The organism is Haloarchaeobius caseinilyticus (assembly GCF_051207395.1).
In the GTDB taxonomy this organism is placed as follows: domain Archaea; phylum Halobacteriota; class Halobacteria; order Halobacteriales; family Natrialbaceae; genus Haloarchaeobius.
Genome location: NZ_JBPJZC010000003.1, coordinates 54,435 through 163,117, shown reverse-complemented (window position 1 = coordinate 163,117; position 108,683 = coordinate 54,435). Strand labels below are relative to the sequence as shown.

The 108,683-nt window shown below is 63.9% G+C and carries 120 protein-coding genes (2 of these 120 cut by a window edge); 68 read left to right on the top strand and 52 right to left on the bottom strand.

Annotation, left to right across the window (positions count from 1 at the left end; genetic code table 11):
• Positions 1-458: the final stretch of a DUF7997 domain-containing protein gene (locus tag ACSC1P_RS13490; protein WP_435360709.1), read on the top strand. Its footprint begins 1,600 nt before the window's first position; 458 of the gene's 2,058 nt are visible here — the last part of the coding sequence; the start codon falls outside the window, past its left edge; it ends in the stop codon at positions 456-458.
• Positions 459-537: 79 nt separating this feature from the next.
• Here ACSC1P_RS13490 and ACSC1P_RS13485 read toward each other — a convergent pair whose 3' ends face one another.
• On the bottom strand, positions 538-1,668 hold the full coding sequence (locus ACSC1P_RS13485) for an ABC transporter ATP-binding protein (RefSeq protein ID WP_435360708.1): 1,131 nt from the start codon (positions 1,666-1,668) through the stop codon (positions 538-540).
• A 173-nt stretch (positions 1,669-1,841) separates the two neighbouring features.
• Here ACSC1P_RS13485 and ACSC1P_RS13480 point away from each other — a divergent pair, with 173 nt between their 5' ends.
• From ACSC1P_RS13480 to ACSC1P_RS13465, 4 genes are all read left to right on the top strand, one after another.
• On the top strand, positions 1,842-4,385 hold the full coding sequence (locus tag ACSC1P_RS13480) for a glycoside hydrolase family 15 protein (RefSeq protein WP_435360707.1): 2,544 nt from the start codon (positions 1,842-1,844) through the stop codon (positions 4,383-4,385).
• A 134-nt stretch (positions 4,386-4,519) separates the two neighbouring features.
• Entirely contained in the window at positions 4,520-5,848 is a 1,329-nt protein-coding gene (locus ACSC1P_RS13475; protein ID WP_435360706.1) for an extracellular solute-binding protein, read from the top strand.
• A gap of 3 nt (positions 5,849-5,851) precedes the next feature.
• Entirely contained in the window at positions 5,852-6,805 is a 954-nt protein-coding gene (locus tag ACSC1P_RS13470; RefSeq protein ID WP_435360705.1) for a carbohydrate ABC transporter permease, read from the top strand.
• Positions 6,802-7,884, top strand: a complete 1,083-nt coding sequence (locus ACSC1P_RS13465) for a sugar ABC transporter permease (protein ID WP_435360704.1) — start codon at positions 6,802-6,804, stop codon at positions 7,882-7,884. Before ACSC1P_RS13470 ends, ACSC1P_RS13465 begins: the two co-directional genes overlap by 4 nt.
• 30 nt (positions 7,885-7,914) lie before the next feature.
• Here ACSC1P_RS13465 and ACSC1P_RS13460 read toward each other — a convergent pair whose 3' ends face one another.
• The 3 genes from ACSC1P_RS13460 to ACSC1P_RS13450 form a co-directional block, all read right to left on the bottom strand.
• Positions 7,915-8,847: an ABC transporter ATP-binding protein gene (locus ACSC1P_RS13460; protein ID WP_435360703.1), complete on the bottom strand. Its 933-nt coding sequence runs from the start codon at positions 8,845-8,847 to the stop codon at positions 7,915-7,917.
• 306 nt (positions 8,848-9,153) lie between these two features.
• Positions 9,154-9,639, bottom strand: a complete 486-nt coding sequence (locus tag ACSC1P_RS13455; RefSeq protein ID WP_435360702.1) for a hypothetical protein — start codon at positions 9,637-9,639, stop codon at positions 9,154-9,156.
• A gap of 106 nt (positions 9,640-9,745) precedes the next feature.
• A complete protein-coding gene (locus tag ACSC1P_RS13450) occupies positions 9,746-9,943 on the bottom strand; it encodes a DUF7550 family protein (protein ID WP_435360701.1) in 198 nt (65 codons plus the stop codon).
• A 92-nt stretch (positions 9,944-10,035) separates the two neighbouring features.
• Between ACSC1P_RS13450 and hisF the strand changes: the two genes are divergently transcribed.
• The 3 genes from hisF to ACSC1P_RS13435 all read left to right on the top strand — a co-directional run bounded on the left by hisF (position 10,036) and on the right by ACSC1P_RS13435 (position 12,640).
• Positions 10,036-10,851 carry an imidazole glycerol phosphate synthase subunit HisF gene (gene hisF / locus ACSC1P_RS13445; protein WP_435360700.1) on the top strand — a complete coding sequence of 272 codons (816 nt, stop codon included), beginning with the start codon at positions 10,036-10,038 and terminating at the stop codon, positions 10,849-10,851.
• Positions 10,852-11,153: 302 nt separating this feature from the next.
• Positions 11,154-11,792 (top strand): spore germination YkwD domain-containing protein, encoded by a 639-nt coding sequence (locus ACSC1P_RS13440; protein WP_435360699.1) that lies wholly within the window; start codon positions 11,154-11,156, stop codon positions 11,790-11,792.
• A 65-nt stretch (positions 11,793-11,857) separates the two neighbouring features.
• Positions 11,858-12,640: a hypothetical protein gene (locus ACSC1P_RS13435; RefSeq protein WP_435360698.1), complete on the top strand. Its 783-nt coding sequence runs from the start codon at positions 11,858-11,860 to the stop codon at positions 12,638-12,640.
• Positions 12,641-12,666: 26 nt separating this feature from the next.
• Here ACSC1P_RS13435 and ACSC1P_RS13430 read toward each other — a convergent pair whose 3' ends face one another.
• Entirely contained in the window at positions 12,667-12,951 is a 285-nt protein-coding gene (locus ACSC1P_RS13430) for a DNA-directed RNA polymerase subunit L (RefSeq protein WP_435360697.1), read from the bottom strand.
• A 101-nt stretch (positions 12,952-13,052) separates the two neighbouring features.
• Between ACSC1P_RS13430 and ACSC1P_RS13425 the strand changes: the two genes are divergently transcribed.
• Entirely contained in the window at positions 13,053-14,072 is a 1,020-nt protein-coding gene (locus ACSC1P_RS13425; protein WP_435360696.1) for a hypothetical protein, read from the top strand.
• Between the two features lie 46 nt (positions 14,073-14,118).
• Here the strand turns inward: ACSC1P_RS13425 and dph2 are convergent, their stop codons facing one another.
• From dph2 to ACSC1P_RS13410, 3 genes are all read right to left on the bottom strand, one after another.
• Positions 14,119-15,156, bottom strand: coding sequence for a diphthamide biosynthesis enzyme Dph2 (gene dph2, locus ACSC1P_RS13420; RefSeq protein ID WP_435360695.1), 1,038 nt, complete (start codon positions 15,154-15,156; stop codon positions 14,119-14,121).
• Positions 15,157-15,228: 72 nt separating this feature from the next.
• The gene (locus tag ACSC1P_RS13415) at positions 15,229-15,735 is read right to left on the bottom strand and encodes a hypothetical protein (RefSeq protein ID WP_435360694.1); all 507 of its coding nucleotides are present in this window, start codon (positions 15,733-15,735) and stop codon (positions 15,229-15,231) included.
• 183 nt (positions 15,736-15,918) lie between these two features.
• Positions 15,919-17,490: a Na+/H+ antiporter NhaC family protein gene (locus tag ACSC1P_RS13410; protein WP_435360693.1), complete on the bottom strand. Its 1,572-nt coding sequence runs from the start codon at positions 17,488-17,490 to the stop codon at positions 15,919-15,921.
• A gap of 218 nt (positions 17,491-17,708) precedes the next feature.
• On the opposite strand from ACSC1P_RS13410, the gene ACSC1P_RS13405 reads away from it, so the two are divergent.
• The 5 genes from ACSC1P_RS13405 (at position 17,709) to ACSC1P_RS13385 (ending at position 20,871) form a co-directional block, all read left to right on the top strand.
• Positions 17,709-18,425, top strand: a complete 717-nt coding sequence (locus ACSC1P_RS13405) for a helix-turn-helix domain-containing protein (RefSeq protein ID WP_435360692.1) — start codon at positions 17,709-17,711, stop codon at positions 18,423-18,425.
• 108 nt (positions 18,426-18,533) lie between these two features.
• Positions 18,534-18,932: a YlbF/YmcA family competence regulator gene (locus tag ACSC1P_RS13400; RefSeq protein WP_435360691.1), complete on the top strand. Its 399-nt coding sequence runs from the start codon at positions 18,534-18,536 to the stop codon at positions 18,930-18,932.
• A gap of 70 nt (positions 18,933-19,002) precedes the next feature.
• A complete protein-coding gene (gene tpiA, locus ACSC1P_RS13395) occupies positions 19,003-19,650 on the top strand; it encodes a triose-phosphate isomerase (protein WP_435360690.1) in 648 nt (215 codons plus the stop codon).
• 88 nt (positions 19,651-19,738) lie between these two features.
• The gene (locus tag ACSC1P_RS13390) at positions 19,739-20,227 is read left to right on the top strand and encodes an HNH endonuclease (RefSeq protein WP_435360689.1); all 489 of its coding nucleotides are present in this window, start codon (positions 19,739-19,741) and stop codon (positions 20,225-20,227) included.
• Positions 20,228-20,259: 32 nt separating this feature from the next.
• A complete protein-coding gene (locus ACSC1P_RS13385) occupies positions 20,260-20,871 on the top strand; it encodes a toll/interleukin-1 receptor domain-containing protein (protein WP_435360688.1) in 612 nt (203 codons plus the stop codon).
• A gap of 44 nt (positions 20,872-20,915) precedes the next feature.
• Here the strand turns inward: ACSC1P_RS13385 and ACSC1P_RS13380 are convergent, their stop codons facing one another.
• Positions 20,916-21,626, bottom strand: coding sequence for a J domain-containing protein (locus ACSC1P_RS13380; protein ID WP_435360687.1), 711 nt, complete (start codon positions 21,624-21,626; stop codon positions 20,916-20,918).
• Between the two features lie 223 nt (positions 21,627-21,849).
• Between ACSC1P_RS13380 and ACSC1P_RS13375 the strand changes: the two genes are divergently transcribed.
• The 3 genes from ACSC1P_RS13375 (at position 21,850) to ACSC1P_RS13365 (ending at position 25,895) form a co-directional block, all read left to right on the top strand.
• The gene (locus tag ACSC1P_RS13375) at positions 21,850-24,321 is read left to right on the top strand and encodes a heavy metal translocating P-type ATPase (protein WP_435360686.1); all 2,472 of its coding nucleotides are present in this window, start codon (positions 21,850-21,852) and stop codon (positions 24,319-24,321) included.
• Between the two features lie 348 nt (positions 24,322-24,669).
• Positions 24,670-25,299, top strand: a complete 630-nt coding sequence (locus ACSC1P_RS13370; protein ID WP_435360685.1) for a PH domain-containing protein — start codon at positions 24,670-24,672, stop codon at positions 25,297-25,299.
• Positions 25,296-25,895: a PH domain-containing protein gene (locus ACSC1P_RS13365; protein WP_435360684.1), complete on the top strand. Its 600-nt coding sequence runs from the start codon at positions 25,296-25,298 to the stop codon at positions 25,893-25,895. Before ACSC1P_RS13370 ends, ACSC1P_RS13365 begins: the two co-directional genes overlap by 4 nt.
• 610 nt (positions 25,896-26,505) lie before the next feature.
• Here ACSC1P_RS13365 and ACSC1P_RS13360 read toward each other — a convergent pair.
• On the bottom strand, positions 26,506-28,236 hold the full coding sequence (locus ACSC1P_RS13360) for an acyl-CoA carboxylase subunit beta (protein WP_435360683.1): 1,731 nt from the start codon (positions 28,234-28,236) through the stop codon (positions 26,506-26,508).
• Between the two features lie 195 nt (positions 28,237-28,431).
• The gene (locus ACSC1P_RS13355) at positions 28,432-28,743 is read right to left on the bottom strand and encodes a hypothetical protein (protein WP_435360682.1); all 312 of its coding nucleotides are present in this window, start codon (positions 28,741-28,743) and stop codon (positions 28,432-28,434) included.
• Between the two features lie 269 nt (positions 28,744-29,012).
• On the opposite strand from ACSC1P_RS13355, the gene ACSC1P_RS13350 reads away from it, so the two are divergent.
• Both ACSC1P_RS13350 and ACSC1P_RS13345 read left to right on the top strand, forming a co-directional pair.
• Complete coding sequence (locus ACSC1P_RS13350; protein WP_435360681.1) at positions 29,013-29,342, top strand: ArsR/SmtB family transcription factor; 330 nt, start codon at positions 29,013-29,015, stop codon at positions 29,340-29,342.
• A gap of 137 nt (positions 29,343-29,479) precedes the next feature.
• Positions 29,480-29,869 (top strand): hypothetical protein, encoded by a 390-nt coding sequence (locus tag ACSC1P_RS13345; RefSeq protein ID WP_435360680.1) that lies wholly within the window; start codon positions 29,480-29,482, stop codon positions 29,867-29,869.
• A gap of 28 nt (positions 29,870-29,897) precedes the next feature.
• Here the strand turns inward: ACSC1P_RS13345 and ACSC1P_RS13340 are convergent, their stop codons facing one another.
• The 3 genes from ACSC1P_RS13340 to ACSC1P_RS13330 all read right to left on the bottom strand — a co-directional run bounded on the left by ACSC1P_RS13340 (position 29,898) and on the right by ACSC1P_RS13330 (position 32,552).
• Positions 29,898-30,758, bottom strand: coding sequence for a class 1 fructose-bisphosphatase (locus tag ACSC1P_RS13340; RefSeq protein WP_435360679.1), 861 nt, complete (start codon positions 30,756-30,758; stop codon positions 29,898-29,900).
• A complete protein-coding gene (locus ACSC1P_RS13335; RefSeq protein ID WP_435360678.1) occupies positions 30,755-31,549 on the bottom strand; it encodes a class I fructose-bisphosphate aldolase in 795 nt (264 codons plus the stop codon). The genes ACSC1P_RS13340 and ACSC1P_RS13335 overlap by 4 nt, the downstream gene beginning before the upstream one ends.
• Before the next feature lie 445 nt (positions 31,550-31,994).
• A complete protein-coding gene (locus ACSC1P_RS13330) occupies positions 31,995-32,552 on the bottom strand; it encodes a DUF7409 domain-containing protein (protein ID WP_435360677.1) in 558 nt (185 codons plus the stop codon).
• Positions 32,553-32,695: 143 nt separating this feature from the next.
• Here ACSC1P_RS13330 and ACSC1P_RS13325 point away from each other — a divergent pair, with 143 nt between their 5' ends.
• Together ACSC1P_RS13325 and ACSC1P_RS13320 are read left to right on the top strand one after the other, a co-directional pair.
• Positions 32,696-33,559 carry a 3-hydroxyacyl-CoA dehydrogenase family protein gene (locus ACSC1P_RS13325; RefSeq protein WP_435360676.1) on the top strand — a complete coding sequence of 288 codons (864 nt, stop codon included), beginning with the start codon at positions 32,696-32,698 and terminating at the stop codon, positions 33,557-33,559.
• Between the two features lie 63 nt (positions 33,560-33,622).
• The gene (locus ACSC1P_RS13320) at positions 33,623-34,975 is read left to right on the top strand and encodes a hypothetical protein (RefSeq protein WP_435360675.1); all 1,353 of its coding nucleotides are present in this window, start codon (positions 33,623-33,625) and stop codon (positions 34,973-34,975) included.
• A gap of 18 nt (positions 34,976-34,993) precedes the next feature.
• Here ACSC1P_RS13320 and ACSC1P_RS13315 read toward each other — a convergent pair whose 3' ends face one another.
• Together ACSC1P_RS13315 and ACSC1P_RS13310 are read right to left on the bottom strand one after the other, a co-directional pair.
• Positions 34,994-35,587: an NUDIX domain-containing protein gene (locus tag ACSC1P_RS13315; RefSeq protein WP_435360674.1), complete on the bottom strand. Its 594-nt coding sequence runs from the start codon at positions 35,585-35,587 to the stop codon at positions 34,994-34,996.
• A gap of 72 nt (positions 35,588-35,659) precedes the next feature.
• Positions 35,660-36,733 carry a phytoene/squalene synthase family protein gene (locus tag ACSC1P_RS13310; RefSeq protein ID WP_435360673.1) on the bottom strand — a complete coding sequence of 358 codons (1,074 nt, stop codon included), beginning with the start codon at positions 36,731-36,733 and terminating at the stop codon, positions 35,660-35,662.
• A 224-nt stretch (positions 36,734-36,957) separates the two neighbouring features.
• Here ACSC1P_RS13310 and ACSC1P_RS13305 point away from each other — a divergent pair, with 224 nt between their 5' ends.
• The 3 genes from ACSC1P_RS13305 to ACSC1P_RS13295 all read left to right on the top strand — a co-directional run bounded on the left by ACSC1P_RS13305 (position 36,958) and on the right by ACSC1P_RS13295 (position 38,808).
• Positions 36,958-38,100, top strand: a complete 1,143-nt coding sequence (locus ACSC1P_RS13305; RefSeq protein WP_435360672.1) for an acyl-CoA dehydrogenase — start codon at positions 36,958-36,960, stop codon at positions 38,098-38,100.
• Positions 38,101-38,103: 3 nt separating this feature from the next.
• Positions 38,104-38,280: a hypothetical protein gene (locus tag ACSC1P_RS13300; RefSeq protein WP_435360671.1), complete on the top strand. Its 177-nt coding sequence runs from the start codon at positions 38,104-38,106 to the stop codon at positions 38,278-38,280.
• 114 nt (positions 38,281-38,394) lie between these two features.
• Positions 38,395-38,808: a VOC family protein gene (locus ACSC1P_RS13295; RefSeq protein ID WP_435360670.1), complete on the top strand. Its 414-nt coding sequence runs from the start codon at positions 38,395-38,397 to the stop codon at positions 38,806-38,808.
• 22 nt (positions 38,809-38,830) lie between these two features.
• Here the strand turns inward: ACSC1P_RS13295 and ACSC1P_RS13290 are convergent, their stop codons facing one another.
• Complete coding sequence (locus ACSC1P_RS13290) at positions 38,831-39,106, bottom strand: PadR family transcriptional regulator (RefSeq protein ID WP_435360669.1); 276 nt, start codon at positions 39,104-39,106, stop codon at positions 38,831-38,833.
• 99 nt (positions 39,107-39,205) lie between these two features.
• On the opposite strand from ACSC1P_RS13290, the gene ACSC1P_RS13285 reads away from it, so the two are divergent.
• Positions 39,206-39,481 carry a DUF7111 family protein gene (locus ACSC1P_RS13285; RefSeq protein WP_435360668.1) on the top strand — a complete coding sequence of 92 codons (276 nt, stop codon included), beginning with the start codon at positions 39,206-39,208 and terminating at the stop codon, positions 39,479-39,481.
• Between the two features lie 168 nt (positions 39,482-39,649).
• Here ACSC1P_RS13285 and ACSC1P_RS13280 read toward each other — a convergent pair whose 3' ends face one another.
• The 4 genes from ACSC1P_RS13280 to coxB all read right to left on the bottom strand — a co-directional run bounded on the left by ACSC1P_RS13280 (position 39,650) and on the right by coxB (position 43,206).
• Positions 39,650-39,931, bottom strand: coding sequence for a DUF7410 domain-containing protein (locus tag ACSC1P_RS13280; RefSeq protein WP_435360667.1), 282 nt, complete (start codon positions 39,929-39,931; stop codon positions 39,650-39,652).
• A 2-nt stretch (positions 39,932-39,933) separates the two neighbouring features.
• Positions 39,934-41,334, bottom strand: coding sequence for a hypothetical protein (locus ACSC1P_RS13275; RefSeq protein WP_435360666.1), 1,401 nt, complete (start codon positions 41,332-41,334; stop codon positions 39,934-39,936).
• An 18-nt stretch (positions 41,335-41,352) separates the two neighbouring features.
• On the bottom strand, positions 41,353-42,207 hold the full coding sequence (locus ACSC1P_RS13270) for a cytochrome c oxidase subunit 3 (protein WP_435360665.1): 855 nt from the start codon (positions 42,205-42,207) through the stop codon (positions 41,353-41,355).
• 123 nt (positions 42,208-42,330) lie between these two features.
• Positions 42,331-43,206 (bottom strand): cytochrome c oxidase subunit II, encoded by an 876-nt coding sequence (gene coxB / locus ACSC1P_RS13265; protein ID WP_435360664.1) that lies wholly within the window; start codon positions 43,204-43,206, stop codon positions 42,331-42,333.
• A 189-nt stretch (positions 43,207-43,395) separates the two neighbouring features.
• On the opposite strand from coxB, the gene cyoE reads away from it, so the two are divergent.
• The gene (gene cyoE, locus ACSC1P_RS13260) at positions 43,396-44,757 is read left to right on the top strand and encodes a heme o synthase (RefSeq protein ID WP_435361508.1); all 1,362 of its coding nucleotides are present in this window, start codon (positions 43,396-43,398) and stop codon (positions 44,755-44,757) included.
• A gap of 1 nt (position 44,758) precedes the next feature.
• Positions 44,759-45,436, top strand: a complete 678-nt coding sequence (locus tag ACSC1P_RS13255; RefSeq protein ID WP_435360663.1) for a DUF7546 family protein — start codon at positions 44,759-44,761, stop codon at positions 45,434-45,436.
• A gap of 31 nt (positions 45,437-45,467) precedes the next feature.
• Here the strand turns inward: ACSC1P_RS13255 and ACSC1P_RS13250 are convergent, their stop codons facing one another.
• Entirely contained in the window at positions 45,468-45,839 is a 372-nt protein-coding gene (locus ACSC1P_RS13250; RefSeq protein ID WP_435360662.1) for a transcriptional regulator, read from the bottom strand.
• A 108-nt stretch (positions 45,840-45,947) separates the two neighbouring features.
• On the opposite strand from ACSC1P_RS13250, the gene ACSC1P_RS13245 reads away from it, so the two are divergent.
• Positions 45,948-47,261 (top strand): MFS transporter, encoded by a 1,314-nt coding sequence (locus ACSC1P_RS13245; RefSeq protein ID WP_435360661.1) that lies wholly within the window; start codon positions 45,948-45,950, stop codon positions 47,259-47,261.
• A 59-nt stretch (positions 47,262-47,320) separates the two neighbouring features.
• Here the strand turns inward: ACSC1P_RS13245 and mvaD are convergent, their stop codons facing one another.
• On the bottom strand, positions 47,321-48,328 hold the full coding sequence (mvaD, locus tag ACSC1P_RS13240; protein WP_435360660.1) for a phosphomevalonate decarboxylase MvaD: 1,008 nt from the start codon (positions 48,326-48,328) through the stop codon (positions 47,321-47,323).
• A gap of 309 nt (positions 48,329-48,637) precedes the next feature.
• On the opposite strand from mvaD, the gene nth reads away from it, so the two are divergent.
• Positions 48,638-49,324, top strand: a complete 687-nt coding sequence (gene nth, locus ACSC1P_RS13235) for an endonuclease III (protein WP_435360659.1) — start codon at positions 48,638-48,640, stop codon at positions 49,322-49,324.
• A 64-nt stretch (positions 49,325-49,388) separates the two neighbouring features.
• Positions 49,389-49,679 carry a hypothetical protein gene (locus ACSC1P_RS13230; protein ID WP_435360658.1) on the top strand — a complete coding sequence of 97 codons (291 nt, stop codon included), beginning with the start codon at positions 49,389-49,391 and terminating at the stop codon, positions 49,677-49,679.
• Position 49,680: 1 nt separating this feature from the next.
• Here the strand turns inward: ACSC1P_RS13230 and ACSC1P_RS13225 are convergent, their stop codons facing one another.
• Positions 49,681-50,175, bottom strand: coding sequence for a DUF7321 family protein (locus ACSC1P_RS13225; RefSeq protein ID WP_435360657.1), 495 nt, complete (start codon positions 50,173-50,175; stop codon positions 49,681-49,683).
• A gap of 130 nt (positions 50,176-50,305) precedes the next feature.
• Between ACSC1P_RS13225 and ACSC1P_RS13220 the strand changes: the two genes are divergently transcribed.
• From ACSC1P_RS13220 to ACSC1P_RS13185, 8 genes are read left to right on the top strand one after another with little or no spacing between them, the layout of a single operon-like run.
• Positions 50,306-51,154, top strand: coding sequence for a DUF7319 domain-containing protein (locus tag ACSC1P_RS13220; RefSeq protein ID WP_435360656.1), 849 nt, complete (start codon positions 50,306-50,308; stop codon positions 51,152-51,154).
• Positions 51,155-51,214: 60 nt separating this feature from the next.
• Positions 51,215-51,907, top strand: coding sequence for a plastocyanin/azurin family copper-binding protein (locus tag ACSC1P_RS13215; protein ID WP_435360655.1), 693 nt, complete (start codon positions 51,215-51,217; stop codon positions 51,905-51,907).
• 1 nt (position 51,908) lies between these two features.
• The gene (locus ACSC1P_RS13210) at positions 51,909-52,298 is read left to right on the top strand and encodes a DUF7318 family protein (protein ID WP_435360654.1); all 390 of its coding nucleotides are present in this window, start codon (positions 51,909-51,911) and stop codon (positions 52,296-52,298) included.
• 2 nt (positions 52,299-52,300) lie between these two features.
• Entirely contained in the window at positions 52,301-53,179 is an 879-nt protein-coding gene (locus ACSC1P_RS13205) for a ubiquinol-cytochrome c reductase iron-sulfur subunit (protein ID WP_435360653.1), read from the top strand.
• A 4-nt stretch (positions 53,180-53,183) separates the two neighbouring features.
• Positions 53,184-53,978, top strand: coding sequence for a cytochrome b (locus ACSC1P_RS13200; RefSeq protein ID WP_435360652.1), 795 nt, complete (start codon positions 53,184-53,186; stop codon positions 53,976-53,978).
• 6 nt (positions 53,979-53,984) lie between these two features.
• Entirely contained in the window at positions 53,985-54,746 is a 762-nt protein-coding gene (locus ACSC1P_RS13195; protein ID WP_435360651.1) for a cytochrome b family protein, read from the top strand.
• Between the two features lie 20 nt (positions 54,747-54,766).
• Positions 54,767-55,090: a DUF7315 family membrane protein gene (locus ACSC1P_RS13190; protein ID WP_435360650.1), complete on the top strand. Its 324-nt coding sequence runs from the start codon at positions 54,767-54,769 to the stop codon at positions 55,088-55,090.
• Positions 55,083-55,340: a DUF7314 family protein gene (locus ACSC1P_RS13185; protein WP_435360649.1), complete on the top strand. Its 258-nt coding sequence runs from the start codon at positions 55,083-55,085 to the stop codon at positions 55,338-55,340. Before ACSC1P_RS13190 ends, ACSC1P_RS13185 begins: the two co-directional genes overlap by 8 nt.
• Before the next feature lie 91 nt (positions 55,341-55,431).
• On the opposite strand, the gene ACSC1P_RS13180 is transcribed toward ACSC1P_RS13185, so the two are convergent.
• The 5 genes from ACSC1P_RS13180 to ACSC1P_RS13160 form a co-directional block, all read right to left on the bottom strand.
• Positions 55,432-55,737, bottom strand: coding sequence for a DUF8036 family membrane protein (locus ACSC1P_RS13180; RefSeq protein ID WP_435360648.1), 306 nt, complete (start codon positions 55,735-55,737; stop codon positions 55,432-55,434).
• A 164-nt stretch (positions 55,738-55,901) separates the two neighbouring features.
• Positions 55,902-57,242 carry a ferritin-like domain-containing protein gene (locus tag ACSC1P_RS13175; RefSeq protein WP_435360647.1) on the bottom strand — a complete coding sequence of 447 codons (1,341 nt, stop codon included), beginning with the start codon at positions 57,240-57,242 and terminating at the stop codon, positions 55,902-55,904.
• A gap of 165 nt (positions 57,243-57,407) precedes the next feature.
• On the bottom strand, positions 57,408-57,881 hold the full coding sequence (locus ACSC1P_RS13170; RefSeq protein ID WP_435360646.1) for a DUF7313 family protein: 474 nt from the start codon (positions 57,879-57,881) through the stop codon (positions 57,408-57,410).
• Positions 57,882-57,949: 68 nt separating this feature from the next.
• Complete coding sequence (locus ACSC1P_RS13165; protein WP_435360645.1) at positions 57,950-58,714, bottom strand: NAD(+)/NADH kinase; 765 nt, start codon at positions 58,712-58,714, stop codon at positions 57,950-57,952.
• Between the two features lie 71 nt (positions 58,715-58,785).
• A complete protein-coding gene (locus ACSC1P_RS13160; protein ID WP_435360644.1) occupies positions 58,786-60,111 on the bottom strand; it encodes a M28 family peptidase in 1,326 nt (441 codons plus the stop codon).
• 210 nt (positions 60,112-60,321) lie between these two features.
• Here ACSC1P_RS13160 and pdhA point away from each other — a divergent pair, with 210 nt between their 5' ends.
• Positions 60,322-61,386: a pyruvate dehydrogenase (acetyl-transferring) E1 component subunit alpha gene (gene pdhA, locus ACSC1P_RS13155; RefSeq protein WP_435360643.1), complete on the top strand. Its 1,065-nt coding sequence runs from the start codon at positions 60,322-60,324 to the stop codon at positions 61,384-61,386.
• Between the two features lie 21 nt (positions 61,387-61,407).
• Here pdhA and ACSC1P_RS13150 read toward each other — a convergent pair whose 3' ends face one another.
• Together ACSC1P_RS13150 and ACSC1P_RS13145 are read right to left on the bottom strand one after the other, a co-directional pair.
• Positions 61,408-61,671: an MTH865 family protein gene (locus ACSC1P_RS13150; RefSeq protein WP_435360642.1), complete on the bottom strand. Its 264-nt coding sequence runs from the start codon at positions 61,669-61,671 to the stop codon at positions 61,408-61,410.
• Between the two features lie 59 nt (positions 61,672-61,730).
• Positions 61,731-62,216: an Lrp/AsnC family transcriptional regulator gene (locus ACSC1P_RS13145; protein WP_435360641.1), complete on the bottom strand. Its 486-nt coding sequence runs from the start codon at positions 62,214-62,216 to the stop codon at positions 61,731-61,733.
• Positions 62,217-62,405: 189 nt separating this feature from the next.
• On the opposite strand from ACSC1P_RS13145, the gene ACSC1P_RS13140 reads away from it, so the two are divergent.
• The 5 genes from ACSC1P_RS13140 (at position 62,406) to ACSC1P_RS13120 (ending at position 67,500) form a co-directional block, all read left to right on the top strand.
• Positions 62,406-63,350: a DMT family transporter gene (locus ACSC1P_RS13140; protein WP_435360640.1), complete on the top strand. Its 945-nt coding sequence runs from the start codon at positions 62,406-62,408 to the stop codon at positions 63,348-63,350.
• A gap of 65 nt (positions 63,351-63,415) precedes the next feature.
• Positions 63,416-64,474 carry a M42 family metallopeptidase gene (locus tag ACSC1P_RS13135; RefSeq protein WP_435360639.1) on the top strand — a complete coding sequence of 353 codons (1,059 nt, stop codon included), beginning with the start codon at positions 63,416-63,418 and terminating at the stop codon, positions 64,472-64,474.
• A gap of 69 nt (positions 64,475-64,543) precedes the next feature.
• Positions 64,544-65,089, top strand: a complete 546-nt coding sequence (locus ACSC1P_RS13130) for a plastocyanin/azurin family copper-binding protein (RefSeq protein ID WP_435360638.1) — start codon at positions 64,544-64,546, stop codon at positions 65,087-65,089.
• A 44-nt stretch (positions 65,090-65,133) separates the two neighbouring features.
• Positions 65,134-65,823, top strand: coding sequence for a potassium channel family protein (locus ACSC1P_RS13125; RefSeq protein ID WP_435360637.1), 690 nt, complete (start codon positions 65,134-65,136; stop codon positions 65,821-65,823).
• A gap of 3 nt (positions 65,824-65,826) precedes the next feature.
• Complete coding sequence (locus tag ACSC1P_RS13120) at positions 65,827-67,500, top strand: TrkH family potassium uptake protein (protein WP_435360636.1); 1,674 nt, start codon at positions 65,827-65,829, stop codon at positions 67,498-67,500.
• A 259-nt stretch (positions 67,501-67,759) separates the two neighbouring features.
• On the opposite strand, the gene pan1 is transcribed toward ACSC1P_RS13120, so the two are convergent.
• Positions 67,760-68,977 (bottom strand): proteasome-activating nucleotidase Pan1, encoded by a 1,218-nt coding sequence (gene pan1 / locus ACSC1P_RS13115; protein ID WP_435360635.1) that lies wholly within the window; start codon positions 68,975-68,977, stop codon positions 67,760-67,762.
• Between the two features lie 191 nt (positions 68,978-69,168).
• Here pan1 and ACSC1P_RS13110 point away from each other — a divergent pair, with 191 nt between their 5' ends.
• The 3 genes from ACSC1P_RS13110 (at position 69,169) to rad50 (ending at position 73,599) form a co-directional block, all read left to right on the top strand.
• On the top strand, positions 69,169-69,432 hold the full coding sequence (locus ACSC1P_RS13110) for a MarR family transcriptional regulator (RefSeq protein WP_435360634.1): 264 nt from the start codon (positions 69,169-69,171) through the stop codon (positions 69,430-69,432).
• A gap of 172 nt (positions 69,433-69,604) precedes the next feature.
• Complete coding sequence (gene mre11 / locus ACSC1P_RS13105) at positions 69,605-70,930, top strand: DNA double-strand break repair protein Mre11 (RefSeq protein WP_435360633.1); 1,326 nt, start codon at positions 69,605-69,607, stop codon at positions 70,928-70,930.
• A complete protein-coding gene (gene rad50 / locus ACSC1P_RS13100) occupies positions 70,927-73,599 on the top strand; it encodes a DNA double-strand break repair ATPase Rad50 (protein WP_435360632.1) in 2,673 nt (890 codons plus the stop codon). The genes mre11 and rad50 overlap by 4 nt, the downstream gene beginning before the upstream one ends.
• A 54-nt stretch (positions 73,600-73,653) precedes the next feature.
• Here rad50 and ACSC1P_RS13095 read toward each other — a convergent pair whose 3' ends face one another.
• The 3 genes from ACSC1P_RS13095 to ACSC1P_RS13085 all read right to left on the bottom strand — a co-directional run bounded on the left by ACSC1P_RS13095 (position 73,654) and on the right by ACSC1P_RS13085 (position 74,884).
• Complete coding sequence (locus tag ACSC1P_RS13095; protein ID WP_435360631.1) at positions 73,654-74,103, bottom strand: DUF7346 family protein; 450 nt, start codon at positions 74,101-74,103, stop codon at positions 73,654-73,656.
• A 104-nt stretch (positions 74,104-74,207) separates the two neighbouring features.
• Positions 74,208-74,645 carry a DUF7322 domain-containing protein gene (locus tag ACSC1P_RS13090; RefSeq protein WP_435360630.1) on the bottom strand — a complete coding sequence of 146 codons (438 nt, stop codon included), beginning with the start codon at positions 74,643-74,645 and terminating at the stop codon, positions 74,208-74,210.
• Between the two features lie 65 nt (positions 74,646-74,710).
• Complete coding sequence (locus ACSC1P_RS13085; RefSeq protein WP_435361507.1) at positions 74,711-74,884, bottom strand: DUF7331 family protein; 174 nt, start codon at positions 74,882-74,884, stop codon at positions 74,711-74,713.
• A gap of 154 nt (positions 74,885-75,038) precedes the next feature.
• Between ACSC1P_RS13085 and ACSC1P_RS13080 the strand changes: the two genes are divergently transcribed.
• The 4 genes from ACSC1P_RS13080 to sufD all read left to right on the top strand — a co-directional run bounded on the left by ACSC1P_RS13080 (position 75,039) and on the right by sufD (position 81,633).
• Positions 75,039-77,843, top strand: a complete 2,805-nt coding sequence (locus ACSC1P_RS13080; RefSeq protein ID WP_435360629.1) for a DNA-directed DNA polymerase — start codon at positions 75,039-75,041, stop codon at positions 77,841-77,843.
• Positions 77,844-78,001: 158 nt separating this feature from the next.
• Complete coding sequence (locus ACSC1P_RS13075; protein ID WP_435360628.1) at positions 78,002-78,913, top strand: ABC transporter ATP-binding protein; 912 nt, start codon at positions 78,002-78,004, stop codon at positions 78,911-78,913.
• Positions 78,914-78,973: 60 nt separating this feature from the next.
• Positions 78,974-80,404 carry a Fe-S cluster assembly protein SufB gene (gene sufB, locus ACSC1P_RS13070; RefSeq protein WP_435360627.1) on the top strand — a complete coding sequence of 477 codons (1,431 nt, stop codon included), beginning with the start codon at positions 78,974-78,976 and terminating at the stop codon, positions 80,402-80,404.
• 14 nt (positions 80,405-80,418) lie between these two features.
• On the top strand, positions 80,419-81,633 hold the full coding sequence (sufD, locus tag ACSC1P_RS13065; protein WP_435360626.1) for a Fe-S cluster assembly protein SufD: 1,215 nt from the start codon (positions 80,419-80,421) through the stop codon (positions 81,631-81,633).
• Between the two features lie 93 nt (positions 81,634-81,726).
• Here the strand turns inward: sufD and ACSC1P_RS13060 are convergent, their stop codons facing one another.
• Genes ACSC1P_RS13060 through dcd form a run of 3 tightly spaced genes read right to left on the bottom strand, consistent with a single transcriptional unit; the run spans position 81,727 to position 83,890 of the window.
• Positions 81,727-82,407, bottom strand: coding sequence for a class I SAM-dependent methyltransferase (locus ACSC1P_RS13060; protein ID WP_435360625.1), 681 nt, complete (start codon positions 82,405-82,407; stop codon positions 81,727-81,729).
• A complete protein-coding gene (locus ACSC1P_RS13055; RefSeq protein WP_435360624.1) occupies positions 82,404-83,300 on the bottom strand; it encodes a thiamine-phosphate synthase family protein in 897 nt (298 codons plus the stop codon). Before ACSC1P_RS13055 ends, ACSC1P_RS13060 begins: the two co-directional genes overlap by 4 nt.
• A complete protein-coding gene (dcd, locus tag ACSC1P_RS13050; RefSeq protein WP_435360623.1) occupies positions 83,297-83,890 on the bottom strand; it encodes a dCTP deaminase in 594 nt (197 codons plus the stop codon). Before dcd ends, ACSC1P_RS13055 begins: the two co-directional genes overlap by 4 nt.
• A gap of 159 nt (positions 83,891-84,049) precedes the next feature.
• Between dcd and ACSC1P_RS13045 the strand changes: the two genes are divergently transcribed.
• The 9 genes from ACSC1P_RS13045 (at position 84,050) to ACSC1P_RS13005 (ending at position 88,560) form a co-directional block, all read left to right on the top strand.
• On the top strand, positions 84,050-84,550 hold the full coding sequence (locus ACSC1P_RS13045) for a hypothetical protein (protein WP_435360622.1): 501 nt from the start codon (positions 84,050-84,052) through the stop codon (positions 84,548-84,550).
• A 35-nt stretch (positions 84,551-84,585) separates the two neighbouring features.
• Complete coding sequence (gene pth2 / locus ACSC1P_RS13040) at positions 84,586-84,924, top strand: peptidyl-tRNA hydrolase Pth2 (protein ID WP_435360621.1); 339 nt, start codon at positions 84,586-84,588, stop codon at positions 84,922-84,924.
• Between the two features lie 102 nt (positions 84,925-85,026).
• A complete protein-coding gene (gene truD, locus ACSC1P_RS13035) occupies positions 85,027-86,349 on the top strand; it encodes a tRNA pseudouridine(13) synthase TruD (protein WP_435360620.1) in 1,323 nt (440 codons plus the stop codon).
• 163 nt (positions 86,350-86,512) lie between these two features.
• Positions 86,513-87,232, top strand: a complete 720-nt coding sequence (locus ACSC1P_RS13030; RefSeq protein ID WP_435360619.1) for a DUF2103 domain-containing protein — start codon at positions 86,513-86,515, stop codon at positions 87,230-87,232.
• Positions 87,233-87,325: 93 nt separating this feature from the next.
• A complete protein-coding gene (locus tag ACSC1P_RS13025; RefSeq protein WP_435360618.1) occupies positions 87,326-87,520 on the top strand; it encodes a hypothetical protein in 195 nt (64 codons plus the stop codon).
• Between the two features lie 54 nt (positions 87,521-87,574).
• Entirely contained in the window at positions 87,575-87,841 is a 267-nt protein-coding gene (locus ACSC1P_RS13020; protein WP_435360617.1) for an eL43 family ribosomal protein, read from the top strand.
• Positions 87,841-87,975 carry a DNA-directed RNA polymerase subunit P gene (locus ACSC1P_RS13015; RefSeq protein WP_435360616.1) on the top strand — a complete coding sequence of 45 codons (135 nt, stop codon included), beginning with the start codon at positions 87,841-87,843 and terminating at the stop codon, positions 87,973-87,975. Before ACSC1P_RS13020 ends, ACSC1P_RS13015 begins: the two co-directional genes overlap by 1 nt.
• A 4-nt stretch (positions 87,976-87,979) precedes the next feature.
• Complete coding sequence (locus ACSC1P_RS13010; RefSeq protein WP_435360615.1) at positions 87,980-88,252, top strand: KEOPS complex subunit Pcc1; 273 nt, start codon at positions 87,980-87,982, stop codon at positions 88,250-88,252.
• A gap of 119 nt (positions 88,253-88,371) precedes the next feature.
• On the top strand, positions 88,372-88,560 hold the full coding sequence (locus tag ACSC1P_RS13005; RefSeq protein ID WP_435360614.1) for a hypothetical protein: 189 nt from the start codon (positions 88,372-88,374) through the stop codon (positions 88,558-88,560).
• A 21-nt stretch (positions 88,561-88,581) separates the two neighbouring features.
• Here ACSC1P_RS13005 and ACSC1P_RS13000 read toward each other — a convergent pair whose 3' ends face one another.
• Complete coding sequence (locus ACSC1P_RS13000) at positions 88,582-88,725, bottom strand: hypothetical protein (RefSeq protein WP_435360613.1); 144 nt, start codon at positions 88,723-88,725, stop codon at positions 88,582-88,584.
• 366 nt (positions 88,726-89,091) lie between these two features.
• Between ACSC1P_RS13000 and ACSC1P_RS12995 the strand changes: the two genes are divergently transcribed.
• Together ACSC1P_RS12995 and ACSC1P_RS12990 are read left to right on the top strand one after the other, a co-directional pair.
• The gene (locus tag ACSC1P_RS12995; RefSeq protein WP_435360612.1) at positions 89,092-89,469 is read left to right on the top strand and encodes a prefoldin subunit beta; all 378 of its coding nucleotides are present in this window, start codon (positions 89,092-89,094) and stop codon (positions 89,467-89,469) included.
• Positions 89,470-89,472: 3 nt separating this feature from the next.
• The gene (locus tag ACSC1P_RS12990) at positions 89,473-89,715 is read left to right on the top strand and encodes a DUF3194 domain-containing protein (protein ID WP_435360611.1); all 243 of its coding nucleotides are present in this window, start codon (positions 89,473-89,475) and stop codon (positions 89,713-89,715) included.
• 15 nt (positions 89,716-89,730) lie between these two features.
• On the opposite strand, the gene ACSC1P_RS12985 is transcribed toward ACSC1P_RS12990, so the two are convergent.
• Positions 89,731-91,590 carry a DUF2070 family protein gene (locus ACSC1P_RS12985; protein WP_435360610.1) on the bottom strand — a complete coding sequence of 620 codons (1,860 nt, stop codon included), beginning with the start codon at positions 91,588-91,590 and terminating at the stop codon, positions 89,731-89,733.
• 40 nt (positions 91,591-91,630) lie between these two features.
• Complete coding sequence (locus ACSC1P_RS12980) at positions 91,631-92,182, bottom strand: GMP synthase subunit A (protein WP_435360609.1); 552 nt, start codon at positions 92,180-92,182, stop codon at positions 91,631-91,633.
• A gap of 434 nt (positions 92,183-92,616) precedes the next feature.
• Between ACSC1P_RS12980 and ACSC1P_RS12975 the strand changes: the two genes are divergently transcribed.
• Both ACSC1P_RS12975 and ACSC1P_RS12970 read left to right on the top strand, forming a co-directional pair.
• Entirely contained in the window at positions 92,617-94,419 is a 1,803-nt protein-coding gene (locus tag ACSC1P_RS12975; protein ID WP_435360608.1) for an alkaline phosphatase D family protein, read from the top strand.
• 365 nt (positions 94,420-94,784) lie between these two features.
• Positions 94,785-94,922, top strand: coding sequence for a hypothetical protein (locus tag ACSC1P_RS12970; protein ID WP_435360607.1), 138 nt, complete (start codon positions 94,785-94,787; stop codon positions 94,920-94,922).
• 21 nt (positions 94,923-94,943) lie between these two features.
• Here ACSC1P_RS12970 and ACSC1P_RS12965 read toward each other — a convergent pair whose 3' ends face one another.
• From ACSC1P_RS12965 to ACSC1P_RS12950, 4 genes are all read right to left on the bottom strand, one after another.
• Positions 94,944-95,834: an alpha/beta fold hydrolase gene (locus tag ACSC1P_RS12965; RefSeq protein WP_435360606.1), complete on the bottom strand. Its 891-nt coding sequence runs from the start codon at positions 95,832-95,834 to the stop codon at positions 94,944-94,946.
• 81 nt (positions 95,835-95,915) lie between these two features.
• A complete protein-coding gene (locus ACSC1P_RS12960; protein WP_435360605.1) occupies positions 95,916-97,538 on the bottom strand; it encodes a TrkH family potassium uptake protein in 1,623 nt (540 codons plus the stop codon).
• Complete coding sequence (trkA, locus tag ACSC1P_RS12955; protein ID WP_435360604.1) at positions 97,535-98,872, bottom strand: Trk system potassium transporter TrkA; 1,338 nt, start codon at positions 98,870-98,872, stop codon at positions 97,535-97,537. Before trkA ends, ACSC1P_RS12960 begins: the two co-directional genes overlap by 4 nt.
• A 94-nt stretch (positions 98,873-98,966) precedes the next feature.
• Positions 98,967-99,491 (bottom strand): SRPBCC family protein, encoded by a 525-nt coding sequence (locus ACSC1P_RS12950; RefSeq protein ID WP_435360603.1) that lies wholly within the window; start codon positions 99,489-99,491, stop codon positions 98,967-98,969.
• Positions 99,492-99,641: 150 nt separating this feature from the next.
• On the opposite strand from ACSC1P_RS12950, the gene ACSC1P_RS12945 reads away from it, so the two are divergent.
• From ACSC1P_RS12945 to ACSC1P_RS12930, 4 genes are all read left to right on the top strand, one after another.
• Entirely contained in the window at positions 99,642-100,784 is a 1,143-nt protein-coding gene (locus ACSC1P_RS12945) for a COG1361 family protein (RefSeq protein WP_435360602.1), read from the top strand.
• Positions 100,785-100,831: 47 nt separating this feature from the next.
• A complete protein-coding gene (locus ACSC1P_RS12940) occupies positions 100,832-101,572 on the top strand; it encodes an NAD(P)/FAD-dependent oxidoreductase (protein WP_435360601.1) in 741 nt (246 codons plus the stop codon).
• A gap of 453 nt (positions 101,573-102,025) precedes the next feature.
• Entirely contained in the window at positions 102,026-103,219 is a 1,194-nt protein-coding gene (coaBC, locus tag ACSC1P_RS12935) for a bifunctional phosphopantothenoylcysteine decarboxylase/phosphopantothenate--cysteine ligase CoaBC (RefSeq protein WP_435361506.1), read from the top strand.
• Positions 103,220-103,416: 197 nt separating this feature from the next.
• The gene (locus ACSC1P_RS12930; RefSeq protein ID WP_435360600.1) at positions 103,417-104,478 is read left to right on the top strand and encodes a zinc-dependent alcohol dehydrogenase family protein; all 1,062 of its coding nucleotides are present in this window, start codon (positions 103,417-103,419) and stop codon (positions 104,476-104,478) included.
• A gap of 38 nt (positions 104,479-104,516) precedes the next feature.
• Here ACSC1P_RS12930 and ACSC1P_RS12925 read toward each other — a convergent pair whose 3' ends face one another.
• From ACSC1P_RS12925 to ACSC1P_RS12895, 7 genes are all read right to left on the bottom strand, one after another.
• Positions 104,517-105,044: a hypothetical protein gene (locus ACSC1P_RS12925; protein ID WP_435360599.1), complete on the bottom strand. Its 528-nt coding sequence runs from the start codon at positions 105,042-105,044 to the stop codon at positions 104,517-104,519.
• 18 nt (positions 105,045-105,062) lie between these two features.
• Complete coding sequence (locus ACSC1P_RS12920; RefSeq protein ID WP_435360598.1) at positions 105,063-105,875, bottom strand: hypothetical protein; 813 nt, start codon at positions 105,873-105,875, stop codon at positions 105,063-105,065.
• 69 nt (positions 105,876-105,944) lie between these two features.
• The gene (locus ACSC1P_RS12915; RefSeq protein ID WP_435360597.1) at positions 105,945-106,451 is read right to left on the bottom strand and encodes a cupin domain-containing protein; all 507 of its coding nucleotides are present in this window, start codon (positions 106,449-106,451) and stop codon (positions 105,945-105,947) included.
• Between the two features lie 71 nt (positions 106,452-106,522).
• A complete protein-coding gene (gene mnhG / locus ACSC1P_RS12910; RefSeq protein WP_435360596.1) occupies positions 106,523-106,912 on the bottom strand; it encodes a monovalent cation/H(+) antiporter subunit G in 390 nt (129 codons plus the stop codon).
• Positions 106,912-107,208 (bottom strand): MrpF/PhaF family protein, encoded by a 297-nt coding sequence (locus ACSC1P_RS12905; protein ID WP_435360595.1) that lies wholly within the window; start codon positions 107,206-107,208, stop codon positions 106,912-106,914. Before ACSC1P_RS12905 ends, mnhG begins: the two co-directional genes overlap by 1 nt.
• Positions 107,201-107,803, bottom strand: a complete 603-nt coding sequence (locus ACSC1P_RS12900) for a Na+/H+ antiporter subunit E (RefSeq protein ID WP_435361505.1) — start codon at positions 107,801-107,803, stop codon at positions 107,201-107,203. The genes ACSC1P_RS12905 and ACSC1P_RS12900 overlap by 8 nt, the downstream gene beginning before the upstream one ends.
• Positions 107,804-107,910: 107 nt before the next feature.
• A protein-coding gene (locus tag ACSC1P_RS12895) for a complex I subunit 5 family protein (protein ID WP_435360594.1) crosses the window boundary here: on the bottom strand, positions 107,911-108,683 show its 3' end. 871 nt of this gene lie beyond the right edge of the window; 773 of the gene's 1,644 nt are visible here — the last part of the coding sequence; the start codon falls outside the window, past its right edge — the gene reads right to left on this strand; its stop codon occupies positions 107,911-107,913.

Here is a 108,683-nt window from a genome sequence, read left to right as displayed (position 1 = left end):
GCGTCGTCGACGAGGAGCGACTGGACCGACTCACGAGCCACATGGAGACGACACTCGACGGACTCTATCGCGAGACTGATTCGGTCGCTGGGTTAGTTCGCTACGAGGGCGACGACTGGCGACAGCGAGAGCAAGCAGCCCCGAAAATCTGGACCGTATCGACCGCGTGGGGCGCACATGCCGCGAGCGCGTTCGCCGACTTACTGGTCGAACAGGGCCGAGACGGGAGCGAGTTCGTAGACTGGGCCGACGACCTGCTCGCAGAACTCCTTCCCGGTGGCAGCCTCTGTTACCCGGGCGACTTCCTGCCCGAGCAAGTGTTCGACGACGGCACGCCCGACAGCGCGACGCCGCTCGGCTGGCCGCACGCGATTCGGCTGGCGATGGTTGCCGAGAAAACGGCGGATCAGCAGACGGCTGCCACTCGGTCGGTGTCGGTCGCGAACGAAGACGACTGAGGCAGAAAAATCGCGGTTCCGGTCTCTGTTCTTGTCTCTGTTTTCGACGTGCTGTCGACTGTATTCGCGACAATTGCGCTTACGCGACCTGCTCGACCGGCCGCCCATCACGGTCGTCGGCGAGTGCTTCGCCGGTCTCCGCGTCGAACAGGTGCACGTTCGATGCCTCGAACTGGACCGTCACCTGCTCGCCCGGTTCCGGTTCGAAGTCGCTGGCGACGCGGGCGATGAACGACTCGGCCACGTCGAGGTAGAGGTAGTTGTCGCTGCCGACCGGTTCGAGGACTTCGACCGTCGCCGTGACGGCGTTGTCCGTGCCTTCCGGTGCGGGTTGCACGTCCTCCGGGCGGACGCCGAGGACGAGGTCTTCGCCGCCGAGTCCGTCGAATCGGGCCGCCGCGTCGCCCGAGAGGCGGTAGTCGAAGCCGTCGCCGTAGAGGGCGAGCCCGTTCCCCGTCGACTCGGCGCGCACGTCGACGAAGTTCATACTCGGCGAGCCGATGAAACCGCCGACGAAGTCGTTGGTCGGGTTCTCGTAGACCTCTTTGGGCGCGCCGACCTGCTGGAGGTGGCCATCGTTCAGGATGACGAGGCGGTCGCCCATCGTCATCGCCTCCTCCTGGTCGTGCGTGACGTAGACGGCCGTGATGTCGAGTTCGTTCTGGAGGCGCTGAATCTCGGTGCGCATCGTCGTTCTGAGCTTCGCGTCGAGGTTCGACAGTGGCTCGTCGAACAGGAAGACGGCCGGTTCGCGGACGATGGCACGGCCGAGCGCGACGCGCTGTTTCTGTCCGCCGGAGAGTTCGCCGGGTTTCTTCTCCAGTAGCTCTTCGATGTCCATCATCTCGGCTGCCCACTCGACCTTCTCTTGGCGTTCCTCCTTCGAGAGGTCGGTGCTCATGCGCAGCCCGAACGCCATGTTCTGGGCGACGGTCTTGTGCGGGTAGAGCGCGTAGTTCTGGAACACCATCGCCACGTCGCGCCCGCGGGCGCTCTGGTCGGTCACGTCCTCGTCGCCGATGTAGATGTGTCCCGAGGTCGCGGTCTCCAGTCCCGCGATCATTCGCAGTGTGGTCGTCTTGCCACAACCCGACGGGCCGACGACGGTGACGAACTCACCGTCGTCGATGTCGAGCGACACGTCGTCGACGGCGACGATGGACCCGGCGTCGAACTCCTTCCGTAACTTCTCGATTCGCAGGCCAGTCATTGTACTGTGTGAGTGTGTACCACCACATAGTTCTTACGCAAAATTGTGAATCTGTTACGCAATAATTCGTAGTCTTTTTAGAGCCCCCGGTTCTGTCTGTGTCTTGTACGGTTCGATGACACACCTGCGACGTGACGACGGTCGCCCCAGAGTCCGCACCCCCGAGTTCGACTATGACCGAGACGAAACCTAACGACGGCGAGGACGAGGAACAGACCGTGACATCCCCAGTAGCGACGACGTGGACCACCGGCGAGAAGTACGCCGTCGGCACCGCGGCGGACCACGCATCCGACGACCCGTCGAAGACGTGGTTCACGCTCACCGAGGGCGCGCTGACCGAACCGCGCTTCCCACGAATCGACCTGCTCAACGCGAGCGCGCTCTGGTTCGTGGTGACCGACCGCGACGGCTACGTCGCGCACACGCACATCGAACAGGGAACTGAGGACACGCTGGAGCGGACGGCCGAACCGACCGAGAGCGACGCCCTGTCGTTCCGACAGGCCATCAGCGAGACGGACCAGAGCGTGCCGTCGTGGACACTCGAACTGGAATACGTCACTGACACCGAACGCGACGCCATCGTCTGTGACTTCAGCTTCGACGCCGAGGAAATCTACGACGTCTGGCTGGTCTGCGACCCGACGCCCTCGGGTCGGGCCGAGCACACGCTCGCCGAGGTCCACTCGCTGGACGGCGGACACGTGCTGAGCGCGACCGACACCGGGGAAGACGGCATCCTGATGACCGACGAGGACGGCGACCCGCACGTCGTCTCGCTCGCCATCGCGAACAGTGCCGGCGGTGAGGTCGGGTTCACCGACGCGGCCGTTTTCGAGCGCAGCGACGCTGCCGTCGAACAGTTCGGCAGCGAGCACGAGGGTGGCAGCGACAGCGAGACCGGTGTCGTCACGCTCGTCAGTTCCGTCGCACTCGATGTCACCTGTGCCGAGGAGACCATCGCGCTCGGGTTCGCTACCGGTGGCGACACCGACGCTGCAATCGAGGCGGCCACCGCGGCCGCAACCGACGAATTCGAGCAGACTCGCCACGACTACGTCTCGTCGTGGCGCGACTACCTCGACGGCCTCGACGTGCCCGACTCGGTCGCAGGCGACGACGCGCTCGCGGACCAGTACCGCTCGGCTGCGATGGTCCTCAAGGCCGTCGAGGACAAGACCTACTCCGGAGCGGGCATCGCCAGCCCATCTGTCCCGTGGGGCGAAGGCGTCGAGAACCAGGACGCAGGAGACTACGGCTACAACTTCGTCTGGGCGCGCGACCTGTATCAGGTGTTCACCGCCTTCGACGCGATGGGCGACCGCGAGAGCGCCATCGACGCGCTGGAGTACGTCTTCGCGTACCAGCACGACGGCGACGGCTTCCTCCCACAGAACACGTTCGTCGACGGTCGGACTCGCTGGAGCGGCGAGCAACTCGACGAAATCGCGTTCCCGCTCGTGATGGCGTATCAACTCCGGGCGCGACACGACTACGGCTTCGACGACGCCGACTACGACTACCGCGACGTGCGCGAACTCGCCGAGTACGTGGTCCACTCCGGACCGGCGACCGAGCAAGAACGCTGGGAGGAAGAAGACGGCTTCTCGCCGAGCACCATCGCCGCAGAAATCGCGGGACTGATCTGTGCCGCGGAACTGGCCGAGGAAGCAGGTGACGAGACGGATGCACTGGTCTACCGCGCCGTCGCCGACCACTGGCGGCGGTCGGTCGGCTCGTGGTGTGCAACGACGACCGGGGCAGACGGCCACGAGCAGGTGCCCTACTACGTCCGCGTCAACGACGACACCGACCCGGACGACGGCGCACCGCGCTCGCTGGCCAACGGCGGCCCAACGCTGGACGAACGCGCGGTCGTCGACGCGGGCTTCCTCGAACTCGTCCGCCTCGGCGTGCTCCCGTGGGACGACCCGACGGTTCGCAATTCACTCGCAGTCGTCGACGACACGATTCGGGTGGACACCCCGAACGGCCCGGCGTGGTACCGGTACAACGGCGACGGCTACGGCGAACAGGGCCCAGACGGGAGCGTCGGTGCGGGTGCACCGTGGTCGATTTCGGAGGCGGGCAAGGGCCGCCTCTGGCCCATCTTCACGGGCGAGCGTGGCGAGTACGAACTGCTCGCCGGGACCGAGTCGGGTGATTTCGCGCCAGCGAACCTCCTCCGAACGATGCGACGCTTCGCCAACACGGGCCGGATGATTCCCGAGCAGGTGTGGGACCGCGAAGAGCCGAGCGAGTTCGGCTGGGAGTTCGGCGAGGGCATCGGCAGTGCGACCCCGCTCGCGTGGAGCATGGCGCAGTACGTCCGACTGTCACAATCGCTCGACGTGGGCGAACCGGTCGAGACGCCGCGGCCAGTGGCTGAACGGTACGTCGGGAGCGACCTGCCTGCTGCGCCAGCAATCGACGTCTCGTGGCCGGAGTCGGTCGTCGACGAGAGCGAGGTGACGATTCGAGGAGCCACGAGTGTGAATCGGGTCCTCGTCCGGTCACGCGGACGGACCGTCGAGGCTGCCATCGACGACGATGAGTTCTCGGCGACCTTGGAACTGGAACCGGGGCGGAACTCGGTGACCGTCGTGGCTGTCGGTGAAGACGATGTTGATGCTGCTGCTGTCGATGTGGGCGACGAGGCAGGTTCGACCCGGTCGCTGGCCGTGCGACAGGGGACCGTCTCGGTCGTCGAGTAGGCCCATCCCCGGCGGCGAATAACTGCGGTTTTCGGGGGTCTCTCACCGTGAGTCGACACTATACGCCTCTATTGCGAGACGTTAACACCCAAAGAACTAAATGTATGAACACATAGTTCATCATAGATTCAGCCATGAGCACGAACCGGAGAGAGATGCTGAAGAAGGTGGCAGCGATGGGCGTCCTCGGAGGCGCAGCCGGCTGTCTGGGCGTTTCGGAGACAGACGATTCGACGAGCGCGGCCGACGACAGCGACGGTTCCGACGGGAACGGTGGCGGCGACGGCACGGGTACCACGTCCGACGGCGAGGAGGGACTGCAAGTCATCGAACCCGAGAACTCGGGCGGGACGGCGTCGATGTGGCACGCACGCAAGCAGGCCGAAAAGCGCATCTTCCAGGACCAGGTGAAGCAGTTCAACAGCGACTACGACCAGCAAGTCAACCTGTCCGAAGTCGCCGAACTCAGCACCAAGACCGAGACGGCCATCCCCGCAGGGAAGGGCCCGCACTCGTTCGACCACGCCCACGACTGGGCTGGCAAGTACTACAGCAACGGCTGGCTCGTCGACCAGAGCGACTCGCTGCGCCTCGACCTCTCTGAGTACTTCACCGAGGTCGCCGCGAAGGCCTCGCAGTTCGACGGTGCGACCGTCGGCCTCCCGTACGCGGCGGAGACCGTCGGCCTCGTCTACAACAAGGAACTGGTCGACTCGCCGCCGGAGACGGTGAGCGAGATGCAGTCCATCATGGACGAACACCACGCCCCGAAAGACGGAATGTACGGGCTCAGCTACCCCGTGAACTCCTACTTCATGAGTGGGTTCGTCCACGCCTTCGGCGGCTACTACTACGACGCAGAGAATGACGAGGTCGGGCTGGAGAAACAGGAGACCATCGAGGGCCTGAAATTCGTGAAGGAACAGCTCGCACCCTACATGCCCGACTCGCCGAAGTACGGCGCACAGGCCGAGCCGTTCAAGCAGGGTCGAGCGCCGTTCGCCATCAACGGCCCGTGGTTCCTCGGTGGGGCGAAAGAAGCCGGCGTCGACGTCGGCGTCGCGCCGCTCCCCACGCCGGATGGCGGTGAACCGTCGCCGTACACCGGTGTCAAACTCCTGTTCTTCTCGAAGAAGATGGGCAAGGGCAAGGAGGCGAACGCGACCGCGTCCCGCGAGTTCGCCGAGTGGTACGCGACGGACAAAGACGTCCTCAACACGCTCGTCGAGGAGCACTCCTACATCCCGGTCCACAAGGAACTCGCGTCGAGCGACGACTTGCCCGCGAACGTGCAGGGCTACACCGAAGCGGTCGACCAGGGTATCCCGATGCCGACCCACCCGAACATGCAGGACGTGTGGGGCCCGACCGACGATGCCATCCTGAAGGTGTACAACGGCCAGGCCTCACCGGAGAAGGCACTCAAGGAAGCCGCCGCGAAGGTGCGCGAGAACTGGGGATAGGCGATGTCCACGAGAAATCGAATCGCCCAGCGAGCACGCGAGTACGAGTGGCACCCGTGGGTCCGTGAGAACGGCGGGCTGTTCCTCGTCCTGCCGGGACTGTTCCTGTTCTCGGCGTTCATGTTCTACCCGGTCATCTACCTCGTGTACCTCTCGTTCATGCGGGCGACCAACGCCCCAGCGACGAGTATTCACACGGGGAGTGAGCAGTTCATCGGACTGGAGAACTACATCACGATACTGTCGGACCCGAGCTTTTGGAACTCGCTGGGAATCACGTGGCTGTTCGTCGCGACGAGCGTCGTGCTGAAGCTTCTGTTCGGCATCGCCGTCGCGATGATTCTGACCGGCGAACGCGTCCGCGGCCAGCGGTTCATGCGCGCGCTCGTCATCCTCCCGATGGGGCTGCCGGCGGTGTTCTCAATCACCGTCTGGTCGAAGATATTCAACAACGCTCGGTACAGTCTGGCGAACAAGGTCCTCATCCAGTTTGGCCTGGACAAGGCGAACTGGATGACCGAGCGCTGGCTGGCCTTCCTCACCTACAACGTGACCGAAGTCTGGCTGGCGTACCCCTTCATCGTCATCATCACCGTGAGCGCACTCCAGGACGTGCCCGACGCGCTGCACGACGCCGCGAAGGTCGACGGCGCAGGCTACTTCCACCGGTTCTGGCACGTCACGTTGCCGGCCATCAAACGCCCGGTGATGTTCGGCGGGATTCTGACGGCGGCGGCGTCGTTCCAGCAGTTCCTCATTCCGTTCATCTTCAACGACGGCGGGCCGAGTGGGACGAACTCGCTGCTCATCCACTACGGCTACACCGAGGCGTTCAACTCGACGCCACGCTACGGCCGCGCCGCGTCCATCATGGTGCTGACGCTGCTGTTCATCGGCGCGTTCATGTGGCTCAACGTGAAGAAGGGCAAACTCGCCGACGGGGTGGGTGACGCATGAGCCTCGTTGGCACCATCGCGCGGAGCCTCGGCAACGACGTGAAACTGGTCGCGACTTCGCCGCTGCGCGCGTACGAAGAGGTTCGCTACACGATTGCGGGCATCCGCTCCGGCGACGTGAACCCGGCGCTCGTCGCGCGCACGCTTGTCTCGACGCTGGCCGCGCTCGTCACGGTCTCGCTCCTCTTGTTCCCCATCTACTGGGTGTTCAAGCTCGCGATTTCGGGCGGGACCGGGTCGTTCTTCGCGACGACCGGCATCAAACTCCTGCCGGAGGCCCCGACGCTCCAGACGTTCGTCTGGGTGCTGGGTGACCTCATTCTCCCAGGCTACCGGGTGTCGCTCACGATTCCCGGTATCGGCTACGATGTGTTCCTCAAGACGCCGAAGCTCGTCCTGCTCGACGCCAGCGCACACGGCGTCGAGTACCCGAGTCAGTTCCAGAAGTATTTCTGGAACAGCGTCGTCGTCGCCGTGCCGACGGTCATCCTCTCGATGTGTATGATCGTCCCCGGGGCGTACGCGCTCTCGCGTCGGCAGTTCATCGGCCGCTCGAAACTGCTGTACGGCTACGTGCTGTTCACGCAGGTCGGCGGCGGCATCGGCATCGCGAGCCTCATCGCCCTGTACGCGTTGTTCGTCAAAGTCGGTCTCGACGCGAACACGTTCGCGCTGTCGTGCTACTACGCGGCGACCGCGGTTCCGTTCAACACGTGGCTGTTGAAGACGTACATGGACGGAATTCCGGCCTCCTACGAGGAGGCGGCCTACGTCGACGGCGCGTCCGCGCTCAGAGTCGTCTGGGAGGTCGTCCTCCCGCTGTCGAAGGCCGGGCTCGCCACGGTGTTCATCTTCACCTTCCTCGCCGGATGGACGGAGTTCGTCGTGGCACAGACCATCCTCGCGACCGACCAGTACACGCTCCCCGTGGGCCTGTACCTGCTCGTGAGCGAGTACTCGACGCCGTGGCCGAAGTTCTCGGCGTTCGCACTCACCTTCGCGCTGCCCATCATGCTCATCTACCTCGTGTCGCAGCGGTACATCGAGGACGGGCTGTCGTTCGGCGGCGTCGAAGGCTGAGCCAGAAACAGATTCTCTCTTTTCGTGGGGTTACTCCTGCTGTGCGACCGGCGCGGCCCGCGCCTGCTCCTGCGCGAACGACTCCCCCGTCAACTCCAGATACACGTCTTCGAGCGACGGCTCGGCCCACGCGACCGACGTGTACTCGACGCCCGCGCTGTCGAGGTCGTCGACGACCGTGCCGATGTCCTGCGGTGAGACGCCCGTGAACACCACGTCGTTGCCGGACACTGACGCCGGGAACTCGACGGCGTTCATCGCCCGCTCGGTGTCACCAGTGACGGCCACAGTCAGCCGGTCCTCGGCGACGTACTCCTCCACGAGTTCGCGCGGCGTCCCGACCGCGACCAGTTCGCCGTCGGCGAGCAGGCCGACTCTGTCCGCGAGTCGCTCCGCCTCGGCCATGTCGTGTGTCGTGAGAAACACGGTCGTCCCGCCCGCCGCCAGCGTCTCGATTCGCTCCCAGAGCGTGCGCCGCCCGGCCGGGTCGATACCCGTCGTCGGTTCGTCGAGGAAGAGTACGTCCGGGTCGTTGACCAGCGTCGCCCCGAGACAGATACGGCGTTGCTGGCCGCCCGAGCAGTTCTCGTACCACGTGTCTGACTTCTCAGCGACGCCGACTTCTTGGAGAATTTCGTCCACGTCGCGCGCTTCGTCGTACAGGCCCGCGTAGTAGCCGACGACCTCGTGTGCGGTCAGTCGCTCCGGCGGCGAGAACGATTGCGGGAGGACGCCGATGCGGTCCTTCTCGGTCTTCGATGGGGGCACACCGAGGAGAGTCGCGCTTCCGCTGGACGGTTCGACGGTTCCGGTCAGCGAGCGCACGAGCGTCGTCTTCCCCGCGCCGTTCGGGCCGATGAGCGCGAACACCTCGCCTTCAGGGATGGTGAGCGAGACGCCCGAGAGCGCGACCGTGTCGCCGTACGACTTTTCGAGGTCGTCGGCGACTATCGCGTCAGTCATTGTTGCTGGAAATTGGGTGTGCGGGCAGGAAGTAGGTTCGTTTTCTGTTTGTGTTTTCGGTGGACGGAGTTTGTTCGAATGCGGGTCGTTGCTGCGTCGTGGCTGTCAGTGCTGGCGAGTAGGTCACGAATGCTGGTGTACGTGACCGCAGTCACTACCACCCCAACCGATTGCGGTCCTCGGCCTTCGGCCTGCGGTCCTCATCCCTCGCGCGGCTACAGTTCGCTGGCTTCACTTCGTTCAGCCACGCTCACCAGCACGCGCCAGAGTGATTGACCGGTAGTCGACGAAACACTGAGTCCCCGGCTACGTCGACGAGTTCGGTGGCGAGTCCAGTTCGTCGCGTTGGTCGTACGGGTAGCCGTCGATGGCGACCTGTTCGGTCGAGTTATTCGTCACCCGGTAGGTCACCGTGTACTCGAAGCCTTTGGACTGGAAGACGCGATGCACGTCTTCGATGTCGCCTCGACAGCCGATTTCGACGCGGAAGGCGTCATCGTTGGTCTCTTCGACCGACGTGTAGACACAGGTTGCTTCGACGTCGTCGTGCTGGTCGAGTTGCTGGTCACGTGCAGCGAGCAGGTCGTTGTGCAGGCGCTGTGCCTCGTACCGAACGACGTACGAGCCAGCGGTCGACTCGTTCAGCGTGTCGGGTCGGTCAGGGGCAAACGGGTTGCGCTCGGAGACGACGTTCCGGTCGAAGGGTGAATCGGGGCCAGTGAGGGTGACTACGCCGCCGACGAGGGCGACGAGGAGCACGACCGCAGCGATGGCGGCGACGGTGGTACGCATAGGGGACAGGCCAGACTCACTCGAGTGACCGAGAAAAGTGATTGCGTGAGTGAAAAACCGATTGTCGTGTTCGCCGCCGTCGAAATTCGGGCGTCGGCAGGCAGAATTAGACCAGCAGCAGCGGGACGACGAAGGTCAGGGTGATGCCGACGAGGGCCACGACGAAGCCAGTCCCGACCTGTCCCATCGTGAACTCCTGCATCGGCGAGGTGACGCGACCTTCTGTCTCTCCCTCGTGGTGTTCGTGGTGGTCGTCATGGTCGGAAGCGTGCTCGTCTACCGCGTGGTCGGTGTCGTCGCTCATGCTAGCCACTTCCGACAGCGCACACCTGAAAGTATCGAATCTGGCCCCCGTCGAAACCGTGAAACCAGCCACGTGCGAAGAGTGGGTATCGAATGCCGCTCACGAAGCGAATCATCCCCTGCATCGACGTAGACCTGGACGAGGACGGCAACGCGGCGGTGTACACGGGGGTCAACTTCGAGGACCTCGCGTACACGGGCGACCCGGTCGAGATGGCCCGACGCTACAACGAGTCGGGCGCGGACGAGTTCGTCTTCCTCGACATCACGGCGTCGTCGGACGGCAGAGAGACGATGCTCGACACGGTGCGCGCCGTGGCCGACGAGGTGTTCATCCCGCTGACCGTCGGCGGGGGCATCCGCACCAAGGAAGACATCAAAGAGACGCTCCGGGCGGGCGCGGACAAAGTCTCCATCAACTCCGGCGCGCTGGCGAACCCGGACCTCGTGAACGAGGGCGCGCGCGCTTTCGGCAGCCAGTGCATCGTCATCTCGGTCGACGCCCGCCGCCGGTACGACGACGAAGGGGAACACTACGTCACGGTCGACGACGAGTCGTGCTGGTTCGAGTGTACGGTCAAAGGCGGCTCCGAAGGTACCGGTCGCGACGTCATCGACTGGGCCGAAGAGGCGGCCGAGCGCGGCGCTGGCGAACTGTTCGTCAACTCCATCGACGCCGACGGGACCAAGGACGGCTACGACATTCCGCTGACGAAGGCCGTCTGTGACGCCGTCGACACGCCAGTCATCGCCTCGTCGGGCTGTGGTGGTCCGGAAGACATGCACGAGGTGTTCACCGAGGCCGGTGCAGACGCGGGACTCGCGGCCTCTATCTTCCACTTCGACGAGTACTCCATCGAGGACGTGAAGACGTACCTCGACGAGCGAGACGTGCCGGTTCGGCGCTAGAACTCACCGCACTCGGGAGCAGTCGAGCGGGCACCGAGACTTGCGACTCCCCGAACCGCCAGTCTCGGTTCATCGAGCACAACGAATTGTACCGGTGGCCGACCAGTAGGTTTTTCAACAGGTGGTGGGAGATATGGTCGAAAATGACGTGGGAGTGTACCGACTGCGGAACGACGAGCCGGGCACCACCGTGTGACGGGTGTGGGTCCGACTCGGGCGAATACGAGCGGTTCGTGTGGGTGTGCGGCGGCTGTGAGACACAGCAACCGCGGCACAATCCCCCGTGTTCACGCTGTGGTAGCATGGGATTCGAGAAGCGACCCGTCGACTATCAGGACTTCGAGTCGGAGCTCTCGGGACCGGGTCTCGGTGAGTTGAAACTGCCAGCAGTGATGGGCGTAGCTGTCGTCGCCGTCCTCGGTGTCCTCCTCTTCGGCGGTGTCTCGATGCCGACGCCGCTGATGGATATGATGCAGGGACCATACGTCGCAGACGCACCGGGGCACGCCGACGAGGCGAACGGCCTCGACCTCGCAGCGGTGGAATCACAGGTGCTCGACGAGGTCAACCGTCAGCGGTCCACAGACGGCCTGTCTGCGCTCTCGATGGGGTCGACGCTCGACGACCTCGCGACGTTCGAGAACCAACGCCGCGTGACCACGGCGTACGATGGTGGGACGGTCCACGGGTCGAGAGACGAGTTTTCGCCGGGCTGTGGCGGCCCGGTCCGATTGTTGGTGTCCGATGACCCAGCCGAAGCGAGCCTCGCACCGAACGTCGACGACTTCGAATCGGAGGACGACCTCGCGACCTACATCGCCCGGATGGTCGTCGACGAACCGACGATGCGAGACGCCCTCGACCGAAGTCAATCGGGCTACGGCGTCGACGTCCACGTCGCCCCGGACGGCAGCATCTGGGTCGTGCACACGGTCTGCTGAACAACGGGCATCCACCCTCCTCAGCGCGACAACTACTTTCGTCCACAGCCGAAGGAGTACACGAAATGGCGTGGGAGTGCGATAATTGCGGCACGCGGTCGACCTCGCCCCCGTGCGACGAGTGCGGCCACGAGCACGGCGAGTACACCGGCTTCGTCTGGGTCTGCACCGAGTGCGGCAAGCAGGCAGCCCGGAACAACCCGCCCTGTGTCCGCTGTGGCAACATGGACTTGGCCAAGCGGAAACCGGACTACGCCGAGATGGACGCGGAACTGGCCGGGACGAGCTGGCTCGAAGTGGCGAAACCGTTCGCGCCGGTCATCGTGGTCATGCTCCTCGTCGCGGCCCTGTTCGTGACTGGCGTCATCCCGCTGCCGTGGAACGACGGCCCGGCGGTGACCGGCGCGCCCGGCAACGGGACGACGGCGAACGGCATCGACCTCGCCGCGGTCGAAGACGACGTCCGAGCGCAGGTGAACACGTTCCGGCAAGCGCAAGGTAACTCGACGCTCGGGACCGACGAGACGATACAGGCGATGGCCTCGTTCGACACGCGCCGTCGCGTGGTCGCCGACACTGGACAGGGCTCCGTCGATGGACAGTTGCGGGACTTCGAGTACGACTGTTCCCGAGGAACACGTGTGGCCCGGTTCGGGAGCATCGACGGGAATCCCGGCGCTCGAATCGACGACTACGAGAACGCCACTGTGCTGGCCGACGCAATCGCGACGACGTTGCTCGAAACTCCGAACGCGCGAGCCGAAGTACTGAGCGCCGAGTCGTCGTACGCGGTCGACGTGTACGTCGGGCCGGACGGACGGCTCTACGTCTCACACGTACTCTGCTGACGCGAAAACGTCGAGAAAAGCCGACTTTACGCTGCGTTCTGGAACGCGTCGTTGAACGCGCTCGTCTTCTCCATGACGCGGTCTGCGCCCTTCTCCAGTGCGTCGATGGGGTCGACGCCGTCTTCGGTCTTGACGGTGAGAATCGGCTCTGTCTGCCCACCGGACTGCTCCGGGTTCATGTCGTACGTCGCGGCGGCGACGCCGTCCGTCTCAAGCAGCGCGCCCTTGAGGACGTTCATGAACGTGTGGTCCTCGCCAGCGATCTCGACGTGGAGTTCCTGTTCGAGGTTCTCCGTGACGGTGAGTTCCATGTCCATGCGTGGTCGGTGACGGCGTTTACAGGTTTCGGAACTCGGGCGCGGCTGGTCGAACTGACAGAAGACTTTTACCGAATTCAGGACAGGTGGGGCGTATGAAACGCCGTGCCCTCCTCTCTACGGTCGCCCTCGGTCTCGGTGGCTGTCTCGCCAGCGACGACCCCGGTTCGAGTAGTTCTACGAGTTCGACGACGCATTCACAAACGACCTCGGATGGGACCACCCCCGCCCAGTCGACGACGACTGGCACCGGTACCGCTGACCCACCAGAGGTCGGCGTCCCGGTCGACCAGACCGATTGTCCGGCCGCCGCTGGCGACGACGCCCGGGTCGTTTGCTGGCCCGTGATGGCCGACGAACCGCTCGTTCTGTCGGCGTCGAAAGAGACCGTCTCGCACCCGACAGACGAGGTCGAGTTCACGCTCCACAACGAGACGGACGCGTCGTTCGCAACCAACTTCTACGGCTGGGGGTTGGAGAAACGGGTCGACGAGCGGTGGTACCACGTTACCCCGTGGACTGTCCCAGAACCACTAATGTACGTTCCCTCGGGCGAGTCACACACGTGGACGGTCTCACTCGGGGACGGCGACGTGACCACGCGGCGAACGCAAAAGGGACAGGAGTCCGTCTCACTCGCCGGTCTCGGCGGCGGTGAGTACGCCTTCACTAACTCGGGGTGGTTCGAGGGGACCGATTACGAGGAGACCAGCGTCGGTCTCGCCGCCCAGTTCACCATCGACGGGCCAGCAATCGAACTTCGTCCGTCCAGTCGAGTCACTGGCTCGACCCGTGATGGCAGCGTCGTGACCGTCGAACGGTCGCACCCAGACAACTATCAGGGCCGATTGGCCGAGTATCGTGTTCGTCGCGTCGACAGCGCGCCGGACCCGCGACAGTTCATCACGGAACAGGTACTCCGATTCGAGTATCTGCGAGATACGCTGTCCGCGTTCGAGTCTGGCGTCGACACCGTCCGACTGGTGGAGCAGAACGGGACGCATCCAGCGTTCGGCGTCCACGACGCCGAGTACGTCCGATACGAGGGTCAGACCTACGAAATCACGGCGAACGAACTGGAGAGCGAGACGGAGACAGCAACTGAAGACGCGTAGAAGCGGCGTAGAAACGGAGACTGCAGAACCGTTGGCTACCGCCCGTTCACCACGTCCCGTGGAACGTGTCGAACGCGAGGTCTTCGAGCGGTTCCTCGCCGATGGCGATTTTGTACTCCTGCGGGGTGAGCATCGGCTTGTGGAACTGCGGGCCGTCGTCGGTCGTGATGCGCGGACAGCCGGTGTTGACGAAGGCGTCCATGTTGAAGTTGCGCAGGCGGTCCGGCGTGACCTCGTCCATCGTGATGAGGTAGGCGTTGTCGTTGTTGTCGACGATTTCCTCGGCGATTTCCCAGCGCCCCTGTCCGATTTTCGTACAGAAGATGACGCCGAACTTCTCGGCGTCCATCGCGCGGTGGACCGCGCCGTAGCGCTGCTTCATGAACTTCTCCGTGTCGGCCACGGTGACGACGTTGTTCACGGGGTCGGCGATGACGACTTTCTTGTCGGGGTGTTCCATCGCGAGGCCGAGCGGGTGGAACTTGCCACCGCCGACGTAGAGAATCTGGTCGGCGTCGATGTCCGCCGAGGCGTAGTTGCAGCCGAGGACCTGCCCTTCGTGCGTGAGGCGGTCGTCGCCTTTGCGGGTGTGGACGTCGAAGTCGCGGTCTTCGAGCCACTCGCGCATCTCCTCGAAGCGGTTCATGTGTTGGGCGGTCGTGACGAGGCCCACGTCGCCGGTCTCCAGTTCTTCCTCGACGGCCTGCACCATGATGGGCTCGACCTCGACGTTGGAGAACAGCGGCACGTAGATGATCTTGTCCGACTCCTTCATCGGTGAGTGGCCGAAGTGGACGAACACGTCGGTTCGGCGCATCAGGAAGGTGTCGAGGTCGCAGGCACCGTAACACGGCTGACCGGAGATGAGGACGGTCACCTCGTCAGGCAGGAGTTCACGGAGGTCGTCGGCGACTCGCGGGCCGCGGCGTTTCAGTCCCTCGGGGAACTGGAGACCGACCTTGGTCGCGTCGCGCTCGTCGACGGCCTCGACGATTCGGTCCATCTCGTAGTCCCACTCGCGGTCGTGCTTGAGGGACATCCCAGTGTTTCGGAGGTCACCCTCGGAGTACGACTCGTTACTCATTGCACCGAGTTATCCGGAGGAGACGGTTAACTTCGACGGTTCGCGGACGAGCGTGCGAAGCAGAAACAGGCGTTACGACGGGTCGATAGCGCGGAAGACGGCCTCGAAGTCGTCGGTGTCGAAGTCGCGCTGCATGTCGCGCGTCTCGGAGTGCAGGCGCTCGGCACGCTCCGGGTCGACCACGGCGGCACGCCGGGCGGTCGCCAGCAGCGCGTCGAGTCGGTCGACGTAGGTCGCCCGCGAGACGAGTCGGTCGACCGTGTCGACGAGGTCTCCACGGCGGACCGGCGAATCGAGTTCGGCGTCGCACGCGAGGCCGGGGCCGCCGCCCGAGCCGATAGAGACGACGGCGCAATCGCCACCGTGTCGTCGGAGCGTCTCGACGAGTCCCTCGTGAGTCGTGCCGGGAACGTTCCCAGCGACGAGCGCGACGGCGGCGTGCTTGGCTGTGGCGAGTGCCTCGTCGAAGACGCCCGTCTCGACGACGGAGTAGTCACCGTCAACCAACCAGTCACCACAGCGTCGCCGCGTCAACTCGTCGGCAGCCACGACGAGGACGGTCGAATCACGCGCTAACATCGTATATTCAACCACAGCCGACACCTATATCAAAGGGAATCTCTGTTCAAACGCCGTTCACCGACCGTTTAGAACGTTCAAGCGGCCATTGAATCGGCCGAAAGTGCTGATATACCGAGTCTCCGGAGCGCTACGTCAATTACCCAACCTGTTCGGGTATCGAAAACAAGTCGGGAGAAGCAGTTAGTCGCCCATCATTTCGCTCACGTCGACGCCGACCTCACGCTCGACGTGTTCGGCCAGCGTGTAGACGATGCCGACCGCGACGAGGATGCCGACGACGAGCGTGGCGATGGCCCCGAATCCGGTCATCCCGGCGACGAGGAACGCGGCCGTCGCGACCCCGGCCGCGACGAGGGCGTAGGGAACCTGCGTGTTCACGTGGTCGACGTGGTCACTCGCAGCGAACATGCTGGAGAGTACCGTCGTGTCACTGATGGGCGAACAGTGGTCACCGAACAGCGACCCGGTGAGGATGGCCCCGATTGCCGCCGCCAGTGGCGAACCGAGTTCGAACGCCAGCGGGACCGCGACGGGGAACAGGATGGACATCGTCCCCCACGAGGTCCCGATGGAGAAGCTGATGAGCGCAGCGCTGAAGAACACCACCGCGGGCAGGATGCCCGGCGTGATGACGCCTTCGGCGACGCTCACGACGTACGGGCCGACGCCGAGTGCGGAACTGACCGCGCCCATCGACCACGCGAGCGAGAGGATGGCGACGGGGAACATCACCATCTTGAACCCCTCGAAGATGGAGTCACTCACGTCGCTGAGGTCGATGCGAGCGTGGACGACGAGGATGTACAGGATGGTGCCACAGCCGGCCATCGACGCCCAGAGCAGCGACTTCCCGGTGGCTGCGTTCGACAGGGCCTCGGTCGGGGCAGTTCCGTCCATGATGCCGCCCGTGTAGAACAGGCTGAACACGGTTGTGGCGACGACGGCGAGGATGGGTGCGACGAAGAACCACCACTCGGCGTCGACGTGGTCCGGCGTCTCCACGTCGCTCGCCTGCGTCTCCATCATCGGGTTGGCGTCGTCACGAACGAGTTTGCCTTCGTTCCTCGCGCGCTCCTCTGCCTTCTTCATCGGGCCGATGTTCCAGTCGCCGAGGACGACGGCGAACACGAGGACGAGCGCGATGATACTGTAGAAGCGGTACGGGATGGACTGGAGGAACACGACGAACGGTTCCTGTTGGACGCCGAGTTCGCTGAACTGCTGTTCGATGAGTCCGAGTTCGAACCCGAGCCACGTCGAGATGACGGCGATACTCGCCATCGGTGCGGTCGTCGAGTCGAGGATGTACGCCAGTTTCTCACGGCTGATGTCGAAGCGGTCGGTGACCGGTCGCATGACCGACCCCGTAATCATCGTGCTGGCGTAGGAGTCGAAGAAGATGAGCATGCCCAGACCGGCGGTCCCGGCTTGGGCCTGCCGCCGGTTGTCGACCATCGAGACGATGCGGTCGGCGAGCGCGTTCATGCCACCCGAGAGGAAGATCATCCCGAGCATCGCGCCGATGAGGAACGTAAAGAGCAACATCGTCGCGTTGAACGGTTCGGTGACGTTCGTGATGACGAACTCGAGTGCCCGGGCCGCTCCCGCGATGGGGTTCCAGCCGACGAGGATGGTCGCGCCCATCCAGACGCCAGCGAACAGCGACAAGAGGGCTTGGCGCGTCACGAGCGTCAGCAAGATGGCGAGCAGTGCCGGAAGGAGACTGATGAGGCCGACTGTCTCTCCCTCCATCTATTCGGCACCTCGGCTACCCGTTGGGCAAAATTGTCTGTAAACCGTCTCGTTAGCTGTGGTCATAGCTGACTCTGGTAAAGGGTGGACGATGGTGGCAGGAAGGTGTGGGACCTCGCATGATAGGGGGTAGAATTTATTACATTCGAACATTTCCCGCCGACATTTCGTCGCGACAGAAGACGACTTTTTAGGGGTCGGGCGTCCGAGAAGAGGCAATGACCCAGCAGCGCGCCGACGACGAACTCCTTCGCCTCACGCTCAAGGTTCGCCATCCGGACTGCTGGTCGCTGCGAGTCACGGCGGACGCCGACGGAGGACTTCTCAACCACGGCGCGTTCCCCGTCGAGGACGGGAAGATAAAGGGCCTCTTCACCGCCTACGCGGACACCACGGCCGCAGTCGACGACATCGTCGCGGCGGTGCGCGACTCGAAGCTGACCGGGTCGGTGCTGGAACTCCCAGGTGGCCTCCAGCATCATCCCGACGGGTTCGATCCTGGTAACGTGACCCGAGATATCTTCGTCGAGTATCTGCAGGAGAACAGTATCGAGTCCGCGCTTACCTCCAGCGGCTTCATCCACGACGGCCCGGTCCGCATCCACGAAGGCTACGAGTACTGGCCGGTCATCGTCCACTGTGACCGAGACGCGGTCCGCGACCGCATCGACATTGTCTGTGAGCGAAAGGGCGCAGACATCGAGATACAGCGTATTTCGACGGTCCAGTCCGTCGGCGACACCACCGGACCGTCGCTCCAATTGCTCTCGAAGCGCCAGCGCGAGGTGTTCGAACTCGCGCGCTCACGTGGCTACTACGAGTGGCCACGTGGCGTCTCCTTGCAGGAACTCGCGACCGAACTCGACATCTCGAAAGCGACTGTGACCGAACATCTGCGAAAGGCCGAAGCGAAACTCCTGACGAGCGTGCGGTGACGCGGCGACGTGACCGGACGCGTCTCCGAGAAATGCGGTTCGACGCGGCAGGCGCACGACCGCGCGCGCTTCCGTAGCCTTGAAACCTGCCCGCACCAAGTACGGGACATGAGCATCGAAACGAGTCCGGACGCCGCCGCGGACGACGCTGCAGTCGACGAGAAAGCACGCGAACTCGGTGCGGCACTGCGCGAACTGCCCGAGTACGAGCGCTTCGCCGAGGCACAGCAGGCCGTCGAGGAGTCCGACGAGGCACAGGAGAAGATAGAGGAGTTCGAGTCGGTGCGCCAGGAGTTCATGCTCGCGCGCCAGACCGGCCAGGCGAATCAGGAAGACCTGCAGAACCTCCAGGAGACCCAGCAGGAACTGCACGACATCCCAGCGATGGCGGAGTACCTCGATGCGCAGAACCGACTCGACGCCCGCCTCGAAGCGGTCAACGACGTGCTGTCGGACGAACTCGGTCTCGACTTCGCCGACGAGGCGTCCGGTTGCTGTAACGACTGAACCCCGTTCGACCCCAGCAAACGCTGGTGGAACAGGTAGCTATTTTACCGACGCTCGTGGCGTCTGGTGTATGTTCGTACTCGTCAACCTGAAGGCGTATCCGTGTGACCCGGTCGAAGTCGCGACCGCCGCGAAAGCCGTCAGCGACGACACTGGCGTCCGAATCGCCATCGCACCGCAGGCCGCACACCTCGAGCGCGTGGCAGACACGGGCGTCGAGACGTGGGCGCAACACGTCAGCCCGAACGAGCACGGCAGCTACACCGGCAGCACCCTCGCAGAGGCCGCGGCCGCGGCGGGCGCGACGGGGACACTGCTCAACCACTCGGAGAACCGGCTGAAGTTGGCCAACATCGACGGCTCGCTCCGCGCGGCCGAGCGCGTCGACCTCGAAACCATCGTCTGTGCCAACAACCCGCGCCAAATCGGTGCGGCCGCCGCCCTCGGCCCCGACGGCGTGGCAGTCGAGCCGCCGGAACTCATCGGCACCGGAACGCCCGTGAGTCAGGCCGACCCGGACATCGTTACGGGCGCGGTCGAGGCGGCCGCCGCGGTCGACGAGAGCGTCGACGTACTCTGTGGTGCAGGCATCTCGACCGGTGACGACTTGGACGCCGCGGGCGACCTCGGTTCGACCGGTGTCCTGCTGGCCTCTGGCGTCGCCAAGGCCGACGACCCGAAAGCCGCGCTCGAAGACCTCGTCTCACCGCTGGTGTAGGCCAGGATTACAAACGACCCACTGGTCCAAAGATTTATGCAGCAATTTTCTGAAAATATTTAATACCGTTCGCTGAGAACGCCGAACAATGAGCCATCGAGAGGCCGTCCGCGAGCGAACGCTGCGGAACGTCACTGCAGCGAAGCAGGTCATCGCCGGACTGTCGCTCACCCAGAACGAGGGCCACGTCGAGTACGCCAGCACGTCCGGTTGCCGGAACTGCGGTCGAGACACCGAGAGCGTCGCGTCGCGGTCCGTCGTCGCGCGGGAACTACTCTCCGGAGAAACTGCCGGCCCGGCGACCGCCCGCCTCTGTGACCGCTGTGCCGACCGACTGGACGACCACGACAAGAATTTTCGCCGGTGTGGTGCGGCAGTCTTGCCGGTCGACCGTGACGCCGTCCTCGACCGAGACGACTATCGGTGTCGCTGCTGTGGCGTCGACGAACGCCGCGTCGTCGGCGACCGACTCCACTTACACCCGGTCGTCCCGCTCGACGCTGGCGGTCACCGCCACCCGCACAACCTGTTGACTCTCTGTCCGGTCTGCCACGACGCGGTCCACGCACGGAGGTAAGCGTTTTGACCCCTTCCCGAGAGAGTACGCGTATGACTGACGCGCAGGTCTTCGTCTCCCACGCGTCCGCGGACGTCGAGGCGGTGTCGGAGGTCTTCACGACCGTCCGAAACCTGCCGGTGGGCGTCCACGTCGCACTCGACGAGGTCGAACCCGGGCGGACCAGAGGCGACCTCAAGGGCCGACTGGCGAACAGCGACGTGGTCGTCTGCGTCCTCACCGAGGCCGCGATGGAGAGTCACTGGGTGCAACAGGAGATAGGCTACGCGACGGCGAAAGGTATCCCCGTTCTCCCGCTGTACGAAGCGGGTATCGACCCTCCAGGCTACATCGACCGCGTCGAAGGCGTCGAATTTCAGCCCGACGAGACCGAAGTGACGGTGTTCAACCTACTCTGTCGCATTCGCGCGGTGCTGGCCCCGCTGGGGACGCTCTCGTCGCCGAACTGGTTCGTCCAGTTCCCGTGTAACTTCGCCGACTGTGACCACCCGGTCACCCTCGACATCGAACAGACACAGAAGTCACTCTGGCAGCAGTACAAGCACAATCAGCCACTCGCGGCATCGTGTCCCGACTGCGGGTCACGCTACCTGTTCAACCCGGCGACGCTCGGGTACGTGAAACGAGAAGACGGTGAGCGGTGACGGTGAGACGGCGAGCGGTGACGTGGCACCCTGAGAAAACGCGACTACTCCTCCTGTAACCGCTCGTACGCCCGCTGGACCTCTTTGAACGCGGTGCGACTACCACCCTGTCGGTCGGGATGGACTTCCTTCACGCGAGAGATGTAGGCGTCGCGGAGTGCGGCTTCGTCTTCGACGTGTGTGATTTCGAGTACCTCGTACGCTTCGGCGCGTCGCATCAGGACGCCTTTGATGATGCCGTCGTCTTTCGCGTCGTCGGTGCAGTCGGGACAGAATTTCTCGGTGCGACCGTCGAGCGTGACGACGCGGTACAGTTCGATGGAGTACCAGTCGGTACACTGCTGACAGAGGTTCTTGCGTTGGGTCGCTGCCGAGGGCTCTTTCTCGGCCACTTCGGCGGTCTCCTCTTGTTCGTCTTCACTCGTCTGGTCGCGGTGGTCGGTCGTCGTCGTGGTCGACGAATCTGCGTCGCGGCCGGGTGCGTGTTGTGCGCAGTTGGGGCAACAGAAGACACGTGTCCCGTCCGAGAGGACGACTTCTTCGAGGTCGGCGACCACGAAGCGGTCGGTACAGCCGTCACACTCCCGTCGACGTGACGCGATGTCGTCGCCAGTGTCGGCGACGGACTCCGCGTAGCGTCGGCACTCGGGACAGCAGACCGACTGTGTGCCGCCCGGCATGGTGACGGCCGACAGATTCGACAGCGAATACTGCCGGTCGCACCCGTCGCAGGCGTGTCGTTCGACCACTGCCATCGATACAATCTTTCTGTTTCATCATATATTAGTCTTGAGTGTCGTCCGAACGAAGTCTTCTGAACACCGTCAGGAGCGTCGCTGGCGTGGGTCTGCCGTCGATTACTGCGCGGGTCACAGTCGAGGGTTAATAATCGAGCGCGGAAAATTTGTGAATGGCAATTATCCAGAGACCGTCTCGTAGCAGCCGAATTAATAACTCTCGGAGGACTACTCCCAGGTAATGAGCGACGAGTTCGACTGCGACGACGGGTCGTGTGGCGACGAGCCATGCGGTACCGACGCAGATACCGGTGGTGGCGCAGATCACAGCCACACCGGAGATGGTGGTCACGACCACAGCGACGAGAGCGTCGGGTACGACCCTGTGGAAGAATCTGCGGAGTGTGGCGATTCGTGTGGCTGTGATGCAGACGAGGCGACGAGTGGCAGCCAGTCGGTCGAAGACGCCGCCGAGACGATTCGGCTCGACGTGCCCGACATGGACTGTCCATCCTGTGCGGGGAAGGTCGAGTCTGCCGTCTCACAGGTCGCAGGCGTGGCCAGCATCGACCCGCGGCCGACCACTGGGACGCTCGTCGTCGGCTACGACCCGGACCAGACGGACCGCGACGCAATCGCGGCCGCCGTCGAGTCGGCCGGGTACGACGTGGTCGACGACGAAGCCGAGGCGGAAGACGCGATTTGGCGAAGCCCACGCGGAGTGAAGACGATTCTCTCCGGTGCGTTCGTCGGTCTCGCCCTCCTCGTCTGGTTCGCGCCGATTCCGAATCCCGACCTCGGTAGCGCACTCGGCCAGACGTACCAACTCTCGGACCTCCTGCTGTTCGGGGCTATCGCCGCCGGCGGGCAGGTCATCCTGCGAAACGGCTACTACTCGGTGCGAAACCGTTCGCTCGACATCGACTTCCTGATGAGCGCGGCCATCCTCGCGTCTGTGGGCCTCACCGTCTTCGTCCCCGAGGAGAACCTGCTCATCGAAGCGGCGTCGCTGGCGTTCCTGTTCAACGTCGCCGAGTTGCTGGAGAAGTTCTCGGTCCAGCGTGCCCGCCAGTCCCTCGACGAACTACTCGACCTCGCGCCCGACACGGCGGTCGTCCGCCGCGACGGCGAGGAAGTCGAGATTCCAGCCGACGAAGTCCGCGTCGGTGAGGTCGTCCTCGTCCAGCCGGGGTCGAAGATTCCGGTCGACGGACTGGTCCGCGACGGCGAGACCGCGGTGAATCAGGCTCCCATCACCGGGGAGTCCGTCCCGGTCGACAAGTCCCGCGGCGACGAAGTCTATGCCGGGACGGTCAACGAACAGGGCTATATCGAGGTCGAGACGACCGCGCCCGCCGGCGAGTCGACGCTGGCGCGCATCGTCGACCTCGTGACCGACGCGCAGTCGAACAAGACCGAACGCGAACGCTTCGTCGAGCGCTTCGCACAGTACTACACGCCGCTCGTGACGGGTATCGCGATTCTGGTCACGCTCGTCCCACCGCTGCTGCTCGCCGGTGACTGGATTTTCTGGACGCGAAACGGCATCAAACTGCTCGTCATCGCCTGCCCCTGTGCGTTCGTCATTTCGACGCCGGTCAGTGTCGTCTCCGCGGTGACCAGCGCGGCCAAGCGCGGCGTATTGGTCAAAGGCGGCGACCGGCTGGAGGCGATGGGTGAGGTCGACGTGGTCGCCTTCGACAAGACCGGGACGCTAACCCGCGGCGACCTGAGCGTCACCGACGTGGTGCCGCTGAACGGGAACAGCGAAGAGGACGTGCTGCGCTGTGCTCGTGGCCTCGAGATCCGTTCCGAGCACCCCATCGGTGACGCCATCGTCGCCCGGGCCGACGCGGCCGGTGTCGAAGAACACGAAGTCGACGACTTCCAGAGCCTCACCGGTGAGGGCGTGAAGGCTCGACTCTCCGACGTGCCGCACTACGCCGGCAAGCCGGACCTGTTCGCCAGCCTCGGCTTCGACCTCCAGCACGTCCACCTGACGACCGACGGCAGTGTCAGCCGACCGGAGGTCCGCCAGCAGTGCCAGGAGGCTGGCTGTCTCGACCTCGTCGAAGACACCATCCCGTCGCTCCAAGCCCAAGGCAAGACGGTCGTCCTCGTCGGCACCGAGGACCACCTCGAAGGCATCATCGCCGTCAGCGACACGGTGCGCGAGGACGCGAAGGCGACCGTCGCCGCCCTCAAAGAGCGCGGCCTCGACGTGGTGATGCTCACCGGCGACAACGAGGGCACGGCGAAAGCCGTCGCCGACGAACTCGGCATCGACGACTACCGCGCCGGCCTGCTCCCCGAGGACAAGACCGAAGCTGTCGAGGAGCTGAAGTCTCGGGGGCGGGTCGCCATGGTCGGCGACGGTATCAACGACGCACCCGCGCTCGCCACCGCCGACGTGGGCATCGCCATGGGCGCGGCCGGGAGCGACACGGCCATCGAGACGGCCGACATCGCGCTCATGACCGACGACATCTCCCGCCTCGCCTACCTCGTCGACCTCTCGCGAAAGACGAACGGGGTCATCCGCCAGAACGTTTGGGGCAGCCTCGGCGCGAAGGCCACGCTCGCGGTCCTCATCCCCGTCCTCTCCATCCCGCTCTGGTTCGTCGTCCTCGCGGGCGACGTGGGCATGACGACGGCCGTGACGGGCAACGCGATGCGGCTCTCGCGGGTCGCGCCCGACGAAGTCGAGGCGTAAGTCACTGACTCGATGTTTTTCGTCAATTTCGACACGAACCACCTGGCGCGCGCTGACAGCATGCCCGAGCGAAGCGAGTGGCTGCTGTTGAAGTCGCGCGAGGGATGACGAATGAAACGAGCGAAGTGAGTGGAGTGAGGAATCGGATGGGGAGGCTGTGGCTGCGGTGTTTTGCGGTGGCGGTCATGTACACCAGCATTCGAGAGGTATTCGTTCCGACCAGAATCAGCAACCATCATCTAACCAGAACCAGTAGCTGCTTCTCCCACAGAATCACCAGCAGCCGACCCGACTGTGCCCAGTAATCGACCCGAACACCTATCCCGATTCCTCCTACACACCTCCGGTATGGAACAATCTTCGGCGATGGAAGACGCCGGATGCGACGCCGCCGAGTTCGACTGGCTCACGCTCGACGAGGACGAAGAAGTCGTCTGGTCGGGCCGACCGGACCCACGGAGTGTCTACACCGCGTACGCCATCGGGATTCCGCTCATCCCGCTCGTCGGCCTCGGTCTCCTCATCATCGGGAGTGCCTACCTCTACCAGAAGAACACGCACTACGTCGTCACGACCGACGGCCTGTACAAGAAGACGGGCGTACTCTCGCGCGACGTCCAGAAGATAGACTTCGACAAGGTCCAGAACATCTCGTTCTCGGAGGGCGTCGTCGGGAAGTACTTCGGCTTCGGGAACGTCGACATCTCGACCGCCGGTGGCTCTGGCGTCGAGATGCAGTTTCAGGCCGTCACGGACCCGAAGCAGGTTCAGGAACGGATCAACAAGCGCATCAAGCAGTCTCGTGGCACGCGCGACGAGGACGAACCCGACAAAGAGGACGTGCTCGACGAGATTCTCACCGAACTACAGGGAATTCGCCAGTCGTTCGAGCGCATGGAGGGTGGGCAGTCCGCCGGTGGGCGGTCAGCCAGTGGCCAGTCCACCACTCGTGACCGCTCGGCCGACCGCGAGCGATGAGTGGAGGTGACTTCGGGACGGTCGAACTCGGACCGTGGTTCACGCAGGACGACGGCGAAGAAGTACTGTGGAGTGCGCACCCGCGTATCCAGACGGTCATTCCGGCAGCACTGGTCGGCCTCGTCATCGCGGTTGGCGTCGTCGCCATGGCGCTGTTCGCCGCGGAGATGCCGATACTGGCGGTCGGTGGCGTGTTCGGCGTGCTGCCACCGCTGTTAACGTATCTCTGGGTCCGCAACACGCAGTACGTCGTGACGAATCAGGCGTGCTACCGCAAGACCGGCGGCCTCTCTCGGCGCGTCCTCGCAGTCGAGTTCGACAGCGTCCAGAACTCGTCGTACGAACAGGGCGTCCTCGGGAACCTCTTCGGCTACGGAACGGTCACCGTCGACACCGCCGGTGGGATGGGCGCAGAACTCCGCTTCACCAACGTCGACGACCCGAGCCGAGTCAGAGAACTCGTCTCGAAGCAGCGCGCGCGCACAGACGAGGACGGCATTCCGGGCAGTATCGACCAGTGGCGCGCGGTCCGTGACGAGGTGCGACGGCTCCGCAGGCTCACAGAACAGTACGAGCAGCACCCCGGCGACCGGTAGGCCGGTCTCCGAGGCGTGAATACGCAACACGAGTCGCAGAAGTCCCGGACGAGCGACGACGTGGCATGGCACTCCCCCCGGCGTGCCAGCACGCATGAAACCGTGACAGGTGTCCGACGGCACGTCGGCGCGTCGGTTCGATGAACCACCGTCCGCCGTACGTGGTCGGTCCACGACACGGACTCCGACGGTCTCCCGTCGGCTGTATCGTCTCCCCCAGCGCCCGTCCGACGAGTCGTCGTCGAATCGGGCAGTGTCTGCTCGCCCGGGGCAGTCTGTACTGAGGTGAGCAGTAGTGATATATATGTGCTAACTACGGACTTACTCGGTGTTCGTTCGGCGATTACGAGTGCCCGATTACCGAACTGGTTCGGCTGTCGTACTGGGCGGTACGGACTGCCTATTCGTACCGAATCACTCGTTAGAAGGTGTCTATTCTCGGTGAAAGAACGGCTCGACGAGTCGAATACGACGTTGTCAGGCCAATGTGTCGGTACCATCGACCATCCGGAACGGCACAACGACTAGACTCGCGCCCAGTCGCTTGCGCGCTCGCGCGGTGTGTCAGCTGCATGTTGGCTTCGACGCACCGGCCGGGTGCACTGCGTGTTCAGAGGATGGTGCCGTGCTTCTTGTCGGGTAGCGATTTTTCGACCGTCTCGTAGAACGCGAAGCGGTTCTCCAGTTCCTCACGGAGCGACGACGGCGGGACGATTTCGTCGATGACGACTTCGCTGGCCATGCGGTGGGCGTCGATGTCTTCGCGGTACTCTTCGCGAAGTTCGGCTTCGCGCTTGGCGCGCTCTTCGGGGTCGTCGATGGCGTTCAGCTTGTTCGCGTACACCGCGTTGATTGCGGCTTCGGGACCCATGATGGCGATTTCACCGGACGGGAGCGAGATGGTCGACTCGGGTTCGTACGCCGGGCCGGACATCGCGTAGATACCCGCGCCGTACGCCTTGCGGACGACGACGCACTGCTTCGGGACCGTCGCGGAGGAGGTGGCGTAAATCATCTTCTTCCCCTTCTCCAGGATGGCGTCCTTCTCGACCTGCGAGCCAGCCATGAAGCCGGGCGTGTCGGCGAGGTACAGCAGCGGGATGTTGAACGCGTCGGACTTCCAGATGAACTCGGCAGCCTTCTCCGCGGCGTCGGGGAAGATTGCGCCCGCGCGCTGGGCTGGCTGGTTGGCGACGATTGCCACCGGACGGCCGTCGATACGGGCATAGGCCGTGATGATCTCCTTGCCGTAGTCCGGGCGGAGTTCGAAGTAGGACCCGGCGTCGACGATACGCTCGATGACGCGCTCCATGTCGTAGCCGCGGTTCGGCTCCTGCGGGATGACGCTGTCGATGCCGGATGGGGACTTGGCCGGTGCCTGCCCGTCGGTTCGAGGCGGCTTCTTGTCCGAATTGTCCGGCAGGTAGGTGACGAGCTGGTCGACGAGTTCGCGGGCGTGTTCCTCGTCTTTGGCGACGAGGTCGGCGCTGCCCGACTCTTCAGCGTGCACTTTCGGGCCGCCGAGGTCCTGCATCGAGATGTCCTCACCGGTGACCATCTTGACCATGCGCGGGGAGGCGATGGCCATCGCGGACATCTCCTCGACCATGATGGTGAAGTCGGCGAACATCGGCGTGTACGCCGCACCCGCGATACAGGGACCGTACAGAACACAGATTTGTGGGACGCGACCCGACAGCATCGAGTGGTTGTAGTAGTACTTCCCGATGCCCTGCCGGTTGGCGAAGAAGCCAGTCTGCTGGTCGATGCGGCCACCCGAGGAGTCCATCAGGTAGAGCACCGGGCGACCGGTCTTCAGCGCGCGCTCTTGCATCCGGAGGAACTTCTCGACGCCCTTCGCGGCCATCGACCCGGCCTTGACCGTGAAGTCGTTGGCCATGAAGTGGATGTCGCGGCCCTCGAACTCGGCCGCACCCGTGATGAGGCCGTCCGCCGGAATCCGGTCCTCGTTGTCGAACTCGGCGAACTTGCCGTCCTCGAAGAGCAGTCCATCTTCCCCGAACCAGAGGTCGATGCGGTCACGGACGAACAGTTTCCCCTGCTCGGGGAGGCGCTCTTTGTACTTCTCCGGGCCGCCTTCGAGAATCTCCTCGATCTCTTCGATGAGGTTCTCCTCGCGCTCGGTCGGACCGAGGTCGTCGTCGTCCGACTCTGCCGCCGCTCCGGACGGTTCCGGCGTCTCCGGCGCGTCGTGAACCGCTGCCGGGTCGTCAGCCTGTCCGACGTAGACGGAGACCTCGTCGCCGACGTGTTCGGCGAGCGCGGCCGCGATGGCGGACGCCTCCTCGTCGGAGGCACCCTCGCTGATGCGCACTTTCATACTGCCGCGTGCGCAGGGGCCGCGTAGAAAGGTTTCCCTTCTTCGGTAGGTTCGATACTTGCCGAGCGACCTCAGTGAATCCGAGTGTCACCAGAGAAAACGAGTGTCGTCAGTGAAAACGGGCGTTGGTGTGAGAGTCCCCTCGACGAACCCGCACTGCCCACGTGCGAGCTCACTGCTCGACCCGTCCGTGCGTCAGATTCCGTGCTTCGAACGGCGCTGCCGTGCGAACTTCCATGCGCGGACTGCAACGCCAACGGTGACGCCGACGATGCCCACCAGCATCGCCAGCGAGAACACCATACCGAAGACGACGTTGGCGAGCCCGCCAGTCGCCAGCAGTGGGACGGTTCCCGCCAGCCCGAACAGCACCAGTTCGAGCGCCAGGAAGCGCACCAACCAGCGATGCCGATTCGCGAACTGTGCGATGGTCTCGCGCTCTACACTCCAGTCGATTGACTCTTGTTCAGCCGTGCCGTGACTACCAGAGTACCCCTGTGCCATCATCCCACCCCTACCAACGGCGTGGACACAAAAGTGGGCGGCGACGGTTGTCGCGTCCTGAAACCGTGACCCCCCGACTGTGCTCGAATTCGACAGTGCCGAGTACGTAATCACGGTAACAACTACCAAAATCTGTCGAGTTCGCCACTGCCACCGGCTGAACTCGTCGTTCGGCCGCCACTCACGCTGCACTCCTCTCGACCGGGAGTTTTCAACCCGTGAAAACACACGCCGAACGCAGGTATTTCCGCGTCCGGGCCCTCGGAGTCGACGTGTACGACCAGTGGGACGCAGACACGCTGTTCGACGTGCTGGAGCGCCAGACGGCGCGACGGATTCTCGCGCTGACCTCGGTCGAACCCATGTCCGCACAGGAGTTGGCGAGTCAGTGTGAAAAGTCCGAACCGACCATCTACCGTCGTGTCGACGTCCTCGAAGAGTACGACCTCCTCGAAGAGCGCGACCACGTCGACGCCGACGGGACGCACTATAAAGTGTACGAGACGAACCTCGACAGCATCTGCTTCGAACTGCGTGACGGTGGCTTCACCATCGACGTGTCCTACCGGCGTGACCTCGTCGACGACGACCTCGGCGAGTAATTGACTGGCTACTGAGTGTTCCGCCACGTCCCACGAGCGTAAGCAGTCGCCTACTCACGTACGTTTCCGTTACGAAACGGCGTTACGTGTAAGTCCGCGATTAGCTAACTAATCAGAGAAACTATCTATGTTCTCTGATGGTTCTGGCCCCACTGGACGATATCGACGCCCGTTTCCGTCGCTACTGGCGCTGGCTCGGTGCGGTGCTGTTCGTCCTCGTCGTCCTCGACCTGGCAACGACGTTACTCGCTGCGCAGGCCGTCGGTCCGGAAGCCGAGGCGAATCCACTCGTTCGCTGGGCACTCCACGAAGGAGTCGTCGCCGTCCTCGCCCTGAACGTCATCGCCGTGGCCATCGTAGTCGTCCTGTTCCGCGCCCTGCTGGAGTCCATTCGCGTCACGCGCCCGCCGTACCGCGCGCCGTTCGTCGCCCTGTTCGAGGTGTGGCTCGTTTCGCTGTTGCTACTCGGGGTGTTCGTCTTCGCCAACAATATGTCAGTCGTGCTGTTCGGAACGAGCCTACTGTAAACGACCGAATAGAGCGAGCCTGCGCTGCTTACCGAAGGCCCGCTTCGAGTCGCTCGATGAGCGCTTCGTTCCCGACGTGGACCGGCACGCGCTGGTGCAGGTCCGTCGGTTCGACCTCGACGAGCGAGCGCTCGCCGTCGCTCGACGCGCCGCCCGCCGTCTCGACGATGTGCGCGATGGGGATGCCCTCGAACTGAAGGCGAAGTTTCCCCTCGGGTGCACTCTTCAGCGCCGGATACGCGAAGATGCCACCGTAGGTGAGCACCTGGTTCACGTCCGAAATCATCGCACCACCGTAGCGCAGTTTGAGTTCCTGCGCGATTTCGTCGGCGAACGTCTCGAACTCGTCGGTCCAGTCCGGGACGCGGCCACCGAAGCCGAAGACGACCGGTTCCTCGGGGAGAGTCAGGTCGTCACGGACGACCGACCGCTCGCCCTCGCGGTCGACCTCGAACTCGGTGACGGTGCCACCGCGGGCGACCGTCATCGTCGTAATCGGGCCGTACAGGACGAACGCAGAGGCGAGGAGGTCGTCACCGGTCGCGGGCAACTCACCCTCGTACACGCCGATGATGGTCCCCATCGCCGCGTTCGGCTTGAGGTTCGACGAGCCGTCGAGTGGGTCGCACGTGATAGAGACTCCTTCGCCGCCGTCGATGATGCCTTCGCGCTCTTCGCTGGCGTACGCGCCCACGCCGTCGATGTCCAGCAGCCACTCTTCGAGCAGGCGGTCGGCCCACACGTCGGCCTCGGCCTGTCGCTCGCCGCTGGGGTTCTCCTCGTCGACCTTGCTCCGGCGACCGACGAGTCCACGGCGAATCTCCGGGGCTGCGTCGGCGACCGTCTTCATCACTTCGTCGACCGTGGCGTCGTAGTCGTCCCGATTCATCGGTCGAGCGCTTCCTCGGCGGACGCGCCCTCGAAGATGACCTGTTCGAGCGCGTCGAGGATGGCGATGGGGTCCTCACGCTGGAAGACGTTGCGGCCGACTGCGAGACCCTTGCCACCGGCGTTCATGCTGGCTTCGACCGTCTTCAGGAACTCGTAGTCGTCCGTCTTCGAACCGCCGGACATGACGACCTTCGTCTTGCCCGCACTCTGGACGGCCCAATCCATGGCTTCCTCGTTTCCGGGGTACTTGACCTTCGCCACGTCGGCACCGAGTTCGAGCGCCTGTCGCGCCGCGTACGCGATGGTGCTCGGGGTTCGGTCGTTACGCAGGCCCTGCCCGCGGGGGTACGACCACATGACCATCGGGATGTCGTCGTACTTCCGGCTGGCTTCCTGCGCCTTGCGGAACTCCTCGGCCATCTCGATTTCGTTGTTCGAACCGCCGTACAGCGTGAACCCGAGCGCCGACGCACCGAGTTCTTCGACGGCGTAGTCGACGGAGCAGTTGACCGCCGAATCCGGCTCGCCGCGCCACATGTTGGACGTGCCGTTGAGCTTCATGAGGAGGTTCACGTCGTCTTCGTACGACGGGTAGTACGCCTCGGCGACGCCCTTCTGGACGGCGAAGGCGGTGACGGCGTCGTGTGTCGCCACGTCGAACACCGTCTCGGGGTCTATCGTCTCCGGGACGGGTTCGAAGTCCACCGGCCCGTGTTCGAGGCCGTGGTCCATCGCCAGAATGAGCATCTTTCCGTCGCGTACGGTGGGAGAGTTGTCGATAGGACGCATTCGTTCGAAAGGTCCACCGTCGAGCCTATAAAGGATAGTGGTCGTCCCGAGGGACACCAAAACCAGTTCAGGACCCTCTAAACAGGATATAGAGGCCTCGTAAGTACTCCCGATTGCTCCCGAAAACCCACTACATTCATAGTAAAAATATTGCTCTCTGTTGCGCGCGGATTTTCGGCCTGACGCTGGACCGTCACAACCGGTTTGGCGCGCGCTTGCGAGCGTGACCGAACGAACGTGAGGTCCGCGAGGTGTAGTCGCGCGAGGGATGAGCCGTCTCGCCGGAGGCGAGCGGCGAATCGGATGGGGAGGTCGTGGTTGCGGTGCTGTGCGGTGGCGGTCGTGTACACCAGCATTCGAAACCTGCTCGGCCCAAACAGATTCTCTATACGTGCAGGCTCTCCAGTTCGCTCCGAAAATAGCGCTTCGAACTACTCGAACACGTTCATCGCTGTCTAGCCGCGAATCGCCACGTCCGCGCCTGCATCGTCGGCACGCCGAGCGCCTCGGCAAGCGCATCAGCGTCCACACCCGCCAGTTGCCGAACCGACGAGATGCCCGCCTCCTCCAATCGCTCGGCGACGTACTCGTCGACGACGCGCCAGACCGGTTCGGGGCGCTCGTGGTCCGCCCAGTAGTCTATCGCCTCGCGCTCGACCGGGTCGTACTCGGCCACGCCGAGGTCTTCCCAGTCGCTCGTACTCGCGGCGACCCAGTCGCGCTCGCCTCGCTGGAGACCACCCATCTCCGCGGCGCGGTCGTCGAGGCCGTCACCCAGTGTTGACGACCACGTGAGCGAGTATCGACGCCGAATCGCGGTCGCTGTCTCTTCGTCGACGCCTGCATCCACCAGGTCGACGTACGTCACCCGTTTCTCGGTTATGTCGGCCGGTTCGAGGGCTGCGTCGGCCAGTTCCTCGGCGGCCGCCGCCGGGACGCCGTCGAGTCCACCAAACTCGTCGGCACTGGCCAGCACCTCGGGCCCACCGTCGTCTGCAGCCATCCGTATCGTCTGTACCTGTGGGTAAACCACCTTGAATGTTATCGTGCTGAATCGACAACGGAAATAACGTCAGACGCGGTGCTCAGTTCGTCGTCGTCCCGCGGACCGGCAGTTCTTTGCACCACTCGCAAGAATCGCCGCATATGGTCTACGACCTCGACAGCATCGAGCGGATCGGCGTCATCGGCGCAGGAACCATGGGCAGCGGCATCGCACAGGTGGCGGCCATGTCCGGCTACGAGGTTGTCATGCGCGACATCGAAGAGGAGTTCGTCGAGAACGGCTTCGCCAGCATCGAGGACTCGCTCGACCGCTTCGTCGCCAAGGACAAACTGAGTGAAGAGGAGCGCGAGGCGACACTGGAGCGTATCACCGGGACGACAGCACTCGGCGACCTCGCGGACTGTCAGGCCGTCGTCGAGGCCGCCCTCGAAGACATGGACATCAAGCAGGACATCTTCGCGGACCTCGAAGACGTCGTCGACGACGAGACGTTCCTCGCGACGAACACCTCCACGCTCTCCATCACGACCATCGCCTCGGCCATCGACTCCGAGGAGCGACTCGTCGGCCTGCACTTCATGAACCCAGTGCCAGTGATGAAGGGCGTCGAAATCGTCTACGGCGAGAAGACGAGCGACGAGGCACTCGAACTCGCCCACGACATCGCCGAGAAACTGGGTAAGGAGACGTGGGAGTCCGACGACAAACCGGGCTTCGTCGCCAACCGCATCCTGATGCCGTGGATAAACGAGGGCATCCGCGCGTTCGACGAGGGCGTCGCCACGAAGGAGGACATCGACAAGGGAATGAAACTCGGGACGAACACCCCAATGGGTCCGCTCCAGCTCGCCGACCACATCGGGCTGGACATCTGTCTGCACGCGACCGAGACGCTCCACGAGGAACTCGGCGACCGCTACATGCCGGCGTACCTGCTGAAGCGTAAGGTCGACGCGGGTGACCTCGGGAAGAAGACGGGCAAAGGCTTCTACGAGTACGAGTAGACCGCGTCGCGCGACCGGTCGCTGCGGGCAATCTTTTTGTCGGCTACCGAGAATTACTTCGTAATGCGCCCTCCCCACATAGCCCTCGTCTTCGTCGCCCTCCTGTTGCTCACCCCCGCCACGCTCCCGGCGACGACTGCTGCACCGCCACCGGAAGCCATCTGTGGCGTCTGCGGCGAGTCACTCGAAGACGCGGCGAGCGACGCCGGCGTGACGGCCACCGTCGAAACGAGCGAACTCGCCGGACAAGTCGACGAGAACGGGACCGCGACGTGGACCGCTCGCGTCGAACTGAACGACGATGCCGCCGACCGATTCGCGGCCGAGCCCGAACTCCGCGAGCGAGTGGTTACTGCGGCCCTCGATGGTCGATACATCGTCTTCGACGACACGCAAAACGTCACGAGTTCGGTCGACGGCGATACGCTTTTGGTCCGATTCGATACGCCCGATGTGGCCCACCGTAGCGTCGGCGGCGTCCTCTTGTTCGACGCCTTCACGCAAGACGATGGGCGGGCCTTCGTCGACGCCGACCGACTGACCGTCGCCGGGCCGAGCGGAACGGCCGTCACGCATGCGACCGATGCCACGTCAACCGACGAAAACCGGGCGACGTGGACCACGACCGGAGACGAACGGATGTACACGTCCCAACTCGACCGCGACGCGACCGTCGCCTTCGCGGCCGACGGTGGTCTCGTCTCACAGGCGGCGACCGCCGCGGCGCTTCGCGCACACGGCCTCGGAACGGTCTGGTCGGAACTGCTCGCCTACACGCTCGTCCCGGCCGCGATGCTCGGGTTGGTCGCGGGCGGGCTGTTGCTTGCTGGTGACCGTGCGACGCCCGGACCACGCTTTGGCCGCCGTGCCCTGCGGTGGATTCTCGTGGGTTCAATCGCCGTCGGCGCACTCGCCGCAGTGACAGCCGGATTCGTCGACGAAGACATCGGCTTCATCACCATCGCTGTTGGTCTCGGAGTGGCCCCACAGGTGTTTCTCGCGGCGATTTGGCTGCTCGGGGTCGACGCACTCGGTGGCGGCAGCGCACGAACCACTTCCTTCGCCGCGGGACTCGTCCTCGCGTGGGCGATCGTCCTGCCACTCGGTGCGCCACTGACCGCGCCGCTCGTGTTCGTGTTGTTCACGCTGGTGTTCGTCCCCTTCGGCGTGCTCGCCGCCGACTCACATCCGGCCCGGTTCCTCTTCCCGCCGGTCGCCGCGCTCTCACCGGCGGTACTCGCGCTCACGTTCGTCCCGCGTGTCGGCGTAGTGTTCGTCTCACCGTCGATGTTCGCCGCGTGGTCGGTCGCGTCGGCGGCACTCGGTGTCGTACTCTTTGCGAGTGGGCGACGACTCGGTAGCAGTCCATCACGCCCAGCGGCTCGTGACGAAGACGGGCGTCCAGCCAGTCACTGAGCGCAGAGAATTATTTCGCTACCAGTATCCTTCCACCTGTGCCAGCGACAGCGCGGTCAACGACCAGCCGGTCGTCGGCCCGCCGTCGTCACGGACTCGTGAAAACGCCTCCGCAGTAGGTACAGTTTCCACATCGACCAGCGAAGCGTCGGCTGCTGCCTGCTCACCCGCCGTCAGCCCGGTCGCGACGACGACGGCCCGACCCATGCGCCCGATGCCGATTGGCCGGTACGTCTCCAGCAGTTCGACCGATTGGGCGCGATACCCGGTCTCTTCTTCGAGTTCACGCCGCGCGGCTTCTTCGTAGCTCTCACCCGGCTCGACCATCCCGGCGGGGACCTCGGCGCATCGCTCGCGGAACGTCGGCCGATACTGTTCGACCAGCACGACCTCGTCGTCGTCCGTGACGGCCACGACCGCGACCGCGTCGGCATCCGACTCGACCCAGTGATGCTTGACCGTCTCGCCATCTGGCCGGTCGACCCGGTCTCGCCCAGCGCGGAACCAGCCGCAGTCGTACTCGACGGTCGACTCGCGGACTGGCCATTCTGCAGTTTCCTCGCTGGTAGACCAATCGGAGGCCTGCTCACCACCACACGACTCGTCGTTCATGGCTGGTGATGATTCGTTCGAGAGAAGTGAATACCGGTCGAAGTCGTCTCGAATCTCGGAACTGCGGGCTGCTTACGTCGGCGTCGAGCCGGAGAAGTCGGCTTCGTGCAGCGGTTTCGTCTCGACGACCTGCCGGACGCGTTCGAGTGCCTGTCGGTCGCCGTGCTGGCGGAACCAGCCGATGATGGCCAGCACTTCCATCCGGGAAATCTTGACACCGCCCTCGGCGATGACGTCACGCGGGCGCTTGCGGAGTTCGCGCAGGGTCGCCACGGCGAGCAGATACGGGATGCCCCACGCCGAGAGCGTGTTCCCGCGGTGCTCGGGCAGGTTTTCGAGGTACGCCTGCGTGTCGTCGAGGTAGCTCGACGCGTGGTCGACGACGCGCTCGATGACAGTCGCGACCTCTTCCTGATTGTCCGGGTCGAGGACGTTGTCGCGGTCGACGCCTTCTTCGGCCAGCCACTCGGCGGGGAGGTAGACGTTGTTCTCCTCGTGATAGTCGTCGCTCACGTCCTTGGCGACGTTGACGAGCTGAAGCAACAGCCCGAACGACCGGGCGTTCTCTCGCAGGCTCGATGCACGCGACTCGGACGCGCCGCGGGTGACCAGTCCCGTGACGAGCGAGCCGACCGTCCCGGCGACGTACCAGCAGTACTCTTCGAGTTCTTCGAGCGTCTGGATACGCAGGCCACCGGTGTCGGCGTGTCGTTCGACGAACTCGGCCATCCCGTTGGTCAGTTCGAGTACTGGCGGGAGGATGTCCTCTTTCGCCTCGGGACTCAGTTTTCGGTAGGTATGCACGACGCGTGGCGACTCGGCGACGACCGTCCAGTCTGCGTCGAGGTCGGCGGGGAGCCACGGGTCGACCGACGTCCGGAACTCGTCGACGGTCGTCGGGTCGTCCTCGTCCAGTACGTTCGCATAGGTCCGCAGTAGTGCAGCCTTCTCCTTCGGCGGGATGTGTCCCGCGTCTTCGACCGTATCAGCAACGCGACAGAGCAAATAGCCGAGACAGATGTGCCGGGCCGTCGGCTCTTCGAGCTCGTCGATGGTGATAGCGAAGGTGCGCGAAACACCTTGAACCGCCTCGTAACACCACGCGAGGTCGTCGTCGACGGGATACTCGGCCTGTTCCTCGTTCATTCACATTCCCCTGTGTATTCCACGCTGAAAAACCCACCTGCCACGTGCGAAGGTTGCGGAGACCGTCCGCTGCGAGCCGACTCGTTCATACACAGTCGCAGGCCCCGAGTCGTCTATACCTTTCGGAGACTCGTCCGGTTTCACTGGCACGAGCGCTACAGTCTGTCACGGTCGTTCCTCCACGTTGAGCAAGAGTAAAAGGGACCACGGCCGAACGGACTACTATGGACTTCAGTCTCTCCCCCGAGCAGAAGCAGATTCGGGACATGGTGGCCGACTTCGTCGACGAAGAAGTCGTCCCCGTGGCCGCCGACATCGACCACGACGACGAGTTCCCCGCAGACCTCGTCTCGGAGATGGCCGACCTCGGCCTCATGGGGATGCCCTTCCCGGAGGAGTACGGTGGTGCTGGACTGGACTACCACTCCTACGCCATCGGCCTCGAAGAGATCGCCCGTGGCTCGGGTGGGCTGGGCACGATCGTCGCCGCCCACATCTCACTCGCCGGCAACATGATCTACGAGTTCGGTGACGAAGCGCAGAAACAGGAGTACCTCACACCGCTCGCCGAGGGAACCGACATCGGTGCGTTCGCACTCTCGGAACCGCAGGCTGGCTCCGACGTGCCCGCGATGGACACGACAGCGAAACGAGACGGCGACGAGTACGTCATCAACGGCGGCAAGCTCTGGATTTCGAACGGCTCCGTCGCCGACACGGTCACCGTCTTCGCCAAGACCGACCCCGAGGCGGACAACAAAGGCATCTCCTCGTTTATCGTCCGCCCCGAAGAGGACGACGGCTTCATCGTCGAAGGCACGGAGGACAAACTCGGCGACAAGGGCTGTCCGACCGCCGAACTCCGCTTCGACGACGTGCGTATCCCGGCCGACCGACGCCTCGGCGAGGAAGGCGAGGGCTTCGTCCACGCGCTGAAGACGCTCAACGGCGGCCGCATCACCATCGCAGCGCGCTCCGTCGGTATCGCCCGCGCCGCACTCGACCAGGCACTCGAATACTCACAACAGCGCGAGCAGTTCGACCAGCCTATCTCAGAGTTCCAGGCCATCCAGCACAAACTGGCCGACATGGACACGAAGATTCAGTGCGCGAAGCTGCTCATGCACCAGGCCGCAGACAAGAAGATTCGCGGCGAGAAGTTCATCAAGGAGGCCGCACAGGCGAAACTGTACGCCTCGGAAATCTCGCGTGAAGTCGCCAACGAAGGCATCCAGATTCACGGCGGCTACGGCTACACGAAGGACTTCCCCGCGGAGCGCTTCTACCGCGACGCCAAGCTGAACGAGATTTACGAGGGGACCTCCGAGGTCCTCCGGAACACCATCGCGGCACAGCTTCTCGACTGAGGAATGAACCTCCTCCGGACCGTCGTCGTCCTCGGCGGCGGCATCGGGGTGTGCTTCCTCCTCGGGCTACTTCTCGCACGAATCACGCAGTCAGACGGCCCGGCGGCGTTCGTCGCGACCGGCTTCCTCGTCGTCTGTGGACTGTTCGCGCTCGCGTTCTGGCGACGGATTTTCGGGTGAGTGCCGTCTCGAAAGCCGTCCGGACGAGTCGACCACCTCCCACTGACTACTTTCACTTTCGCTCTGCCCCTGGCTCGACGCTAAGTCGTTCACAGTCGTGTTTCCGGACGTAGCATGTCCACAATCACCGATATCACGCACGTGACCGTCCTCGTCGACGACCAGCAGGAGGCACTCGACTACTACACTGAGGCACTCGGCTTCGAGGAGATGGCCGACATGGAGATGGACGACGGCGGGCGCTGGGTCACCGTCACACCCGCAGGTGAGTCGACGACCGAACTCGCTCTCGTCGAGGCCGACACCGACGAGAAGCGTGACCTCGTGGGGCGACAGGCCGCAGACCACGTCTTCTGTGTCCTCGAAACCGACGACTGTCACGGCCTATTCGAGACGCTTTCTGGCCGCGGCGTCGAGTTCACCACGGAACCCGAGGAAGTCCCGTGGGGTATCCACGCCACGTTCCTCGACTGCTACGGCAACCGCTACAACGTGGTCGAACCCGGCGAGTGGGACGGCGAGCAGTAACGAACAGGAGGGTACCCGTGGTTCACTCTAGGCACATGCTGAGCCAGTCGTAGTGTTCGCGGAGCAGACGCTCACCAGCGTCGGTCAGCGCGTACACGTCGTGAATCCCTTCCGTCCGTCGCTCGAAGAAGCCGTCGTCGACCATCACCTCCAGCGCGCCGTAGAACGACTTCGGTTCGATGCGCTCGTCGTAGTGCCGTTCGAGTCGCGTCTTCAGTCGTTGTGCTGGCAGCGCCTCGGCGTCGGCGAGGATGGCGCAGAGGTCGCGCCGTCGCCCACTCTGGAGCCACTTCGTCATGGCAGAGCGATAGTCCCACGCCGACAGGTGTGTTTCGCTCTCGACGCGTCGCCACCCGGAACCGGTACCTATGACACCCGGGGGTTCTAAGCGCGGGATATGAGCGACGAGACGGTCACCGAGAACGGTATCACCGCCCGCTACTACGAGACAGAGGCCGAGCGCGTGCTGACGTTCGACACCGGCAGCGCAACGGCCGCCATCGCACAGAACATCGAAGGCTACGCGATGCTGAAGGTTCGGCCGACGGCCGACGGCGACGAACTGGAGCGCTACTACGGCTTCGACATGGCGCTCGACCACGTCGCCGAACTTCTCGGTGTTTCGGAACACGACCTGCCGATTCCAGAGTCTGCTGCCGATATGGGAATGTAGAACACGAGAGGAGTCGGGAGAAACAAAGAGTTAACTACCCTCGTACTGAATCCTTTCTCGCGCTGACTTTCCATAGCAACAAAGGCGCAGCGCGAACACACTTCGCGTCTTCTCTGACTGCTACTGCAGAGCGGTTGGTTCGGTCATGAGACGGAACGCCGGCGTCGCTCAGGTGACGAGCGAGTAGACGATGAGCAACCCGAAGTAGAGGATGACGAGCGCCGCGAGCGACTGGAGTCGGAACATGCCGAGGTCGTCGGATTCGTCGCGGTAGGCGTCCTGAAAGCGATCTTTCTCGTCCTCGGTCATCTCGTCGTAGTGGGTGAGGCCGACGTGGAGTGTCCGGTAGTGCTCACGACGGAAGGGCCGTGCGCAGTACGGACACTCGACGGGCGTCTCGTCTGCTGGGACGGCGGTGTCGAGTGCGGCGTGGTCGAATCGGTCTGTCATGGTTAGAGGTACGGGGGCAGCAGGCTCGGTTCGGCGACGACCCAGAGACTCACCATCGTGTAGAGAATCATTACTCCGATGAACGGGTACTGGCTCCGGACTGCTTGTAGCCGACTCGGGAACAGGTCGTACGCCGCGGCGTGTGCGACCCAGATGGCGAGCAGGTGGCCGAGCAACACGGCGGCGAGTTCGACGCCGGTAACCCACGACGGCAGCGCGAACACCTGCGGCGACGCGGGCGGTGCGACGGGGTTCGCGAGCGCGGCCCCGAACGGGAGCGACAGCGAGACGAAGTAGCCCAACGAGTGCGCGAGGTGGTAGCCCGCCGCGATTGCGAGTAGCGGCGGTGCGAACCGACGCGCGAGTTCACCGGGCGTACAGTACGTGTCACCGGTTCTGCGGGCGAGGCGGGACGCACCGAAGTACGCCGCGAGGAACAACCCGAAGCCGCCGACGTACGCCACGAAGTACAGCAGTGTGGCGCGGGCCGACTCGGTGAGCGCTGGCGCAGTCGCCTCGACGACGGCGGTGGCGAGGTCGCTCCACGCCGGCGTCGTCACGATGCCGTCGAATGTCGTCACCCAGAGCAGGGCGACGACGAAGGCGACTTCGTCTCGACCGGTCACCCACGTGTTGTCCGTCAGTGCCATCCCGGGCAGGCGCAGTCGCAAGCGACCGTCGTCGGTGCGTCGCAACGGCGCAACTCTCCCATACGCGCGGAACAATCCCGACACCGGGTCGGCCTGTCCGAACCACGATTCGGTCCCGAACACAACTGCACCGGCGATCGTCACGACGCCGTAGGCGACGACGACGATGCCGAGCAACGATGGGTCGTCCGCGAGCGGACTCACGACTTCGACGAAGACCAGTGCGAGCAAGCCGACGACCGCAGGCCACGAGCCGAGACCGGCCGGGTATCGCACGTCGAGCGAGGGCAGGGCTTCCGCGATGGTCCGGAACGGATTTAGCGCGGGCCACGTGTTTCCGACGAGGTACGAGGTCATCGCGTAGCCAGACCACCAGCCGACCCACACCAGCAGGATAGCGAGGTTCCGCAGTGGTTCTGGCGGCCCGGCGAAACTGGCCCAGAGGACCGCGACCAGTCCAGCGATGCCGACGACCGGCGCGAGGTAGGCTCGGACTGCGGTCGGGAAGCGACCGAGGAACCGGTGCCAGTCGTCGACCGAAGCGACCCACCGCCGGTCGGTCACGGTCGTCGCCAGCAAGAACGACGCGCCGACGGCTGCCCCGCCAGTCATGAGGAAGAGCCACGTCGGTATCGCGAGTGACTCGGACTGACCCCGGAGCGACCCACCGTGGGCGAGTACCGTCCCCGACGCCAGCGTAACCACTCCACACAGTGCGACGAGCGCGCGACGGCTACTGGTGCGAACGGACATCAGAAAATGTGTGTCCGTCTAGTGTGCGCCTGCGCCGACGTACAGGACGACGACGAGGAAGATCCAGACGGCGTCGACGAAGTGCCAGTACATCGAGACCGTGCTCACGGAGACGTGGCGCTCGGCGGAGTACTGCCCGCGGAGACCACGGATGAACACGATACCGAGGAGCACTGCGCCGAGGCTGACGTGCAGGCCGTGGAGGCCGGTCAGGGCGTAGAAGCCGCTGGCGAACGTCTGGCTGAACGCCTCAGCACCGAGCGTGAATCCCTCTTGCTCGATGAACTTGTAGTACTCGTACACCTGCCCACCGATGAAGATGGTACCGAGTGCGAGCGTCGTTCCGAGCAGGCCGAGGAAGCGCTTGCGGTTGTTGTTCAGCAGCGCGATGTGGGCGAAGTGCATCGTGAAACTGGACAGAATCAGCAGCACCGTGTTCACGATGACTAGCGGTGCGACGAGGTGGGGCAGTTCACCGAATCCCTGCGTGCGAACGAAGAAGTAGTAGATGAACCCGGCACCGAACGTCGCGAGTTCGCTCCCGAGGAAAGCGACCATCCCCCACAGGAGTTTGTCTTCGCTCTTGTGGTTGATACTGCGCTCCCAGAACGTGGAGACGAAGGTGTGATACAGCCAGCCAAACAGGCCGACGAGGAACGCACCGACGCTGCCGATGGCGAGCGCGGCGAACGCCCCGTAGCCGACGGTCCCGCGCTGGGCGAGGACGCCGAGCGCGACGGCCAGGTAGATGCCCCCGCCACCGATAGCGGTGATGAATGGCCACCAGCTGGCCTCACCGAAGCCTTTGGGCCAGTCCTCGACCGCTGGGAGGTGGTGCCCGTGGTCGTCCGAAGAGTCTTCCGCGACTGTCATACTCGGGGGTTACGACCCGACTACTAAAAATCCATCCAAGCGCGCCTGCTGGATCCGGGTGAGAAAACGGCCGGCCGCCGCTACGACCGAGGCAGAAAGACTGAAAGAAGAGGGTGCGCCCAGTCAGGCCGCGACGACGGTGCTGTTACCGCCCGAAGTCGTGTTCCCGCCGGACGTGGTGTTGCCGCCGTTACCGCCGGACGACGAGTTGCCACCGTTACCGCCGGAGCTGCCACCGCCCTGGCAGGTGAGGTCCTCGGAGTTCCACGAGCCACCGGCGCTTTCACACTGGCTCTGAAGCCAGCTACGGTACTCTTCCTGGCTCACGACTTCGACCGTAAACATCATCCCGGAGTGGCCCACACCACAGTACTCCGCACAGTAGCCCTGGTACGTTCCAGTTTCGTACGGGGTCGTCTTGATGTAGTGGTGCTGGCCCGGCACGGCGTCGTGCTTGAGTCCCATGTTGGGGACGTGGAACGCGTGGAGCCAGTCCTGCGTGGTGATGTTGAAGTACGTCGCTTTGTCCTTCGGGAGGACGATTTTCTGCGAGGTCGTGACGTTGTGCTGGTCGTAGGTAAACGTCCAGCCGTAGCGGTACGCAGAGACGTTGACGTGTTCAGCATCGGTCGGCACGTCGGCGCGGTCGGCAACATCACTGTCGTCCACGATGACGGCGTCGTTCGCCATCGTCATCGTCGCGGAGAGACCGACGAACAGGAGGATGACTGCGGTCGCGACCGTCCACGTAATCTCCAGCCGACGGTTTTCGCGTGTCGGCTTGGCCTCCTCGCTGTCCTTGTACTTCAGTACGGTGTAGATGAGGACGCCCTCGACGAGGACCGTGATGGGGATGGCGACGACGAGCAGTTTCTCGTTCAGGCCCCAGATGGCCTCGGACGACGACGTCGCCCCACCCTGGGCCGCGACGGGGTCTACCAGGAGGAGGCAGAACGCCGCCCCGAACAGCCCAAGAGAGGCTAGCCGCTTGGTGTTCATGACAATTCGACGGTTGGGAAGATGGGGTTAAATATGTGCTGAATCCCGACGCTGGGTCGGCGTTCCGATGCGAAAAGCGCGGACTCTAAGTACACGGAGTCGAACCTTCCTCTAGTTGCCGTGTCTCGCAGATTCCCGAATCCAGTCAGGACACACGCCCGGTTCACGGGCCTCCTCGCAGCCGCGGCGATGGGCGTCTACTTGCTCATCATCGTCGGCGCGACCACGGCCGTGACCGGCGCGGCCGACGCGTGCCCGACGTGGCCCGCGTGCAACGGCCAGTGGCTGGTGCCGTTCTCCGAGCCGGACCTCGTCGTCGCGTGGGGCCACCGCGTCGCCGCGCTGCTCGTCGGGTTCCTCGTCGTCGCTGCAGCGGCGGCGGCGTGGCTGGGCGACGCCGAACGACGCGTTCGGCTCGCGGCCACGGTGTCCCTCGTGCTGTATCCAGTACAGATCGTACTCGGTGCCGTCGCCGCGACTGCCGCGACCACAGCTGCGCTCTCTGCAATCCATCTCACCGTCGGCGTGGTCATCTTCGGTGGTATCGTCGTGGCGCTGGCGTGGACCCTCGAAACAGAGACCGCGAACGACCCAGACTGGGACCCGATGCCCGAGCCGGAGCCGGTCGACGTCGAGTCGGCTGACAGCCCGCGACCAGTTCCGACCGGCGGCATCGCACGAGCGAAACTCATCCTCTCGTCGTACTTCCGGATGATGAAGCCGCGCCTGATGTGGCTCCTCTGTCTGGTCGCCGGGGCCGCGATGGCGCTCGGTGCCGCGACGACCGGGACCGACCTCAGCATCGAAACTATCGTGCTGACGCTCCTCGGCGGCGTCCTCTCCATCGGCGCGAGCGGGACGTTCAACCACGTCCTCGAACGTGACGTGGACCGCCGGATGCAGCGTACCTCGGACCGCCCGTTGGCAGTCGACGTGATTCCGGTCACGCACGCACTCGCCTTCGGGTTCTTCCTCGTGGCAGCCTCGCTGTTCGTCTTCGGACTGGTCAACCTGCTCGTCGCCGCGCTCGGCCTCGTCGCCATCGTGTTCTACAGCATCATCTACACGCTGGTGCTGAAGCCGAACTACGCCTCGAACACGGTCCTCGGCGGCGCGGCGGGCGCGCTCCCTGCCCTCATCGGTTCCGCGGCGGTCGACGGCGCAATCGGCCTCCCGGGGGCGATGCTCGCACTCGTCATCTTCCTCTGGACGCCGGCGCACTTCTACAACCTCGCGCTGGCGTACAAGGACGACTACGCCCGCGGTGGCTTCCCGATGCTGCCGGTCGTCAGAGGCGAAGCACTCACGCGCAAACACATCGTCTGGTATCTCGCCGCGACGCTCGTCGCCGCGAGTACACTCTCGGCCGTCGCAGACCTCGGCCTCCTGTTCGCCCTCGTCAGCGTGGCACTCGGCGGCGTGTTCCTCTGGACGGTCGTGAAACTGCACCGCGAACAGACCGAGGCCGCGGCGTTCCGCGCCTTCCACGCCTCGAACGCGTACCTCGGCGCGCTGCTGGCCGCCGTGGTCGTCGACTCGCTGGTCATCTGAGATGTTGACCGAACGCGTCGATCCAGAACAGGTCGTCCCCGAGCCGTCGACACTCTTCGCGACCATCATCGTCCTCACTGCAGAGGCCTTGCTGGTCGGACTCTTCCTCTCCGACGGTGGGACGGCGACGCTCGGGACGCTCGTGCTCCCCTTCGTCTGGATAAACGTCGGCGTCTGGGCGCTCTGGCGCGCGAGTCCGCCGCCCGCGCCGACCAGTCGCAAGCGACGGGCCGCGCTGGTTGCGCTCGGGTACGGACTCGTCCTCGCCTACTTCGGTGGCCTGTGGAGCGAGGGCTACATGTTCTTCGACGTTGGCGCGTATCAGCCGTCGTACGGCTGGTACGTCGCCAGTTCGCTCCCGCCCGGCTTCGGCCCTGGGCTGACTTACGAGAGCGAACTCGTCAACCTCGCGCTGTTCCCGTACAAGGTCGTCGGCTACGCCGCACTCACGTATCTGGTGTACGCGACGGTCGTCGACGCGGCCGGGACTGCAGTGTCCGGACTCCTCGGCCTGCTCTCGTGTGTCTCGTGTAGCTGGCCGATTCTGGCCACGCTCATTACGGGCGTCGCTGGCAGCGGCTCCGCACTGGCGACGGCAGCGACACAGGAGTCGCTTCCGCTGTCGACGACGGTGTTCGTCGTGACGGTCGGGTTGCTGTACTGGCGGCCGTTACGGTAGGTCGACGACGACTGGCAGATCTCAATTGCCCCTACGCCCACGGCGGCGTCAGGTGGACGTGAAACAGTTTCTCGCAGTTCGACTCGCCACAGACTGGGCAAGTTTCGTCGGTCGCCGCACTGCCGTCAGCTTCGCTGACTGCGGTTCGACCCGGGTCGGCAGCGGTGATGACGCGCGTCCCGGCACGGCCGAGTTCGTAGCCGCCGTCGTGGCACTCGCGGACGTAGTACTCACAGAGGCGGGTGAGGTGATAGTTGAACTTTCCCGTGTCGCGCACGCCGACGCGACGGCGCAGTTCCGAGAACGCGAGCGGTTCGTCGGTGTCAGCGAGTTCACGGAGGATGCGCATCCGAATCTCGTTGCCGAGTACTTCGAGTGCGTCGCTCGTGTCGGGAGGGACCATACCGTCGCCTGCGATGGTTTCCGTGATATATCTCGTGGTGCGTAACAGTTCGAGTACAGAAATACGGTTCTCGGAAGCGAAAAGTAGGGCCGGAGTCACCGTCGTGACGTGCGCGATTTCGCCCTCCCCGAACGGCTCTCTGTTCTCCGAAACCCTGGCTTTCGACGGCTGCTCGCGGGCCGGTCAGTCAGCGTCCTCGGCGACGGTCTCTACAGCGTCGCGGCGATGTGGCTCGTCTTCGAACTGACCGGGTCGTCGGCCTACACCGGCATCGCGGGTTTCCTCACCGGGATACCGGGCCTCTTCTCCGTCCTCGTCGGCCCTATCGTCGACCGGTCGGAACTCGACCGCGTGCTGACGCTCTCCGAAGTCGCACAGGGAGTCGTCGTTCTCGTCGTCCCCCTCGCGTGGCTGACCGGCAATCTCACCGTCTGGGTCGTGCTGGTGACGATGCCGATTCTCTCGGCGGTCGGCCTATTCGCCAATCCGGCTCAGACCGCGGCGGTCCCGCGACTGGTGCCGTCAGAATCCCTCGTCCGCGCGAACGCGGCGGCCAGTTCGGTCCGGCAAGCGGTGAGCGCACTGGCGCGTGGCGTCGGCGGTGCGCTCATCGCGGTCGTCGGTGCAGTCGGTGTGTATCTCATCGACGCCGTGACCTTCGTCGTCGCGGCCCTGACGTTCGCCAGCCTCTCAGTGCCGGGTCCACGTACTGACGGTGGCGAAGAGGACGGAAACAGTGAGGAGTTCGACGACAACGAGGACGACGTGGATGGCGACGCAGACGCGTCGTTCGACCTGGAGTCGTATCTCACGGAACTGCGCGAAGGCGTCGCCATCGTCACCGGCTCGATTCTGGGCCGGATGGTGCTCGCGGTTTTGTTCGCGAACTTCACGTCGTCGGCCGCGTTCGCGGTCCTGCCGGCGTTCTCCGAGGAGTTGGGCGGGGCCGGAATGTACGGACTCATCCTCGCCGGCTTCACCGTCGGGAACGTCGTCGGCTCGCTGTTCTCCTCGACGGTCGAGTCCATCCCGCTCGGTCGGACGACCATCGTCGGGATGAGTACCGCCGGGATACTGTTCGCGGCCGGTATCTGGGTCGCGTCGCCGGTCGTCACGCTGGCGCTGGTGACCGTCTCGAGGGTACCCGTCGGGATGTACAACGTCTCGGTCATCGCGACACTCCAGTCGGGCGTGCCCGACGACAAACTCGGGCGCGTGTCCTCGGCTATCAGTAGTGGGTCGAATCTCGTCTCGCCACTCGGGTTGCTGGTCGGTGGCTTCCTCGGCGACATCATCGGCGCGTGGACGGTCCTCCTCGCCAGTGGGGCAGGAAGCGTCATCATGGCCATGTACTGGCTCGTGGTGCCGTCGCTCCGGAACTTCGAACCGCCGACGAACGTGGAGCCGGGGTCGTTCGGGTAGTCGAGTCGCCGCTGTTTTGGCGTCGAGTCGAATCGAAAAGCGTCGACAGGGTCGTTCGCTTAGAAGAGTGCCTCGTCCTCGTCGAGCAGCTGTGCCGGGCCACCGACCTCCCAGATGGTCGTCTTGACGCCGGTCGCCGCGACGGCTTCCTTCACGCGCTCTGCGTGGTCCGCGGTCGTGTTCACGTACACCGACGCGCCGGTGTCGGTCGAGAACCAGACGGGTACCGAGTCGACGTCGTCGTCGTCCGGGTAGCCCTCGTTGCGGAGTTCGCGAACCGTGTTGAACACGGCGAGGGTGGCCGGCTGCCAGTAGACCCAGCCGTCGGGGCCGGTCATCGTCGTCGCGGCCAGCGAGAGTGAGTCGTGCTCGGCGATTTCACAGGCGCGGTCGAGGTCGTCGTCGTGGAGTGCGTCTTGCATCTCGACGAGTTGGTCCTGGACGTGGGCGCGGCGCGCGTCGAACATGTGGCTGTCGGCGGCCTCTTCGTGCGCGTCGTCCGTGTTCTTGTACGCGGGGACGAGTGCCACGATGGTCTTCAGCTGGTCGTCGAGGTCAGTCGGGATGCGGTGCGAACGGCAGTCCTGGTCGTTGAGACCGGCGCTGAGGTAGGAGAACCCACCTGTCACTGCGCGTGCGGCGGAGGACGAGCCGACGCGAGCGATCGTCGAGATGTCACCGAGTGTCGCGTCGAGTTCGGCGGCTTCCGCGAGGGCACGGGCAGCGGCGGCGAAACCGGAAGAGGACGAGCCGAGGCCGACGTTCGACGGGAAGGAGTTCTCGGATTCGAGGCGGACCGGGTAGACGGTGTGGGCCGCGTCGGACATCGAGCGGGCCTTCTCGACGACGCGCTCGACGCGGTCGAAGGCGTGGCCGTCCAGTTCCTCGCCGTCGACGATGTAGACGTCTTCGTCGTAGTCCATCGAGAACTCGACGGTCGTCTTCGTGTGGCTCGGGGCCGTACAGACGCTGATAGAGTCGTGATACGGCAGTCGCTCGATAGAGTCGCGCATACCGTGGTACTTGACGAGGCCCTGAATCGGATGTGCCATCGCGGTTGCCTTCATAGTTCACTACCCGATAAGCGTGCGCTTAAAAGTCACGGAGGATGCATCGACGACGGGACAGCGACGAGGCGTCCCGAAACCGCTGCATATCCGAGAGACGGTTGTGTGAGAGTGGTCGTGAGAGAGGGTATAGGGGACACGACCACTGTCGGGAGACGACCGTCCGTCCGGGACACCTCTAGACACGAGTTCACACGACACGTACAAAGAACGCAGCCATTTCTACGAAAGCAATGGTGATTGCTGACAGAAACGTTTGGTGTAACTACGAACCGAACCGCTGAAACCACCCGCACCGAAGATGCCACCATGGGCACGCCACTCGACACGCGCGAGGCGCAGGCTGCGGCGGTCGTCGATCGACTACAGGAAGAGTATCCGGACTCGACCATCTCGCTTCGGTATCGGAACCGACTCGAACTGTTGGTCGCTGTCGTCCTCTCCGCACAGTGTACCGACGAGCGCGTCAACAAGGTCACCGAAGACCTGTTCCAGAAGTACCAGAGTGCAGCAGACTACGCCGCCGCGTCCGAGGAAGAACTCGCCGAGGACATCTACGGCATCACCTTCCACAACAACAAGGCGGGCTATCTGAAAGAGACGGGTCGCATAATCGCCGAAGAACACGACGGCGAGGTCCCCGACACGATGACCGAACTAACCGACCTCTCAGGAGTCGGCCGGAAGACCGCGAACGTCGTCCTTCAGCACGGCCACGACATCGTCGAAGGTATCGTCGTCGATACGCACGTCCAGCGACTCTCTCGCCGCCTCGGTCTCACCGAGGAAAAACGGCCGGAGACCATCGAGCAGGACCTGCTCGACATCGTGCCCGAAGACTACTGGCAGCAGTTCACGCACCTCCTCATCGACCACGGGCGTGCAGTCTGTGACGCGCGCAATCCCGACTGTGACGCCTGCGTCCTCGCCGACATCTGTCCCTCGGAAAAGGGCGATTCCGCGGTCGACCTAGCGTCCGGTGAATCGTGGACGTAACCGCGACGACACTAATCTCGTAGGCGCATTCCCCTTCTGTCTCGCACCCCTATCTCGAACTGTCATGTCCGACGAAACCGACCAGAACACACACGTCGAGCGACGGAACGAGGAAGGAATGCCCGACGACCTCGGCGAACCCGGCGAGGAGAACGAGACAGAAGACGCGTCGGACGTTCCCGAGGACGAGGAAGCTGAGACGGAAGAAGCTCACGAAGAGACCGTCGAAGAACGCGAGGAAGAGCAGCGCGAACCCGGGACACGGAAGAACACCGAGAAGATGAGCGACACCGCGGAGAAGCAGACGAACGACGACAACCATCCGGACGAGATGCCGAATCAGGGGCCGAACTAACTCAGGACGGGGCTGGAAGGACCCCGTATTTGATGAGGAACCGCCCGACGCCGACGACGTACGCGAGTAGCCAGAACAGGACGTAGCCGAACACGCCCATGCGGAGTCGCCAACGCCAGTGGTCCATCCGCTCGCCGAGTTCGTCGATGTCTACGTCCTGGTCTGGGTCGTTGTAGAGGTCGAACCGACGTTTCGCGCGGACGATTCTGACGATGCCCGTGAGTGCGAACACCAGCAGTGCGTAGGCCTGTAGCCCGAGGAAGGCGTGCAACGCGGCGAACCCACCGAGTTGGTCCAGCAAGCGAGGCATCATCCACGTGACCATCGGGACGGTCGTCAGCGTCAGTCCCGTCAGGATGAACTTCAGGTGGTAGGTGAGCACGCCCCACGTCACGACGTCGGTGTCTATCATTATCCACGCGCCGTAGAGGTAGAACGGAAAACTGGCCGTCACGAGTACCAACACGGCCGTCGCAATCGTGGCGTCCGCGACCATGTGCAGGAGTCGGGGTGCCGGTGGGATAAGCGGTCGGAAAGCGGTCGGAAAGCAGGGAGGAGAGACTGCGACGCCAACCGGAGTCGCACACACGAAACTCTTACCCGGATTGCACTCCCAGTGCCGAGTAATGAGCGACGAGGAGGGTGAACCACGAGCAGCGGACGCGGGTTCGCCAGCCCCCGACCAGTCGGCGGACGACCTCCGCAGGCAGGTCGAAGAGAAGTACGACTTCGAGAATTTCGGCCCGCAGGACATGGAAGAGATGTCCTACGAGGAGTGGAACGCGGCGTTCGACGCCGAGTCGTGGATAACCGGGACCGAACTCCTCGACCGCGTCGAATCGGACCTCAACTCGCAAATCGCCAACCGTGACGTGTTCGCAATCCTCGAACGCGTCCGGTACGAAGGCCAGGAGTGCCTGCTCGCGTACTCGGACGAAGGGTACGCGATGGTGTTCCCAGACGGGAGCGTCGACGGGTTCGGCACGGTGCTGCGCGACGTGAAGCCGACCGTCGCACTCTGTTCGATGGACGAGTACGACCCTGCCGACGCGCCCGCGGGCGCAGTGCTCCCACACCCGAACGAGGTGCCGGAAGGAAGTGGGGAGCTGGGGAACCTGATGTTGCAAATCGTCGCAGGTGTCCTCGGTCTCGGCGGACTGGCGCTGTTCGTCGGCGCGGCCATCGCGGACCCACCGGGTGGCCTCGGCGGCGACGCCATCGCCCGCGGTGTGATGGTCGTCGTCGGTATCGTGTTCGTCCTCGCATCGGTGACGCTCTTTCTCACCGTGGCCAACGCACGATTGTCGGACCGCTTCCGCGCGGACCAGTACAAAGACCGCCTTCGAGCCATCGGTCTCGAAGACGGTGAGCGGCCCGAGTTCGTCCCCGTCGACGCGACCCCTGTACACGGCGATTCGCGAGGGTCGAGCGACGGCGAAAACACGCGCGAACCCTCCACGAAAACCGATTCCTGAACCGCTCTGAGGCGGCCGCATCGGTGGGTTTAAGCGAACCGACTCCTGAGCCATTCATGTATGAATAGGCGGGACTTTCTGAAGGCTGCCAGCGGCGTTGCCGGAGGCGCTGCAGCAGCGAGTGTGGCGGCGTCTGCCGCCGCCCAGGAGGAGACGACCACCTCTGGCACAACCGGCGGCCCAACGACGGGCACCGGTACGGGTACCGGCACAGGAACCGGTACCGGCAACGGCACTGGGACCGGTAACGGCACCGGGACCGGCTCGGGCGGCGGCGGTGGCGGCGGTTCAGCGACCGTTGCCGTCGGTCCGGGTGGCGAGTACGTCTATACCCCGGGCACGAGTCAGCCACTGTACATCAGCCCGGGAACGACGGTCACGTTCAACTGGGAGTCTGACAACCACAACGTGAACCCGACGAGCGTCCCCGAGGGCGCGTCGTGGGAGGGCCACACCCCGACCGAGAACACCGGGTTCTCGTTCTCGTCGACGTTCGACACGCTGGGTACGTACGAGTACCAGTGTGACCCTCACGCCGGCCTCGGCATGAAGGGTAGCATCATCGTCAACGAGACCGGACAGGCACCCCAGTCCGGCGGTGGCGAAGTCGACCCCGAACACATGGGTGTGCCGATTCAGGCACACTGGGTCGGTATCGCGACCATCCTCGCCATCATCAGTTCGCTCATGTTCACGTTCTACGTGCTGAAGTACGGCGAGTCCGCGCACAGCAGCAGCCCAGGGAGGAAGTAAGATGTCCACGAAAGGATCCAACTACGGTGATATTCACCGGTACGAGCCCGCACGAGAGAGTACGGCAGCCGCCGTCGCCATCGTGCTGTTGACGGCCATCGAGGTCGTCTTCGTCGGCCTGTTCACGTACGGACTGGTCAGCGGATGGGGGCTTGACGAAGTCGGAAACATGTACCTCGGCTTCCTGCTCGCCATCATCTTCATCGACCTCGCGTTCATCCTCATCCTCTACCGCAAGGAGTTCCTGCCCGACGTGATGATCGTCAAGAAACGCCGCCGCAAGTGGGAAGACCTGTACATCCGTGAAGAGGACGCAGACGGCGTCGCTCTCGGCGGCGAGTCCGCGATGGACACGCTCAAACGCGCGGTGTACCCATACTACAAGCGATAACCATGCCACTGGACGAAGACAAATATCCGGTCGAATCGGACCGCCGCCGCTTCGTGAAGGGTGTCGTCGGCGGCGCGACTCTCGCAGGCATTGCGACTGCGGGAGCCGCTGCCGTCAACTCTGCGACAGCCCCGAGCGGGGAAGGTGGGGGGACAACCACGTTCCGAGCGGTCGAGAACACAGACGGCCCCGCACCCCGCGGGATGCCACAGATTCCCATCGAACTCGAACCGATCGACGGCGAAGACGACTACTACATCAAGGGCATCTGGCCCGAGGTCTCTACGGAGAGCCAGCAGGGTCGTGAAGTCACCGTCGCCAAGGAGACCCTCGGCGGCGTCGAGTACTCCTCCGAGTGGTACCAGTACTGTGGCGTTCAGACGTACTCGGGCGTCTACCCGAACGCACAGGAAGAGAACTCGGACCTGACGAACTACTTCAAGTACACGGAGAGTTCGAAGTACGAGTGGCAGAGCAACGACGTCAGCGGTGGGGCCAAGATGAAGCTGAGCGACTTCAGCGACTACCAGACGTGGAGTAACGGCGTCGGGACGGGGGGCATCGGGAAGCCCGCGAACGGCACCTGGCGCTCCGAAGGCCTCGACCCTGCCGAGACGATGCCTATCGAAGTCATCCGCTCGAAGCGTATCGAGGAAGCAGCAAAAGAGAGCGAGTGGCTGCAGGCGAGTACGGACAAGGGCGTCATGGCTCACCTGAACAAGTGTACGCACTTCTGTTGCGTGCCCGGGTTCAAACAGGAGGGTTCCGCCAAGTTCGCTGCTGCTGACAGTATCTACTGCCAGTGCCACCAGTCGGTGTACGACCCGTTCAACATCGTCGAGAAATCCTTCGTGGCACTGCCACGCCCGAGCCAGGAGTGATATAATGAGTTTAGAGAAGAAAGACGAATTCGACCACGGTGGGTGGATGAAGACGAAAGACCTCACACCCATCGAGAAGACGTATCTGACCGTCCTCATCTGGATGGACAAGCGTCTTCGACTCGTCGACTACCTTGAGCTCGTGGAGAACCTCTACTACAAGGTTAACCTCCAGATGCCCAAGAGTCACACGGAGCAGTACAACCTCGACAACAAGTTCTGGTACTGGTACCCATTATACGCGTTAGGGTCATTTTCGACGATAGCCTACGTCGTCGCGGCACTCTCCGGCGCACTCCTCGGGTTCTACTACTCTCCCGCGACTGCGGGTGACCCGTCGACGGCGTACAACCAGATCGTGTTCATCATGACCGACCTGAACTTCGGGTTCATGCTCCGCTCCATCCACCGATGGTCGGCGCAGGTCATGGTCGCCGCGGTGTTCCTCCACATGCTCCGTGTCTACTTCACGGGCGCGTACAAGGAACCGCGCGAACTCAACTGGATTCTGGGCATCGTCCTCATCTCGCTGACGATGGTGTTCGGGTACACGGGCTACCTGCTCCCGTGGGACCAGCTCGCCTACTGGGCGGGACAGATCGGCGTCGAGATGTCGCTGTCGGTGCCACTCGCGGGTGAGTGGGTCGCACAGCTCCTGTTCGGCGGCTTCTCGCTGAGTCAGGCGACGCTCCAACGGATGTACATTATCCACGTGTTCCTGCTCCCGTTCGTGGTGACGACGCTCATCGCACTGCACATCGGCATCGTCTGGATGCAGGGCATCGCGGAACCGCACTGATCAACCATGTCCGACGACAACCAACCAATGGCAGACGGCGGCAGCGGCACCGGCATCGTCGCGCCGGACGACGAGGTCCCCACGTGGAGCGAGCGTAAGGAGCGCTCCCAGGGCCTCTCCCGGCTGACGTACGAGTACTTCGAGCGGTCGCGGCGCGAAGACCAGGACCTCCGGATGGAGTCCGACTACGTCGAGCGTGACGTGCTGGGCTTCCCGACGTGGCCCCACGAGATGATTCGCAACCTCGCACTGACGAGTTTCTTCGTCGGGATGATCCTGTTCCTGTCGGCGACGCTTCCGCCCCACATCGGGCCTCCGGCAGACCCGTCGACGACTCCGGCCATCATCCTGCCCGACTGGTATCTGTACTGGTCGTTCGGCCTGTTGAAGCTCGGTCCCCTCAACCCTGAGCTCGCCATCCTCGGCGGGCAGAAGCTGATGGCGGACCGTACGTACGGTGTCGTGGCGAACGGCGTCGTGGTCGGCTTCATCGCCATCGTCCCCTTCCTGAACAAGGGGAGTGCGCGACGGCCCGTCGAGCAGCCGTTCTGGGGTGCAGTCGGCGTGATGGGTGTCGTGTTCGCGCTCACCATCTCCGCGCTGGCAGTCAAGAACCTCATCCCGATGGACTCGCACCTGCTGTTCGACCTGACGTTCCTGCTCCCGCCCATCGTGGGCATCATCTCGTACGCGGTGTTCAAGTCGATGCAGGAAGGCTACATGTACAGCCTCAACCGGCGGTACTACCGCCTGCGTCCACCGCGCTAACGACCGACGATTTTCGTTTTATGGACGATAGAGACACACAACAGTCGACCGACTCCTCCGGGCCACGCGGCCGTGAGGTCGAGGTGCCGCTCCGCCTGTACAAGACGGTGACCGTCTTCGCCACGTTACTGGCGATGGTCGGTGTCATCGGCGGCTTCATCCTGCTCGACAGTGCCACGAACCGCGCACAGGCCGAACTCTCCGAGATAAATATCGTGTTGGCACTGCTCGGACTCGCCCTCATCGTCGGTGGCTCAGCAATTTACGCCTTCTCTACCCGGTTCCGGGCGGTGGGAATGGGAAAGTCTAAAGACGACACCGACGAAGGTTCCGACAATGGCTGACGAATTCGGCAAGGGCCTCGCCATCGGCACCACGGCGGGCCTCATCTGGCTGGTGCTGGCTGGCTGGTACAGGACTCCGAGCTTCGAAGGACAACAGCTGACGGCACAAGTTCCGGACTCGCTGACCGCCTACGACGCCATCGCGGTCATCCTGATGGACGGCCTGTTCTGGTTCACCATCCTCGGGATGCTCGCGTTCTGGGTCGTCGTCCCGGCGGCTCGCGAGACGCGCGCACGGTTCTCTAGCTAATCGGTTCTTCTTCCGCTGTTTCAGTGTCGACGAGCGACGGCGTCCTCTCGGACGCTGTCGGCGAGTGAAAACGAGAGTCAGTCAGACGCAGTCAGTCGAACGTGACCCACGCCAGAAAGACGAGTGCGAACGATTCGAGCACGTGGAACGAGAGCATCGCCTGCCACGCGATGGCCGGGACGGCGGTCTCGAACCAGACGGAGAGCTGCGGGTCGAGCAGGTAGTAGTAGAGCGCGAACGCGTTCTCGGCGACGAGGAGGCCGGAGAACAGCAGGAGGCCGAGCGTGTGCTTCGACCCGAGTCGACGGTAGAGTCGCGTCCAGAGCACTCCGAGTGCTAACAAGAGTAGCAGGTTGAACGCGACGGCACCCTGGGCGACGACGAGCCAGCCGTTCATTCGTGACACCCTCGGCGCGGGTCGGACTGTTCGGTCGTGTCGAAAGCGGTGTCAGTCATTGTCGTATTTATTGTCGTGGTAATCGAGGGGGGATGACGACTGAGCGAGCGCACAGCGAAAGAACGAGCAGTCCGCCAGCAACAGCGTCTGGCCGTGCCGTCGTTTCAGTTCTCGACGATGAACTGGCCGGCGATCTCCGTGACCTCGGCCATCGTCTTCGGCTCGTCGACGGCCATCGGGAACGGCGACGAGACGTTGAGTTCGTTGAGGAAGCTGGCGTGGCGGGCTTCGACGCTGTGGATGCCGATGGCTGCGTTGAACACGGCATCGCTCTCGACGGTCGGCGCTGCGCCTTTGTACGCGGCGACGCCGGTGTTTTCGAGCGCCTTGGCGACGCCGAGGAACTCGGACGCGTTCGAGTAACCGAAGTCGTACTCGGCTTCCTCGACGGGCGTGCCGCCGAGGTCGGAGACGGTCTTGGTGAGTGCGTCGACGTGGGCGTTCTCGTGTTCGCCGGCCATCTGCAGGTGACCGGGGACCTTCATGCGGAGTTCTTCGTCGAAGTCCGAGAGCGCGTCGGCGTTCATCAGTTCGTCGTCGCTAAAGTTCTCGAGACCGTCACGGTAGAAGGCGTTCTCCAGGTGTTCGAGCGTCAGCGCGTAGTTCAGCACGTCGATGTCGTTGGTGTCGTTCGACGCCTTGCGGTCCTGCGTCGGGCGGTCGTCGCCGGTCTCGTAGACGCTCGGGTCGACCTCGCTCGTGACGAACTGGCCGGCGATTTCGAGGACCTCGGAGACGGACTTCGCCTCGTCGACCGCCTTCGGGAACGGGGCCTCGCCGTTGACGAGGTTGAGGAAGCTGGCGTGGCGGGCTTCGACGCTGTGAATCCCGGCCGCAGCGGCGAGGATGTCGTTGCTCACGACCGACGGGGCCGCGCCTGCGTAGGCAGCGACGCCCGTGTTCTCGAGCGCCATCGCGACGCCGAGGAAGTCGGTCGGCGTCTCGTACCCGAAGTCGTACTCGCCTTCTTCGACGGGCGTGCCGCCGAGGTCGGAGACGGTCGTGGTGAGCGCCTCAACGTGGGCGGCTTCGTGCTCGCCGACCACCTTCAGGTACTCTGGCACGTCCATCCGGACGGCCTCGCCGAACTTCGAGAGGACGTCCGCTTCCATGAGTTCGTCGTCGCTGAAGGTGTCGAGACCGTCCCGGTAGAAGGCGTTCTCCAGGTGTTCGAGCGTCAGCGCGTAGTTGAGGATGGGGACGTCGGGGTTGCCGCCCATGTCTCCCTCAGTGGTTTCGGTCCCATCGGTCATCTCGCTGGTGGTCATCTCCTCGTCGGTCTCAGTCCCACTCGTCATCTCGGTATCAGTGCCGGTCCCGTCACTGCCCATACAGCCGGCGAGTGCGAGCGTGCCGACAGTCGCGGCAGTGGTTCCGAGGAAGGCACGGCGGGTGCGGCGGTTCGAGCGGTCACCGAACGCATTGGGGTCGTCGTTCGAAGTCATCTTCGTCCGAGCAAAAGCAGATTTTACTAAAGAGGATTTGCCGAACTGGGACACCACTGTCGCCAGAAGGGGACACGATTCTCACCCAATTTCGGCCACTATCGGGCCGTCGGCTGGTGCGTGAAAAGACGAGAGAAAGACTGGGTTCGACGAACGGTACCGGCTTCAGATGACGGCCGTCCAGAGGTCCTTCACGACGAAGAACACCGACTGGAACAGGATGTAGGCGATGAGCATGGCCGACGCGGTGAGTGCGCCCTTCGGGGCGCGCGGTTTCGCGTCCTTGCGGACGTCGACGTCGCGGACCTCTGCCTCGAAGAAGTCGGTGAGGACCATTCCGACGGCGAGCATCGCGAAGACGAGGCCACCGTGCGGGTCGACGGTCGTGTAGTAGAACGCAGCGAGGACGAGGAGGACGTTCGTGACCTCGTGCGGCATGTATCGGGAGAGACGTTCGAGGTCCCCGTCGTTTTCGGCCGTCTTAACCGCGTTACGGTACGAGAGGAAGCGTGTGCCCATGTTGATGATGACGAGTACCAGCAAGACGTACTCTATCAGCAGCGTGCCTCCAAACACCTCTGCTTGAAGCGCGTCGAGGGGTCCGAAGATGTTCACGGCAGTGTTCACTGCGAGTTCCATACTGGCAACTGTGTCGTTGGCGCATTAGAGTTTTTCCAATGCGCGCGACCAGCCGGGTTGTCTCGAACCTACCAGTGCCCGCTCGCCTGCGGGGGGGAGAGAAGGTCGAGTGACGCGCCCGGGGTGAGCGAGACTGTCACGTCGGTCCCGACTTCGTGGACCGGACGGTCGTCGACGAACAGCGAGACCGGGCCTTCGTCGCGTTCGACCGAGAGGTCGACCGCGCGGTCCGAGAGGATCCAGTGGTCGTGTTGAATCGAGAACGGGGCGATGGGGACGACGGTGGCCGTCCCAGTACCCGGTTCGAGCAGTGGTGACCCGGCCGCGCCAGCGTAGCCGTGACTGCCAGTGGGGGTAGCGACGACGACGCCGTCTGCGCGAAAGCGTGAGACGAGGTCGCCACCGGACCGAACCGCGTACTCGGAGATGCGTGCCGGCTCAGTCGTGACGAGCGTCACGTCGTACAGGGCGGGGTGGGTTTCGCCGTCGATTGCCACGTCGAAGCAGCGCCGCGCGTCACGCGCCGTCTCCCCGGTGAGGACCGACCTGATGGCTTCGGGAACGGTTTCGACCGGGACCGACGGCACACCACTTCCCGCGTCGACGGCCAGTACCGGCGCGTCGACACCGACGTTGACGAGCGAACAGAGCGCGCGCTCGCCGACAGCGACGACGAACGTGGGCGACGGTTCGACGACGTGCGAGGCGTCACCGGTGACGAGCGACGCGCGGGCGTCCGTGACGGCGGCTTCGACCCGGGCGCGACGCTCAGACTCCGACGCACCTACGACTCCGATGGTGGGCTCGGCCTCGTCGCCCGCGACACGCTCCATACTTTGGCAGTGCGACCCGGGAGACAAAAAGGCTACAGTACGCGGCCGCGCGCTGGTTCGATTGGTGAGACTTACTCGAAGTCGTACGGCCAGTCGCCGGTAATCTTCAGGCCTTCCGCGAGGTCCTCGTCTTCGAGGTCGGCAGCGATAGCTTCGGGCTCACGATGGGCGACCGAGAACTCGTCGCTGGCGAGGAAGAGCGAGAGCGCGCCGAGCAGGACAGCTTGTTCACGCATGTCTCGCTTTTCGAGTTTATCGAGCGTGTCCGCGTGCGTATGGCCCCAGCCGCGACCCGACCCACCCTTCTCGCCGTAGGCGTGGTAACCGGGGACGCCCCACTGGGTGAACGGCCAGTGGTCACTGTGCGGTCCGAGGTTCGGGATAGCCTTCAGCGGGTGGTCGAAGCCGTCCGAGACGGTGTCGAGTGCCGCTTTCAGTTCCGGGAAGCCGTGGGTGTAGAAGCCGAGGTCGCGCGCCTGCACGACACCGTCGTTGTTGAGGATAGCCTTGATGGACTCGAGGTCGGCACGCTCGGCCTCGTGTTCGGAGCCGACGAGGCCGACTTCCTCCGCGCCGAAGCAGACGAATCGCACGCGGGTGTCGAGTTCGTCTTCGCGCGCGGCGAGGATACGTGCGAGTTCGACGACCATCGCGGTGCCCGCACCGTTGTCCATCGCTGCAGTCGAGATGTCGTGGCCGTCGACGTGGCTCGTGACGAGCACTTCTTCGTCGGTGTCCGGCCCGAGGACGGCGTGGACGTTCTGGCTCGTCGCGTCGGGGGTCTCTGCTTCGACGGCGACGGTCACGGACTCGCCGTCGTACTTGCGCGCGAGTTGTGCGCCGGTCTCCGCCGAGACGCCGACTGCGGAGATGTCGCCGACGGGTGCGTCCACAGTGCCGACCGAGCCGGTCGGAGGTAGACAGCCCTCGACGTGGTTGCGGTAGACGAAGGCGGCTGCCCCGGCTTCGACCGCGTGGTAGTACTTCTCGCGGCGGTGGAGGTAGCGGTCGTAATGCGCGGGCACGTCCGAGCGAGCCATCACGACCTTGCCCGCACAGTCGGTCTCCTCGAAGTCGCTCGGGAGGCCGTAACCGAGGTCGACCAGTTCGCCCGTCGCCGTCTCGCCCGGACTGCGCGGGAGCGCGATGACTTCGTGCTGATGCTCGAACGTCTCATCGTCGACGGTGATGGCGCTGCTGCCCCGAACCCATCCCTGTATCTCGAACTCGTCTAAGTGCGCGTCGCGCGCGCCGACCGCGTCGAGTGCGTCGCGGGTCGCTTCGGCCGCGGCGCGTTCGCCCTCGCTTCCGGCCATGCGGTTGCCGATGTCCACGAGCGTCTCCAGATGGTCCCAGCCCGTGTCGCTGGTGAACGTCTCACCAATCCAGTCTGTCATGCTCGTGGGTGCGCTCCGCCCTCGCCTAAGGATTGCGACTCCGGCACATGGCTAACGATTCTTCATCCAAAACCGGAAATCTTCGACAACGAGTCATCGGTTTATCTCTGAGTATATAAACTCAATCGAATATTCCACGCCCTATCTGCTTTGAGGCGATGTTTTATTATGCATACGGCCGATTGTCCGATAGACCCTCAGGTGAAATCTATGTCGAGTGAGGCCAACAATCTGGTTCGTGTGATGTCGCCGGGCGGATCTGCCGTCGGAGATCGAGAGCTCTCGGAGCGTGAAGCAACAGCGCTCTACGAGACGATGGTGCTCGCACGGACGTTCGACGAGAAAGCCATCAGCCTCCACCGGCAGGGGCGTATCGGGACGTACGCGCCGATGCGGGGCCAGGAAGCCGCACAGGTGGGTGCTGCGGCGGCCCTGGCTGACTCGGACTACCTGTTCCCGACGTACCGCGACCACGCGATGTACGTCCAGCGTGGCATCGACCTCCGCGAGGTCCTGCTCCACCTGCTCGGTGACGGGAACTACATCGACCGGGAGGACCCGGACGGACTGACGACGTTCCCCATCACCATCCCCATCGCCACGCAGCTCCCGCACGCCACTGGCATCGGCATGGCGGCGAAGTTGAAGGGCGACGACGTCGCCTCGCTCGTCTCCTTCGGCGACGGCGCGACCAGTGAAGGTGACTTCCACGAAGGGCTGAACTTCGCAGGCGTCTTCCAGACGCCGACCGTGTTCTTCTGTCAGAACAACGGCTACGCGATTTCGGTCCCGCGCGAGCGCCAGACCGCCAGCGCGACCATCGCGCAGAAGGCGAACGCCTACGGCTTCGACGGCGTCCGTGTCGACGGCAACGACGTGTTCGCCGTCCACGAAGTCGTCTCCGAAGCGCTGGAGAAGGCGAAGAACGGCGGCGGCCCGACGCTCATCGAGGCCGTTACCTATCGCCGCGGTGCCCACACGACGACGGACGACCCGACGAAGTACCGCGACGAGGACGAAGCTGCGGACTGGCTGCAGCAGGACCCACTCGACCGGTCGCGCACGTACCTCGAAGAGGAGTTCGGCTGGGGCGAGGAGGATGACGAGGCAGTCCAGCAGTGGGCTACCGAGGAAGTTGCTCGCGCCGTGAAGGCCGCCGAGGAACACACCGGCTTCGAACCCGAGGAGATGTTCGAACACGCATACTCGGAGATGCCCGACCACCTCCGCCGCCAGCGTCGCCAGTTGGTGGACGAACCGGAAGTCCACCACTGAACTGAAGGCCACCGAGTGGACTCAGTCGTCGAAAATCCCTTCTTCTCGCATCGCCGCGACGACGTCGTCGACCAGTCGGTCGGCTGACTCGTACGGAAAGTCCTGATAGTCCGCGAGTCGCACCGCAAGTTCCATCGCCGTGTACTGTCGCTCACCGACCGAGACGCGTGTCTGTGGCCCGCCCGGCATCGCCGGAATCAGTTCGAACGGGTCCGCGACCGGGAAGGAGGTCGGGTCGACCAGCGCGTGCAGTTGGTCCCGCACCTCGCGCTCGGCGGCGTCCATAGCGAAGGGTCACGTCGTCGGCGGAAAAGCGTTCCTCGTCGGGGATCGAGTCCTGCACCTTAGTCCTCCGCGAACTCCTCGATGAGCGTCTCCAGACTGTAGCTCCGCAGGCCGCGCGCGTCGTCCCACAGCGTGTCGATGACGTACGTGGAGTTCGTTCGCTCGACTTCTGGAACCTCTTCGAAATTTCGGATGAGTCGGCCGACCATGTCGCTATCGCGGAGTTTGGCGATGGCGATGAAGTCCGTCTCACCCATCGTCGAGAACACCTGCGTCACGCCCTCGATGTCGCGCAACGACGACGACACCGTCTGGTGCGGGCCGCTGTAGTCGGTCAGCACTTCGAGGATGACCGTGACCGAGAGTCCGAACGCCTCGAAGTCGATGTCGTAGAGGTCGTTCTCGACGATGCCGTCCTCTTTCAGATTCGAGAGTCGGTAGTGAATCGTCGAGACTGGGATGCCGGTCTCCTCGTGGAGGCGGTCCGGGCTACCAGTCCCTAGCTCGGCGATGGCTTTGAGCAAGCGCACGTCACGTTCGTCCATGTTTCGAACGTGTGTTCGCCCGGGTCATCAACGTTCGTGAGAGACAGTATTCAAACTCAGTCCAAAAATATGACCAAATTTCTGAACCAATATCTAACTATATTTTTCCAGTAGCAACAACTACCGAAACACGATGAATAGTTGCGCAAGCCTTTAATAGTGTCACTGGTCGAACTTGCAGATAACTACATGCTCTCTCCGAACTCTTGGAAACAAGTTCCAGACACGAGCGGATTGTTCGTACTGCTTGCAACGCTCTGGGGGACTTCTTTCGTCGCCATCGAAATCGGCCTGCACCACTTTCCACCGATTCTGTTCGCAGCCCTTCGCTACGACGTGGCTGGTGCCATCGTCCTCGGTTACGCCATCTACTCGACCGACCGCTGGCGACCCCGTGCACGCGACGAGTGGCTCCAGACGGCCGTGACCGCGCTGTTCGTCTTCGCAGGCTATCACGCGCTGCTGTACATGGGCGAGCGACACATCAGCGGTGCAGTCGCCGCCGTCGTCATCAGTCTCTCACCGATTCTCACGGCCGGTTTCGGCAGTGCGCTGCAGGTCGACGACCCGCTCCAGCCCCTCGGCGCGGTCGGCTTCCTGCTCGGCATCGCGGGCGTCTTCGTCGTCGTGCAGCCAGAACCGGGCACCGCTCTCTCGACGAGTCTCATCGGTGTCCTCCTCGTGTTCATGGCGGGAACCTGTTTCGCGCTTGGCAGCGTTCTCACGCGCCCGCTCGACTCCGGCCTCCCGGTGTCGACGATGGAGGCGTGGTCGATGCTCCTCGGCGCGGGCGTGTTGCACGTGGTCAGTCTGGGCCGCGGCGAGTCGTTCGCGGCTATCGAGTGGACCGGTGACGCCATCGTCGCGCTCACCTACCTCACGCTCGCCTCCGGCGTCGTGGCCTTCCTGCTCTACTTCGAACTGCTCGACCGACTCGGCCCGACCGAGATAAACCTCGTCGGCTACCTCGAACCGGTCGTCGCCACCGTCGTCGCGTGGGCCATCTTCGGTGACCTCGTCGACGGGACGACGTTGGCTGGCTTCGCAGTCATCTTCGCTGGCTTCGCGCTCATCAAGTGGCAGTCGCTCCGCGGACTACTCCAGCAGGCGGTTCCGACGACACGGCGATTCTGAACGAGTCTCGGCAGCGTCCCGCTGGTATCCGCCCCCTTTTACGGCTTCGTGCGCGAGACACTCGCATGGCTGCATTCGACTTCGATTTCGACCTGCTTTGCGAACTGACCGAGACACACGGCGCACCCGGCTACGAGGACGACGTTCGCGACATCGTCCGCCGAGAACTCGACGGCGAGGTCGACCGACTCCGCAGTGACGCGATGGGCAACGTCGTCGGGACCATCGACGGTTCCACAGACGCCGACTACAGCGTGCTCGTCGCGGCGCACATGGACGAAATCGGGTTCATGGTCCGACACGTCGACAAGTACGGCTTCCTCGAAATCGACGCCCTCGGAAGCTGGGACCCACACGTCCTCCGAGCAGAGCGAGTCAACGTCAGGACCGAAGACGGTGACCTGCCCGGCGTCATCGGCTCGCCGCCACCGCACACCGGTGGTGACGAAGACGCCGACGAGCGGACGGTTCACGACGTACGCGTCGACGTGGGCTTGTCGGTCGAGGAGGTCAAAAACCGAGTCTCGGTCGGTGACCTCGTCACGATGTCCCAGCGAACAGAGCCACTGGGCGAGTGTGTCTCCGGGAAGGCCATCGACAACCGCGTCTCCGTGTTCGCGCTGCTCGAACTCGCGAAGCGTATCGAGAACCCCGACGTGACGGTTCACTTCGCCGCGACAGTCCAGGAGGAAGTCGGCCTGCGTGGGGCCGAAGCCCTCGGTGTCGACGTCGAGTCGGACCTCGCCATCGCGCTCGACACGACGGTCGCCAACGACCTCACCGACTACGAGAAGTGGGACTACGTGACCCGACTCGGCGAAGGGACCGCGATCAAACTCAAGGACTCTTCGGTCATCACGAACCCGAAGGTCCACCGCCGAATCCGGTCGGTCGCCGAGGCAGAAGACATCGACCACCAGTTCGAAGTGCTGCCCACTGGCGGCACTGACACCGGCAGCCTCCAGCGGTCACACGGTGCGCTGCCAGTCGGAGCCATCTCCATCCCGACTCGATACCTCCACACCCCGACCGAAGTCGCCCACGGTGACGACATCACCGGGGCAATCGACCTGACCACGGCGTTCATCGAGAGCGAGGACGGCCAACACGACTACACGCTGTAGTTTCTCTGCTGCGCGACAGTCGTGAGCCGTATCGAAGATTTCACTACAGGGCACTCCTAAGCACCCAGTATGAGCCGCGACAATGTGGATGCGCCCGTCTCTCGTCGCCAGTTTCTGAAGGGCGCTGCAGGGGCCGCCGCCGTCGCCGCGTCGGCAGAGTCCGCGAACGCACAGTCAACGAAGACAGTATCGGTCGGTCCGGGCGGAGAGTACGTGTACACGCCGGGAACCGACGACCCGCTCTACGTCGCCGTCGGCGGCACCGTGGAGTTCAACTGGGAGTCGGACAACCACAACGTGAACCCGACGAGCGTCCCCGAGGGCGCGTCGTGGGAAGGGCACACCCCGACCGAGAACACCGGGTTCTCGTTCTCGTCGACGTTCGACACGAAGGGGACGTACGAGTACCAGTGTGACCCCCACGCTGGCCTCGGCATGAAGGGCGAAATCGTCGTCAACGACTCTGGGCAGGCACCCCAGACCGGCGGCGGTGGTCCCTCGCTGCCCGATTCGGCGAAGGCGATGGGCGTCGCGACGACCGGGACGATGGTCGCCGTCCTCTCCATGGCCTACGTGTTCATGAAGTACGGCGGCGACTACGAGACGCCGGAGTAACCGAAGCGATACTTTTTCAGCGACCGCTAGAGAATCCGCGCCTAATGTACATCATCGTCGTCGGAGCGGGGAACATCGGGAGTCCGCTCATCGAGATTGCGACGCGCGACCGCAACGAGGTCGTCGTCATCGAGCAAGACCCCGAGAAGGCCGACCAGGCCGCCCGCGCGTTCGACTGTCTCGTCATCAACGACGACGCGACGGTCGCCGAGACGCTCGGCGAAGCGGGAATCGACCGCGCCGACGCACTCATTTCGACGACCGACCAGGACGCGACGAACATCATGGTGTGCCTACTCGCGCAGGAGCGACAGGTACCCGCGGTCGTCAGCGTCGTCCACAACCCCGAACACATGAACTTGTTCGAGCGCGTCGGCGTCACGACGATGGAGAACCCGCAGCGACTCATCTCGGAGTACCTCTACCGGGCAGTCAAACGCCCGTCCATCAAGGACTACATGAAAGTCGGCGACACCGCAGAGGTGTTCGAAATCACGGTCGACGAAGAGGCACCAATCGCAGGGCTGACGCTGCAAGAAGCGAACGAGCAAGGACTCCTCGACCGGGGTATCCTCATCGTCGCCATCGAACGCAACGGCAACGGTGACCCCCTCACCCCGCGCGGTGACACGCGAATCGAGGCCGACGACCTCCTGACGGTGTACGCCGCAGAGGGTGCGACGCCCGACGTGACCGACGTGTTCGGTCATTTCGAGGACCACCAGCTCCAGTGAGCGATGGTTCGTAACCGCACGGTCGCCGGCGTGCCGGCAGACCTCGCCATCATTCTCCGGGACGTCGGAACACTGCTGTTGATGCAGGCCGGCCTGATGGTCCTGACCGTCGGCGTCGCGCTCGTCTTCGGCGAGTTCTATCCCGCACTCGGCTTCTTGACAGCGGGCGGCGTGACCGCCGCTGTCGGTGGCGGCTGCCGTCGCATGTTCGCCGACGCCCCCGACCCGAAGATGAAACACGGAATGGTCATCGCGGCCGGTGGCTGGTTCGCGACTGCGGCGTTCGGCGCGCTCGCGTTCTTCCTCGCCGCGTGGATGACGCCCGAGTCGGTGATGGACGGCTTCGTCCCCGCGGCGACGGACACGAGCGAGTGGTCGGTCGTCACGGCCGGTGGCCTCGCGACGAAGTCCAGCCTCGGCTACTTCCGGAACCCGCTGCACGCGATGTTCGAGTCGATGAGTGGCTGGACCGGCAGCGGCCTGACGATGGCCATCCACGAACCGTCGCTCCCCCGGTCTGTCCAGTGGTGGCGCTCGCTCATCCAGTACGTCGGCGGCGTGGGCGTCATCGTCCTCACCGTCTCCATCCTCTCTCGGCCAGGGAGTGGGAGCTACGCGCTCTACCGTTCCGAAGCACGCGAGGAGAAGATTCACCCGAGCGTCGTTTCGACGGTCCGGACCGTCTGGAAGATATTCGTCGGCTACACCGTCCTCTCGATACTGGCGCTGTTCGTCGCCATCTGGTGGTCCGAGAGCTATCCCGTCGGCGAAGCGCTGTGGCAGGCTATCAACCACGCGATGACCGGTCTTTCGACCGGCGGGTTCTCCGTGACGGACAACTCGATGGAGTCGTACAATTCGCCGCTCATCGAGGGTGTGCTCCTCCCCGTGATGACGCTCGGTGCCATCGCGTTCCCGATTCACTACGCCATCCTCTCGAACGGTCGGTGGCGCAAGCTCACGGAAGACCTCCAGACGCGTTGGCTGTTCATCATCCTCGCCGCGGGTATCGTCGTGCTCTCGGCACAGAACGTGCTGGTCGGACTGGCTCCGGCCGGGTACGGCGCGACGGTGGGCTCTCCAGTCGGGACGTTGTCGACGGCACAGTTCGACGCGATTCGTGACGGCACCTTCCAGTGGGTCAGCGCGCTGTCGTGTACCGGCTTCCAGTCGTCACCAATCGGTCGCTGGTCCGACGGTGGAAAGCTGTTGCTCGCGGGAGCGATGACGCTCGGTGGCGCGGCCGGGTCGACCGTCGGCGGCATCAAGATCGTCCGCGGCTACACCGTCTCGAAGGGCATCCAGTGGCAGTTCGCTCGCGTCTTTTTGCCGTCGAAGGCCGTGGTCAACGTCAATCTCGACGGGCGAACGCTGAACCGCGAGGAGATGGACCGCGAGTTCGCCGAGGCCGCCATCGTCAGTCTCCTCTGGATACTGCTGTTGCTGGCGACGAGCTTCGTGCTGGTGAACGTCGCTGGGAACGACTTCAGCTACGCCGACGCGCTGTTCGAGGTGGCCAGCGCGCAGGGCAACGTCGGTCTGTCGACGGGCATTACTGGTCCGAACATGCCGGTCCTCGCCGAAGCGATGTTCCTGCTGAACATGTGGGTCGGGCGGCTGGAGATAATCCCGGTCCTCGTGTTCTTCCGGTCGACGCTCAAAGGGCTGAATCCCTGAGTGGCTCGGCCCTCTGGGGTTGCACGACTGTAGGACAGTAGTGGCGAGCAGGCGATGCGGGCTGCTCGTCCGTCGCTGCATCGCGCACCCGCGGAGGCGACGGACGGCCGTTTTCAGGACACGCCGGTCGTAGCCGCGTGTTCGTACTTGAACCTGATACCCGGACTGTGCTGTGTGCTTCAGAGCGTCGGCACTGTTCGACGACGAATAGTCGGGAAAAGCGAGAACCGGGACCGACCGCAGTGGACTCGGTGCGTTCTCAGGCGAAGGTCTTCGAGACCTCGTCGTCCTCGTCCTGCTCGGCCTGAATCTTGTCCCAGGCGGCTTCGAAGTCTGCCATCGCGATGGTGCGACGGTCGTCGCGGATGGCGAACATCCCGGCCTCCGTACAGATGGCCTTCACGTCGGCACCGGAGGCGTTCTCGGCCATCTCGGCGAGTTCGGCGAAGTCCACATCGTCGGAGACGTTCATGTCGCGGGTGTGGATCTGGAAGATGATCTCGCGACCTTCCTGGTTCGGCTTGGGCACTTCGATGAGGCGGTCGAAGCGGCCGGGGCGAAGGATGGCGCGGTCGAGCATGTCGAAGCGGTTCGTCGCCGCGATGATGCGGATTTCGCCGCGGTCCTCGAAGCCGTCCATCTCGGAGAGGAGTTGCATCATCGTGCGCTGGACCTCGGCGTCGCCGGACGTCTTCGACTCGGTCCGCTTGGACGCGATGGCGTCGATTTCGTCGATGAAGATGACGGCAGGCTCGTGGTCTCGCGCGACCTGGAACAGGTCACGGACGAGCTTCGCGCCCTCTCCGATGAACTTGTGGACGAGTTCGGAGCCAGCCATCTTGATGAACGTCGCGTCGGTCTGGTTCGCGACGGCTTTGGCGAGCATCGTCTTCCCGGTGCCCGGCGGGCCGTACAAGAGGACGCCCGACGGTGGGTCGATACCGACCTCTTGGAACGCCTCGGGCTTTTCGAGGGGCATCTCGACGGTCTCGCGGACCTCTTGCATCTGTTCTTCGAGCCCCCCGATGTCTTCGTAGGAGACCTGTGGACTCTCCGTAACCTCCATCACGCGGGCGCGCACGTCGGTCTCGTTGCTCAGCGTCTTGACGATAGACAGCGAGTTGTTGACCGCGACGCGCATGTCGGGTTCGAGGTCGTCGCGCATCTCGGACGTGACCTCGGTTAGCGCCTCCTGATTGTTGCCGTGCTGTTTGATGATGACGCCGTCTTCCGTAATCTCCTGAACGGTGGCGACGAACAGCGGCGACTGCTTCAGCTTCTTGTTCTCGTGCGTCAGCCGTTCCAACTTTTGCTGGTACTTGTTGTTCTCGGCGTTCGCGTCGAGGAGCTTGTCTCGCATCTCGTCGTTCTGCGATTCGAGCACCTCGAGTCGTTCCTGCAAAGCTTCGATTTTGTCCTGTCGGGACGTGCTCTCCTCGTCGTAAGGGAGGTCGACGTCGTCCACAGTGTCGGTCATCACGGTTGCTTTAGGTTCTGATTCTTAAGAGGCTTCGGGTGAATCACCGAAACCTTCTTGAAGCTATTGCCTGCGGCCATGGGCACTGATTTCGACAGTATCGATTCCGGATAAATCGACCGTTAGATAATCTTCAGTAATATTTCTATACAGGAAGTATTATTAGAGAGTATCCGAAAGTCGAGTGTACGATGAGCGCAACCGAGTTGCAACAGACCGAACAGACGGCTGGTAGCTGGGACGATGTCCGCGACCTCCCGCCGAGCGCGAAGCTGGTCGCGAAGGTACTGGAGTACAACGAGACGCTGACCCAGAGCCAGCTCGCAGAAGAGACGCTGCTGCCGCCGCGGACAGTCCGCTACGCCCTCAACCGACTGGAGGAGGCGGACGTGGTCCACTCGCGCTTCTCGTTTTCCGACGCGCGAAAGCGACTCTACACCCTGACTATCGAATAACGACGACGTCGAACCGTCTACCCATCCACGGTTCACCCGTCCCATAGCCCCTGTCCCCGCGCTCGCGGTTCGCCCTTCTCTCCTGCTTCCACGTCTGCAGTGACCACCGGACCGTATGCCGGGCACGTGATCACTGGCAACGTCTTTAGTGCATCGAGCGATAGTGGTGACCATGACACGAGTGATTCACACTGGCGACACCCACCTCGGGTATCGGCAGTACCACTCTCCGGCCCGTCGCGCGGACTTTCTCCGGGCGTTCCGACAGGTCGTCCAGGACGCCGTCGCGGACGACGCCGACGCCGTGGTCCACGCGGGTGACCTGTTCCACGACCGCCGACCGGGACTGCAGGACTTGCAGGGGACCGTCGCCGCCCTCCGGACGCTCGCCGACGCGGGCATCCCGTTCCTCGGCGTCGTCGGGAACCACGAAGGGAAACGCGACGGCCAGTGGCTCGACCTCTTCGCAGACCTCGGCCTCGCGGTTCGTCTCGGACCCGAACCCTACGTCCTCGGCGACACTGCCTTCTACGGTCTCGACTTCGTCCCGCGCTCGCGCCGCGACGACCTCACCTACGACTTCGACGCCCACGACGCCGAGCACGCGATGCTCGTCACGCACGGGCTGTTCGAGCCGTTCGCCCACGCCGACTGGGACACCGAGCGACTGCTCACCGAGTCCTCGGTCGACTTCGACGCGCTGCTGCTCGGCGACAACCACGCGCCCGGCATCGAACAGGTCGACGACACGTGGGTCACGTACTGTGGGTCGACCGAGCGCGTGAGCGCCGCAGAACGCGACGACCGCGGCTACAACATCGTCACGGCCGGCGAGAACGACGACGTGACGATTACCCGGCGGGCCATCCCAGACAACCGCGCGTTCAGGTTCGTCGATGTAGACCTCGCACCTGGAGAAGGTGTCGAGCGCGTGCGTGAGTCCGTCCGCGAACACGACTGCGAGGAGGCGGTCGTCATCGTCAACGTGACAGGCGACGGTGACCCCATCTCGCCGGCCACCGTCGAAGAATTCGCCATCGACCGCGGGGCACTCGTCGCCCGTGTCACGGACAAGCGGGAGTTCGCTGCCGAAGACGCCGACACCGACGTGTCGTTCGCCGACCCCGACGAAGCAGTCCGTGAGCGCGTCCGCGAACTCGGCCTGAGTCAGGCCGCGCGCGACGTAGACGAGACGGTCCGAGCGAGCAAGGTCGCCGACTCGAACGTCCGCGACGAAGTGACCGACCGCGTACAGGCGCTGGTCGACGACGACCTATCGGCCTTCCAGCCTGCCGGTGACGAAGCTGACGCCGAGACTGACGGAGAGCTCGAAGAGTCAGAGTCCGTCGTCGAGGAGTCCGTAGCCGCGGAGTCACCCACGGACGAGTCCACAGCGGAGAAAGACGACGAGTCGACGCCAGACGACACGGCCGAGACGAAGACTGACGCAGCGTCCTCGCAGAACGACGGCCAACTATCCATGGAGGAGTACCAATGAGGATTCAACGCGTCCGCCTGTCGAACTTCAAGTGTTACGGCGACGCCGACGTGCGCCTCGACTCCGGCGTCACCGTCGTCCACGGCGTGAACGGCAGCGGCAAGTCGAGCCTGCTCGAAGCCAGTTTCTTCGCACTGTACGGGTCGAGCGCCATCGACGGTAACCGCGAGGACGTCATCCGCGTCAGCGAGGACGAGTGTGAAGTCGAACTCTGGTTCACGCACGCGGGCGGGGAGTATCACGTCGAACGCCGGCTGGTCGACTACGACGGTCGCGTCGGCCACGACTGCGTGATGACCGGACCAGACGACACGAACTGGGAGGGAGCGACCGCGGTCGAGGGCGCGGTAACCGACCTGCTCCGGATGGACGCCGACGCGTTCGTCAACTGTGCGTACGTCCGCCAGGGTGAGGTGAACAAACTCATCCACGCCTCGCCGTCTGACCGACAGGACATGATCGACGACCTGCTCCAGTTGGGGAAACTGGAGGAGTACCGCGAACGGGCGAGTGAAGCCCGTCTCGGTGTCAGGGAGGTGCGTGAGGACGTCCGCAGTCGTCACGGCGGGTTGAGCGACCAAATCGAGGAGAAGGAGGCGAAAGACCTCCACGCGACGCTCAACAGCATCGAGTCCGACCTCAACGAGACGCGTGCCAACATCGAGCGCTACGAGTCACAGGCTGAGAAGGCACGACAGACGAAGGAGCAAGCCGAGGAGCTACTGGCCGAGTACGACGAGAAGCGCGAAAAACTGGCGAGTGTGGAGTCGGATATCGAGGACCTCCAGTCGAACATCACCGAGACAGAGCGCGAGCGCGAGCAGTTGCAGGCGTCGATTCGGGAGAAACGCGAGACGCTCACCGAGGCGCGGGAGCGACGCGACGAGTTACTCGCCGAGAGCGACCTGTCTGTCGACACCGACGCGACTGTCGTGACGGAACGACTCGCAGCAGTCCGCGCCGACCTCGACGACTGCAAGGAGCGAATCGCCGACCTCGGCAACGAACTGTCGAACCACCGCGAGCGGGCGGACCGACTCGAAGGGGAAGCCGAGGACTACGACGAGACGGCGACCGAGAAACGAGAGCAGGCCGACCATCTCGAAGCGTCCATCGCTGACGACGAGGACGCCATCGCGGACCAACGCGAATCGGTCGAGGCGCTCGCAGACGAGGTCGATGAAGCGAAGGCCGTCTTCGACGACGCGCCGGTCGACTTCGGCGAGGCCGAAGCCCACCGGAAGTCCCTGCGCGAGGAACGCGACGAACTGCGCGAGACTCGCAACGGACTGCAAACGAAAGTCGAGATGCTGCGCGCGCGAATCGACGAGGCCGAGGAACTGCTCGCCGAGGGGAAGTGCCCGGAGTGTGGCCAACCCGTCGAGGACTCCCCGCACGTCGACAGTATCGAGGACGACCGCGAGGCACTGACGACGAAAGAGGCCGAACTGGAAACAGTCGAAAGCGACCTCGACGACCTTTCGTCGCGTCTGGAAACCGCCGAGGAACTGGTCGACGCGGAGGCCGAGGTTGAGCAACTGCACGAGAAGAAGCGGAGTAAGTCCCGATTGCTCGACGAGAAAGCGTCGAGCCTCGACGACAAGCGCGACCGAGTCACGGAACTGCGCGAGGAGGCGGCGGAACTGGAAACGGAGGCCGCCGAGAAACGCGAACGTGCCGAGGAAGAACGCGAGGCACTGGAGACCAGCCGGAAAGAACTCGGCGAGGCGAACGCCGAAAAGTCGACGCTCGCTGCGCGAAAGGAGCGACTCGAATCACTCGACGAGACGCTTTCGACTATCGAGACGACCGAGACTGCCGTCGACAATCTCACCGAGAAGCGCGGACTCCTCGGGGAGAAGAACGACCAGAGTCGACAGACGCTCTCGGACAAGCGCGAGCGAAAGGCGGAACTCGCCGACGACGTGGACGAGTCGAACGTCGAGCAGGCCCGCACGGAGAGAGACCGCGCCGGGGACTACATCGAGCAGGTCGAAGCCGAACTCGACTCGCTGGGCGAGAAACGCGACGACTTGCAGGACCGAGCCGGGCGCGTCCGTGGCGAAATCAGCGAGTTGGAAGAACTTCGTGAGAAGCGTGATTCGCTCTCTGACCGGCTGTCGGCCCTCGAATCGCTGTACGACGAGGCACAAGACCTCCAAGAGATGTACAAAGAGTTGCGTGCCGACCTGCGACAGCGAAACGTCGAGACGCTCGAACGGATGCTCAACGAGACGTTCGACCTCGTCTACCAGAACGATTCGTACTCGCACATCGAACTCTCCGGCGAGTACGAACTCACGGTGTACCAGAAGGACGGCGAGACGCTCGACCCCGAGCAACTGTCCGGCGGCGAGCGCGCGCTGTTCAACCTGAGCCTCAGGTGTGCCATCTACAGACTGCTCTCTGAAGGTGTCGAGGGTGCGGCCCCGATGCCGCCGCTCATCCTCGACGAGCCGACGGTGTTCCTCGATTCGGGTCACGTCACGCAGTTGCTCACGCTCGTCGAGACGATGCGTGCCGAGTATGGCGTCGAACAAATCGTGGTCGTCAGCCACGATGAAGAACTCGTCGGCGCGGCGGACTCACTCGTCCACGTGGAGAAGGACCCGACCTCGAACCGGTCGACGGTCACGCGCGGCGAGCAGCCGCTCGTCGGGTTGCAGTAAGGAACGAATCGGCGGGTCCGGCGGTCCGGTGGTCAGTTATCAGACTTTCGGCAATCAGTCGTCTGTTTCAGTTTTCGCGTCTGCGTGTCGCATGGCAGCGATGCCTTCGCGAGCAGTGTCTGTCGGCGCGTACCCCCGCTCACCAGCGATTCGGGCCTCGGTCACGAGGCCGGCGGCACGGAACTCGGTGAGCACGCCCAGTAGGTCACTCTCGCAGAGGTCGTAATCAGCCAGCAAGTCGCGGACAGCGACGCCGTCGCGGTCGACGAGTTCGACGAGCAGTCCGAGTGTGTGGTCGTCGTGGGTGGCAGAGACCACTTTCCTGACTGCGGGAGAAACGGCACTGGCAGCGGTTTCGAGCGCCCCCATCCCTTCGGCTGGCTCCAACCGGTCGTTGTCGACGTAGCGCTTCTCACCGGACTCGGGGTCACGCACGAGACTCGACTCGCTGGAGCGTTTCACGAGGACGTATCGCCTGCCGGAGTCGTCGCGGACCGTTCGCATAGCTGGTCGTTCGGGATGGAGACGGGTGGCACTTCCGGATTCGAGTGATGACGAACGACTGACGCACTAAAACGAGCTGGGCGTCGCGAGCACGCAGTGTGAGGCTACTCGGTGTCGGTGGTGTCTGTGGCCGTACGCTCGGTGGCGTCGCCGCTCTCGCTCTCCGCTTCGGCATCGTCGTCATCGTCTTCGTCGTCGCTGTCGTCCTCGACCAGTTCACTCCGGTCGAACGTGTGCAGGCGATAGCCGCCATACGCGGCACAGATGAGTCCGCCGAGCAAGAGTTTACTTCCGAGCGACCAGTTCCCGTCGAAGACGACGAACATCGTACCGAGGCTCAGCCCCAACAACGCGCCGTTGAAGGCGATGACGAGCCGCCAGAACTGGAACTGGAGTTCTCCCGGCGCGTCGACCTCCTCGAAGTTTCGTGGTTGCGGCGCTTCTGGAATTCGGACCGATGGAGTAAGCTCCGACTCCCAGTCCCGCAAGTCAGACTCGGCGTCGTGTTCGTCTGGCTCGTGCTCGCTACGCTCGTTGAACACTACCTGTAGAGATGCCGGCGACCGTCAAAAGGATTCTGCGATAGAGCGATACTGGGGGAAGCAGGTTACGCGACGTCTCGCAGTGCGAACGTCTTCGTCGCCTCCAGCCACGCGAGCGGATTCTCGGCGTCGTAAAATACGACACCGCCGTCCGTCTCGTATGTCTCGATGGACTCCGTGCCATCTGCTGCTTCCTGCTCGGGCGTCGATCCGTCACCGTCTTTGGCGTACTCGGACAAGCCCTTCACCTCAACCGAGTGCTACGCCGTACCAAGGTATATGTCTTTTTGCCGTGGCAACGACAACACCCGAAGACGGCATCGGGGTGGGTCGCTCGATCCTTGACCTCGCAAATCACCTGCTTTTTAGTCGGTGACGGTCAAGGCGTTGCCAATGAGCGACAACGACGCGTCAGAGGAGACGCAAGCGTCCCTGTTCGACGAGTATGGTGGGGCGTCGGATTCGGACGTCGACGCGGTCGGCGATGGCCGCGCGTCCGCCATCGAGGCAGAAGCTCGGGCCGTCACGACGCCCGGGCTGGAGGACGCGAACATCGTCGACGCCGACGAGGCGCTGTTCCCCAAGGCAGCAGAGACCATCGAACTGGCCGTGATGCAGGTGGACTACACCATCGCCGGTTCGGGTGACAACGAACAGCCCATCATCCACGTCTTCGGGCGCACGCCAGAGGGTGAAGCTGAACACGTGCAGGTTCTCGGGTTCGAGCCGTACTTCTACGCACCGACGGACTCGCTGGACGAGGAAGAACTCCGGCAAGAAGCAGTTATCACCGGGTGGGAAGAGACGAACGAAGACGATGAGCCCTTCGTGAGCATCCGTGGTGAGGAACTGACGAGGATATTCGGCAAAACCCCGCGCGACGTGGGTAACATCCGTGACCGCTTCGACCACTACGAAGCGGACATCCTGTTCCCGAATCGCTTCCTGATCGACAACGGCATCAACAGCGGCATCCGGATTCCCGCTCGCCGCGGCAACGACGGCAGTATCCGCATTCCACCGGACGAAGTCGAAGCGGCCGATGTGACCGCAACCCCGCGCGTGAACACGTTCGACATCGAGGTCGACGATCGCAACGGGTTCCCCGAAGACGGCGAGGAACCCATCATCTGCCTCACCTCGCACGACACCTACGACGACGAGTACGTCGTCTGGCTCGCTGTCGCCGACGAATTCGACCGCGACGCCCCTGACGACCTCGCCGACTACGCGCCCATCGAGGGCGACATCGACGTGCGCGTCGAGGTGTTCGATGGCGACGGCGAGGGGGAACAGGCGGCCGAGATGGCCATGCTCGAAGCCTTCGTCGACTACATCGACGAGACCGACCCGGACGTCATGACCGGGTGGAACTTCGAGGACTTCGACGCGCCGTACTTCCTCGACCGATTGGAAGAACTCGACTCGTCGATGCACGACTACGACCTGAACCCGAACCGCCTCTCGCGCGTGAACGAGGTCTGGCGGTCTGGCTGGGGTGGCCCGGACGTGAAGGGCCGCGTCGTCTTCGACCTGCTGTACGCCTACAAGAGTCGCCAGTTCTCCGAACTCGACTCCTACCGACTGGACGCGGTCGGCGAGGCGGAACTCGACGTGGGCAAGGAGCGCTACACCGGCGACATCGGCGACCTGTGGGAGCAGGACCCCGAACGTCTGCTGGAGTACAACCTCCGTGACGTGGAGCTATGTGTCGAAATCGACCGGAAACAGGACATCATCTCGTTCTACGACGAGGTGCGCACCTTCGTCGGCTGTAAGCTGGAAGACGCGCCGACGGCGGGCGACGCCGTCGACATGTACGTCCTGCAGAAGGTCCACGGCAAGTGGGCGCTGCCGTCGAAGGGCAAGCAGGAATCCGAGGACTACGAGGGCGGGGCCGTCTTCGACCCGATTACGGGGGTCAAGGAGATGGTGACGGTGCTCGACCTGAAGTCGCTGTACCCGATGTGTATGGTGACCATCAACGCGAGTCCCGAGACGAAGGTCGACCCCGACGCCTTCGACGGCGACACGTACCGCGCACCCAACGGGACCCACTTCCGCAAGGACCGCGACGGGATGATTCGGGAGATGGTCGACGAACTCCTCGCCGAGCGTGAGGAGAAGAAGGCACTGCGGAACGAGCACGACCCCAGCAGTCAGGACTACGAGCGATTCGACCAGCAACAGGCCGCAGTGAAGGTCATCATGAACTCGCTGTACGGCGTGCTGGGCTGGGACCGGTTCCGCCTCTACGACAAGGAGATGGGCGCGGCCGTGACGGCGACCGGCCGCGAAGTCATCAAGTTCACCGAGCAGTCGGCGAACGAAATCGGCTACGAGGTGGCCTACGGTGACACCGACTCGGTCATGCTCGAACTCGGCAACGACGTGACCGTCGAGGACGCCATCGAGCAATCCTTCGAAATCGAGGAGCACATCAACGCCTCGTACGACGACTTCGCACGCGACGAACTCCAGGTCGACCTCGCCGCTGGCGAGGAACATCGCTTCCAGATAGAGTTCGAGAAACTCTACCGGCGCTTCTTCCAGGCGGGCAAGAAGAAACGCTATGCCGGCCACATCGTCTGGAAGGAGGGCAAGGACGTCGACGACATCGACATCACCGGGTTCGAGTACAAGCGCTCGGACATCGCGCCCATCACGAAGGAGGTCCAGCACACGGTCATCGACCAAATCGTCCGTGGTGCCAGCGAGGACGACATCAAAGACTACGTCCACGACATCATCGTCGACTTCCAAGAGGGTGGTGTCTCGCTCGACGACATCGCCATTCCCGGCGGCATCGGCAAGCGACTCGACGAGTACGACACCGACACCGCCCACGTGCGCGGGGCGAAGTACGCGAACCTCCTGCTCGGGACGAACTTCGACCGCGGGTCGAAGCCGAAGCGACTGTACCTGAAGAAGGTCCACCCCTCCTACTTCGAGGAACTGGAAAATTCGGGAACCTTCGACGCCAGACAGGACCACCTCTACGGCGAGTTCAAGCGCGAACAGGACGTCATCTGCTTCGAGTACGAAGACCAGATTCCCGAGCAGTTCGAGGTCGACTACGACAAGATGCTCGACAAGACGCTGAAAGGTCCCATCGCCCGCGTCATCGAGGCGATGGGCATGTCGTGGGACGAGGTCAAGAGCGGGCAGGACCAGACTGGCCTCGGCGACTTCATGTAGAGTTTCTGTATAGAGCCACCACGTCGCCGGTGTCGACCTGGGTGTCACGATTTCTCATCCGAGAAAATATTTTCTACTATCGAGAATCGAACCTCCGCTATTACGCAAGCTTCATGGACCCCACTCCCTTTCGCTAGGACGATAAGAGGTAGCTCAGAATGGCACGACTAGAACTCAAGAACCTCCACGCGAAGGTCGCAGCAGACGACGGTGAGAAGATTCTGGACGGCGTCGACCTGGAAGTCCGTTCGGGCGAGATTCACGCCCTGATGGGCCCCAACGGGTCGGGCAAGTCCACGACAGCGAAAGTCATCGCAGGCCACCCGGCCTACGAAGTGACAGACGGCGAAGTACTCCTTCACCTCGAAGCGGGTGACTTCGGCGACGACTTCGAGATTCCCGAGGACAAGCAGACGTGGGACCTGCTCGACCTCGAACCGAACGAGCGCGCCGCACTCGGCATCTTCCTCGGCTTCCAGTACCCGGCGGAAATCGAGGGCGTCACGATGACGAACTTCCTCCGCACGGCACTCAACGCCAAACTCGACGAGCGTGAGGAACTGTTCGAGGACGACGACGGCGAAGACGACGAGGAAGAAGAAGCAGGCTACGACACCTCCCCGATGGAGGGTCCCGCAGACGAGGGCGACGTCGGTGTCGCCGAGTTCCAGCAGCTCCTCCAGGCGAAGATGGAGCAACTGGACATGGACGAGAAGTTCGCCCAGCGCTACCTGAACGCAGGCTTCTCCGGTGGGGAGAAGAAGCAGAACGAAGTGCTCCAGGCGGCCATCCTCGAGCCGAGCATCGCCGTGCTCGACGAGATCGACTCCGGGCTGGACATCGACCGCCTGCAGGACGTCTCCCACGGCATCAACGCCCTGCGCGACGAGGTCGGCACGGGCATCCTGCAGATTACGCACTACCAGCGCATCCTCGACTACGTCGAGCCGGACCACGTCCACATCATGCTGGACGGCCAGGTCGTCATGAGCGAGGGCCCCGAGCTCGCGGAGAAGCTCGAAGAGAACGGGTACGACTGGGTCCGCGAGGAGGTCTACGAGACCGCGTAACCGGTCGTGGCTAGCACAGGGTAGATACGTACCCACCCGCAACCAACAACCAATCACATCATGAGTTCAGATCAAGACCACCTCAAAGAGACAGACACCGAGGCTCGCTTCGAGTTCAAGAAGGAACAGAAGTCGGCGTTCCAGACCGAGAAGGGCCTCACGGAGGAGACCATTCGGCTCATCTCCGAGGACAAGGACGAGCCCGAGTGGATGAAAGAGCGCCGTCTGCGCTCCCTCAAGCAGTACCAGAACATGCCGATGCCGACGGACTGGCCCGGACAGCCGGACCTGACCGAACTCGACATCGGCGAAATCGTCCCGTACATCCGACCCGACGTCGACACCCGCGGCGGTGCCGACAACTGGGACGACCTCCCGGACGAGATCAAGGACACGTTCGAGAAGCTGGGCATCCCGGAAGCAGAGCGCAAAGCGCTCTCCGGCGTCGGTGCGCAGTACGAGTCCGAAATCGTCTACCAGAACATGCAGGAGCAGTGGGAGGAGAAGGGCGTCATCTTCTGTGACATGGACAAGGCCGTCCAGGAGCACGAAGACCTCGTCAAGGAGTACTTCATGACGAAGTGCGTCCCCCCGAGCGACAACAAGTTCGCCGCGCTCCACGGTGCCGTCTGGTCCGGCGGGTCGTTCGTCTACGTCCCCGAGGACGTGACGGTCAACATGCCGGTGCAGGCGTACTTCCGCATGAACTCGGAAGGCATGGGCCAGTTCGAGCACACCCTCATCATCGCCGAGGAGAACTCCGAGGTCCACTACATCGAAGGCTGTTCCGCCCCGAAGTACGGCAGCCACAACCTCCACTCCGGCTGTGTGGAGGTCTTCGTCGAGGAGGACGCACACGTTCAGTACTCGACGGTCCAGAACTGGTCGAAGAACACCTTCAACCTCAACACGAAGCGTGCCATCGTCGAAGCGAACGGCACGATGGAGTGGGTTTCGGGCAGCATGGGCTCCAAGGCTACGATGCTCTACCCGGCGACCATCCTGAAGGGCCGCGGCGCGACGGACAACCACATCACCATCGCGTTCGCCGGCGAGGGCCAGAACATCGACACCGGCGCGAAGGTCTACCACAACGCGCCGAACACGAAGTCGACCATCGAGTCGAAGTCCATCAGTAAGGACGGCGGCCGCACGAACTACCGTGGCCTCGTCCACATCGCGAACGGCGCGGTCGACTCTTCGACCTCGGTCGAGTGTGACGCGCTGATGTTCGACAACGAGTCCACCTCCGACACCATGCCGTACATGGAGATTCAGGAGTCGAAGGTCGACGTCGCCCACGAGGCGACCGTCGGCAAGATCGGCGACGAGGACGTCTTCTACCTCCAGTCCCGCGGACTGGACGACGACGACGCAAAGCAGATGATCGTCGCCGGCTTCATCGAGCCCATCACAGAGGAACTGCCCATCGAGTACGCGGTCGAACTCAACCGCCTCATCGAACTGGAGATGGAGGGTAGCCTCGGGTAATTCCGAGATTCATCATGAGCACGCAGGTACACGCCAACCTCACACGAGAACAGGTGGAACAGATTTCGGCCGACCTCGGGGAACCCGAGTGGCTGCTGGAGACGCGTCTCGACGCACTCGCAGCGCTCGAAGACCTCGACATGCCGAAGGTCATCCGCACGCCGGGTCGCAACTGGACGAACCTCTACGACCTCGACTTCGAGTCGTTCGTCGACCCGCTGAACGCGGCACAGGACAAAGAGCGCGTGAGCGCCGAGGGCGTGGAAGTCCTCGAATGGTCGGAGGCCGTCGACGCGCACGAAGACCTCGTCAAAGAGCACTTCGGCAGCGTCATCGACCCGCAGAGCAACTACCTCACCGCGCTGTCGACCGCGCTGTTCACCGACGGGACCGTCGTCTACGTCCCCGAGAAGGTCGACGCCGAGGACGTGAAGGTCCGCACGACGATGAACAGCCAGTCGCTGTTCAACTACACGCTCGTCGTCACCGAGAAGAACTCGTCCGTGACCATCCTCGAACGTCAGTCCACTGGGGACGAGATGGAGGGCGAGCGCTACTACAGCGGTCTCGTCGAAGTCGCGGCCGGTGAGAACTCCCACGTGCAGTACGGGAGCCTCCAGAACTTAGACGAGGAGACGTACAACTACACGCTCAAGCGCGGCACCGCCGACACGTACGCCACGGTCAACTGGATCGAGGGCAACATCGGCTCGCGCCTGACCAAGTCCGAAGTCGAGACGACGCTCGACGGCGACGGCTCCGAGAGCCAGATCGTCGGCGCGTTCTTCGGTCACAACGACCAGCACTTCGACATCAACAGTCGCGTCTGGCACAAGGCCGAGCACACGACGGCCGACCTCGTCACCCGCGGCGTCCTCGACGACAAAGCGCGCTCGGTGTACGAGGGCGTGCAGGACGTCGGCCGCGACGCCTGGGACACGTCGAGCTACCAGCGTGAGAACACGCTGATGCTTTCGGACGAGTCCGAGGCCGACGCCTCGCCGAAGCTCATCATCAACAACCACGACACCGAAGCGAGTCACTCCGCGACGGTCGGACAGGTCGACGCGGAAGAGCTGTTCTACATGACCTCGCGCGGTGTCGACCCGCAGTCCGCGAAGGACATGCTCGTCGAGGGCTTCTTCGTGCCGGTCCTCGACGAAGTCGCCGTGGACGAACTCCGCGACGACCTCGAAGAGCTCATCGCGGCGCGGCTGGCGCAGCGATAAGCGGTACTTCTCTATCTTTCTTCGTTTTCACACTGGCGAGCGACGGCGACGACGAGTAGGAACGAGACGGCGAACGGTGGAGAGAACTGCCAGTTAGAGCCGGCCGCCGGTCACGCGCACGATTCCCAGCACGTGTTCCTCGTGGTGGGTCGCTCTCGCTCGCGAGCGAAGTGCTTCGCGCGCCGCCTCGATACGTGCTTTGAGAATCCCGTGCGGTGACGGGTCGTACCGAAACTTGAGCGTCGGCGGCGTCGAGAGAATCGTGAGTGCGCGAAACAGCGCGTTCACCGGTTTCGCAATCGTCCGGTCGGACAGCGCGGCGTCGACCAGCACGACCGTACCGTCGCCACCCACCAAATCGCACCACGCGTCGACCTCGGCACCGGGGTCAGCCAACATCCCGGAGACGAACGTCGAGAGAACTGCGTTGACCTCGCCATCGCCGCGAAACGGTACCTGCGTCGCGTCGCCGTGGACGAGGTGGACGTTGTCCCAGCCCTCGCGGTCGACCAATCGTTGCGCCCGGTCGAGCATTCCCCGAGTGTAGTCGAGACCGACGACGGTCCCCTCGGGGCCGACGCACTCTCTCAGATAGGGAAGGTTCGCGCCGGTACCACAGCCCATCTCGACGACGGTGTCGCCGCGGTCGAGGTCGAGCGCCGCGGCGGCGCGGTCGCGTAAGTCACCAATACCTGGCGTGTAGCGCGCGAGCCAGTCGTACAATGTGGCCCACTGTCCGTAGAACTCTTGGGCCGCCGAAACGCCGCCGCTCATACGAGTTCGCGGACAGTCTCGGCGACGGCGACCGGGTCGTCACCGAGGATGTAGATGATGGGTTCGATGCCGTAGCTGCCGGTCTGGTAGAGCACGGTCGCGTTCGGCTCCTCGTCGAGGGCTGCCGCGACCGAAGTGTCGAGGTCTTCTTCGTTGTCGAACTCGACCGTGACGTAGCCCAGTGCTTCGAGTGCTGCGACGAGGTCCGGGTCGTAGCGGATGTTCATCGCGGCGTTGACCGCTGCGCCGCCGTCGCGGGCCGCGAGCAGGACCGAGGCGACGTACTCGCTGACACCGAATTCGGGTTCTGCCGGGACCGTCGCGCGACCCTTCACGTCGACGATGCGGCCGGGGACGCCGCCAACGTCGTCGATGGTGGCCGCTTCGGGCGTGCAAGCGACGAGGTTCGCTCCCACGTTCGGGATGAGGCTCGTGAAGCCACTCGCGTTTTCGAGGACGCGGAGACCGCGCCGGAGCGAGGAGAGCACGCGCTCTGCGGTCCGGAGTTCGCTGTCCGGGTCGTGGATGGCGAAGTCGTTGCCATACTCGGCGAGTTCGGGCATCGCGGCGCGATGCATCGTCGCGAGCAGGTCACCGCGTTCGAGTTGGCGGACGAGTACCTCGGCTTCGACGAGACCTTGCACGGGTTTCATCGTTCCCTCGGCGAGACCCTCGCCCACGCGCGAAACGAGTTCTTGCACGCGCTCGTCGTCGACGAACTCCTGTCGGCGGCCCACGTCGCCGTGGGCGTACTTCGAGACGGCGGACTGGCTGATGCCGAGTGCGTCCGCGACCTCGCTCTGCGTGAACCCACGGCCGCGCAGGTCCTCGGCCAGCATCGACCGGAACGTCGGGAGGAACTCCTCGACGACGATTTCCTCGATGAATCTCATCGTTTCTGGTGCCCACTAAACTCGTGGTCACCTTGAATCTTCGAGGCCTGTGGCCCGGACTGGTCCTGATACTTCGACCCGCGCTCCGCGCCGTAGGGCCGGTCCGAGGGCGTCTTCAACTCGGTGAACACGAGTTGGGAGATGCGCATATCGGGCGTCAACGACACCGGCGCGTTGCCGAGGTTCGACAGTTCGAGCGTGATTCGGCCCTTGAATCCTGGGTCGACGAAACCCGCCGTCGCGTGGACGACGATGGCCAGGCGGCCGAGCGACGACCGACCTTCGACCTGTGCGACGAGGTCCGGCGGAATCTCGACGCGCTCTTTCGTCGTGCCGAGGACGAAGTCGCCGGGGTGGAGGATGAACTCCTCGCCGTCGTCGAGGACGGTCTCGTCGACGTACTCGTCCACCTCTGTCTCGCGGTTCGGGTGAATGCAGGGGATGTTGGTCCGCCGGAACTCCAGGAACTCCCGGCCGAGTCGCACGTCCACACTCGCGGGCTGGACCTGCAAGTCGAGGTCGTCGATTGGGTCGATGACGAGGTCACCAGCCTCTAGTCGTCGCAGGATGTCCGCGTCCGACAGTATCATGGCCGGAGAATACTGGGGAGCCGGGTAAAAGTTCCCGGTCCGACGCGGAAGCAATCGGCGTATGAGCGAGAACGTCGACCCCAGCCGAGTGCTCGGCGCTCGACTCACGATTCGATACGCTGCCAACCGTTATGCTCCCGAGAGACAGACGAGAGCACGATGCGACGACGACAGTTCGGACTGGTACTTGCAGGCGCACTGGTGACGAGCCTCGCAGGCTGTGCCGAACTGGAGTCGAAATTGGCAGGAAATGCTGAGACATCGACAGGGGGCGTCGCACTGACCCCCGACGACGACGACACGCCCCGGAGCGTCCTCCCCAAGCCGACGGCGAGCATCGAGCTCACGGCACTGCGCCGGGTGGGCCAGACAGTCGGCGCGAACGCTGGCCAACTCGCGACGTACGAGACCGGCGACGGGACGCAGTACGAGGTCGGCGTCTTCCGCATGGAGACCGAGGCTGCCGCGAAGCGTCTCGCCGAGCGAATCGCCGAGCAGGGACAGTTCTACGCGTTCGACTCGCTCGTGCGACAGGGAGTGTTCCTCATCGGCGGCGGCACCGAGACTGGCTCGGCGGACCGACTCGTCTCGTTGCTCGTTCGGTCGGACGCGCTGTCACGGGCCTACCTCACCGACCACGACCTGTTTGCAGACGGATAGCCACCGTTTTCACCGGACGAATCGTGGGTGGCCACATGAAGCAGGCCATCGTCGCACGCACCGACATCGGGATGGGCAAAGGGAAACTCGCGGCACAGGTCGCGCACGCGTCGCTCTCGGCGTACGAAGACACGGACTCACGAACCAGAAACGAGTGGAAAGGCTCCGGCCAGAAGAAGGTCGTACTCAAAGCCAGCGGCGAGCGACAACTGTTCGAACTCGCCGACAGGGCCGAGCGCGAGGGCATCCCCCACGCCATCATTCGCGACGCGGGACACACGCAACTCGACCCCGGAACGGTGACCGCGCTCGCGGTGGGTCCGGCCGACGACGCACTGGTGGACAAGGTGACTGGTGACCTCTCGCTGTACTGATTCTGGCTGGCTCTCGCTGCGGGTAGCTCCGACGAACGAAATCCCTTATCTCTGGTCGGACGAACACTCGTCCGTGACGCGATTCATCGCGGGTGGTGCCTGATGCGGGACGCACACCCACGCGAACGGGCGGTCGGCATGGAGTACTACGTGAGCGACACCGACGGCGTCGGCGGGCAACTTCGCGACCGCGACGGCGACTTTCGGGTCGTCGAGCGTGAGGACTTCGCCGCCGAGCCCCTCAGCGAGAGTACGGACGACTATCCGTACCTCGTGGTCCGCGCGACGTTGTCCGGTTGGGACACGAACGACTTCGCGCGCCAGCTTTCGAACGACCTCGGCATCAGCCGCGGCCGTGTCTCGTGGGCCGGTACGAAGGACAAGTACGCCGTGACGACGCAACTGTTCACGATTCAGGGCGTCGAACCAGACGACCTGCCCGAGTTGGGCGGCGTCGAGTTGGAAGTCGTCGGCCGTGCTGGTCGCTCGCTGCTGTTCGGCGACCTCCGCGGGAACGAGTTCCAGATTTCCGTGAGTGACGCCGACGCGCCGGAAAACGCCGACGCGATCAGCGACGAACTGCGCGAATTTGGCGGCGGCACTGTCGCCGTACCGAACTTCTTCGGACAGCAGCGATTCGGGAGCAAGCGACCGATTACACACAAAGTCGGTCTCCACATCGCCCGCGACGACTGGGAGGGCGCGGTGATGGCGTATCTCGGGAACCCGCACGACGACGAACCAGACGAGAGCAGTGCTGCCCGTGAGTTCGTCGACGAGACGCACGACTGGCAGGCAGCGCTCGACGAGTTCCCACATCGGCTTCGCTACGAGCGCTCGATGTTGCACGTGCTAGCCGAGAACGGCGGCGAGGAGCCGGCGGACTTCCGCGAGGCGCTCGAAGTGCTCCCAGAGAATTTGCAGGCGTTGTTCGTCCACGCGGCGCAGTCGTACGCGTTCAACCTGATGCTGAGCGAGCGACTGGAACGCGGACTCCCGTTCACGAAGCCGGTGGCTGGCGACGTGGTCTGCTTTTCGGACACGAGTCCCGACAGCGACCTCGTCCTGCCCGATGTTGACCGCCTGCAAGCGGTGACCGAGAAGCGCGTCGACACCATCACGCGCCACTGCGAGCGCGGCCGGGCGTTCGTGACCGCGCCGCTCGTCGGCGTGGAGTCGGAACTCGGCGACGGCGAACCGGGCGAGATAGAGCGCGAAGTCCTCGACGAGTTGGACCTCGAACCGGGTGACTTCGACCTGCCAGGCGAATTCTACAGCGCTGGGACGCGCCGAGCCATCCTCGTCTCGACGGACTGTGCGGTCGAACAGGACCCGCTCACGTTCTCGTTCGCGCTGCCGAAGGGGTCGTACGCGACGGTGCTCCTCCGTGAGTACCTGAAGGTCGACCCGATGGCTATGGGCTGACAGGCGGCACCCGCACCGCTCGCCGGACGCCGTGTCGCACACCCGCGCCACGTCCGGCGGTCACTCGTCAGGACACGCACGGTCTGGGTCCGCACTGGGACGTGAACACCCGCCCGCTCACCGAACCACACGCCTTTTGCCTCGCAACCGGGTAGCGACCCCTATGCAGTGTCGGCAGTGTGCGACAGGGTTAGAGAAACCGGGAGACTACTGTCTCACTTGTCACACTGCCAATTGCGACGCGGTCGTCCTCGACGTCGACCGCGACCGGGCGACACTCACGTTTCTGGACGACGAAGACGTGGTCGGTGAGACGACCGTGACGACGATGCCCGAATCGGGCGAAGAGACTGGCGTCGTCGAGTTGCGGAACTACGGCGGCCGAATCGCCGACGAAATTCGACGCAAACGACCCGAGACAGTCTACGCCGCGGGCGACCGTGCGGTGATTCAGGAGGTCCGAGCGCAGTCGCACCACGAGTTCTACCGGGTTCGCGACGACGGCGATGACCCCGTCGCGGCCGTACTGGACCGACTCGGTGAGCCAGCGCTGGAGGTCGTCGACATCCCGCCGAGAGAGAAAATCGGCGGGTCGCACTCGACACTCATCGGTGGCCGAGACGGCCAGAAGGTCATCAGAACTGTCGCGGACCACCCGCACGTGAAGAAGGTCATTCCCGGGCCGATAGACGCCGGAGGGTCGAGTTCGCGCGGGAGCGTCCGAGCGAAGGTGACCCGGGCCGACGAGCACGGAAACGTCCGGCTGCTCATCCGCGAGGGGTCGAGCGTACAGGAGAACCGAGTCGTGACGACGGCGAGTGACCGGGAGATGGGCGAACGCGTCCGCGACGACCTGAACGAAGTCCTCGACGAGTGGGGCTGATTCTGACCGAGGCTCGCGGCGGGTGGGAGTGACCCCGGCCAAACTACTGTACCCAAAGCCATTTCTGTCCTAATTACATCTAATTATACGACGATGCACCGAGCGGACGCTGTCCTCACGACCATTCCCACGGTCGCCCTCGGCGGCCTCCTCATCGAGCGTAGCCTCCAGACTACCGCGATGGATAGCGCGGTCGGACTGGAGTGGGTACAGTTCACGGTACTGGGCCTCTGTCTGGCGTTCGTAGTCATCCTTCACGAGGTCATCCGTGCGCCCGCACTGGAGTAGCACCGCGCCCAACTCAACAGGTTTATTTGCCCGCTGACGGTACGAACGAGTATCATGGCCAAGAAACAAGGAAAGACGGGCAGCGCGGGCCGTTTCGGCGCACGCTACGGCCGCGTCTCCCGACGCCGCGTCGCTGAAATCGAAGACGAGATGCGCAACTCCAAGGTCGACGGCGACAACGTCAAGCGCATCGGCACCGGCATGTGGGTCAACGAAGAGACGGGCGAGAAGTTCACCGGCGGCACGTTCCGTCCGGTCACGCCCGCAGGTCGCACCGTCCGCCGGTCGATCCGCGCCGCCCTCTCCGAAGAAGACGAATAATGAGTTACAAGTGCTCGCGGTGTAAGCGCGACGTGACGCTCGACTCCTACGGCGGCGTCCGCTGCCCTTACTGTGGCCACCGCGTGCTGCTGAAGGAACGCAGCACCGACATCAAAGAAGTCGACGTCAACTGACACGGTGCCCTCGTTTTCACACGAGACCGTTCTCGAATTCGAGTACGATAGCGACGCGACTGCGACCATCGTCGAGCGAAGCGTCGGCCGTGAAGTCGGCGAAATCGACGGTGCCCGTTCTGCGACGACGCTCACCCGTGAGGGGAACGTCGTCGTCGCGACGGTCCAGGCGGCGGACCTCGTCGCGCTCCGTGCCGGCGTGAACACGTGGATTCGCCTCGTCGAGGTGGCCGAACGAGTCCACGACCTCGCGTCCACCCGTGGCGGGGCTTCGTGAGTTCTCGGTGACGCATCGGCGTCGACGCCGCTATCCGCACCACCGGAACGGTGCCCGATTCGTTCACGATTGTCGATATCTGTCCAGTATTTATACAGTCTCACCTGTGAGGATGAGCCATGCCAGAGATAGTACGCGACAGCGAGGCGATGCGCTGGCACCACGATGGACAGCGAGGGTGTGGTGCGGCCAGTCGACTCGACCCCGACGAGCAGTCACGGTACGACCTGGAGTGGCCAGACGCCCTGAACTACGTCGCGTCAGACCCAGCCGAGTTCTGCGACGAGTGCGACTGGCCCGTAGAGTAGCGGTCCGGCTGTGACCGAAACTCACTCGCCGAGTGCGCCGACGAGATAGGTGCCGGGAGCGAACACGAGGCGCGTGTCTCGGCCAGCCTGAGACCGGACGACATCGTCTATCTTCGTCCGTCCGTTCGGGTCTGCGCCCGCGTCGACGACGTCTATCGCCTGCATCGGTCGAGTGGGTAGGTTCCGTGGCCGGTTCAGTTGGTGGAGTGCTCGTCGGTGACCTGAAGCCGGGTCGGTGTGGGGGGACCAATACCGTGGACATTCGCATCAACTGCCGTGAATTATGGTACTAGTGTCAAAATACCCGGCTTGCAGCAACGACTGGTCGTTCGGGTACCGACGCGCTAACCGTACACACCGACCGATTCCGTGCCAAGCGTCGGTGGCAGTTGAGTCGGCTCACGGCTGACGACGACGTACTCGTCGCACTCGGAGAAGCATGTTAATCTGTCGCACAAGCGGTGAGGGCTTCGTTCTCGCTGCTCAGCTTGAAAGCGGGGGTTTTTCAATCCGGAAACCATCGGGTCGACCATGCAAGGAAATCTGCCGCCGGAGGCACAGGAGAAAATCGAAGAGTTGCAGGACCTGCAGGAGACCGCACAGCAGGTTGCCATGCAGAAGCAGGAGGCGCAGTCCCAGCTCACAGAGGCTGAGACGGCACTCGACGAACTCGACGACATCGACGAGGACACGACGATGTACCGAGAAGTCGGCGAGCTGTTCGTCGAGACCGACTACGAGTCGGCCAAGGACGCACTCGACGACAAGGTCTCCAGCCTGAGCATCCGCGTCGAGACGCTCGAGAAGCAGGAAGAGCGCGTCGAGCAGCAGTTCGAGTCCCTGCAGGAGGAGCTGCAGAACATGCTCGGTGGCATGGGTGGCGGAATGGGCGGCGCAGGCGGCGCGTAAGCCATGCCATCCGACGAAGAAGTCGTTCGAACGGCCGCGGAAGCGGCCGAGGGACTCATCCTCTCGCGGTTCAAGCAGTCGGACATCAAGGACGTCGACGTGACCGTCACGTTCGAAGACGGCGTGTTGGACGTGGACGTGTACATCAACGCGCCCGAGGGTGACGCGGACGAAGAGCAGGTCGCCGAAGACGCCGCGCTTGCGGCTCGCAGTGCAGTCGACGAGTTGTTCGCTGCTGAAGAGTAACCCGACGCGACGGGCCTACGAGAGCAAGAAGACGAGCAGGCTCAGGCCCATCGCACCCATCACGAGTAAGACCGCCAGCGCCCCGCCCATCGATATCATCGCGTTGGCGTGACTGGCGAGTGTCTCCGTTCTGTCGTTGCCGAATACTGTGACCCGTGCGTGTTCGGATGCCATCCCCACCGTTGCTGCTTCTCGGTCGTCGAGCGCCTCCTCGGTCAGGTCGCAGACGACTTCGACGAGTTCGCCCATGTCGAGTGATTCACCGACCTGATTCGACGCCTCGACCCGGTTCACGATGTGCGTGTCGGTCGTCATCATCTCGGCGTTGTCGACCTCGTCTGGGAGGTGGTCGATGAGTCGCTCTCTGAGTCCCGGTTCCATGTTGTTCCCGTCGACCAGCACGTACGCCGTGGTCTGTTCCCCGGCGGTCACACACGCGACACGAACCCCGAGCGGGCCGATGCCGTCGTCTGGTTCCCACGCAGTTTCGTCCCACGCGGTGCCGACCGTGACCGGCGACTGCGGTGCGTCGGCCAGCGCCTCGGCGGCCTTGCTTGCCGCCTGCATCATGTCGAACGAGCGCTGACTGCCGGGCGTGACGTGGCCGAGGTCGTCGCCCTGTAGCCGATTGTTACAGTTGTGGGCGTCGACGAGTATCACGTCCTCGAAGCCAGCCACGCGTGCTTCGGCCGCCGTCGACAGGCCGACCGCGTAGTCCACGTCGTCCGCGAAAACTGGCGCGTGGGTACTCACGAGCAGGAGGTCGTCACCGAACGCCTGTGCGAGCATCTTGGCGTCGCCTACTTGCGTGCGCACACTCTCCGAGGCGGTGTCGCCGAACTCGATTCGCTCGTACGCCTCGGTCGCCCGGTCGACGATGGTGTCGACCTCGCGCTCGGTGACGAGGTTGAAATCGTGGCCGGCGGTCGCGTGTGGGGGGAACGCGAGCCCAGCTGCCGAGTCGGCGACGCGCTTCGGCAGGTTTCCGCCGCCGATTTCGCCGATGGGACCGGGGTGAATCATCGGCAGGACGAACCGCGCCTTCTCGGAGCCGTCGGCGCGCTCGAACGAGAGCACCGTGACCGGGACGAGTGCTTCCTCGCCAAGTTCCTCGAAGAAGTCCTCCAGTTCGCGAGTCCCTTCGGCGATGTGTCCGATGAACCCGCCGAGAAAGTCGAGGATAGAGACGCCGAGACTGCGCTTCCACGGCCGGTCGATGATGACCAGGAAGAGCCAGACTGCCAGGCCGTAGGCTGCACAGAGGAACGCGAGGATGACGAAGTCGCCGGGCAGGACCGGCCCGAGCGAGGCCGGCCCCTTCTGTGGCCGCGAGAGGTACGCGTCGAGGATGGGTCCCCCTGCATCGACGTACCGGAGCGTTCCGCTGTAGACGAACAGGAGGGCCCCGGCCGCGAGGGTCTGGATGCTGGCCGGGATGGCTGCCTTCGGTATCGAGTGCTGCGAGATGGCCGCGACGACCAGCAGTCGGAACGCGAAGACCGAGGCGAGGCCGACGTACAACACGTCGAAGACGAAGTTCTGGTCGAGACTGAAGACGAACGCGGCGACGCCGCCCAGCACGAGGAACACCACGACCAGAATCTCACAGAGCAGCGCGAGGAGCGAGGCGCGGTTCGCCGTGAGTTGCCCGCCGAGTCGTCGGTCGACGAGGCTCGTCAGCACCGACGCGGCGAACGTCGGCACGCCGATGAAGAACACGCCCTGCCAGAGGTCTTCCAGCCAGAACGTGTTCTCGAACACCCCGATGCCCGTCACGGCTGCCACCACCAGCGCGAAGGCGAGGCTCTTGTACCATCGCGGCGCGCGGAAAATGTAGCGCGACATCCCTGCGAGGTCCCCCTGTGTCGCGGTCATGTGAACACAGGGATGCTACGGGTCGATAAAACTACCCTGATTACTCCTCACACAGCGTGAGGAAGTTCTCGAACACTTCCTGTCCCTCTTCCGTGTGCGAGACCTCTGGGTGCCACTGCACGCCGTAGAGGCCGCGCTCGGGGTCGGACATCGCCTCGACCGAACACACGTCGCTCTTGGCCGTGACCGAGAAGCCTTCGGGCACTTCCTTCACCTCGTCGGCGTGGCTGGCCCAGACGCGCGTCTCGGGGTAGAGCGACCCGAGCAGCGGGTCGTCTTCGTCGAGTACGTCGACGGTCACGTCGGCGTAGCCGCCGTAGTCGCCCGCGCCGACCGTGCCGCCGAGTTCTTTCGCGATGACCTGCATCCCGAGACAGATACCGAGGACGGGCACGTCTAAGTCGAGGTACTCAGCCGAGCGACCGCGGCGGTCCATGTCCGGGCCGCCGGAGAGGACGACGCCGTCAGCGTCGACTTCTTCCGCAGGCGTGTCGTTGTCGATGACCTCGGTGTCGACGCCCATGTCGCGCAGGGCGCGGTGTTCGAGGTGTGTGAACTGGCCGTGGTTGTCCACGACGACGATTCGAGTCATGCGAGTGGGTTGCGTGTCCGTGCTCAAAAACGGTCCGACATCAGTTCGTTCTGTACACGTTCATCGTGGAATTCGGTGTTGGATGTGGTTTCTGCTTGTTCTGGTCGTGGGTTCGATACTGGTCTCGACTAGCAGTTCACGAATCACGATGGCGGAAACAGCCGCCACACCCTCCCCAACCGATTCGCCGCTCGCCTCCGGCGACGCAGCTCATCCCTCGTGAGAGCACGCTCTCACTTGCAGTCGTTCGGAGGCTCACACCGACCTCGCGCGACTACACGGCTGGCGTCTCGGATTCCTCGACACCAGCCGCAGCGCGCGCCAGACGGAAAGTCGGGTACTGCTCACGGGTTCCCCGTTCGCTTCGAGGCGGCGTGGCCGCCTCGCTCGACGCGCGACAGGTTCAACTCCCCCGGCCGATAACGAGGTGCCAGATGAGCGACGAGGAGCAGTCTGGGCGAGCAGATGGGGACGGGGACGTGACCGACGAGGCGACTGACGGTGGTCGGTTCACCGACGCGGGCGACCACACCGAACTGGTGTCACTCCTGTCCCGGCACGACCTCGCATTCGCCAGGGACCCGAAGCAGCCGGACGACCCCACAGTTTTCGAGTTCGACCCCGACGCAGACCCGGACGAGACGTTCCCACAGTCAATCGCCAGTGGCGGGCCGACGACGAGTGGTGTCATCCTCTGGACTCGCATCGCCCCCGAGGTGTTCGAGGCGGAACTCCCGCTCGCGGTCGAGGTGGCCGAGGACGAGGACTTCGACGACGTGGTCCACCGGGGCATCCTCGACGACAGCGACGCTATCGCGGGCCACGACTACACGGTCAAAGTCGACCTCGACGGCGTCCTCGATTCTGGCTCGGACTACTTCTACCGATTCGTCTACGGGACGACCGCGAGCCGGGTCGGGCGCTGTCGCACGCTCCCCGCACACGACGACTCACCCGAGGAGATATCCTTCGTCGTCCTGACCTGCCAGAACTACCTCAACGGCTACTACCCGGCGTACAACTACGTCGCCGAAGAGGACGTGGATTTCGTGGTTCACGTCGGCGACTTCATCTACGAGTCAGACGACGGCCACTTCAAGAGCCGGTTCGCGCCCGAGTACCCCGGCCGGGAGAAGGACCTCCCCAGCGGGCACAGCCGGGTCGACGGCCTCGAAGACTACCGCTACCTCTATCGACTGTACAAGTCAGACGAGTTCCTCCAGCGCGCGCTGGAGCGCCACACCCTCATTCCCGCGTGGGACGACCACGAGATCGCGAACGACATCTGCTGGGACTACGAGGTCGACGCACCGACGGCCGACCACCCGCGCGGGGACGACCCCGAGTACATGACGCGTCTCGCGGCCGACGCGATGCACGCGTGGTGGGAGTACATGCCGGCACGCATCGAGTACGACCCGGCCGCAACGAGCCTACAGGACCGGTTCCGCCTGTGGCGACAGGTACGCTTCGGCGACCTCGTCTCGCTCGTGATGACCGACGAGCGCCTGTTCCGGACCGATGAGCGTGACCTGCTCCTCCCGACCGAGCGCGCGACGGCGCCGGAGCGAGAGCCCACCGAGCGGACCATGCTCGGGCAGGACCAACTCCGGTGGTTCCTCGACACAGTCGAGCGCGCCGACGCTCGGACCACGTGGACCGTCTGGTCCGACGAGGTGCTGACGATTCCGTTCAAAGTCGGTGCTGGCCCCACCACACTCTACCCGGTGCAGGGGGGCTGGGACGGCTACCGACGTGAGCGTCAGTACCTGATGAACGCGCTGGCCGCCCGCGACGTGGAGAACTTCGTCACCATCACGGGCGACATGCACTGCTACATCGCGGGCTACCAGCAGACGGAGTACCGCGGTCCCATCGACAGCCGACTCGCTGGCCCGGTCGACGAGTCGAAGCGAATCGGCGTCGAGTTCATGACGCCCGCGATGACCAGCCTGAACGTCGCCGAAGCCGTCGGCGCGACCCGCGGACCGTGGGCCAAGCCGACCGAAAAACTGCTCCGTGGAGCCATCACGGCGTGGAACCCCCACATCGAGTTCTTCGACAGCCACCACTGGGGCTACTCGACGGTGACGTTCACCGAAGACGACTGCACCTACGTCGGCTACAGTGTCGACAAATCGGTGAACTCGTCCGATTCCCCGCGCGAGGTCGTCGTCGCGCTTCGCTGTCCCGAAGGCGAGGTGCAACTGGAGGACGTGACCGACGAGTACCGATAGACGAGAGCCGATTTTCTGGGTTCGTCGATAACCGACTTTCCGTTTGGCGCGCGCTGGCGAGCGTGTCGAGCACGAGGCGACGCAGTCGCCTCGCAATGCGAGACCGCGAGCAGAAATCGCGCGAGGGATGAGGAACGCAGCAGAACGGAGTGATGCGAGTACCGGAATCGGATGGGGAGGCTGTGGACGAGAGGGGGAGGCGCGGTGCGGTCGTGTTCCGTAGGCAGTAGTCACGTCGCCGTCTTCACAACATCCCGTCCTCGTAGTTCCAAACCGTACAACTACGAGACCAGTCACCCACCATCCGATAGCCGAGAACGATACCGACCGGTGAAACTAAGCACCCTGCGAAAGTTCACCAGCACATGGAACTCCCTATCGACACCGACCACCCGACCTGGCGCGCAGTGGGCGGCGCGTTCGGCGGCTACACGCTGTTGCTCGTCGTGATGACGGTGCTGCTGTTCGTCGTCCCGTACGCGCTGTTCGTCTTCCTCGGCTGAACGCCGACGCCGACACCCTTTCTACTGACACCACGAACAGACGGCTTCTCTCGTCTCGACGAGCGTCGCGAGGTGGTCTGCGCCCTCGACGCGCGTGATTTCCGCATCCGGCAGCGCACGCGCCGCCCAGTCCGCGGTGTCGATTGAGACGTTCTCGTCGGCGGTGCCGTACCAGCAGCGAACCGGGACGTCGATGTCCGAGAAGACTACGCCCCACGGCGTCGCCGTGACCGTGCTGTCGCTAACTGCGCCGGCCGTGCCACGCTCGAACGCGGTCAAGAACTCTTCGTAGAACACGTCTTCGACGGTGTGCTCGCCCCAGACCGGCGTGCCGTCGATGGGCCGGTCGGTGACGTACGAGAGTGCCTGTGCAGGGTCGCCACGTTTTGTCGACCACACCTGAACCCGGTACAGTGGCCCGAGCAGCCACGGCGCGCGCCGGGACAGGAAGCCGAGCAGGCGAAAGAGCGGTGCCCGGTCGACGGCCGCGCCGGGTGGGGCCATCCCGGCGACGACGGCGACGCGGTCGACTCGGTCACAGTGTGCGGCGCAGGCGAGGGCGTACGGACCGCCGCCGGAGAATCCACAGACGGCGAACTCGTCGATGTCGAGGTGGGCCGCGAGGTCGGCGACGTCCGCGGACCAGTCGGTCAGTCCGCGGCCTGGGTCTGGAGACGACTGGCCGAAGCCGGGTCGCTCGGGCGCGACGATTCGGACGCCTGCTTCAGCCGCGGCGTCGGCGAAGTACGCGCCGAACAGTCTGGACCCCGGCAAGCCGTGGAAGACGAACAGCGGTCGTCCAGCGGGGTCACCGAACTCCCGGAACGCGAGGGTCCGGCCGTCGGGGAGCGTCGTGGTCCGAGGTGGTGCCTCGAAGTGGGCGGAGGAGGGAGAGGCGGGGACTTCGTCCATACGTGACGCGACGACTTCCTGGGTGAAAAAGTATCGGAGGGCCGATGTGAACGTCGCCGTGATTCCAGCGTCGGATTTCGCTCACGACCGCCAGTAAGCGTTCGTCAGCAGCACCAACACCGGGAATATCTCCAGCCTGCCGATCCACATCAGCGCGACCATGAACACCTTCGCCTGCGGCGTGAAGTCGATGTAGCTGTTCATCGGCCCGACGAGGTCGAGTCCCGGCCCGATGTTCCCGAGCGTCGCGGCGACGGCCGTCATCGCCTCGATGGCTGTCAGGCCTTCCGGGCCGAACAACGAGGCGTCGAGCATCAACACGAGCGTCGAGAGGAAGAACAATGAGAGGTACAGCAGCGTGAACGTGTAGATGCCACGCAGCGCGCGCTCGTCGATCGGCCGACCGGCGAGGCGGACCGGGCGAACCGCGTTCGGGTGGACCGTCGAGAACAGTTCTCGCTTGACCGACTTCAGGATGACCAGCCAGCGAATGATCTTGATGGCCCCACCGGTCGACCCGGCCGACCCACCGATGAACATCGCGATGACGAGGGCGTACTGCGCCGGGCCGCCCCACGCGTTGAAGTCCATGCTGGCGTACCCAGTCGTCGTGACGAGCGAGACGACTTGGAACACGGCGTGTCGAAGCGACGACTCGATGTCGCCCGTGACGGGGAACGTGTAGCCGATGAACGTCGGGTTCACGCCGTCGTACAGACTGGTCTCGGCGGCGTTCGACAGTCCGGGGTCGAGGTAGAGGAACAGTGCGAGAATCAGCGAGAGCGCCCCGAGGAGTGCGGCGTAGAAGCGGAACTCCGCATCCTCGACCAGCGTGCGCCAGTCACCGGTCGAAAGGTGCCAGAACAGCGCGAAGTTGGTCCCTGCCGCGGCCATGAACGGGATGATGAGCCACTGGACCGCCGCGGAGAACGCCTCGATGGAGCGGGCCTCCGGCGAGAACCCACCGGTCGCCATCGTCGTGAACCCGTGGGCGATGGCGTTGTACGGCGTCATGTTCGGAGCCATGCCGGCGACGTTCAGGCCGTAGAGCAGCACCATCTCCAGCACGGTGATGCCCGCGTAGATGACCCACAGCGCGCGGGCCGTCTCGGCGATTCGCGGGGTGAGCTTCTCGATGCCCGGCCCGGGCGCTTCGGCGTCCATCAACTGCGCGCCACCGACCGAGAGTTCGGGCAGGATAGCGACCGCGAGGACGACGATACCCATGCCGCCGAGCCACTGCGTCTGCTGTCGCCACATCATCAACGCCCGCGAGTGCGTCTCGAATGAGATGTCGCCCATCACGGTCGCCCCGGTCGTCGTGAACCCGCTCATCGTCTCGAACAGGGCGTTCCACGGGTTGTGGAGCGACGAGGTCGTCAGGTAGACGAACTGGCCGTCCTGAAAGGTGAGCCCTTCCAGCAAGTACGGAATCGTCCCGACGAGCGAGACGAACAGCCACGTCAGTGCGACCATCAGGAAGCCTTCGCGCGCCCGCAAATCGGGGTCTGGGTCCAGTCGTTCCATCGCCGTCCCGAGCACGATGGCGACACCCGCGGCGACGAAGAAGGGCAGGATGTACGGAACGAACGCGTCGCCGTAGATGAACCCGGTAAGGATTGGGACGATGAAGGCGACAGTCAGGTACTTGACTACTCTTCCGACGAGGCTCAGGCTCGCACGCCACTCGACTTTCAGTTTCATAGCTTGGGGGCTACGTCGTCGAGGACAGTCGCGTCGAGGAAGACGACGATGTGGTCGCCGGGCTGGACGACCGTGTTTCCGCGGGGCGTGATGAGGTCGTCGCCGCGGGTTATCGCGCCGATGACGACACCACGGGGAAGCTCACCGACCACGTCCCGAATCGACCGGTCGGCGAGCATGCTCTCTTCGTCTATCTCTATCTCCAGCACCTCCGCCCGGTCGGATTCGATGATGGCGACGTTCTCGGTGTGTTCCGCGCGAGTGAACCGGGTTATCTCTTCTGCGGTCACCTCGCGCGGGTTCACCGCCACGTCGACACCCACTGCTTCGAACAGTTCGACGTAGCTGCCGTTCTCGACGATGGCGACGGTCCGGTTTCCACCGAGGCGTTTCGCCAGCAGCGAGACGAGCAGGTTCTTCTCGTCGGATTCGAGCGCGGCGACGACGAGGTCGGCGTCCGACATGTGCTCGTCGATGAGGAACTCCATGTTCGTCGCGTCGTTCTCCAGGACGATGCTGCCGGGAAGGTTCTCCGCGAGTTCGCGCGCCCGCTCGGGGTCTCGCTCGATTACGCGCGGTGTGAGACCGCGGGCCTCGAACAGTCGAGCGACCTGATAGCCGATTTCACTCCCACCGATGATGAACACCTCGTCGACCGAGTTGAGCATCGGCGAGGGCGAGAGCGACGTGGCGAACTTCCGGACGCTCTCGGGACTGCCGATGACGACAACCTGGTCGCCCGGTTCGATGACCGTCTCCCCACGCGGGATGGTCACGTCGCCGTTCCGGATGATGGCCGCGAACGTGAGCGACTCCCAGCGGTCTGCGTTCTGGACCGTCTGGTTCGCCACAGTCGAGTCTTCGGTAATCTCGAACTGGGCCATCCTGACGCGTCCTTCCGCGAAGGAGTCCACGTCCTGCGCGCCGGGGAGGCCAGCGATTCTGACGACCGACTGGGCGGCGAGGAGGTCGGTACAGACCATGAAGTCGACGCCGAAGGCACCTTCGGAACCCTCCCACGTGTGCAAGAAGTCCGGCTTCTTCACCCGAGCGATGGTGAACGGGTCGCCACAGGTCTTCGCCGTCGAACACGCGACGATGTTCGCTTCGTCGCGGTCGGTACTGGCGATGACCATGTCAGTCTCTTCGATGCCTGCCTCCCGCAACGTCTGGAGGGACGTGCCGTCGCCCTCGATGGGCAATACGTCCAGTTCGTACGTGAGTCGCTCGACGCGGTCGCCGTCCATGTCGACGACGACCACCTCGTGCGACTCGGAGAGACTGGCAGCGATGTTCGACCCGACTTCCCCGGCTCCGATGACGATTACGCGCATACGAGATGGACCCGTGTATCAAAAACGGGTTGACAGGCTGCGGTCAAGAGAGTTGTTATTCGGTCGGCAGTGCCTCCGCGGCTCCACCCGCGGTTCACGCCGCACCCGTCGAGATTTCGAGGTCGACGGCGCGTCGGTTCCCTTCGAGGTCGGCGACGACACGCTCGACGATGCGTTTCGCTTCCTTCTTGATCTTCGGCTTGACCTTCTCGACGACCCAGGAGAGCGAGACGAATCGCGGAATGTCGATGTTGCCGGTGTGTGCCGAGTCGGCGTCGTACTGGACGAGAAACCGGACACGGGAAGCAGTGGTCTCCTCGTCGGGGGCTTCCTCGGGGGCTGGCTGTACCTCCCACAGTCCGGTCGCGTCGATGTCCTTGACGATCTTCCAGTCGATGGTGTGCGGCGGGTCGACCGCGGTCACCTCCGACCGTGCCGTGTAGGTGAGCTTCCACCACGCGAAGTGGAGGTCGTACCTCGTCCCCGGCTCGCCGTCGCCGTACTGCGTCACGTCCTTCAAGTACTCTGAGTAGCGTGCGTAGCGCGGGAAGTCGAGTAAGAACTCGTAGACCTCCTCGGGCGGCAGGTAGATGACCGTCGTGACCTCTACTCGTTCCACACCCCGCTTTCTCGCAGTTCGGACGTAAGCCTTTCCGTGGAAATGGTCTGCTGTGTTGGTGTTCGAGACGGGAGTACTGGTCTAAAATTCACATCGAAACAGACGACAGGAAGATTAATTACTGTTCTGTTCGCACAATTTTAGAAATAGATGAGAAAATACAAAACACTCGCCGAGTCGGTTCTTCTCGTCGCCGTCCTCACCGTTGTCGCCATTGCCCCAGTGGCCGGTGCAGTGGTCGACGGTTCGACCCAGTCGACGGCGACGGCCGGCGTCGAATTCGACGTTTCGGTGACCGGCGGCACCGTCTCCCCGGGGGGCGACGTGACCATCACGGTCACCGCCGAAAACGGCGGGACGACTGCGGCTGAGGGCGTCCTCGTCGAGACCTCACTCCGGCGCGCCGGCGCACGAGAACCGGTCCAGTGGTCGGTCGTGAGCCACACCGACGACGACGGGCAGTTCGCGGACAAAGGCATCCGGTGGCAGTGGGCCGACGACCCGCTCGACCCCGGTGAATCCGTCTCACCGAGCGTGACGCTGCACGTACCCGAAGACGCGCAAGCAGGCGAATTGACTGTCGCCGCGTTCGTCGGTGACCGCGCTCGCAATCAGGCCGTCACCGAGGCGACGATTACTGTCGAAGGACACGATGTCGGCGACGACGATGGAAACGGACGCGATAGTGAGGATGGTAGCGACAGCGGTGGTGCGGGCGGCGAGGGCGGTGCTGGAGGGGAAGACGGTGAGCGTGATAGCGGAGGCGACGATACCGACGATGAGGACTCGACGGACATCGGCGACTCCGGCGATAGCGGCGACGACCATATCGACGAGAGCGAAGATGATTCGGGGCTGAACGCTGGCGGCGACGATGGGAACGAGAGCGCTGACGGGGCGACAGACGATGAACCCGATTCTCGGGAGAACGCTGGCAAGGACCCGAACGACGAGGGCGAGAGCACCGGTGATGGGGACGGGACGAACGAAGAAGACGCTGCAATGTCCGACGAAGTCGACAGTGACGAGACCGCTACCGAGCAGCAGTCCGATGCGGCCGCTGCGAAAACTGCACAGCCGTCGACGGCGACCGGTGCTGAACAGCCCACATCGGCGGCACAGACTGGGGCGACACAGACGGCCAACGACCAGCGCGGCGGCGTGCAGCTACTGTCGTTCCTCGACTCGGTCGGGACGCCGGTCGAACAGCCCACGATGCAGAGTTTCGATAACCTGTACAGTCTGTTCGCGTTCGGGTGTCTGGGGACGCTCGTCGCCCGACGACTGCGCTGACGCGGGGAGCAAACGGCTTTTGTATCGCCATCGTCGAAGGTATCGATATGGACCACGACGTCTGTATCGTGGGTGGTGGGGTCGCTGGTCTCTCGACTGCAATCTTCACCGCTCGCGCGGGCCTCGACACGCTCGTCGTCAACGACGGCGAGCCGATTCTGTATCGCAACGCGAGTTTAGAGAACTTCCCGGGCTTCCCGAAGGGCGTCGACGCCCGTCGGTTCCACCAGCAGACGCTGGCGCAGGCCGAGGAAGCCGGTGCGACGTTCCTCGACGGCCGTGTCACAGATGTCACCGCGAGCGACGGCGACGACGGCTTCGTCGTGACCGTCGACGAGTCGGACGAGTTGACGACCGGGCGCGTCGTCGCGGCCTCGTGGTCGGACGCCTCGTACCTCGAGGGAACCGGTGTGAACACGGAAAAGCGTGGATCGAAGACGTACGTGTTCGTCGACGAGGTCGGTCGAACGAACGTCGACGGCATCTACGCCGCGGGCCGACTCGCCGACCAGTACCACCAGGCAATCGTCTGTGCGGGCCACGGCGCGACGGTCGGTGTAACCATCGTCCACGATTCCGACGAGAACTTCTACCACGACTGGGTGGCCCCAGAGGGCTACTTCACCGGGCGCGACCGCGACGTGCCACCAGGCTGTGAGGAAATCGACGACGAGGAACGACTCGCCCGTGACGAAGCAGCCAGAGACGCGATGTTCGCCTACACTGAACCGCTGGACGACGAGCCACGGATGCATCCGAGCGTGGATCTCGACGACGAAGAGGAATAGCTGTCGCAATGTTGTAGGCTCGTCTGCCTTTATCGAGAGTTTTACTACTATTTGAGGGTACTTCGTGATAGTCCGTAGAAATCGTGGACTTGTAGTCAAATTCGAGCGTCGATAGTTGTATTACCGACTGTGACAAGTCGACACTTCAATAGCTGTCGTGCTGAACCGTGAGAGTCCCGTTGTCGTGCCGTTGGAGGGTGAAGCCTGCCACCGAAAGGCGATTCTTCTGCTGACTGTTCCGGTTCGTGAGGTTGCTTACGAATCGGCTGTTATTGGGTAGTTTCGAGAGAGCCGCGAGTGCCAGAACTCCCACGACGAACCCAAAGCGAGACAGTAACGTGGTGAGTGCCATACTATCACGGATTGTGTACAATCGGCTTTAATCTTCTGGGCATAGAGACAATTTGGACCGACACACCCGTAACCCATGCCCACGAAGCCCGGGGCATGACCATGCTCGACGGGGTGAACGTCGCCCTCGGCGTGACGGGCTCCATCGCGGCCGTGAAGACGGTCGAGTTGGCTCACGAGTTGCGCCGGCGCGGGGCGAACGTGCGGGCAGTGATGACGGGCAGCGCGCAGGGAATCCTCCACCCGTGGGCGGTGGAGTTCGCCACGGACAACGAGGTCGTCACGGAGATTACGGGGAAGGTAGAACACGTCGCGCTCTGTGGCCGCGACGAGTGGGCCGACGTGCTCCTCGTCGCCCCGGCGACTGCCAACACGGTCGGGAAAATCGCCAACGTGGTCGACGACACGCCGGTGACGACCTGCGCGACGACGGCTATCGGGGCCGGACTGCCGGTCGTCGTCGCCCCGGCGATGCACGAACCGATGTACGACCATCCGGGCGTGCTCGAAAGCATCGAGAAACTCGAATCGTGGGGCATCGAGTTCGTCGATCCGCGCGTCGAAGAGGAGAAAGCGAAGATAGCGACCGAGGACGCCATCGCGCTCGCGGTGGCCCGCGCGACCGGTGACGCACCGCTTGTCGGGAAAGAGGTCGTCGTCACCAGTGGAGCCACGGCCGAGTCGGTCGACCCGGTTCGCCTGCTGACCAACCGCTCGTCGGGGAAGATGGGTCGGGCTGTCGCTCGTGCCGCCTTCGTCCTTGGGGCGAACGTGACGCTGGTTCACGCGACAGTCGGCCCGCGAAATCTCTCCGGTGCCGACACTGACACCGAAGTCACTTACGCCGACCTCGTGGAAGTCGAGTCCGCGAGCGAGATGCTCGACGCGACGCTCGACGCCTGTGCCGAAGCTGACGCGCTGGTCTCCGTCGCGGCCATCAGCGACTACACGGTCGACGCTGCCGACGAGAAGATTCGTTCGGGACAGGACGAGTTGACACTCTCGCTCTCGCCGACGCCGAAACTCATCGACAGCGTGCGCGAGGAGTATCCGGACCTGCGCATCGTCGGCTTCAAGACCGAGACGAGCGGCGACGACGAGGCGATGGTCGAGGCCGCGCGGAAGACGCTTTCTCGTGCCGGACTGGCCTTCGTCGTTGCAAACGACGCGAGTGTGATGGGCAGCGACGAGACCCGGGCGTTGCTGGTCCACGAGAGCGCGTTCACCGCGTACTCGGGGACGAAGGTGTCGCTCGGGATGGAAGTCGCACGAGCGATGGCGGCGACGCTGCAGTGACGCTGAGGGGCTGACGTAGGAGCGAATTTACTCAGAAAAATGCCATCAACTGTGAGTTTATTCTATGCGAGAGTCTGACCGGCTTTTCGTCGTTTAAACAGTCACCTTGATAGGTAAGATAGTGCCGATGTGTTGCGGTTTTTGAGAACTTAGTGGACAATAGTTACATATGTTTTGGCTCTAGACAATGACACGCAATGAGAGCCGTCGTACTAGAAGCGTTTCAGGAACCGCTCACCGTTCAGGACGTCGACCGTCCGGAGCCGGAACCACACGGAATCGTCGCCTCGGTCAACGGCTGTGGGGTCTGTCGGAGTGACTGGCACTGTTGGCAGGGCGATTGGGACTGGTTCGGCTACCGGCCCGACCCGCCACACGTCCTCGGGCACGAACCCTGTGGCACAGTCGTCGAGGTCGGGGAGAACGTCGAGACCGTCTCCGAAGGGGACCACATCGCGATTCCGTTCAACTTCGCCTGTGGCCGCTGTGACCTCTGTCGGAACGGCCACGAGAACATCTGCGAGAACCACGTCGGCCTCGGCTTCATGAACGAAGCTCCGGGAGCCTTCGCCGAGGAGGTCCACGTCCCGAACGCCGACATCAACGCGGTGCCACTCCCGAAGGAAGTCGACCCGGACACCGCCGCCGGTATCGGCTGCCGGTTCATGACCTCCTACCACGGGATGGCCCACCGGGGCGACGTGGGCAACGGCGAAGACGTCGTCGTCCACGGACTGGGCGGTATCGGCCTCTCGGCCGTCCACATCGCCGATGCACTCGGGGCAAACGTCATCGGCGTCGACCTGTTCGACGAGAAACTGAAGAAGGCGGAAGAACTCGGCGCGGTCGAGACCATCAACGCCAAAGACGTCGACGACCCGGCGAAGGAAGTGCGGGACATGACCGACGGCGGTGCCGACTGTTCGGTCGACGCGCTCGGTATCGAGACGACCTGTCTGAACGCGGTGAACTCGCTGGCCAAGGGCGGCAGACACGTCCAAATCGGGCTGACCACGTCGGAAGAGGAAGGCAAGGTTCCGCTCCCGACGGACGAGTTCGTCGCGAAGGAAATCGACTTCCGGGGCTCGCTCGGCCTGCAGCCATCGCGCTACCCCGAGATGCTCGATATGATAAAGACCGGCAAAATCGACCCGCAGAAGCTGGTCTCTGAGACCATCTCGCTCGACGAGGTGCCGGACACGCTCGCGTCGATGAGCGACTACGAGACGATGGGAATTCCGGTCTGCACCGAGTTCTGATCGACTCCCACGGGACTTTTTTCGTGGTACCTGACCCGTCACTCGTCCTCGAGCGTCAGGTCGAATCCCCACGAATACGCTCGGGATTCGTCTGCGTCTGGCTCTCTCACGTGTGAATCTACGTCGAACCGGTAGGTCCCACTCGGAAGGCAGTCCTCGGCCGACGGGTCGGCAACCACGAGATAGGTCCTCGACACGGCGTCGTTTGGGGTGAGGCGAGCGGCAATCTGGGTGAGCGGTCTGGCGTATAGCCGCTGCAATCGCCAGCAGCCATCGACCGGCCGCTCCGGAAGAAACTGTTCGTAGTAGTCGGCTCGCGAGTTCTCGTCATCGGGGTCTGGGACGACGTGCACGAGGTGGTCACCAGGTTCGCCGTCTCCCATCGCGGTGAACGGTTCGATGTGGTCGAACTCGAACCGTCGCGTCTCGTCGCCCTCGTTCACGACGCGAATCTCCAGTCTGGCCGGCGACTGCTCGCTGCACTGTTCGACTACCTCGACGGTGACGCCGACCTGTAGCTCGGCAGGAAGCGAATCGCCAGCGACGGATACTGTGGGGGTGCGCATCGTTGCGTGTCCCATAACTCACGGCCCACTGCCTTGACCGATTACCCTGAAGTGGCCCAGTTCACCATCGACCCAGACGATGACGCCGACGACACCAGCGCGCCGCCTCGGTTCGAAGACGTACTCGTCGGTTGACCCGTCTGGAAGCGTCCCGACGATTCGGTACCGGCCCAGCCGGGTGATGGCGTCCTCCAGTCGGAGTGAGTCGTTCGCCTCGACCGTGTGGGTTACGCTATAGACGACAGAATCATCGGTCGTGTCGACGACGCTCACCTCGACCTCGTGTGCTTCGTCGCCGTCGTTCTCTACCAGCACGGGGAGCGACCACGAAATCGGGACGACTCGCCACACGGGCAGGTATGCGTACAATCCGACACCGACGAGTGCCGCGAACGACAGTCCGACCACCACGTGTCGGGCGATGACGGCGAGTGCGGGACCACCACTGACCAGCAGTAGCGACCCGTACTCGACGGCGGTGAACACGAGAAACAAGGCGACGTAGAGGGGCCAGAACATGACACTCGGTGGCCCGTACGACTCACCGAGTTGCGGGTCGGTAACGAAGACGAGGTACTCAGCGACGAGCAAGCCGACTGGGAGAATCACACCGAAGCCCGCGAGCAGGACGACGGCGAGCGCGCCCGTGAGCCACAGCCCACCGAGAATGTAGACCGTCCCGCGAATATCCGTGTCCGATGAGGGAAGCCAGCGGCGTGGGTGCCACTCGGGATAGACCCTGTCCATCGTGAGGGCGACGAGTGTGAGGTAGGCGACCCCGCCGACCGCGCCGATGGCGAGCGTCGCCGTAGTGGAGAGACCAGCAGCCATACCGAGACTGTTCGCACGCAACGTGTAAAAATACGAGTACGAAATGGGGGTGCGGTCTCTCTGAGCGACCTACACGACGCGGAACGTCTCGCCGTCGCACTCGGTACAGGTGTACACGTACTCGCCCGGTTCGTCGGCGTCGCCGAAGATGTGGACCGTCTGCTCACCGCAGTCGTCGCACTCGACGAGCCACTCCGTGTCGTCCTCGTAGTCCCGGGGCGCACCGAGTGCGAGCGCGGTGGCCTGCTGGTCGCTCTCGTTCGTCCCGAGTTGGAACGTGCCCGGCGGGATGCGGACGACTTTGCCCGACTCGACGGTCGTGTCGCCAGCATCTGTCTCGAAGCGTACCGTTCCGGAGAGTACGTAGAACAGTTCCTCCTGCGTGCTGTGCCGGTGTGGTGAGACGGTGAAACTCTCGTCCGGGGCGAGTGTGTAGTGATTGATGGACAGCCCAGTCGTGCCGAGCGAGTCGGTGAGGACGCTGGCACCACCAACGGAGTTCGCCATGGCCCCGTCCGGAATTGCGTCGTCTGGCGGTGCTTGCGGGTCGATGTCTGCGACTGTGACTTTCTTCATCGGTCGACCATATCGGCGTGAAACGCCAGCGGGAACTTGTAAGTTGGGCCGGGGTGGGACGAGTAGGCGCGTCAGTCGTCGCCAGCCTGCGCCGACTCGTCGCGCCCCGGTTCGCGCGTGTCGATGCCCGCGCCGGACACCGGCCACTCCACTTCTTCGACGAAGTCGACCCCCATCTTCCGGGCCGACCGGGAGATCATGTGTGCCCCGGTCGGCGCGGTGAGGAACAAGAACAGGATGCCGACCAGCGATTCGAGGCCGACGCCCTGGAAGTCGAAGTAGACGAACCCGGCGAGGAACATCGACGCCGCGCCGAGCGTGGTCGCCTTGCTGGTAGCGTGCATCCGGTTGTACACCGTGGGGAGCCGGATGAGTCCGATGGTCCCGACGAGCAGGAAGAAACTGCCCACGAGGACGAGCGCCGCGACGACCGCGTACTGGATGGTTTCTGCGAGTGCCATTATTCGATGATGTCTCCTTCGGTGACGTAGCGAGCGACCGCGATAGTGCTGATGAAGCCGATGATGGCCAACACGAGGCTCACGTCGATGAACAGCCCTTTCTGCTGGATGATGGCCCAGAGCACTGCGATGGCGACGACGTTCGTGCCGATAGTGTCGAGTGCGACCACGCGGTCTGGCGTCGTCGGGCCGCGAATGACACGGTAGGCGCACAGCAGCGTGACCACGCTGGCGACGACGAGGCCGAGGTCGAGTATCAGGGTGAACCAGAACGGGGCGGCTGCTGCCTCACTCATCGGTCTCACCTCCACTCTCCGCACCGTCTTCTTCGACGGTCTGTGCTCCCTCGACCGGATTGTCGAGTTCGGGCACCGGTGCGCCGGGTTCGACGCGCTCGTCGAAGATGGCGAGCGCGTAGTCCTCCCAGCGCCTGACTGGTTCGACGAGCGATTCGTAGTCCTCGGCCGCGATGGCGTGGACGTACAGCGCGTTTCTGTCTTCGTCGTAGTCCATAGTGAGCGTGCCTGGTGTCAGCGTAATCGAGTTCGCGATGGTGGTGATTGCGACGGGCTTCTCGACGCGCAGCGGGACCTCGACGACTACCGGGTTGATGGGCATACTCGGTGAGAGCACGCGTTTCGCCACGTCGTAGTTCGCCGTGAGGAGTTCCCACAGGAACAGGCCGATGTACGCCAGCGTCGGTGGGATGATGCGGAGGCTTCGACGCACGCCGTAGGTCGGCGAGTAGAACCGCCGGAAGACGTACGCGGTCGGGATGCCCACGAACAGGCCGAGGACGAACTCCCCGACGGCGATCATCGGCTCGTCGATGAAGTGGACACCGCGAACGAACACCCAGATGACGGCCAGTGCGACGCCGATGGAGACCATCTTTCGCGGTCCCGCGCCGACAGCGTCCTGCTGATACTCGTCGGCGTCGTCGGTCGCCGCGACGGCCTCAGCGTCGTTCTCGACGGTCTCAGACTCGATATCGCTCATCAGTGACCACCTCCAGAGCCGCTGACGATGCTGTCGTGCAGGCCGACTGCATCGATGTAGGCGTCCGTGTCGATGGCCGCCTGTGCAGCGTCGATGGCTGCCTGCACGACCGGGTCGAACGCGACGCCGACTGCGACGACCGAGAGCGCGAGGACGAGCACGACGCCGACCTGTGCGGTCGGCCGTGAGGCCACGTCGACGGCTTCGGAGGAGGTCCCCCAGAAGCCGCGGTTCCACGCCCGCGTGAAGTACGCGATGGTGAGGATGGCCCCCGCCAGTGCGAGCGCGACGCCGAGTCCAGACCCGGCGTTCACCGCCGCGTCGAAGACGAGGAACTTCCCGAAGAAGCCGAGCAGCGGCGGAATCCCGACGAGGCCGAGCCCTGCGATGAAGAACGCTGCCGAGAGGTACGGGAGTCGCCCAGCCATCCCACCGAGTCTATCGAACTCGGTAGAGCCGACTGCGGTGCGGACTGTTCCGCTGATGAGGAACAGCGCACCCTTGGCGAGTGCGTGGTTCAGCGAGTACACCAGCGCGGCGGTCAGCCCGAGGACGGCGAGCGTGCCGAACGGTTCGGGCGCGCCGAGTCCGCCGGCGACGCCGAGCGCGGCGAAGCCGAGCGGGAGGACGATGAACCCGACCTGTCCGATACTGGAGTAGGCGAGTAGGCCCTCGATGTCCGGCCGGTTGACCGCGCCGATACCGCCCAGTAGGATGCTCGCCGCGCCCATCACGAACAGGACCGGTCCGAAGAACGCGAGCATCGAGTCAC

Excerpts from the sequence above, each read along its gene's own strand:
- sufD (WP_435360626.1), top strand. The coding sequence starts at position 80,419 with ATGAGCACGCAGGTACACGCCAACCTCACACGAGAACAGGTGGAACAG.
- ACSC1P_RS13480 (WP_435360707.1), top strand. The coding sequence starts at position 1,842 with ATGACCGAGACGAAACCTAACGACGGCGAGGACGAGGAACAGACCGTG.
- ACSC1P_RS13145 (WP_435360641.1), bottom strand. The coding sequence starts at position 62,216 with ATGGACGAACGTGACGTGCGCTTGCTCAAAGCCATCGCCGAGCTAGGG.
- ACSC1P_RS13275 (WP_435360666.1), bottom strand. The coding sequence starts at position 41,334 with ATGTCCGTTCGCACCAGTAGCCGTCGCGCGCTCGTCGCACTGTGTGGA.
- pdhA (WP_435360643.1), top strand. The coding sequence starts at position 60,322 with ATGTCGAGTGAGGCCAACAATCTGGTTCGTGTGATGTCGCCGGGCGGA.
- pth2 (WP_435360621.1), top strand. The coding sequence starts at position 84,586 with ATGAAGCAGGCCATCGTCGCACGCACCGACATCGGGATGGGCAAAGGG.
- ACSC1P_RS13205 (WP_435360653.1), top strand. The coding sequence starts at position 52,301 with ATGCCACTGGACGAAGACAAATATCCGGTCGAATCGGACCGCCGCCGC.
- ACSC1P_RS13030 (WP_435360619.1), top strand. The coding sequence starts at position 86,513 with ATGCAGTGTCGGCAGTGTGCGACAGGGTTAGAGAAACCGGGAGACTAC.
- nth (WP_435360659.1), top strand. The coding sequence starts at position 48,638 with ATGGGCACGCCACTCGACACGCGCGAGGCGCAGGCTGCGGCGGTCGTC.
- pan1 (WP_435360635.1), bottom strand. The coding sequence starts at position 68,977 with ATGACCGACACTGTGGACGACGTCGACCTCCCTTACGACGAGGAGAGC.
- ACSC1P_RS13210 (WP_435360654.1), top strand. The coding sequence starts at position 51,909 with ATGTCCACGAAAGGATCCAACTACGGTGATATTCACCGGTACGAGCCC.
- ACSC1P_RS13150 (WP_435360642.1), bottom strand. The coding sequence starts at position 61,671 with ATGGACGCCGCCGAGCGCGAGGTGCGGGACCAACTGCACGCGCTGGTC.
- coxB (WP_435360664.1), bottom strand. The coding sequence starts at position 43,206 with ATGAACACCAAGCGGCTAGCCTCTCTTGGGCTGTTCGGGGCGGCGTTC.
- ACSC1P_RS12925 (WP_435360599.1), bottom strand. The coding sequence starts at position 105,044 with ATGCGCACCCCCACAGTATCCGTCGCTGGCGATTCGCTTCCTGCCGAG.
- ACSC1P_RS13220 (WP_435360656.1), top strand. The coding sequence starts at position 50,306 with ATGAGCGACGAGGAGGGTGAACCACGAGCAGCGGACGCGGGTTCGCCA.
- ACSC1P_RS13170 (WP_435360646.1), bottom strand. The coding sequence starts at position 57,881 with ATGGAACTCGCAGTGAACACTGCCGTGAACATCTTCGGACCCCTCGAC.
- ACSC1P_RS13200 (WP_435360652.1), top strand. The coding sequence starts at position 53,184 with ATGAGTTTAGAGAAGAAAGACGAATTCGACCACGGTGGGTGGATGAAG.
- mnhG (WP_435360596.1), bottom strand. The coding sequence starts at position 106,912 with ATGGCACTCGCAGAAACCATCCAGTACGCGGTCGTCGCGGCGCTCGTC.
- ACSC1P_RS13380 (WP_435360687.1), bottom strand. The coding sequence starts at position 21,626 with ATGGCAGTGGTCGAACGACACGCCTGCGACGGGTGCGACCGGCAGTAT.
- ACSC1P_RS13270 (WP_435360665.1), bottom strand. The coding sequence starts at position 42,207 with ATGACAGTCGCGGAAGACTCTTCGGACGACCACGGGCACCACCTCCCA.
- ACSC1P_RS12920 (WP_435360598.1), bottom strand. The coding sequence starts at position 105,875 with ATGGCTGCTGGTCTCTCCACTACGGCGACGCTCGCCATCGGCGCGGTC.
- ACSC1P_RS13325 (WP_435360676.1), top strand. The coding sequence starts at position 32,696 with ATGGTCTACGACCTCGACAGCATCGAGCGGATCGGCGTCATCGGCGCA.
- ACSC1P_RS12980 (WP_435360609.1), bottom strand. The coding sequence starts at position 92,182 with ATGACTCGAATCGTCGTCGTGGACAACCACGGCCAGTTCACACACCTC.
- ACSC1P_RS13435 (WP_435360698.1), top strand. The coding sequence starts at position 11,858 with ATGGCGTGGGAGTGCGATAATTGCGGCACGCGGTCGACCTCGCCCCCG.
- ACSC1P_RS13355 (WP_435360682.1), bottom strand. The coding sequence starts at position 28,743 with ATGATGGCACAGGGGTACTCTGGTAGTCACGGCACGGCTGAACAAGAG.
- ACSC1P_RS13365 (WP_435360684.1), top strand. The coding sequence starts at position 25,296 with ATGAGTGGAGGTGACTTCGGGACGGTCGAACTCGGACCGTGGTTCACG.
- ACSC1P_RS13125 (WP_435360637.1), top strand. The coding sequence starts at position 65,134 with ATGTACATCATCGTCGTCGGAGCGGGGAACATCGGGAGTCCGCTCATC.
- ACSC1P_RS13225 (WP_435360657.1), bottom strand. The coding sequence starts at position 50,175 with ATGGTCGCGGACGCCACGATTGCGACGGCCGTGTTGGTACTCGTGACG.
- trkA (WP_435360604.1), bottom strand. The coding sequence starts at position 98,872 with ATGCGCGTAATCGTCATCGGAGCCGGGGAAGTCGGGTCGAACATCGCT.
- ACSC1P_RS12900 (WP_435361505.1), bottom strand. The coding sequence starts at position 107,803 with ATGGTCTCCATCGGCGTCGCACTGGCCGTCATCTGGGTGTTCGTTCGC.
- ACSC1P_RS12985 (WP_435360610.1), bottom strand. The coding sequence starts at position 91,590 with ATGACCGCGACACAGGGGGACCTCGCAGGGATGTCGCGCTACATTTTC.
- ACSC1P_RS13080 (WP_435360629.1), top strand. The coding sequence starts at position 75,039 with ATGAGCGACAACGACGCGTCAGAGGAGACGCAAGCGTCCCTGTTCGAC.
- ACSC1P_RS13195 (WP_435360651.1), top strand. The coding sequence starts at position 53,985 with ATGTCCGACGACAACCAACCAATGGCAGACGGCGGCAGCGGCACCGGC.
- ACSC1P_RS13310 (WP_435360673.1), bottom strand. The coding sequence starts at position 36,733 with ATGAACGAGGAACAGGCCGAGTATCCCGTCGACGACGACCTCGCGTGG.
- ACSC1P_RS13315 (WP_435360674.1), bottom strand. The coding sequence starts at position 35,587 with ATGAACGACGAGTCGTGTGGTGGTGAGCAGGCCTCCGATTGGTCTACC.
- ACSC1P_RS13015 (WP_435360616.1), top strand. The coding sequence starts at position 87,841 with ATGAGTTACAAGTGCTCGCGGTGTAAGCGCGACGTGACGCTCGACTCC.
- ACSC1P_RS13465 (WP_435360704.1), top strand. The coding sequence starts at position 6,802 with ATGAGCCTCGTTGGCACCATCGCGCGGAGCCTCGGCAACGACGTGAAA.
- ACSC1P_RS13045 (WP_435360622.1), top strand. The coding sequence starts at position 84,050 with ATGCGACGACGACAGTTCGGACTGGTACTTGCAGGCGCACTGGTGACG.
- ACSC1P_RS13130 (WP_435360638.1), top strand. The coding sequence starts at position 64,544 with ATGAGCCGCGACAATGTGGATGCGCCCGTCTCTCGTCGCCAGTTTCTG.
- ACSC1P_RS12975 (WP_435360608.1), top strand. The coding sequence starts at position 92,617 with ATGAGCGACGAGGAGCAGTCTGGGCGAGCAGATGGGGACGGGGACGTG.
- ACSC1P_RS13370 (WP_435360685.1), top strand. The coding sequence starts at position 24,670 with ATGGAACAATCTTCGGCGATGGAAGACGCCGGATGCGACGCCGCCGAG.
- ACSC1P_RS13175 (WP_435360647.1), bottom strand. The coding sequence starts at position 57,242 with ATGACTTCGAACGACGACCCCAATGCGTTCGGTGACCGCTCGAACCGC.
- ACSC1P_RS13295 (WP_435360670.1), top strand. The coding sequence starts at position 38,395 with ATGTCCACAATCACCGATATCACGCACGTGACCGTCCTCGTCGACGAC.
- ACSC1P_RS13320 (WP_435360675.1), top strand. The coding sequence starts at position 33,623 with ATGCGCCCTCCCCACATAGCCCTCGTCTTCGTCGCCCTCCTGTTGCTC.
- ACSC1P_RS12995 (WP_435360612.1), top strand. The coding sequence starts at position 89,092 with ATGCAAGGAAATCTGCCGCCGGAGGCACAGGAGAAAATCGAAGAGTTG.
- ACSC1P_RS13385 (WP_435360688.1), top strand. The coding sequence starts at position 20,260 with ATGACTGACGCGCAGGTCTTCGTCTCCCACGCGTCCGCGGACGTCGAG.
- ACSC1P_RS12945 (WP_435360602.1), top strand. The coding sequence starts at position 99,642 with ATGAGAAAATACAAAACACTCGCCGAGTCGGTTCTTCTCGTCGCCGTC.
- ACSC1P_RS13075 (WP_435360628.1), top strand. The coding sequence starts at position 78,002 with ATGGCACGACTAGAACTCAAGAACCTCCACGCGAAGGTCGCAGCAGAC.
- ACSC1P_RS13430 (WP_435360697.1), bottom strand. The coding sequence starts at position 12,951 with ATGGAACTCACCGTCACGGAGAACCTCGAACAGGAACTCCACGTCGAG.
- ACSC1P_RS13485 (WP_435360708.1), bottom strand. The coding sequence starts at position 1,668 with ATGACTGGCCTGCGAATCGAGAAGTTACGGAAGGAGTTCGACGCCGGG.
- ACSC1P_RS13470 (WP_435360705.1), top strand. The coding sequence starts at position 5,852 with ATGTCCACGAGAAATCGAATCGCCCAGCGAGCACGCGAGTACGAGTGG.
- ACSC1P_RS13185 (WP_435360649.1), top strand. The coding sequence starts at position 55,083 with ATGGCTGACGAATTCGGCAAGGGCCTCGCCATCGGCACCACGGCGGGC.
- ACSC1P_RS13415 (WP_435360694.1), bottom strand. The coding sequence starts at position 15,735 with ATGTTAGCGCGTGATTCGACCGTCCTCGTCGTGGCTGCCGACGAGTTG.
- ACSC1P_RS13400 (WP_435360691.1), top strand. The coding sequence starts at position 18,534 with ATGAGCATCGAAACGAGTCCGGACGCCGCCGCGGACGACGCTGCAGTC.
- truD (WP_435360620.1), top strand. The coding sequence starts at position 85,027 with ATGCGGGACGCACACCCACGCGAACGGGCGGTCGGCATGGAGTACTAC.
- ACSC1P_RS12915 (WP_435360597.1), bottom strand. The coding sequence starts at position 106,451 with ATGAAGAAAGTCACAGTCGCAGACATCGACCCGCAAGCACCGCCAGAC.
- cyoE (WP_435361508.1), top strand. The coding sequence starts at position 43,396 with ATGGGCGTCTACTTGCTCATCATCGTCGGCGCGACCACGGCCGTGACC.
- ACSC1P_RS13165 (WP_435360645.1), bottom strand. The coding sequence starts at position 58,714 with ATGGAGCGTGTCGCGGGCGACGAGGCCGAGCCCACCATCGGAGTCGTA.
- ACSC1P_RS13285 (WP_435360668.1), top strand. The coding sequence starts at position 39,206 with ATGAGCGACGAGACGGTCACCGAGAACGGTATCACCGCCCGCTACTAC.
- ACSC1P_RS12960 (WP_435360605.1), bottom strand. The coding sequence starts at position 97,538 with ATGAAACTGAAAGTCGAGTGGCGTGCGAGCCTGAGCCTCGTCGGAAGA.
- ACSC1P_RS13425 (WP_435360696.1), top strand. The coding sequence starts at position 13,053 with ATGAAACGCCGTGCCCTCCTCTCTACGGTCGCCCTCGGTCTCGGTGGC.
- ACSC1P_RS13135 (WP_435360639.1), top strand. The coding sequence starts at position 63,416 with ATGGCTGCATTCGACTTCGATTTCGACCTGCTTTGCGAACTGACCGAG.
- ACSC1P_RS13255 (WP_435360663.1), top strand. The coding sequence starts at position 44,759 with ATGTTGACCGAACGCGTCGATCCAGAACAGGTCGTCCCCGAGCCGTCG.
- ACSC1P_RS13250 (WP_435360662.1), bottom strand. The coding sequence starts at position 45,839 with ATGGTCCCTCCCGACACGAGCGACGCACTCGAAGTACTCGGCAACGAG.
- mvaD (WP_435360660.1), bottom strand. The coding sequence starts at position 48,328 with ATGAAGGCAACCGCGATGGCACATCCGATTCAGGGCCTCGTCAAGTAC.
- sufB (WP_435360627.1), top strand. The coding sequence starts at position 78,974 with ATGAGTTCAGATCAAGACCACCTCAAAGAGACAGACACCGAGGCTCGC.
- ACSC1P_RS13095 (WP_435360631.1), bottom strand. The coding sequence starts at position 74,103 with ATGCGAACGGTCCGCGACGACTCCGGCAGGCGATACGTCCTCGTGAAA.
- ACSC1P_RS12905 (WP_435360595.1), bottom strand. The coding sequence starts at position 107,208 with ATGAGTGAGGCAGCAGCCGCCCCGTTCTGGTTCACCCTGATACTCGAC.
- ACSC1P_RS13140 (WP_435360640.1), top strand. The coding sequence starts at position 62,406 with ATGCTCTCTCCGAACTCTTGGAAACAAGTTCCAGACACGAGCGGATTG.
- ACSC1P_RS13055 (WP_435360624.1), bottom strand. The coding sequence starts at position 83,300 with ATGAGATTCATCGAGGAAATCGTCGTCGAGGAGTTCCTCCCGACGTTC.
- ACSC1P_RS13405 (WP_435360692.1), top strand. The coding sequence starts at position 17,709 with ATGACCCAGCAGCGCGCCGACGACGAACTCCTTCGCCTCACGCTCAAG.
- rad50 (WP_435360632.1), top strand. The coding sequence starts at position 70,927 with ATGAGGATTCAACGCGTCCGCCTGTCGAACTTCAAGTGTTACGGCGAC.
- ACSC1P_RS13300 (WP_435360671.1), top strand. The coding sequence starts at position 38,104 with ATGAACCTCCTCCGGACCGTCGTCGTCCTCGGCGGCGGCATCGGGGTG.
- ACSC1P_RS12965 (WP_435360606.1), bottom strand. The coding sequence starts at position 95,834 with ATGGACGAAGTCCCCGCCTCTCCCTCCTCCGCCCACTTCGAGGCACCA.
- ACSC1P_RS12990 (WP_435360611.1), top strand. The coding sequence starts at position 89,473 with ATGCCATCCGACGAAGAAGTCGTTCGAACGGCCGCGGAAGCGGCCGAG.
- hisF (WP_435360700.1), top strand. The coding sequence starts at position 10,036 with ATGCCGCTCACGAAGCGAATCATCCCCTGCATCGACGTAGACCTGGAC.
- ACSC1P_RS13290 (WP_435360669.1), bottom strand. The coding sequence starts at position 39,106 with ATGACGAAGTGGCTCCAGAGTGGGCGACGGCGCGACCTCTGCGCCATC.
- mre11 (WP_435360633.1), top strand. The coding sequence starts at position 69,605 with ATGACACGAGTGATTCACACTGGCGACACCCACCTCGGGTATCGGCAG.
- ACSC1P_RS13000 (WP_435360613.1), bottom strand. The coding sequence starts at position 88,725 with ATGCAGGCGATAGACGTCGTCGACGCGGGCGCAGACCCGAACGGACGG.
- ACSC1P_RS13330 (WP_435360677.1), bottom strand. The coding sequence starts at position 32,552 with ATGGCTGCAGACGACGGTGGGCCCGAGGTGCTGGCCAGTGCCGACGAG.
- dph2 (WP_435360695.1), bottom strand. The coding sequence starts at position 15,156 with ATGAGTAACGAGTCGTACTCCGAGGGTGACCTCCGAAACACTGGGATG.
- ACSC1P_RS12930 (WP_435360600.1), top strand. The coding sequence starts at position 103,417 with ATGAGAGCCGTCGTACTAGAAGCGTTTCAGGAACCGCTCACCGTTCAG.
- ACSC1P_RS13020 (WP_435360617.1), top strand. The coding sequence starts at position 87,575 with ATGGCCAAGAAACAAGGAAAGACGGGCAGCGCGGGCCGTTTCGGCGCA.
- ACSC1P_RS13110 (WP_435360634.1), top strand. The coding sequence starts at position 69,169 with ATGAGCGCAACCGAGTTGCAACAGACCGAACAGACGGCTGGTAGCTGG.
- ACSC1P_RS13455 (WP_435360702.1), bottom strand. The coding sequence starts at position 9,639 with ATGCGTACCACCGTCGCCGCCATCGCTGCGGTCGTGCTCCTCGTCGCC.
- ACSC1P_RS13360 (WP_435360683.1), bottom strand. The coding sequence starts at position 28,236 with ATGAAAGTGCGCATCAGCGAGGGTGCCTCCGACGAGGAGGCGTCCGCC.
- ACSC1P_RS13215 (WP_435360655.1), top strand. The coding sequence starts at position 51,215 with ATGAATAGGCGGGACTTTCTGAAGGCTGCCAGCGGCGTTGCCGGAGGC.
- ACSC1P_RS13060 (WP_435360625.1), bottom strand. The coding sequence starts at position 82,407 with ATGAGCGGCGGCGTTTCGGCGGCCCAAGAGTTCTACGGACAGTGGGCC.
- dcd (WP_435360623.1), bottom strand. The coding sequence starts at position 83,890 with ATGATACTGTCGGACGCGGACATCCTGCGACGACTAGAGGCTGGTGAC.
- ACSC1P_RS13390 (WP_435360689.1), top strand. The coding sequence starts at position 19,739 with ATGAGCCATCGAGAGGCCGTCCGCGAGCGAACGCTGCGGAACGTCACT.
- coaBC (WP_435361506.1), top strand. The coding sequence starts at position 102,026 with ATGCTCGACGGGGTGAACGTCGCCCTCGGCGTGACGGGCTCCATCGCG.
- ACSC1P_RS13120 (WP_435360636.1), top strand. The coding sequence starts at position 65,827 with ATGGTTCGTAACCGCACGGTCGCCGGCGTGCCGGCAGACCTCGCCATC.
- ACSC1P_RS13345 (WP_435360680.1), top strand. The coding sequence starts at position 29,480 with ATGGTTCTGGCCCCACTGGACGATATCGACGCCCGTTTCCGTCGCTAC.
- ACSC1P_RS13475 (WP_435360706.1), top strand. The coding sequence starts at position 4,520 with ATGAGCACGAACCGGAGAGAGATGCTGAAGAAGGTGGCAGCGATGGGC.
- ACSC1P_RS13305 (WP_435360672.1), top strand. The coding sequence starts at position 36,958 with ATGGACTTCAGTCTCTCCCCCGAGCAGAAGCAGATTCGGGACATGGTG.
- ACSC1P_RS13280 (WP_435360667.1), bottom strand. The coding sequence starts at position 39,931 with ATGACAGACCGATTCGACCACGCCGCACTCGACACCGCCGTCCCAGCA.
- ACSC1P_RS12970 (WP_435360607.1), top strand. The coding sequence starts at position 94,785 with ATGGAACTCCCTATCGACACCGACCACCCGACCTGGCGCGCAGTGGGC.
- ACSC1P_RS13160 (WP_435360644.1), bottom strand. The coding sequence starts at position 60,111 with ATGACAGACTGGATTGGTGAGACGTTCACCAGCGACACGGGCTGGGAC.
- ACSC1P_RS13335 (WP_435360678.1), bottom strand. The coding sequence starts at position 31,549 with ATGCGTCCTATCGACAACTCTCCCACCGTACGCGACGGAAAGATGCTC.
- ACSC1P_RS13410 (WP_435360693.1), bottom strand. The coding sequence starts at position 17,490 with ATGGAGGGAGAGACAGTCGGCCTCATCAGTCTCCTTCCGGCACTGCTC.
- ACSC1P_RS13005 (WP_435360614.1), top strand. The coding sequence starts at position 88,372 with ATGCCAGAGATAGTACGCGACAGCGAGGCGATGCGCTGGCACCACGAT.
- ACSC1P_RS13340 (WP_435360679.1), bottom strand. The coding sequence starts at position 30,758 with ATGAATCGGGACGACTACGACGCCACGGTCGACGAAGTGATGAAGACG.
- tpiA (WP_435360690.1), top strand. The coding sequence starts at position 19,003 with ATGTTCGTACTCGTCAACCTGAAGGCGTATCCGTGTGACCCGGTCGAA.
- ACSC1P_RS13230 (WP_435360658.1), top strand. The coding sequence starts at position 49,389 with ATGTCCGACGAAACCGACCAGAACACACACGTCGAGCGACGGAACGAG.
- ACSC1P_RS13180 (WP_435360648.1), bottom strand. The coding sequence starts at position 55,737 with ATGAACGGCTGGCTCGTCGTCGCCCAGGGTGCCGTCGCGTTCAACCTG.
- ACSC1P_RS13460 (WP_435360703.1), bottom strand. The coding sequence starts at position 8,847 with ATGACTGACGCGATAGTCGCCGACGACCTCGAAAAGTCGTACGGCGAC.
- ACSC1P_RS13190 (WP_435360650.1), top strand. The coding sequence starts at position 54,767 with ATGGACGATAGAGACACACAACAGTCGACCGACTCCTCCGGGCCACGC.
- ACSC1P_RS13440 (WP_435360699.1), top strand. The coding sequence starts at position 11,154 with ATGGGATTCGAGAAGCGACCCGTCGACTATCAGGACTTCGAGTCGGAG.
- ACSC1P_RS12940 (WP_435360601.1), top strand. The coding sequence starts at position 100,832 with ATGGACCACGACGTCTGTATCGTGGGTGGTGGGGTCGCTGGTCTCTCG.
- ACSC1P_RS13450 (WP_435360701.1), bottom strand. The coding sequence starts at position 9,943 with ATGAGCGACGACACCGACCACGCGGTAGACGAGCACGCTTCCGACCAT.
- ACSC1P_RS13025 (WP_435360618.1), top strand. The coding sequence starts at position 87,326 with ATGCACCGAGCGGACGCTGTCCTCACGACCATTCCCACGGTCGCCCTC.
- ACSC1P_RS13375 (WP_435360686.1), top strand. The coding sequence starts at position 21,850 with ATGAGCGACGAGTTCGACTGCGACGACGGGTCGTGTGGCGACGAGCCA.